At 37.4% G+C, this 115,343-nt stretch carries 113 protein-coding genes and 1 tRNA gene (2 of these 114 cut by a window edge); 72 read left to right on the forward strand and 42 right to left on the reverse strand.

Annotated features, from left to right (window positions below):
* From fba to H7R46_RS09730, 3 genes are all read right to left on the reverse strand, one after another.
* On the reverse strand, positions 1–488 hold the 5' portion of the coding sequence (gene fba, locus H7R46_RS09720) for a class II fructose-bisphosphate aldolase (RefSeq protein ID WP_002121428.1). Its footprint begins 550 nt before the window's first position; 488 of the gene's 1,038 nt are visible here — the first part of the coding sequence; it begins with the start codon at positions 486–488; the stop codon falls past the left edge of the window.
* Between the two features lie 121 nt (positions 489–609).
* Complete coding sequence (locus H7R46_RS09725; RefSeq protein WP_005069561.1) at positions 610–855, reverse strand: hypothetical protein; 246 nt, start codon at positions 853–855, stop codon at positions 610–612.
* A gap of 123 nt (positions 856–978) precedes the next feature.
* A complete protein-coding gene (locus H7R46_RS09730) occupies positions 979–2,166 on the reverse strand; it encodes a phosphoglycerate kinase (protein WP_005069563.1) in 1,188 nt (395 codons plus the stop codon).
* Positions 2,167–2,304: 138 nt separating this feature from the next.
* Between H7R46_RS09730 and H7R46_RS09735 the strand changes: the two genes are divergently transcribed.
* The 15 genes from H7R46_RS09735 (at position 2,305) to putP (ending at position 17,208) form a co-directional block, all read left to right on the forward strand.
* Complete coding sequence (locus H7R46_RS09735) at positions 2,305–2,688, forward strand: DUF2237 family protein (RefSeq protein ID WP_002121396.1); 384 nt, start codon at positions 2,305–2,307, stop codon at positions 2,686–2,688.
* Positions 2,688–3,281: a Maf family protein gene (locus H7R46_RS09740; protein WP_005069567.1), complete on the forward strand. Its 594-nt coding sequence runs from the start codon at positions 2,688–2,690 to the stop codon at positions 3,279–3,281. Before H7R46_RS09735 ends, H7R46_RS09740 begins: the two co-directional genes overlap by 1 nt.
* Positions 3,282–3,311: 30 nt before the next feature.
* Positions 3,312–4,475, forward strand: a complete 1,164-nt coding sequence (locus H7R46_RS09745; protein WP_005069568.1) for a cupin domain-containing protein — start codon at positions 3,312–3,314, stop codon at positions 4,473–4,475.
* 354 nt (positions 4,476–4,829) lie between these two features.
* On the forward strand, positions 4,830–5,393 hold the full coding sequence (locus tag H7R46_RS09750; RefSeq protein WP_002121343.1) for a TetR/AcrR family transcriptional regulator: 564 nt from the start codon (positions 4,830–4,832) through the stop codon (positions 5,391–5,393).
* A 468-nt stretch (positions 5,394–5,861) separates the two neighbouring features.
* Positions 5,862–6,173, forward strand: coding sequence for an ArsR/SmtB family transcription factor (locus tag H7R46_RS09755; RefSeq protein WP_002121379.1), 312 nt, complete (start codon positions 5,862–5,864; stop codon positions 6,171–6,173).
* Positions 6,174–6,580: 407 nt separating this feature from the next.
* Complete coding sequence (gene sstT / locus H7R46_RS09760) at positions 6,581–7,783, forward strand: serine/threonine transporter SstT (protein ID WP_005069570.1); 1,203 nt, start codon at positions 6,581–6,583, stop codon at positions 7,781–7,783.
* A 5-nt stretch (positions 7,784–7,788) separates the two neighbouring features.
* Positions 7,789–8,484, forward strand: a complete 696-nt coding sequence (locus H7R46_RS09765) for a YoaK family protein (RefSeq protein ID WP_182924196.1) — start codon at positions 7,789–7,791, stop codon at positions 8,482–8,484.
* A gap of 54 nt (positions 8,485–8,538) precedes the next feature.
* Positions 8,539–9,683 (forward strand): IS3 family transposase gene (locus H7R46_RS09770; protein WP_085944219.1). Its coding sequence is split into 2 segments (ribosomal slippage): positions 8,539–8,803 and positions 8,803–9,683, totalling 1,146 coding nucleotides; the frame shifts between segments, so codons are not numbered across the junction.
* A 74-nt stretch (positions 9,684–9,757) separates the two neighbouring features.
* A complete protein-coding gene (locus H7R46_RS09775) occupies positions 9,758–10,294 on the forward strand; it encodes a DUF2058 domain-containing protein (protein WP_002121466.1) in 537 nt (178 codons plus the stop codon).
* 361 nt (positions 10,295–10,655) lie between these two features.
* Positions 10,656–12,503 carry an ABC transporter ATP-binding protein gene (locus H7R46_RS09780; protein ID WP_182924197.1) on the forward strand — a complete coding sequence of 616 codons (1,848 nt, stop codon included), beginning with the start codon at positions 10,656–10,658 and terminating at the stop codon, positions 12,501–12,503.
* Positions 12,503–12,943: a MaoC family dehydratase gene (locus H7R46_RS09785; protein WP_002121358.1), complete on the forward strand. Its 441-nt coding sequence runs from the start codon at positions 12,503–12,505 to the stop codon at positions 12,941–12,943. Before H7R46_RS09780 ends, H7R46_RS09785 begins: the two co-directional genes overlap by 1 nt.
* A 108-nt stretch (positions 12,944–13,051) precedes the next feature.
* The gene (locus tag H7R46_RS09790; RefSeq protein ID WP_002121430.1) at positions 13,052–14,077 is read left to right on the forward strand and encodes an AraC family transcriptional regulator; all 1,026 of its coding nucleotides are present in this window, start codon (positions 13,052–13,054) and stop codon (positions 14,075–14,077) included.
* Positions 14,078–14,114: 37 nt separating this feature from the next.
* Positions 14,115–14,489, forward strand: coding sequence for a glycine cleavage system protein GcvH (gcvH, locus tag H7R46_RS09795; RefSeq protein WP_005069578.1), 375 nt, complete (start codon positions 14,115–14,117; stop codon positions 14,487–14,489).
* 109 nt (positions 14,490–14,598) lie between these two features.
* On the forward strand, positions 14,599–15,306 hold the full coding sequence (locus H7R46_RS09800; RefSeq protein WP_080631109.1) for an SIR2 family NAD-dependent protein deacylase: 708 nt from the start codon (positions 14,599–14,601) through the stop codon (positions 15,304–15,306).
* A gap of 411 nt (positions 15,307–15,717) precedes the next feature.
* Entirely contained in the window at positions 15,718–17,208 is a 1,491-nt protein-coding gene (gene putP, locus H7R46_RS09805; protein ID WP_002121403.1) for a sodium/proline symporter PutP, read from the forward strand.
* A 33-nt stretch (positions 17,209–17,241) separates the two neighbouring features.
* Here putP and H7R46_RS09810 read toward each other — a convergent pair whose 3' ends face one another.
* Entirely contained in the window at positions 17,242–17,730 is a 489-nt protein-coding gene (locus H7R46_RS09810) for an Lrp/AsnC ligand binding domain-containing protein (RefSeq protein WP_002121376.1), read from the reverse strand.
* Positions 17,731–17,854: 124 nt separating this feature from the next.
* Between H7R46_RS09810 and putA the strand changes: the two genes are divergently transcribed.
* From putA to H7R46_RS09830, 4 genes are all read left to right on the forward strand, one after another.
* Positions 17,855–21,607, forward strand: coding sequence for a trifunctional transcriptional regulator/proline dehydrogenase/L-glutamate gamma-semialdehyde dehydrogenase (putA, locus tag H7R46_RS09815; protein WP_005069582.1), 3,753 nt, complete (start codon positions 17,855–17,857; stop codon positions 21,605–21,607).
* A gap of 106 nt (positions 21,608–21,713) precedes the next feature.
* Entirely contained in the window at positions 21,714–22,187 is a 474-nt protein-coding gene (locus tag H7R46_RS09820; protein ID WP_005069584.1) for a GrpB family protein, read from the forward strand.
* A 107-nt stretch (positions 22,188–22,294) separates the two neighbouring features.
* On the forward strand, positions 22,295–23,380 hold the full coding sequence (gene trmA / locus H7R46_RS09825) for a tRNA (uridine(54)-C5)-methyltransferase TrmA (protein WP_005069586.1): 1,086 nt from the start codon (positions 22,295–22,297) through the stop codon (positions 23,378–23,380).
* Positions 23,381–23,628: 248 nt separating this feature from the next.
* On the forward strand, positions 23,629–23,859 hold the full coding sequence (locus H7R46_RS09830; protein ID WP_005069589.1) for a hypothetical protein: 231 nt from the start codon (positions 23,629–23,631) through the stop codon (positions 23,857–23,859).
* A gap of 35 nt (positions 23,860–23,894) precedes the next feature.
* On the opposite strand, the gene H7R46_RS09835 is transcribed toward H7R46_RS09830, so the two are convergent.
* Positions 23,895–24,641 (reverse strand): phosphodiester glycosidase family protein, encoded by a 747-nt coding sequence (locus tag H7R46_RS09835; RefSeq protein ID WP_182924198.1) that lies wholly within the window; start codon positions 24,639–24,641, stop codon positions 23,895–23,897.
* A gap of 193 nt (positions 24,642–24,834) precedes the next feature.
* Between H7R46_RS09835 and H7R46_RS09840 the strand changes: the two genes are divergently transcribed.
* Entirely contained in the window at positions 24,835–25,425 is a 591-nt protein-coding gene (locus H7R46_RS09840) for a lecithin retinol acyltransferase family protein (RefSeq protein WP_005069592.1), read from the forward strand.
* Between the two features lie 45 nt (positions 25,426–25,470).
* Here H7R46_RS09840 and H7R46_RS09845 read toward each other — a convergent pair whose 3' ends face one another.
* On the reverse strand, positions 25,471–26,061 hold the full coding sequence (locus H7R46_RS09845; protein ID WP_002121395.1) for a YceI family protein: 591 nt from the start codon (positions 26,059–26,061) through the stop codon (positions 25,471–25,473).
* Positions 26,062–26,274: 213 nt separating this feature from the next.
* On the opposite strand from H7R46_RS09845, the gene H7R46_RS09850 reads away from it, so the two are divergent.
* Positions 26,275–26,682: an OsmC family protein gene (locus H7R46_RS09850; RefSeq protein WP_002121367.1), complete on the forward strand. Its 408-nt coding sequence runs from the start codon at positions 26,275–26,277 to the stop codon at positions 26,680–26,682.
* A gap of 55 nt (positions 26,683–26,737) precedes the next feature.
* Here the strand turns inward: H7R46_RS09850 and tkt are convergent, their stop codons facing one another.
* A complete protein-coding gene (gene tkt / locus H7R46_RS09855) occupies positions 26,738–28,726 on the reverse strand; it encodes a transketolase (protein ID WP_005069597.1) in 1,989 nt (662 codons plus the stop codon).
* A gap of 536 nt (positions 28,727–29,262) precedes the next feature.
* Here tkt and metK point away from each other — a divergent pair.
* Positions 29,263–30,429, forward strand: a complete 1,167-nt coding sequence (gene metK / locus H7R46_RS09860) for a methionine adenosyltransferase (protein WP_005069601.1) — start codon at positions 29,263–29,265, stop codon at positions 30,427–30,429.
* Positions 30,430–30,557: 128 nt separating this feature from the next.
* Here metK and H7R46_RS09865 read toward each other — a convergent pair whose 3' ends face one another.
* On the reverse strand, positions 30,558–30,806 hold the full coding sequence (locus H7R46_RS09865; RefSeq protein WP_002121448.1) for a hypothetical protein: 249 nt from the start codon (positions 30,804–30,806) through the stop codon (positions 30,558–30,560).
* 258 nt (positions 30,807–31,064) lie between these two features.
* On the opposite strand from H7R46_RS09865, the gene H7R46_RS09870 reads away from it, so the two are divergent.
* A complete protein-coding gene (locus H7R46_RS09870) occupies positions 31,065–31,256 on the forward strand; it encodes a hypothetical protein (RefSeq protein ID WP_005069606.1) in 192 nt (63 codons plus the stop codon).
* Between the two features lie 66 nt (positions 31,257–31,322).
* Here H7R46_RS09870 and H7R46_RS09875 read toward each other — a convergent pair whose 3' ends face one another.
* Complete coding sequence (locus tag H7R46_RS09875; protein ID WP_002121432.1) at positions 31,323–31,889, reverse strand: FxsA family protein; 567 nt, start codon at positions 31,887–31,889, stop codon at positions 31,323–31,325.
* Between the two features lie 416 nt (positions 31,890–32,305).
* Between H7R46_RS09875 and H7R46_RS09880 the strand changes: the two genes are divergently transcribed.
* The gene (locus tag H7R46_RS09880) at positions 32,306–33,127 is read left to right on the forward strand and encodes an OXA-213 family carbapenem-hydrolyzing class D beta-lactamase OXA-273 (RefSeq protein ID WP_005069609.1); all 822 of its coding nucleotides are present in this window, start codon (positions 32,306–32,308) and stop codon (positions 33,125–33,127) included.
* Between the two features lie 79 nt (positions 33,128–33,206).
* Here H7R46_RS09880 and H7R46_RS09885 read toward each other — a convergent pair whose 3' ends face one another.
* Both H7R46_RS09885 and H7R46_RS09890 read right to left on the reverse strand, forming a co-directional pair.
* Positions 33,207–33,752 carry a GNAT family N-acetyltransferase gene (locus H7R46_RS09885; protein WP_005069611.1) on the reverse strand — a complete coding sequence of 182 codons (546 nt, stop codon included), beginning with the start codon at positions 33,750–33,752 and terminating at the stop codon, positions 33,207–33,209.
* On the reverse strand, positions 33,749–34,342 hold the full coding sequence (locus H7R46_RS09890) for a helix-turn-helix domain-containing protein (RefSeq protein WP_005069616.1): 594 nt from the start codon (positions 34,340–34,342) through the stop codon (positions 33,749–33,751). The genes H7R46_RS09885 and H7R46_RS09890 overlap by 4 nt, the downstream gene beginning before the upstream one ends.
* Positions 34,343–34,539: 197 nt before the next feature.
* Here H7R46_RS09890 and ruvC point away from each other — a divergent pair, with 197 nt between their 5' ends.
* Positions 34,540–35,085, forward strand: coding sequence for a crossover junction endodeoxyribonuclease RuvC (gene ruvC, locus H7R46_RS09895; RefSeq protein ID WP_002121356.1), 546 nt, complete (start codon positions 34,540–34,542; stop codon positions 35,083–35,085).
* A gap of 4 nt (positions 35,086–35,089) precedes the next feature.
* Here ruvC and H7R46_RS09900 read toward each other — a convergent pair whose 3' ends face one another.
* Positions 35,090–36,550: a bifunctional ADP-dependent NAD(P)H-hydrate dehydratase/NAD(P)H-hydrate epimerase gene (locus tag H7R46_RS09900; protein ID WP_005069618.1), complete on the reverse strand. Its 1,461-nt coding sequence runs from the start codon at positions 36,548–36,550 to the stop codon at positions 35,090–35,092.
* A gap of 26 nt (positions 36,551–36,576) precedes the next feature.
* On the opposite strand from H7R46_RS09900, the gene queG reads away from it, so the two are divergent.
* Both queG and bioB read left to right on the forward strand, forming a co-directional pair.
* A complete protein-coding gene (queG, locus tag H7R46_RS09905) occupies positions 36,577–37,677 on the forward strand; it encodes a tRNA epoxyqueuosine(34) reductase QueG (RefSeq protein ID WP_005069621.1) in 1,101 nt (366 codons plus the stop codon).
* Between the two features lie 87 nt (positions 37,678–37,764).
* Entirely contained in the window at positions 37,765–38,754 is a 990-nt protein-coding gene (bioB, locus tag H7R46_RS09910; protein ID WP_005069622.1) for a biotin synthase BioB, read from the forward strand.
* A gap of 48 nt (positions 38,755–38,802) precedes the next feature.
* Here the strand turns inward: bioB and H7R46_RS09915 are convergent, their stop codons facing one another.
* Both H7R46_RS09915 and H7R46_RS09920 read right to left on the reverse strand, forming a co-directional pair.
* The gene (locus H7R46_RS09915; protein WP_002121471.1) at positions 38,803–39,015 is read right to left on the reverse strand and encodes a hypothetical protein; all 213 of its coding nucleotides are present in this window, start codon (positions 39,013–39,015) and stop codon (positions 38,803–38,805) included.
* A gap of 63 nt (positions 39,016–39,078) precedes the next feature.
* Positions 39,079–39,429: a hypothetical protein gene (locus tag H7R46_RS09920; protein ID WP_005069624.1), complete on the reverse strand. Its 351-nt coding sequence runs from the start codon at positions 39,427–39,429 to the stop codon at positions 39,079–39,081.
* 408 nt (positions 39,430–39,837) lie between these two features.
* On the opposite strand from H7R46_RS09920, the gene H7R46_RS09925 reads away from it, so the two are divergent.
* The 7 genes from H7R46_RS09925 (at position 39,838) to H7R46_RS09950 (ending at position 47,386) form a co-directional block, all read left to right on the forward strand.
* Entirely contained in the window at positions 39,838–40,410 is a 573-nt protein-coding gene (locus H7R46_RS09925) for a fimbrial protein (RefSeq protein ID WP_005069626.1), read from the forward strand.
* Positions 40,411–40,483: 73 nt separating this feature from the next.
* Complete coding sequence (locus H7R46_RS09930; protein ID WP_005069627.1) at positions 40,484–41,227, forward strand: molecular chaperone; 744 nt, start codon at positions 40,484–40,486, stop codon at positions 41,225–41,227.
* Positions 41,228–41,366: 139 nt separating this feature from the next.
* Positions 41,367–43,823: a fimbria/pilus outer membrane usher protein gene (locus tag H7R46_RS09935; RefSeq protein ID WP_080631205.1), complete on the forward strand. Its 2,457-nt coding sequence runs from the start codon at positions 41,367–41,369 to the stop codon at positions 43,821–43,823.
* Positions 43,820–44,839, forward strand: coding sequence for a fimbrial protein (locus H7R46_RS09940; protein WP_005069631.1), 1,020 nt, complete (start codon positions 43,820–43,822; stop codon positions 44,837–44,839). Before H7R46_RS09935 ends, H7R46_RS09940 begins: the two co-directional genes overlap by 4 nt.
* A gap of 557 nt (positions 44,840–45,396) precedes the next feature.
* Positions 45,397–45,576, forward strand: coding sequence for a hypothetical protein (locus H7R46_RS19220; RefSeq protein WP_002115975.1), 180 nt, complete (start codon positions 45,397–45,399; stop codon positions 45,574–45,576).
* Between the two features lie 81 nt (positions 45,577–45,657).
* Positions 45,658–46,656 carry an AraC family transcriptional regulator gene (locus tag H7R46_RS09945; protein WP_005069634.1) on the forward strand — a complete coding sequence of 333 codons (999 nt, stop codon included), beginning with the start codon at positions 45,658–45,660 and terminating at the stop codon, positions 46,654–46,656.
* Positions 46,657–46,759: 103 nt separating this feature from the next.
* Positions 46,760–47,386, forward strand: coding sequence for a sterol desaturase family protein (locus tag H7R46_RS09950; RefSeq protein WP_005069636.1), 627 nt, complete (start codon positions 46,760–46,762; stop codon positions 47,384–47,386).
* Positions 47,387–47,514: 128 nt separating this feature from the next.
* Here the strand turns inward: H7R46_RS09950 and H7R46_RS09955 are convergent, their stop codons facing one another.
* A complete protein-coding gene (locus tag H7R46_RS09955; protein ID WP_005069638.1) occupies positions 47,515–48,366 on the reverse strand; it encodes a LysR family transcriptional regulator in 852 nt (283 codons plus the stop codon).
* Positions 48,367–48,460: 94 nt separating this feature from the next.
* On the opposite strand from H7R46_RS09955, the gene H7R46_RS09960 reads away from it, so the two are divergent.
* The 3 genes from H7R46_RS09960 (at position 48,461) to H7R46_RS09970 (ending at position 51,747) form a co-directional block, all read left to right on the forward strand.
* Positions 48,461–49,390: a DMT family transporter gene (locus tag H7R46_RS09960; protein WP_005069641.1), complete on the forward strand. Its 930-nt coding sequence runs from the start codon at positions 48,461–48,463 to the stop codon at positions 49,388–49,390.
* Between the two features lie 235 nt (positions 49,391–49,625).
* Positions 49,626–50,090, forward strand: coding sequence for a hypothetical protein (locus tag H7R46_RS09965; RefSeq protein ID WP_005069642.1), 465 nt, complete (start codon positions 49,626–49,628; stop codon positions 50,088–50,090).
* 241 nt (positions 50,091–50,331) lie between these two features.
* Positions 50,332–51,747: a purine-cytosine permease family protein gene (locus tag H7R46_RS09970; RefSeq protein WP_005069645.1), complete on the forward strand. Its 1,416-nt coding sequence runs from the start codon at positions 50,332–50,334 to the stop codon at positions 51,745–51,747.
* A gap of 59 nt (positions 51,748–51,806) precedes the next feature.
* Here the strand turns inward: H7R46_RS09970 and H7R46_RS09975 are convergent, their stop codons facing one another.
* Positions 51,807–52,244, reverse strand: a complete 438-nt coding sequence (locus tag H7R46_RS09975; protein ID WP_005069647.1) for a PACE efflux transporter — start codon at positions 52,242–52,244, stop codon at positions 51,807–51,809.
* 89 nt (positions 52,245–52,333) lie between these two features.
* On the opposite strand from H7R46_RS09975, the gene H7R46_RS09980 reads away from it, so the two are divergent.
* Both H7R46_RS09980 and H7R46_RS09985 read left to right on the forward strand, forming a co-directional pair.
* Entirely contained in the window at positions 52,334–53,218 is an 885-nt protein-coding gene (locus H7R46_RS09980; protein WP_005069649.1) for a LysR family transcriptional regulator, read from the forward strand.
* Between the two features lie 1,099 nt (positions 53,219–54,317).
* Positions 54,318–54,394: transfer RNA gene (locus tag H7R46_RS09985), tRNA-Ile, on the forward strand.
* Positions 54,395–54,563: 169 nt separating this feature from the next.
* On the opposite strand, the gene H7R46_RS09990 is transcribed toward H7R46_RS09985, so the two are convergent.
* Complete coding sequence (locus H7R46_RS09990) at positions 54,564–55,427, reverse strand: iron-containing redox enzyme family protein (RefSeq protein WP_005069652.1); 864 nt, start codon at positions 55,425–55,427, stop codon at positions 54,564–54,566.
* Positions 55,428–55,704: 277 nt separating this feature from the next.
* Here H7R46_RS09990 and H7R46_RS09995 point away from each other — a divergent pair, with 277 nt between their 5' ends.
* The 3 genes from H7R46_RS09995 to H7R46_RS10005 all read left to right on the forward strand — a co-directional run bounded on the left by H7R46_RS09995 (position 55,705) and on the right by H7R46_RS10005 (position 57,917).
* Positions 55,705–56,277, forward strand: a complete 573-nt coding sequence (locus H7R46_RS09995) for a TetR/AcrR family transcriptional regulator (RefSeq protein ID WP_005069654.1) — start codon at positions 55,705–55,707, stop codon at positions 56,275–56,277.
* 184 nt (positions 56,278–56,461) lie between these two features.
* Positions 56,462–57,007 carry a 1-acyl-sn-glycerol-3-phosphate acyltransferase gene (locus H7R46_RS10000; protein WP_002114566.1) on the forward strand — a complete coding sequence of 182 codons (546 nt, stop codon included), beginning with the start codon at positions 56,462–56,464 and terminating at the stop codon, positions 57,005–57,007.
* Between the two features lie 160 nt (positions 57,008–57,167).
* Positions 57,168–57,917, forward strand: coding sequence for a YebC/PmpR family DNA-binding transcriptional regulator (locus tag H7R46_RS10005; RefSeq protein WP_002114471.1), 750 nt, complete (start codon positions 57,168–57,170; stop codon positions 57,915–57,917).
* A 45-nt stretch (positions 57,918–57,962) separates the two neighbouring features.
* Here H7R46_RS10005 and H7R46_RS10010 read toward each other — a convergent pair whose 3' ends face one another.
* The gene (locus H7R46_RS10010) at positions 57,963–58,433 is read right to left on the reverse strand and encodes an Lrp/AsnC family transcriptional regulator (RefSeq protein ID WP_002050132.1); all 471 of its coding nucleotides are present in this window, start codon (positions 58,431–58,433) and stop codon (positions 57,963–57,965) included.
* 345 nt (positions 58,434–58,778) lie between these two features.
* On the opposite strand from H7R46_RS10010, the gene H7R46_RS10015 reads away from it, so the two are divergent.
* Positions 58,779–60,092, forward strand: coding sequence for a DcaP family trimeric outer membrane transporter (locus H7R46_RS10015; RefSeq protein WP_032012989.1), 1,314 nt, complete (start codon positions 58,779–58,781; stop codon positions 60,090–60,092).
* Between the two features lie 51 nt (positions 60,093–60,143).
* Here the strand turns inward: H7R46_RS10015 and H7R46_RS10020 are convergent, their stop codons facing one another.
* From H7R46_RS10020 to H7R46_RS10040, 5 genes are all read right to left on the reverse strand, one after another.
* Positions 60,144–60,887, reverse strand: a complete 744-nt coding sequence (locus H7R46_RS10020) for an amino acid ABC transporter ATP-binding protein (RefSeq protein WP_002114298.1) — start codon at positions 60,885–60,887, stop codon at positions 60,144–60,146.
* Positions 60,888–60,900: 13 nt separating this feature from the next.
* Positions 60,901–61,578 (reverse strand): amino acid ABC transporter permease, encoded by a 678-nt coding sequence (locus tag H7R46_RS10025; RefSeq protein WP_016145033.1) that lies wholly within the window; start codon positions 61,576–61,578, stop codon positions 60,901–60,903.
* Positions 61,579–61,580: 2 nt separating this feature from the next.
* Entirely contained in the window at positions 61,581–62,423 is an 843-nt protein-coding gene (locus H7R46_RS10030; protein WP_002114400.1) for an amino acid ABC transporter permease, read from the reverse strand.
* A gap of 94 nt (positions 62,424–62,517) precedes the next feature.
* Entirely contained in the window at positions 62,518–63,411 is an 894-nt protein-coding gene (locus H7R46_RS10035) for an amino acid ABC transporter substrate-binding protein (protein WP_002114541.1), read from the reverse strand.
* A 533-nt stretch (positions 63,412–63,944) separates the two neighbouring features.
* Positions 63,945–64,709: a glutathione S-transferase family protein gene (locus H7R46_RS10040; RefSeq protein ID WP_005069660.1), complete on the reverse strand. Its 765-nt coding sequence runs from the start codon at positions 64,707–64,709 to the stop codon at positions 63,945–63,947.
* A gap of 345 nt (positions 64,710–65,054) precedes the next feature.
* Here H7R46_RS10040 and H7R46_RS10045 point away from each other — a divergent pair, with 345 nt between their 5' ends.
* From H7R46_RS10045 to ychF, 8 genes are all read left to right on the forward strand, one after another.
* The gene (locus tag H7R46_RS10045) at positions 65,055–66,290 is read left to right on the forward strand and encodes an SfnB family sulfur acquisition oxidoreductase (protein WP_080631113.1); all 1,236 of its coding nucleotides are present in this window, start codon (positions 65,055–65,057) and stop codon (positions 66,288–66,290) included.
* 12 nt (positions 66,291–66,302) lie between these two features.
* A complete protein-coding gene (locus H7R46_RS10050; RefSeq protein WP_042783381.1) occupies positions 66,303–67,526 on the forward strand; it encodes an SfnB family sulfur acquisition oxidoreductase in 1,224 nt (407 codons plus the stop codon).
* On the forward strand, positions 67,526–68,938 hold the full coding sequence (locus H7R46_RS10055; protein ID WP_005069669.1) for an LLM class flavin-dependent oxidoreductase: 1,413 nt from the start codon (positions 67,526–67,528) through the stop codon (positions 68,936–68,938). Before H7R46_RS10050 ends, H7R46_RS10055 begins: the two co-directional genes overlap by 1 nt.
* A gap of 14 nt (positions 68,939–68,952) precedes the next feature.
* A complete protein-coding gene (locus tag H7R46_RS10060; RefSeq protein WP_005069671.1) occupies positions 68,953–69,783 on the forward strand; it encodes a MetQ/NlpA family ABC transporter substrate-binding protein in 831 nt (276 codons plus the stop codon).
* A 13-nt stretch (positions 69,784–69,796) separates the two neighbouring features.
* Positions 69,797–70,630, forward strand: a complete 834-nt coding sequence (locus tag H7R46_RS10065) for a MetQ/NlpA family ABC transporter substrate-binding protein (RefSeq protein WP_005069674.1) — start codon at positions 69,797–69,799, stop codon at positions 70,628–70,630.
* A 5-nt stretch (positions 70,631–70,635) separates the two neighbouring features.
* Positions 70,636–71,712, forward strand: a complete 1,077-nt coding sequence (locus H7R46_RS10070; protein ID WP_080631115.1) for a methionine ABC transporter ATP-binding protein — start codon at positions 70,636–70,638, stop codon at positions 71,710–71,712.
* Positions 71,693–72,352, forward strand: coding sequence for a methionine ABC transporter permease (locus tag H7R46_RS10075; protein WP_005069679.1), 660 nt, complete (start codon positions 71,693–71,695; stop codon positions 72,350–72,352). Before H7R46_RS10070 ends, H7R46_RS10075 begins: the two co-directional genes overlap by 20 nt.
* 93 nt (positions 72,353–72,445) lie before the next feature.
* Positions 72,446–73,537, forward strand: coding sequence for a redox-regulated ATPase YchF (ychF, locus tag H7R46_RS10080; protein ID WP_002050104.1), 1,092 nt, complete (start codon positions 72,446–72,448; stop codon positions 73,535–73,537).
* Between the two features lie 44 nt (positions 73,538–73,581).
* Here ychF and H7R46_RS10085 read toward each other — a convergent pair whose 3' ends face one another.
* Positions 73,582–74,103: a DUF962 domain-containing protein gene (locus tag H7R46_RS10085; protein ID WP_005069681.1), complete on the reverse strand. Its 522-nt coding sequence runs from the start codon at positions 74,101–74,103 to the stop codon at positions 73,582–73,584.
* 92 nt (positions 74,104–74,195) lie between these two features.
* On the opposite strand from H7R46_RS10085, the gene H7R46_RS10090 reads away from it, so the two are divergent.
* Together H7R46_RS10090 and H7R46_RS10095 are read left to right on the forward strand one after the other, a co-directional pair.
* On the forward strand, positions 74,196–74,903 hold the full coding sequence (locus tag H7R46_RS10090) for a Crp/Fnr family transcriptional regulator (RefSeq protein ID WP_005069683.1): 708 nt from the start codon (positions 74,196–74,198) through the stop codon (positions 74,901–74,903).
* Positions 74,904–75,074: 171 nt separating this feature from the next.
* Positions 75,075–75,362: a hypothetical protein gene (locus H7R46_RS10095; RefSeq protein ID WP_005069685.1), complete on the forward strand. Its 288-nt coding sequence runs from the start codon at positions 75,075–75,077 to the stop codon at positions 75,360–75,362.
* A gap of 114 nt (positions 75,363–75,476) precedes the next feature.
* Here the strand turns inward: H7R46_RS10095 and H7R46_RS10100 are convergent, their stop codons facing one another.
* The gene (locus H7R46_RS10100) at positions 75,477–75,947 is read right to left on the reverse strand and encodes a hypothetical protein (protein WP_025469827.1); all 471 of its coding nucleotides are present in this window, start codon (positions 75,945–75,947) and stop codon (positions 75,477–75,479) included.
* 121 nt (positions 75,948–76,068) lie between these two features.
* Here H7R46_RS10100 and H7R46_RS10105 point away from each other — a divergent pair, with 121 nt between their 5' ends.
* The 6 genes from H7R46_RS10105 (at position 76,069) to dapC (ending at position 82,860) form a co-directional block, all read left to right on the forward strand.
* Positions 76,069–76,791, forward strand: a complete 723-nt coding sequence (locus H7R46_RS10105; RefSeq protein ID WP_063098679.1) for an AzlC family ABC transporter permease — start codon at positions 76,069–76,071, stop codon at positions 76,789–76,791.
* Position 76,792: 1 nt separating this feature from the next.
* Positions 76,793–77,134 (forward strand): L-valine transporter subunit YgaH, encoded by a 342-nt coding sequence (gene ygaH, locus H7R46_RS10110; protein ID WP_002133404.1) that lies wholly within the window; start codon positions 76,793–76,795, stop codon positions 77,132–77,134.
* A gap of 130 nt (positions 77,135–77,264) precedes the next feature.
* Entirely contained in the window at positions 77,265–77,654 is a 390-nt protein-coding gene (locus H7R46_RS10115) for a tautomerase family protein (protein WP_000084507.1), read from the forward strand.
* Positions 77,655–77,756: 102 nt separating this feature from the next.
* A complete protein-coding gene (purT, locus tag H7R46_RS10120) occupies positions 77,757–78,974 on the forward strand; it encodes a formate-dependent phosphoribosylglycinamide formyltransferase (protein WP_080631116.1) in 1,218 nt (405 codons plus the stop codon).
* Between the two features lie 27 nt (positions 78,975–79,001).
* Positions 79,002–81,665: a [protein-PII] uridylyltransferase gene (glnD, locus tag H7R46_RS10125; RefSeq protein ID WP_000608324.1), complete on the forward strand. Its 2,664-nt coding sequence runs from the start codon at positions 79,002–79,004 to the stop codon at positions 81,663–81,665.
* A 25-nt stretch (positions 81,666–81,690) separates the two neighbouring features.
* Positions 81,691–82,860 (forward strand): succinyldiaminopimelate transaminase, encoded by a 1,170-nt coding sequence (gene dapC / locus H7R46_RS10130; protein WP_025469828.1) that lies wholly within the window; start codon positions 81,691–81,693, stop codon positions 82,858–82,860.
* A gap of 54 nt (positions 82,861–82,914) precedes the next feature.
* On the opposite strand, the gene H7R46_RS10135 is transcribed toward dapC, so the two are convergent.
* The 4 genes from H7R46_RS10135 to msrB form a co-directional block, all read right to left on the reverse strand.
* Positions 82,915–83,547, reverse strand: a complete 633-nt coding sequence (locus H7R46_RS10135) for a LysE family translocator (RefSeq protein ID WP_005069698.1) — start codon at positions 83,545–83,547, stop codon at positions 82,915–82,917.
* Between the two features lie 64 nt (positions 83,548–83,611).
* A complete protein-coding gene (locus H7R46_RS10140; RefSeq protein WP_005069700.1) occupies positions 83,612–84,448 on the reverse strand; it encodes an AraC family transcriptional regulator in 837 nt (278 codons plus the stop codon).
* An 8-nt stretch (positions 84,449–84,456) separates the two neighbouring features.
* Positions 84,457–84,942: a glutathione peroxidase gene (locus H7R46_RS10145; RefSeq protein WP_005069704.1), complete on the reverse strand. Its 486-nt coding sequence runs from the start codon at positions 84,940–84,942 to the stop codon at positions 84,457–84,459.
* Entirely contained in the window at positions 84,939–85,358 is a 420-nt protein-coding gene (msrB, locus tag H7R46_RS10150) for a peptide-methionine (R)-S-oxide reductase MsrB (RefSeq protein ID WP_002114184.1), read from the reverse strand. The genes H7R46_RS10145 and msrB overlap by 4 nt, the downstream gene beginning before the upstream one ends.
* A gap of 239 nt (positions 85,359–85,597) precedes the next feature.
* Between msrB and H7R46_RS10155 the strand changes: the two genes are divergently transcribed.
* From H7R46_RS10155 to H7R46_RS10190, 8 genes are all read left to right on the forward strand, one after another.
* On the forward strand, positions 85,598–87,028 hold the full coding sequence (locus H7R46_RS10155; RefSeq protein ID WP_005069706.1) for a pyridoxal phosphate-dependent aminotransferase: 1,431 nt from the start codon (positions 85,598–85,600) through the stop codon (positions 87,026–87,028).
* Between the two features lie 472 nt (positions 87,029–87,500).
* Positions 87,501–88,808, forward strand: coding sequence for a dicarboxylate/amino acid:cation symporter (locus H7R46_RS10160; protein WP_005069709.1), 1,308 nt, complete (start codon positions 87,501–87,503; stop codon positions 88,806–88,808).
* Positions 88,809–89,489: 681 nt separating this feature from the next.
* Complete coding sequence (locus tag H7R46_RS10165) at positions 89,490–90,557, forward strand: type II asparaginase (RefSeq protein ID WP_005069712.1); 1,068 nt, start codon at positions 89,490–89,492, stop codon at positions 90,555–90,557.
* Positions 90,558–90,755: 198 nt separating this feature from the next.
* The gene (gene dnaE, locus H7R46_RS10170) at positions 90,756–94,319 is read left to right on the forward strand and encodes a DNA polymerase III subunit alpha (RefSeq protein WP_005069715.1); all 3,564 of its coding nucleotides are present in this window, start codon (positions 90,756–90,758) and stop codon (positions 94,317–94,319) included.
* 14 nt (positions 94,320–94,333) lie between these two features.
* Positions 94,334–95,173: an RNA methyltransferase gene (locus H7R46_RS10175; RefSeq protein ID WP_005069717.1), complete on the forward strand. Its 840-nt coding sequence runs from the start codon at positions 94,334–94,336 to the stop codon at positions 95,171–95,173.
* Positions 95,166–95,978 (forward strand): serine O-acetyltransferase, encoded by an 813-nt coding sequence (gene cysE, locus H7R46_RS10180; RefSeq protein WP_005069719.1) that lies wholly within the window; start codon positions 95,166–95,168, stop codon positions 95,976–95,978. The genes H7R46_RS10175 and cysE overlap by 8 nt, the downstream gene beginning before the upstream one ends.
* Before the next feature lie 105 nt (positions 95,979–96,083).
* On the forward strand, positions 96,084–97,022 hold the full coding sequence (locus H7R46_RS10185; RefSeq protein ID WP_182924199.1) for an ABUW_2363 family tetratricopeptide repeat lipoprotein: 939 nt from the start codon (positions 96,084–96,086) through the stop codon (positions 97,020–97,022).
* A 116-nt stretch (positions 97,023–97,138) separates the two neighbouring features.
* Positions 97,139–99,145 carry an esterase/lipase family protein gene (locus H7R46_RS10190; RefSeq protein ID WP_031945300.1) on the forward strand — a complete coding sequence of 669 codons (2,007 nt, stop codon included), beginning with the start codon at positions 97,139–97,141 and terminating at the stop codon, positions 99,143–99,145.
* A gap of 53 nt (positions 99,146–99,198) precedes the next feature.
* Here H7R46_RS10190 and ahpF read toward each other — a convergent pair whose 3' ends face one another.
* From ahpF to H7R46_RS10205, 3 genes are all read right to left on the reverse strand, one after another.
* Positions 99,199–100,764: an alkyl hydroperoxide reductase subunit F gene (ahpF, locus tag H7R46_RS10195; protein ID WP_005069727.1), complete on the reverse strand. Its 1,566-nt coding sequence runs from the start codon at positions 100,762–100,764 to the stop codon at positions 99,199–99,201.
* A gap of 175 nt (positions 100,765–100,939) precedes the next feature.
* Positions 100,940–101,461, reverse strand: coding sequence for a chromate transporter (locus H7R46_RS10200; protein ID WP_000501457.1), 522 nt, complete (start codon positions 101,459–101,461; stop codon positions 100,940–100,942).
* Positions 101,461–102,021, reverse strand: a complete 561-nt coding sequence (locus H7R46_RS10205; protein ID WP_005069729.1) for a chromate transporter — start codon at positions 102,019–102,021, stop codon at positions 101,461–101,463. Before H7R46_RS10205 ends, H7R46_RS10200 begins: the two co-directional genes overlap by 1 nt.
* 101 nt (positions 102,022–102,122) lie before the next feature.
* Here H7R46_RS10205 and H7R46_RS10210 point away from each other — a divergent pair, with 101 nt between their 5' ends.
* Positions 102,123–103,040 carry a LysR family transcriptional regulator gene (locus tag H7R46_RS10210; protein ID WP_005069732.1) on the forward strand — a complete coding sequence of 306 codons (918 nt, stop codon included), beginning with the start codon at positions 102,123–102,125 and terminating at the stop codon, positions 103,038–103,040.
* 40 nt (positions 103,041–103,080) lie between these two features.
* Here H7R46_RS10210 and arsH read toward each other — a convergent pair whose 3' ends face one another.
* From arsH to H7R46_RS10230, 4 genes are read right to left on the reverse strand one after another with little or no spacing between them, the layout of a single operon-like run.
* Complete coding sequence (gene arsH, locus H7R46_RS10215) at positions 103,081–103,794, reverse strand: arsenical resistance protein ArsH (protein WP_005069734.1); 714 nt, start codon at positions 103,792–103,794, stop codon at positions 103,081–103,083.
* Positions 103,781–104,827, reverse strand: coding sequence for an ACR3 family arsenite efflux transporter (arsB, locus tag H7R46_RS10220; protein WP_005069736.1), 1,047 nt, complete (start codon positions 104,825–104,827; stop codon positions 103,781–103,783). The genes arsH and arsB overlap by 14 nt, the downstream gene beginning before the upstream one ends.
* A 10-nt stretch (positions 104,828–104,837) precedes the next feature.
* Entirely contained in the window at positions 104,838–105,311 is a 474-nt protein-coding gene (locus H7R46_RS10225; protein WP_005069738.1) for an arsenate reductase ArsC, read from the reverse strand.
* Positions 105,312–105,315: 4 nt separating this feature from the next.
* Positions 105,316–105,645, reverse strand: coding sequence for a metalloregulator ArsR/SmtB family transcription factor (locus H7R46_RS10230; protein WP_005069740.1), 330 nt, complete (start codon positions 105,643–105,645; stop codon positions 105,316–105,318).
* A gap of 86 nt (positions 105,646–105,731) precedes the next feature.
* On the opposite strand from H7R46_RS10230, the gene arsC reads away from it, so the two are divergent.
* Positions 105,732–106,160, forward strand: a complete 429-nt coding sequence (gene arsC / locus H7R46_RS10235) for an arsenate reductase (glutaredoxin) (RefSeq protein WP_005069742.1) — start codon at positions 105,732–105,734, stop codon at positions 106,158–106,160.
* Positions 106,161–106,229: 69 nt separating this feature from the next.
* On the opposite strand, the gene H7R46_RS10240 is transcribed toward arsC, so the two are convergent.
* From H7R46_RS10240 to H7R46_RS10250, 3 genes are all read right to left on the reverse strand, one after another.
* Entirely contained in the window at positions 106,230–106,391 is a 162-nt protein-coding gene (locus H7R46_RS10240; RefSeq protein WP_000784879.1) for a DUF1427 family protein, read from the reverse strand.
* 56 nt (positions 106,392–106,447) lie between these two features.
* A complete protein-coding gene (locus H7R46_RS10245) occupies positions 106,448–108,322 on the reverse strand; it encodes an amidohydrolase (protein WP_005069744.1) in 1,875 nt (624 codons plus the stop codon).
* Positions 108,323–108,431: 109 nt separating this feature from the next.
* Positions 108,432–109,118: a hydrolase gene (locus H7R46_RS10250; protein ID WP_001043290.1), complete on the reverse strand. Its 687-nt coding sequence runs from the start codon at positions 109,116–109,118 to the stop codon at positions 108,432–108,434.
* Between the two features lie 197 nt (positions 109,119–109,315).
* Between H7R46_RS10250 and H7R46_RS10255 the strand changes: the two genes are divergently transcribed.
* Positions 109,316–110,206: a LysR family transcriptional regulator gene (locus tag H7R46_RS10255; protein ID WP_005069746.1), complete on the forward strand. Its 891-nt coding sequence runs from the start codon at positions 109,316–109,318 to the stop codon at positions 110,204–110,206.
* Positions 110,207–110,255: 49 nt separating this feature from the next.
* Here H7R46_RS10255 and H7R46_RS10260 read toward each other — a convergent pair whose 3' ends face one another.
* On the reverse strand, positions 110,256–110,996 hold the full coding sequence (locus tag H7R46_RS10260; protein ID WP_182924200.1) for a GntR family transcriptional regulator: 741 nt from the start codon (positions 110,994–110,996) through the stop codon (positions 110,256–110,258).
* Positions 110,997–111,392: 396 nt separating this feature from the next.
* On the opposite strand from H7R46_RS10260, the gene H7R46_RS10265 reads away from it, so the two are divergent.
* Both H7R46_RS10265 and H7R46_RS10270 read left to right on the forward strand, forming a co-directional pair.
* A complete protein-coding gene (locus tag H7R46_RS10265; RefSeq protein ID WP_005069751.1) occupies positions 111,393–112,862 on the forward strand; it encodes an NCS1 family nucleobase:cation symporter-1 in 1,470 nt (489 codons plus the stop codon).
* Positions 112,859–113,593 carry an aspartate/glutamate racemase family protein gene (locus H7R46_RS10270; RefSeq protein ID WP_005069753.1) on the forward strand — a complete coding sequence of 245 codons (735 nt, stop codon included), beginning with the start codon at positions 112,859–112,861 and terminating at the stop codon, positions 113,591–113,593. The genes H7R46_RS10265 and H7R46_RS10270 overlap by 4 nt, the downstream gene beginning before the upstream one ends.
* Before the next feature lie 70 nt (positions 113,594–113,663).
* On the opposite strand, the gene tauD is transcribed toward H7R46_RS10270, so the two are convergent.
* Both tauD and tauC read right to left on the reverse strand, forming a co-directional pair.
* On the reverse strand, positions 113,664–114,545 hold the full coding sequence (gene tauD, locus H7R46_RS10275) for a taurine dioxygenase (protein WP_005069756.1): 882 nt from the start codon (positions 114,543–114,545) through the stop codon (positions 113,664–113,666).
* A gap of 8 nt (positions 114,546–114,553) precedes the next feature.
* On the reverse strand, positions 114,554–115,343 hold the 3' portion of the coding sequence (gene tauC / locus H7R46_RS10280) for a taurine ABC transporter permease TauC (protein ID WP_005069758.1). The gene runs 80 nt beyond the window's last position; only the last 790 of its 870 coding nucleotides appear in the window; its start codon lies beyond the right edge, outside the window — the gene reads right to left on this strand; it ends in the stop codon at positions 114,554–114,556.

Consider the following 115,343-nt stretch of genomic DNA (forward strand, 5'->3'; position numbering starts at 1 on the left):
TCTGCACCAACACCGTCTTCTTCGCCAGCCATACCAGTTTCAAGGCTACCTAAACAGCCAATCTCACCTTCGACAGAAACACCACATGCATGTGCTAAAGCAACAACATTACGAGTTACATCAACGTTGTATTCGTAAGAAGTAGGTGTTTTACCATCTGTACCTAATGAACCGTCCATCATCACTGAGCTAAAGCCAAGCTGAATTGAACGCTGACAGATATCAGGGCTTGTTCCATGGTCTTGATGCATTACCACTGGAATATGTGGCCATTCTTCAATTGCAGCCAAAATAAGATGGCGTAAGAATGGAGCGCCTGCATATTTGCGAGCTCCAGCTGATGCTTGAACAATTACAGGTGAATTGGTTGCATCCGCGGCAAGCATAATTGCACGCATTTGTTCTAAGTTATTTACGTTAAATGCTGGTACGCCGTAGTTATGTTCAGCAGCGTGATCCAAGAGCTGGCGCATTGAAATGAGTGCCATAATATCCTCCCAGGTAGTGCGGCTTATTCTACCCTGTCATTTATTTCAATTCAGCAACAAATCACAGTATTTCAAAAAAAATCCCTGCATTTGCAGGGATTTTTTAACAAAAAACAACAAATTAATGTGTTTCTGAAGCAGCAGCCTCACTTGGCGCACTACCTTCAACCACATCTGTATTCTTTTCATCTAGAACTGGCTTATCAATCGCATCAATTGCTGCTTGTTGCTCAGGCGTTACTTTTTCAGAAACAGCAGTAGATGCAGCTGATTCTTGACCCGCTTGAGATGCTTCATCTTTCTTAGCACAAGCAGTCAACATCATCGGTACAATTAATATAGCAGCAAATGTAAGCTTTAAATTCATCACTATTTTCCACAGTTGGTGATTTAATACTCGACATTTTATTGCAAATATATGACAGTTTAATGACTTATCAATGAAAAAGGGATTGGTTACCCAATCCCTTCTTATTTCTATATAACAGTATTAAACACGTTCAAGCAAAACAGCAACTGCTGGCAATGTTTTTCCTTCAACAAACTCAAGGAATGCACCACCACCTGTAGAAATATAACCAATTTGGTCAGCGACGTTATATTTATCAATCGCAGCTAATGTATCTCCACCACCAGCAATCGAGAATCCTTCCGATTGAGCAACCGCAAGAGAAAGCGCTTTGGTACCTTCACCAAATTGATCTACCTCAAATACGCCTACTGGACCATTCCAAAGGATCGTTTTTGATGTTGTTAAAATATCAGCAAATGCTTTAGCTGTTTCTGGTCCAACGTCTAAAATCATATCATTTGCAGTCACATCTTCTACTTTCTTCACAACAGCTTGAGCTGCTGCTAAAGAACCTAAGAAATCTTCAAAATTAATTTGCGATGCATCAGCAACTACAACATCTGTAGGAAGTGGAACACTTACTTTAGCAGCGATTTGTTTAGCAGTTTCAACCAAGTCAGCTTCATATAATGATTTACCAACGTTAAAACCAGCAGCTGCTAAGAATGTATTTGCAATACCGCCCCCAACGATCAGTTGATCACAGATACTAGAAAGTGAGTTTAAAACATCGAGTTTAGTTGAAACTTTAGAACCAGCAACAATTGCAACCATTGGTTTTTCAGGAGTTTGCATTGCACGGCCTAGTGCATCTAACTCAGCAGCCAACAAAGGACCAGCAGCAGCAACTGGAGCGAAACGAGCTACACCTTCCGTAGATGCTTCTGCACGATGAGCAGTACCAAATGCATCCATAACAAATACGTCACATAATGCAGCATATTTTTGAGCGAGCTCTGGATTATTTTTCTTTTCGCCATGGTTAAAGCGTACATTTTCAAGCAATACAACTTGACCAGCTTCAACTTCAACGCCTTCTAGATAATCTGTTAATAATTTAACTTCTTGGCCCAATACTTCTGTTAAATAAGCAGCGACTGGTGCAAGTGATTGTTCTGGCTTTGGTTCACCTTCAACAGGACGACCTAGATGTGAACATACCATCACTGCTGCGCCTTTATCTAAAGCAGCTTTAATAGTTGGTAATGCTGCACGTAAGCGAGCATCGCTAGTAATCACACCATTTTTGACAGGAACGTTTAAATCTTCACGAATAAGGACACGTTTGCCTGTTAAGTTAAGGTCAGTCATACGCTGAAAATTCATGTAAAGCTCTCTTTATGATTTTAAAAACGCGCCAATTTTAAATGATTACATCAAAAAAGGTTAGTTTTTTTGCATAAAAGCTGTAGAAAGCCCCAGTTTTGATTATGATAGAGGTAGTTATTTGATATTTCACCCATTATGTCTATTCATCCAGATCCACAAATCAATCGCTTAAATGTTTTAGGGGAACCTTTAGCAAGTTGTTGCTTTGACCCTATTACAGGCTATTTTAGAAATGGTTTCTGCCACACTGCAGTAACAGACCTTGGTCAACACACCGTATGTGCACAAATGACCTCTGATTTCTTAAATTTTTCTCAGAAAATTGGTAATGATCTTATTACTCCTTTACCAGAAGTAGGCTTTCCTGGTTTAAAACCGGGTGATTTCTGGTGTATCTGCGTAACTCGCTGGGTAGAGGCTTATCAAGCTGGTGAAGCGCCTCCTATTAAAATACATGCATGTCATCAAGCTGTATTAAGCTATGTACCTTTAGATGTATTAATGGAATTTGCAGTGTAATGGTTCAGCCACAAATTATTTTGGCTTCGAGTAGTCAAACTCGCAAAGACTTAATGGACCGTCTTGGAATTAATTATATTTGTATTAGTCCCGATATTGATGAAAGTCCTCGCGATGAAACCCATGCCGATGAACTTGCAAAAAGGCTCGCTTTCACAAAAGCTCAGGTGATTGCTGAACAGAACCCATCAGCCATCGTTATTGGTTCAGATCAAGTTGCTTGGCGAGAACATGCCCCGCATGACTTTATTGGCAAACCGATGACTATTGAAAATGCCAAAGCACAACTAGCAGATAATTCTGGTCGAACTGTTTTTTTTAGTACAGCTCTTAGCGTGCAATGGCTCGATAGAGACTTTGAGCAAACGCTTGTTGAACATTATCAAGTTAAATTTCGGAACCTGAATCAAGCTGAAATTGAACGTTACGTTTTATTAGATCAGCCACTACATTGCGCAGGTAGCTTTAAGTGCGAAAGTTTAGGAATTAGCTTGTTTGAAAAAATGATAGGCCAAGACCAGACCACACTGATGGGTCTTCCTATGATTCAACTTTGCCATATTTTAAGGCAACTTGATCTACAAATTCCTTAATTCTAGATATTTTATAAATAGGTTATTTCCATGACAGAACCTTTAACAGTTTTAGGCGGCATTACTGCCGAGCAATTTTTAGCAGAGTATTGGCAGAAAAAACCTTTACTGGTGCGTAACGGATTACCAGAAATTATAGGTCTTTTACAACCTCAGGATGTGCAAGAACTTGCCTTGGAAGAACACGCAAGTGCCAGACTGATTCGCCAAAAAGATAAAAATCCAAATGAATGGCACGTAAAGTCTTCACCTTTAACTAAGGGTGATTTTCAAAAGCTACCAAAATTATGGTCAATTTTAGTACAGGCGGTAGATCACTACTCTTTTGATCTTTCTGAACTTTGGAAAAAATTTCCTTTTATTCCTCAATGGCGCCGCGACGATATTATGGTGTCTTATGCACCTAAGGGTGGTTCAGTTGGGAAACATTTCGATTTTTATGATGTGTTTTTAGTTCAGGGTCATGGTCATCGTCGCTGGCAGCTAGGTCAAATGTGCGATGCAAATACTGCATTTGTACCCAATCAACCATTAAAACTTTTGCCAGAAATAGATGTGCAATTTGATGAGGTTTTAGCACCAGGCGATTTACTCTATGTTCCACCTGGAATGGCACATTATGGGGTTGCCGAAGATGACTGCCTAACTTTCTCATTTGGCTTTCGCATGCCAAACGTTGCAGGAATGATGGAACGTATTAGCGATCAATTTTCAGCTAATATTTTACTTCAAAATCCTGTTGTAGATATCGCACGCAAACAAATGAGTCAAATTGGTGAAATTAACTCAACTGAACTAAGTTATCTAAAAGACTTAGTTTTAGCTCAGTTGCAAGACTCTACAGCACTTGATGCAGCAATCATGTCATATATGAGCGAACCTAAATATCCAGATAATATTCCAGAACCTGATGAGATCGAAGCCGATGATCTTCAAGAGATCTTACATGAAGGTTATGAGGTTTTATTAGAACCTGCCTCTCGCCTACTTTATACAGAAAGTGATGGAATTCTAAGCTTCTGGGGAAATGGCGAAGCGCTATGTATAGCTGAAACTTTTGCACCAAAATTAAAGGCTATTGCTGATGGAGAAAGCTTAGCTTTCGATAGCGAATTTAATGAGCTTGAAATCCTTGAGAATGTTGCTTACTTACTCAATGAATCTATTTTGATGCTTTTACCACCTTCAGAGTAAGAAACTTTAATAAAAGTGGACTTTTCAAAGCAACGGGAAGTCCACTTTTAAATTGGCCGACAAACTCAAAAATAAATTTGTTTTTTGTTTATTAATTTTCCTTTTTAAACTTTAAAATCGACTTATCGCAAAAATATTGGAGTTAAAAGATTTTGAAAAAGGAAGTATAATTATTTAAATATATAGCCTAAAACTCTTTACCATTGCCTTAAAAGTAAAACTTTAGCGTTTAAAAAAATAATATCTTTTTTCTATCAATAACAAACAATACCTTGTAAAATTAAATTATCTAGATTCTCATTGATAAAGATCACCGTTCAAGCTAATAGCAATTCATTTGTGAGAGGCTAAAATATGTCGAAAAAAGATGACATTATTAACACCGCATTAAGACTTTTTAACTCGTATAGCTATAATTCTATAGGTGTAGATCGCATCATTAATGAATCTGGCGTTGCAAAAATGACTTTCTATAAGCATTTTCCATCAAAAGAAAAATTAATTGAAGAGTGTCTGCTTCTTCGAAATACGCTTCTACAAAACTCTCTTACTTCTGCCTTATCAAAACATGATGAGTTAGACCCTCTTGCGAGAATTAAAGCAGTATTTTTATGGTATTCCGACTGGTTTAATAGCGAAGATTTTAATGGCTGTATGTTTCAAAAAGCCTTGGAAGAGGTTTTAAAACAATATCCTTCAACACATCAACCTGCCACTTTGTATAAAGCTTGGTTGACCCAACTCATGCAAAATCTTCTTAACCAGTATGATGTAAAAGAGCCAGTTCCCCTATCTTTACTACTCGTTAATATTTTGGAAGGTATGACCATACAGGCTCAAGTCGAACATGGTTCAATAAAAATTAATGATTACTGGACTCGAGTAGAAAAATTAATCGATTTCGAAAGAGCGGCATAAAAATAAAGCGTGATATTCTTCTTCTTATATTTAATGATTCTTCTTATGTATCACGCTGCGTCTGAAAGTCATTTTGGTTCACAATTAGACGTTTTTTTCGACCTTACTGAACCAAAATATACAGACCTGTCTGTACAAAACAGATTATATATTTAAAAAATAAAAACTCAATCATTTTTTATGATTTGTCTCAAGATAAATTAGATTTAACTATTTATCGAAAGCAAATTGAAATTGTTTTAGGTTGACTTCGTTTCACTTATACTTAACAATTACACTTATAACACAAAGCAACATTTTAGACACAAAAGAAATACAAATAGTTGTTTTTAATTAGAAAGACTACTTATTTATCAATTCCCCTTATATTGCTTTTCAACAAAAACCATTGGATTGATTAGTTTTGCTACATTCATTTTCATAAGATCAATCTATACTATGCCCGCTATATTGATATAGGTATAAAGTATGAAAGATGGACTCCAAATCGAAGAAATGAAAAATGCGGCTGATTCAGTCGTTGGAATTCTTAAATCTTTGGCTAATACAGATCGTTTATTAATTTTATGTCACTTAGCTTATGAGGAGTTAAATGTTTCTCAAATTGAAGAGAAGACCCAAATTACCCAGCCCACTCTTTCACAACAACTTATGATGCTACGCAAAAGTGATGTTGTATCAACCCGTCGTGATGGCAAGCAAATTTTTTATTCAATTAAGGATGACAATATGCATTCAATTTTAAATACGCTTCATCAGCTGTACTGTGCAAGTAAATAATATTTTTTAAATTATAAATTATAATAATAGTAGTAACTTCCTGAAATATGCGATTTTTCAGCTTGAAAGCTTAGAGTCCAATCCAAGCACAAAGTTTTGAAAATTCGCGTAGCTTTTCTAAAAAGCTCAACCATATTTAACTTTTTGCCACCCTATTTTCTTTAGCCTATTCCATGCTTTCACAGCTTTTTGATATAACTAGTTTTTTAATGAGCAATTAACAAGCAAAATCACCAACTACAAAATTAAAAATATTAAATTAAGGCCAATAAAAACAAATATTTAATATTACCATTAAGTATAAATACTTATAGGTGCTATAAAAAAGCTTAAGATTCACATCACTTAAGTATAAAATACTCCGCTTGTTCAACCTTTAGCCATGATTAGGTTAATAAGGCCTTTATATGCTTGCATTCTTTTCTCGATTAAGCTTAGTCACTAAGATTATTATCGCCATTATTCTAGGGATAGGCGTTGCATTACTATTTCCGAACGTTACGCCTTACTTAAGTTTATTTGGTGAGCTTTTCATTAAAGCCTTAAAGTCGGTTGCCCCTATTTTAGTTTTTGTATTGGTGCTTTCTTCTATTGCCAACTTCCAAGTGGGTCATAGCGCCAATTTACGCCCTATTATGATTCTATATGTGGCAGGTATGTTGCTTGCAGCTTTCACAGCTGTGATTGTCAGTCTTTCTTTTCCAAGCACATTATTCCTCAATACAGTTTCGCATAATGACTTACAAGCGCCTGGTAGTCTCGCAGATATATTAAAAAACTTGCTCTTAAGCTTTATTGCGAACCCTGTTCAAGCAATTAGTGAAGCTAACTTTATTGGTATTTTAGCTTGGGCAATTGGCCTAGGTTTAGCTATGCGTCATAGCTCAGACACCACAAAACAAGTGATGCAGGATGTTTCACATGCTGTAAGTGCTATTATTCATAAAGTAATTGCTTTTGCACCAGTCGGTATTTTCGGATTAGTTGCTGTGACTTTTGCCGATGCCGGCCTTGCAACACTTGAAAGCTATGCACAATTATTAGTGGTATTGTTAGGTACCATGTTCTTTGTTGCTTTAGTTATCAACCCTATTCTTGTTGCCCTTACTATACGTGGAAATCCATACCCTCTCGTATTTAAATGTCTAAAAGAAAGTGGTATTACAGCTTTCTTTACTCGAAGCTCAGCAGCAAACATTCCAGTTAACTTAGATTTGGCAGAGCGTTTAGGTGTTAACCCATCTACAGCTAGTGTCTCTATTCCTTTAGGTGCAACAGTAAATATGGCAGGTGCAGCAGTCACAATTACTGTACTTACATTAGCAACTGTCCATACGCTTGGCATTCATGTTGATTTTGCGACAATGGTTATTTTATCAGTTGTTGCTACTGTTTCAGCTTGTGGTGCTTCTGGTGTTGCAGGTGGTTCTTTACTACTCATTCCAGTCGCTTGTAGTTTATTTGGTATTTCAACAGAAATTGCTATGCAAGTTGTAGCTGTTGGTATGATTATCAGTGTATTGCAAGACTCTACAGAAACAGCCCTTAACTCATCTACAGATGTATTATTTACCGCAGCTGTAGATATTCGCTCTAAGCAAACGTCTTAAACAAAATGCCATTTCAACGTCTACCAAACTGGTTCCAACTTGGAGCCTTTTTGCTGGCATTTAATGCCGGAATGATTAATGTCTTAGGGTTAATTACTCTTTTGCATCAATCTATTTCACATATGACTGGCAACGTTAGTATGCTGGCTATGAGTTTGGTAGAGTGGCAACCAGAACATATCATTTTTTTACTTCTGGTGATTATTTGTTATGTTTGCGGTTCATTTTATAGTGGTTTTATTTTAGGTAGTAGTCATTTTCGACTAGGTCGTCGTTATGGCTTACCTTTGAGCCTTGTTGCCTTATTCATTTTCCTTTGCTGGCTATTGCTTCCTTATTTTCCACGCTATGGATTATTATGGGCTTGTACGGCAATGGGGTTACAAAATGCGATGGTAAGCCACTACAAAGGAACGATTATTCGCACTACTCATCTATCTGGTGTGCTGACTGATATTGGTTTAGCACTTGGATATAAAGCCAGAGGCTTAATTGTAGAAAATCGACGTATTGTTTTACATTTACTTATTCTTGTTGGCTTTCTGCTGGGTGGAATTCTTGCTGCTTCAGTACATCCATATTTGAAATTACAATCATTTTTATTGCCAGCAATTTTAAGCTTAGCCTTAAGTATTTCTTACTGGATAGTTTATCTCTATAGTACTTCAACTTCACAAAAAGAGGTGGATCAGGAAATTTGAACAACACTTATAAGTGATATTTTGCTCCCCAAATGATGTTATAAACATCAATATATGGAGTATTTTATGGCACGTAGACCAAGAAGAAATCATTCAAATGATTTTAAAGCTAAGGTAGCACTTGCTGCGATTAAAGCAGAAAAAACACTTGCTGAATTGAGTGCTGAATTTGATGTTCATCAAAACCAAATTATCGACTGGAAAAATCAACTGATTTCAGCTTCCTCGCAAGCTTTCGATCAATCAAAAGCTCCAACAGAACCACCCATCGATCTAAAAAAACTACATGCAAAAATCGGTGAGCAGGCATTAGAAATTGATTTTTTAGAAGGTGTGTTGAAGAAACTGGGCCGCTTCAACCACAAAAGTTAATCGATGACTCACTTCAGATTTCAGTATCTAAGCAAGCTCAGCTGCTGAAAGTCTCCCGTGGTTGTTATTACTATCGCCCAAAACCTGTGAGTGCATCAGATCTGAAGCTGATGCGGTGTATGGATGAGTTACATATGCAATACCCTTTTGCAGGTAGCCGTATGATGCGTGATTTGTTGAATCGTCAAGGACATCATATAGGACGACGTCATACACGTACTTTAATGAAGAAAATGGGCATTAATGCGTTATATTGCAAACCAAATTTAAGCCAGGCTAATCAAGCTCACCGCAAATATCCATATCTGCTCAAAGGATTGGCTATTCAGCGCAGTAATCAAGTGTGGTCTACGGATATAACGTATATCCCTATGGCAAAAGGCTTTGTTTATTTATGTGCTGTGATTGATTGGCATAGCCGCAAGGTACTTGCGCATAGAGTATCGATTAGTATGGAGGTTACATTTTGCATAGAAACATTAAATGAAGCTATTGAAAAATATGGTCGACCTGAAATATTTAATACAGACCAAGGCAGTCAGTTTACCAGTGATGCATTTATTGATGTATTGAAATCAAATGACATCCAAATCAGCATGGATGGTAAAGGTCGATGGGTTGATAATGTGATGGTTGAACGATTATGGCGGAGCGTTAAATATGAAGAGGTGTATCTCAAAGCCTACAGCAATGTTTTGGATGCGAAGAAGCAATTAAACGCATATTTTGAATTTTATAATTTGAAACGACCTCATTCGAGTCTGGACAAAATGACTCCAGATGAGTTTTACTATGACCAGCTACCACAACAAAATAAGGTAGCTTAACTAGAGCAGAGTATCACTTATAAATAAGCTTTTAGTTGTTCAAACATGTGGGACCACCTCTAAAGGACTAAGACATGGTTAAAAATGCCTTACAAGCACAGTTATTAAAAGCTGGTTTAGTTGATAATAAAAAAGCAAAAAAATTAACAAAGCAAGCTCATCACGAACAACGTCTTGGGCTAAGTAATGAAGCTGAAATCAAAGCAAATATTGAAAAAGCTCAACAAGAAAAGTTAGCTAAAGATCAGGCTTTAAATTTAGAAAAACAGAAACAGCTTGAAGAAAAAGCACTTAAAGCATCAATCATTCAGATGATTAAGCAGCACAAGATTACTGATTTTGCTGGGGATGTGGCTTATCAATTTATTGATGAGAATAAAATCAAAAAAGTTTATCTATCTCAGCAAGTTTATAATGCACTTGTTGCAGGTAGCCTAGTTATTGCTAAAGATCAAGATCAATACGCCTATCTTCCGAAAGCTTTAGGTGAAAAAATTGATCAAAAAATGCAAGGCTTCATTTTGATCAATAATGCTGAGAAAAACGAACAAGCCACTGATGAGGAAGATCCATATGCAGCATATGTTATTCCAGATGACCTAATGTGGTAATACGATACTTAGGCCTTTATGACCCAAATCTAAAGGCCTTTTCTAATATGTGTAGCTGTAATAATTTAACAGATGTTCAAAATACTAATAAAAAATACTTAAAGAATAAATTCCTTCACCCTTTATCTATTAATCTCGATATAATGAATAATATTTTTAGTCCTCGCGACGTTCTTGAAGATTTCTTCGAGTCTCCATTTTTGCGTCATGTATTAATTTAAGACGTACAACATTATCAGTTCATGTGTATTTGCATATATTCACAAGATCTAAACCCTAAGTGATATTGATCTAACTGACTTTTTGCAAATTAAATTGCAAAGATTTAATTAAGTGGCTTTTGTGTCAAAGGTAGTAATTCATGCTGAAGTGGTTTGAAAAACTTGTAGATCCCTACCCAACTAAAGGTTTAGATGAACCTTTACCGACTCGTTTTTTTCCATTTGTTTGGCAATCTACGGAAGGCCTACGCCCTTACTTATTCTTACTTATTCTTTTTACAGCAGGTGCTGCAAGCTTTGAAGCCTTACTTTTTTCAAAGATTGGACAACTCGTAGACTGGTTAAGTAAAAGTCATCCGGAAAGCTTTTTAAGTCAGCATGCTACTGATTTACTCATTTTAATTGGTGTTTTATTTACCAACATCTTTTTTGTAAATATTCAATCTATTATCAAACATCAAATTTTATATAGTACCTTCCCAATGCGTTTGCGCTGGCGTTTCCATAACCTTTTATTGAAACAAAGCTTGGACTTTTTCCATAATGACTTTGCAGGACGACTTTCTGCTAAGGTTATGCAAACAGCATTAGCAATCCGTGAGTTCTGGGTTATTTTGGGTGACATGTTGGCATACGTCAGCATTTACTTCATTACAGTCAGCATTGTTCTTGGCGCAATTTCACCAATTTTACTCATTCCACTTTTAGTTTGGTTAAGCCTATTTTTATTAAGCGCATGGTTCTTTATCCCCCGCTTAAGTAAAGTTTCTCAGCAACAAGCCGATGCTAGAGCGATCATGACGGGCCGTGTAACAGATGCATACACCAACATCCAAACGGTAAAACTATTTGCCCATGCTGGTCGTGAAAGCCAATACGCAAAAGCATCTATGAAAGAGTTTATGACTACAGTCTATGCTCAAATGCGTTTAGGTACCCTATTTGAAGTCAGCATCAATATGTTGTCTGCTGTTTTGTTTGTAGGTGTTATTGGTACCTCTGTTTGGCTATGGACCCAAGGTTTAGCAGCATTAGGTGTAATCGCAGCAACTACTGCAATGATTTTAAAACTTAATAGTATGGCTGAATTTATGATGTGGCATATGTCAGCCTTATTTGAAAATGTTGGAACCATTCAAGATGGTATGCAAACATTAGGTAAAAAAATCAATATTCAAGACAAACCAGATGCAAAACCACTTGCAGTGACCAAAGGTGAGATTGTATTTAAAGATGTAAGCTTTGCTTATAACAATAAAAATGTGATTGATCACTTCAACTTGCATATTAGAGCAGGCGAAAAAATAGGAATTGTGGGCCGTTCTGGCGCAGGAAAGTCTACGCTGATTCAGTTGCTTTTACATTTTTACCATCTTAAGCAAGGTGCCATTTTAATTGATGGCCAAAACATCGAAGATGTAACTCAAGATAGTCTAAGAGCTAATATTGCTTTAGTTACTCAAGATACGTCTTTATTACATCGCTCAGTTGCAGAGAATATTAAATATGGTCGCCCTGATGCATCTGATGCAGACATGGAGAATGCTGTAAATAAAGCCAAAGCTGCTGAATTTATTCCGCAATTGGTTGATTTAAAAGGACGTAGTGGTTATAACGCTCAAGTAGGTGAACGTGGTGTTAAACTTTCTGGTGGTCAAAGACAGCGTATTGCCATTGCACGTGTATTCTTAAAAGATGCTCCTATTCTTATTTTAGATGAAGCAACTAGTGCATTAGACTCAGAAGTTGAAGCAGCAATCCAGTCAAGTTTAAATGACCTGATGGTTGATAAAACCGTTATTGCAATTGCACACCGTTTATCTACTATTGCACAAATGGACCGTTTAATCGTTCTTGATGAAGGTCGAATTGCTGAGCAAGGAACTCATGAAGAGTTAATTGCGCAAAATGGTATATACGCACAGTTATGGAAACGTCAAACAGGTGGTTTCCTAATTGAACAAAAAGTATTACAGGGTCAAGATTAATGCTTTATTTAGAAGATTTGAAAATTGGTGATCGTTTCATTAGCCGTGAATATGAAATTACCTTAGATGAAATCAAAAAATTCGCAAGCTCCTATGACCCTCAACCCTTCCATATAGATGAAGAACAAGCTAAGCACGATCCAATTTTTCAAGGAATTGCTGCTAGCGGTTGGCATACTTCTGCAATTACTATGCGGTTATGGACAGAATGTATGCCGATTCATGGCGGCCTGATTGGTTCAGAGTCTAGCTTACGGTGGCCACGCCCTACTCGACCAGGTGATAAAATTCATGTTGAAGCAGAAATTTCAGCGATCACACCATCCAAAACAAAATTAGATCGTGGTATTGTAAGTTACGTTACGCAAGCCTTAAATCAAAATGGTGACGTATTACTTATTTCAACAACAAAAATTGTTGTCTTTAAAAAGAATGTTTAAAACATGGTTGATATGATTGTCTAACAGTTTTTATAAACTCAGATTATATTTCATGACAAGATGTTTAAGAAATGCATGTGACAAATTGATGAGAGCAATGGAACGCATATGAAAATTACCTCAGCTCGTCAAGATCAAGGTATTCCGGGAGTCTATGGCTTATTGCTATTAGATGTTGTTTCGCGTTGGGGATATAACGATGAAACATTATTTGCTCCATTTCATCTTACTAGTGAGCAACTGGCCGATCCTGATTATCGTATTTCTACACCTGTAGCAAACGAACTAGTTAAACACGCGCTTAATTTAACTGGTGAAACCACGTTGGGTTACCATCTTGGTACTCAAATGCGTATTTCGATTCATGGCTTCATTGGCTATGCAATTATGACAGCCAAAGATATTACAGAAGCAATTGCCCTTGCAGCACGCTTTATTCAACTACGTCTACCTTTTTTACAACTCTATTTTTCTACGTTTGGGCCAAAAGCTACCCTACAATTACAGTGCGACATCGAACTTGAACCTCTACGGACAGAAATCGTTTTAGGTTTGACCATTGGTATCATGAGTATGGCTAAAGCGATTACGGGTATCGAAGATTTAGCTGGTGATGTAGATTTGGACTTTCCTGAACCTGAAGGCTTTGAAAAGTATAGAAATAAACTAAGCAGCACAATTCGCTTCAACCAGCCACATCTGATTTCAAGTTTTGATAAAAAATACTTAGGAATTAAATTAGTTAATGCTGATCCTATCGCAAGTCAGGTTGCTATTAATCAGTGCGAAGCCGAACTTTCCGCTTTAGGTGAGCGCCGTCGCTTAGCAATGCGAGTTCGTGATATTTTAAGTAATTCTGAACAACATTATTTAAGCATTGAAAATGTAGCTGAATGTCTACACATGTCAGACCGTACACTAAAGCGCCAATTAGCGGCTGAAGGAACTTCATTTTCTACATTGGTTGATGAAGTGCGCTATCGACATGCAACATCTCTACTTTCACGTACAGATTACAGTCTTGAACAAATTGCAGATGAACTTGGCTATTCAGACGTTGCAAATTTTAGCCGTGCTTTTAAACGCTGGAGTGGCCGTAGCCCAAGCAACTGGCGTAAAGACCCATACTTATAATGTTAAAAACTATTGGACACAAGCTTAAGGAGTTACCATGAATCATCCTTCGGAACTGAAGTATGCACGTACACATGAGTGGGTAAAGATTGAGGGTGATCTTGTTATTACCGGGATTACCGATCATGCACAAGATGAACTTGGCGATTTGGTTTACGTTGAAACTCCGGAAGTTGGGAGTAAAGTTACTGCTGGCGAACAAGCTGGTGTGGTTGAATCAGTAAAAACTGCTTCTGACATCCATGCTCCTGTTTCAGGCACTGTAGTAGAAGTAAATACTGACCTTGAAGATGATCCTGATTTTGTAAATGACGATCCATATGGAAAAGGCTGGATTTATAAAATCAAACCAGACAACATTGCAGATGTTGAAAAACTTTTAACAAATGCAGAATATGAAGCTGGCTTATAAAAGATAGCTATAGCTTTTCATATTTAATAAAAACCAGTTTAGTCTTAAACTGGTTTTTTCTTTATCTATTATCTATTCAAAATCTATTCAAATTCAGTTTTACGAATCGGTGACTTCTATGACAAAGCTTGTTGTATTCTCTGGCGCTGGCATGAGTGCTGAAAGTGGAATTAGCACTTTTCGTGACAGCAATGGCTTATGGGAAAATTACGACATCCAACAAGTTGCCACACCTGAGGCATGGCAAAAGAATCCTGCTTTAGTTCAACGCTTTTATAATGAGCGACGTAAAAATATTTTAGAGGCTGAACCTAACGAAGCTCATCAATATATTGCCGAACTACAAGACTACTTTGACGTACAAGTGATTACTCAAAATATTGATGATTTACATGAACGGGCTGGAAGCTCTAACGTTTTACATTTGCATGGAAATATTCGTTTAGCGAAAAGCTCTGGCCCAAATGCACAATTTACAACAAAGTTTTACGATATTAATGGTTGGAAGCTAGATTTAGAACAAGACTTTTGCCCAGATGGCTATCCGCTGCGTCCACATGTAGTCTGGTTTGGTGAAGCTGTACCTGCTTATGAAGAAGCAATTCAATTAGTACAAAGTGCAGATATTTTTATTGTGATCGGCTCGACATTAAGCGTATATCCGGTTGCAGCTTTAGTTCATGAAATTTCAAATCAATGTAAAGCCTACTATATAGATCCAAATGCGGATCATCTGCGTGTTCCCCACCAATATGAATTATTAAAGATGTCAGCGACTCAAGGAATGCATAGACTTTTTGAAAATTTAATCGGCTAATTGCTATTTATAGACACTAAATAAGCCCAACGTGAATAAAAAAAATTATTAATTGAACAAAAAATTGTCGATTTTTTTAACTTTATTCTAAATTTCTATACATTTTTTTGACTAATAGCCTATTTATAACTCTATATCGATTTAATTTTTTTCAGAATGGCGTTTTTTTGCTGAAAAAATTTTAAAAAATAAATATTAAAAAATTATAAGTTAATGATTAATATTATAATTTTATATTTATAAAATCAATTTATTTCAAGTTACACAATGATACAAAAGTACAATATAAAAATAACAGTGCAAAAAAAATCTTTTGTGGTTGAATCTCAACCTCTTGGATGCCGTACAAGAAAACAGCGACCTGGATTAGGTTACAATCACGGATTATGGATATAAGGACACACATCCATTATGAGTTATTTTGATCCCACCCTCATCATGTTTATGGTGTACATCGTAGCAATGGTTCTTATCGGCTTATTTGCCTACCGTGCTACAAGCGACTTCTCAGATTATATTCTCGGTGGTCGTAGTTTAGGCAGTTTCGTAACTGCATTATCCGCAGGCGCATCAGACATGAGTGGTTGGTTGCTCATGGGTTTACCAGGCGCGATTTATCTTTCTGGTTTATCTGAAGCGTGGATTGCAATTGGTCTTATTATCGGTGCTTGGCTTAACTGGCTACTGGTTGCTGGTCGATTACGCGTTCATACTGAAGTCCAAAATAATGCACTCACGTTGCCAGATTATTTTACAAGTCGTTTTGACGATCAGAAAAAAGTACTTCGTATTTTCTCTGCCGTTATCATCTTGGTTTTCTTCGCAATTTATTGTGCTTCAGGCATGGTAGCAGGCGCCCGTTTATTTGAAAATTTATTCGGAATGTCATACACCACTGCTATTTGGCTCAGCGCAATTGCAACCATCAGTTATGTTTGTATCGGTGGATTCTTAGCGATTAGCTGGACAGATACATTCCAAGCTGGCCTAATGATTTTTGCTTTGTTATTAACACCAATTGTAACTTATCTTGCAATTGGCGATACAACACAATTTGTGACACTCATTGAAACTGCTCGTCCACATGCATTTAATATTATTTCAGATTTAAGTGTAGTGGCAGTTTTATCTTCCATGGCATGGGGTTTGGGTTACTTTGGTCAACCACATATCCTTGTACGTTTCATGGCTGCTGACTCTGTAAAATCAATCCCTGCTGCTCGTCGTATTGGCATGACTTGGATGATCCTGTGTTTAGTTGGTGCTGTCGGTGCTGGTTTCTTCGGTATTGCCTACTTCCAGCAACACCCTGAATTAGCAGCAGTTGTAAGCAAAAACCCTGAAACTGTATTTATGGAATTGACTAAAATCTTATTCAATCCATGGATTGTAGGTATCATTCTGGCTGCGATTTTAGCTGCTGTGATGAGTACATTGAGCTGCCAGCTTTTAGTATGTTCAAGTGCGCTAACAGAAGATTTGTACAAAGGCTTCATTCGTAAAAATGCATCTCAAAAAGAGCTTGTATGGGTTGGCCGTGTCATGGTTCTTGCGATTGCTGTTCTTGCGATTGCTCTTGCTGGTAACCCAGACAGTAAAGTTCTTGGCCTTGTTGCTTATGCATGGGCTGGTTTCGGTGCTGCATTTGGTCCGCTTATCATCTTGTCATTGTTCTGGAAACGTATGAATTTACAAGGTGCACTAGCGGGTATGATCGTTGGTGCAGTTGTAGTGATTGGTTGGAAAAATCTTTTCGCAGACACTGGTGTTTACGAGATTATTCCAGGCTTTATCCTTGCATTTATCAGCATCATTGTAGTGAGTCTTTTAACTAAAGCGCCAAACACGACAGTAACCGGCCGCTTTGAAAAAGCAGATGAACTCTACAAAGAAAGCGTATAAGTTATTGAAATAAATCAAGGGGCTTCGGCCCCTTTATTTATTTTTAATTTTGATTTTAATTTTTGAAGTATCTTTTACAACTTGCATGACTGGATAACTACGAGTCTCTTTTACCCCCGGCAATTGCCACAGCACCTGTCCCGCAATCCGTCTAAATTCTTCCATACTGCCACTTCGTAATTTAATTAAAAAATCAAAGCCACCGCTCACCATATGACATTCAACAATTTCTGGATAGTGAACCACAGCATCAATAAACTCATCTAAAACATTGGGTGTTGTTTTATCTAATAGCACCTCTACGAACACCAAAAAATTTGCATTTAACTTGATTGGATTCAATTTCGCTTCATATCCCAAAATGAAATCATCCTTTGTCAACTTCTGCACTCGAGCCATAACAGCAGTTGGCGACAAGTTAACAAGTTCGGCTAATTTACTATTAGAAATTCGCCCATCTGTTTGAAGAATATCCAAAATTTTTAAATCAGTACGGTCAAGGCTTAATATTGGGCCATTCATCTGAATTTTCCTCTAAAAAATGGGCTAAATATAGTGAGTTATTCGGTGTTTCTTCTGTAATGATAAATTATCTAAACCTCTCTACTCAAGATGAGTTTACGAGAGCTGGTTGGCGGAAACTGATATGAACACAATGGATACTTTTCATCAAATGGATAAATCTCACCAAGGCTATATCACCGAATTTAACGATAAAAGTGAGTTTGAACAACGCATCAATACAGCTTGGCGACGTGCTGAACCAGAAGCTGTAGAAGAGCTATTACAAGCTGCCGCGGTATCTGATGATTTAGATCATAAAATTTATGACCTTGCTTTTAATCTTGCCAATAATTTACGTGAACGTAAGACCTCTTCGGGCAAAGCAGGTATTGTTCAAGGGTTATTACAAGAATTCTCTCTTTCTTCACAAGAAGGCGTGGCGCTTATGTGTCTTGCCGAAGCTTTACTTCGTATTCCAGACTCAGCAACACGTGATTTGCTTATTCGAGATAAAATCAATCAAGGTAACTGGAAAGAACACGTTGGCCAAAGCAGCTTAATGTTTGTAAATGCTGCAGCATGGGGTCTCATGTTAACTGGTAAGCTGATGGAAACCCCTAAGCAAACTAGTCTTTCAAGTGTACTTACTGGTCTTTTAGCACGTAGTGGTCGTGGTATTATTCGTAAAGCCGTTGACGTCGCAATGCGTATGATGGGTGAACAGTTTGTGACTGGTGAAACCATTGAAGAAGCTGTAGACCACGCCAAAGTACTCGAAGACAAAGGTTTCCGCTATTCTTATGACATGTTGGGTGAAGCAGCTTTAACCGAACATGATGCTGAACGCTACTTTAACGATTACACACAAGCCATTCATGCAATTGGTAAAGCGTCTAATGGTAAAGGCGTTTATGATGGCCCAGGTATTTCAATTAAGCTTTCTGCTTTACATCCTCGCTATCAACGTGCGCAAATTGAACGTGTTCACAAAGAACTCTACGGTAAAGTATTTGAACTCGCTCTTTTGGCTAAAAAATACAATATTGGTTTAAATATTGATGCAGAGGAATCAGAGCGTTTAGAAATTTCTCTTGAGTTACTTGAACGTCTTTGCTTCGAGCCGGAACTTGCGAACTGGAAAGGCATTGGTTTCGTAATTCAAGCTTATCAAAAACGCTGTTTCTTCGTGGTTGATTATATTATTGACCTTGCTAAACGCAGCCAAAAGCGTCTCATGATCCGTCTTGTAAAAGGCGCATATTGGGACAGCGAAATTAAAAAAGCGCAAATCGAAGGTATGGATGACTACCCTGTCTTTACACGTAAAGTTCATACTGACTTGTCTTATATTGCTTGTGCTAAAAAATTACTTGCAGCACCAGAGTTTATTTATCCACAATTTGCCACTCATAATGCTCAAACATTGGCAACGATCTATCATTTAGCGGATCCAAGCAAATATTATGCTGGACAATATGAATTCCAATGCTTACATGGCATGGGTGAACCGCTTTATGAACAAGTTGTTGGTCCACGCGAGCAAAATAAATTAGGCGTACCATGCCGTATTTATGCACCCGTTGGTAACCATGAAACTTTGTTAGCTTATTTAGTTCGTCGTTTACTCGAAAATGGCGCGAATACTTCATTCGTTAACCGTATTGCCGATAAAACACTTAAAGTTGAAGATCTTATCCAGTCTCCAATTTATGATATTCGTCATGCAGCTAAGCTTGAAGGTTCAGTTGGCTTAAAACATCCATCAATTCCACTACCTTTAGATATGTACGGAACACTTCGTAAAAACTCTAAAGGTTATGATTTAGCAAACGATACTCCACTTGCAGCTTTAGACAGCACAGCTCAAGAATTACGTAATCGTATTTGGCAAAGTCATCCATTATTGGCAAATAACGAGTCGTTAGAGCAAGGTCATTCTGTTGCAATTACAAACCCAGCACAAAATGATGAAATTGTTGGTTATGTGCAAGAAGCTGATCTTAAGCATGTTGAAATTGCGCTTAATGCAGCTGAACAAGCTCAATCAGAATGGTCAAATACGCCTAAAGAACAGCGTGCTCAACACTTAAAACGTGCAGCTGACCTAATGGAAAGTCGTATTCAAGAATTGATGGTTTTGCTTTGCCGTGAAAGCGGTAAAACCTATGCTAATGCGATTGCAGAAGTTCGTGAAGCTGTAGATTTCCTACGTTACTACGCAACTCAAGTTGAGAATCTTCCTGCAAATACAGCTATTCAGCCTTTAGGTACTGTACTTTGTATTAGCCCGTGGAACTTCCCTCTTGCAATTTTCTCTGGTCAAATTGCTGCAGCATTAGTTAGTGGTAACTGCGTTATTGCTAAACCTGCTGAACAAACCCCATTAATCGCAGCTCAAGCAGTTCAGATTTTATGGGAAGCTGGTATTCCACATGGTGCTGTACAGCTACTTCCTGGCCGCGGTGAAACAGTAGGTGCTCAGCTTAGCCAAGATAGCCGTATTGATGGCATCATGTTTACTGGTTCGACTGAAGTTGCAAAAATTTTACAGAAAACTGTTGCGAAACGTTTATCTGAAAATGGTCAATCTATTCCTCTCATTGCAGAGACTGGCGGTCAAAATGCAATGATTGTGGACTCATCAGCATTAACTGAACAAGTCGTACTCGATGTTGTAAGTTCTGCTTTTGATAGCGCGGGTCAACGTTGCTCTGCTTTACGTATTTTATGTGTGCAAGAAGACAGTGCTGCAACCGTGATTAAAATGCTTAAAGGCGCAATGCAGCAGTTGATCGTAGGTAACCCTGCGATTTTAAAAACTGACATTGGTCCTGTGATTGATGACGAAGCAAAACAGACGATTGATCAACATATCCAAAAAATGAAGTCGAAAGGCTATCCAGTACATCAGTTGATGTTTGGAGCAACAAGCCAGAATGAACTAGATAAAGGGACTTTTGTTGTACCAACAGCAATTGAACTCCCTAACCTTGATGATTTGCAGCGCGAAGTTTTTGGTCCAGTTCTCCACATCATTACCTATAAGTATGGTGAGCTTGAGCAGTTGATCTCACGTATTAATGCCAAAGGTTATGGTTTAACAATGGGTCTACATACCCGTATTGATGAAACCATTCAAACGGTCATTCAACATGCTGAAGTTGGTAACCTTTATATTAACCGTAATATTGTGGGTGCTGTCGTTGGTGTACAACCATTCGGTGGTGAAGGTTTATCGGGCACAGGTCCAAAAGCTGGCGGTCCGCTTTACATGTATCGCTTGATGCAGCAGTGTTCAAACAAAGTATTAGCAACACCATTTGCTATGAAGACTGAGCAAACTGCTTTTGAAGGTTTTAACCGTGAGGTTTATAAGAGCTTACAAAATTGGGCGAAACAGCATTTACCGCAAGCAAATCGTGATATCGAACCATTTGGTGTTGGTAAATTCTATGAGTTACAAGGCCCTACTGGGGAAAGTAACCAATATATTATTTTGCCACGTCATCGTGTTCTTTCTATCGCTGATACAGAACAAAATCAGTTGCATCAGTTGCTCGCAATTTTTGCAGTGGGTAGCCAAGCGGCCGTAATGCCAAATAGTCCGTTATTGGCAAAACACAAACAAACATTACCAAAAGATGTACTTGCTGCAATTACTACAGTTAAAAACATCTCATCAGATGATTTTGATGCAGTTTTACATCATGGTAACCGTGAAGAGATCTTCTCATTACAGCAAGAGATTGCTACTCGTTCTGGTGCAATTGTTGGTATTACCCATGTTGAGCCGAATGAAACTATTCCACTTGAGCGTTTAGTGATTGAACGTGCAATTAGTGTGAATACAGCTGCGGCTGGTGGTAACGCAAGCTTAATGACAATGACTGATTAATCGATAATTTTCAAAAAAAAGCCCAAATCTCAGTATTTGGGCTTTTTTATTTAATTAAGTAACCTATTCCTAAATATATAAATTTTATTAATTCGAGATTCTAATAATGATCTTTTTAGAACCAGATCAGTATCAACAAAGATGCACTCAACTTTTTAATTCATATCAAAAAGAAATTTCCACACTTCTACCATTTGCCAAAATTGAGCACATTGGTTCATCTGCAATACCGAATGCTATTTCAAAAGGTGATCTAGATATTTATGTTGAAGTTAAATCTGATCAATTTGAATTCGCAATAGAACAATTAAAAACACTTAATTTTATCGAAAAACAAAATACATTAAGAACACATGAGCTTTGTATGCTCGAGTCACTCAACGACGATGACGTTGCTTTTCAAATTGTAGTATCAGGTTCAATATTCACTTTTTTCTTAGCCTTTAAAAACAAGCTTATAGAGTCACCCACATTGGTCAATGAATATAATCAATTAAAATTACAGTGTAGCCATTTAGACCCCGATCAATATAGAACAATAAAATCAGACTTTATTAATCGCGTTTTAAATCATCTCTAGTTTAGGTACCTCTTTTCTCCTATGAATATCTGGTTAAAATTGGCTCCTGTAAGTTCAATTTTTTTGATACCATTCAATATTTGATTCTGTCTAAATTTTCTTTGTCTATGACCTCTTCTTATCGTCAACAACTTCAAGCTAAAATTGAACGCATTATTACTCAATTTTCTGAATTTACACCACCTACATTAGAAGTGTTTGAATCACCTGAACAACATTTCCGTATGCGTGCTGAATTTCGTATCTGGCATACAGAAAATGATATGTTCTATGCCATGTTTGAGCGTAACGATGACGACAAGCAAAAAACCGTTGTACGCATTGATGAGTTTCCAATTGCAGATCAAAGCATCAATGATTTAATGCCAAAACTCTTGGAAGAACTTAAGGCTGAGCCTAAGCTCTCTAACCGTTTATTTGAAGCTGACTTCCTCGCAACACTTAGCGGAGAAATGTTAGTTACCCTCATTTATCACCGTAAATTGGATCAAGAATGGGAACAAGCCGCTAAAGCGCTTGCCGATAAATTAGATATTAAGATTATGGGCCGTAGTCGTGGCCAGAAAATTGTTATTGGCGATGATTTCGTCGTTGAAGAATTCGAACTTTTAAATCGTTCATTTAAATATAAACAAATCGAAAGTAGCTTTACCCAACCTAATGCACAGGTTTGCAAAAAAATGCTGCAATGGGCATGTGACGCAGCTGAAGGATCAAAGAAACACTTATTAGAACTCTATTGTGGTAATGGTAATTTTACACTTCCGCTCTCTTTAAAGTTCGAACGAGTATTGGCTACTGAGCTTGCAAAATCATCTGTTTATGCTGCTCAATGGAACATAGAACAAAACCAGATTGATAATATTCAAGTAGCACGTCTATCAGCTGAAGAATTTACTCAAGCATATCAAGGTGAGCGCGAATTCCGCCGTCTACAAGAAGCAAATATTGATATTCAAAGTTATGACTTTGATACGGTATTTGTAGATCCTCCACGCGCAGGAATTGATGATGAGACTTTAAAACTTTTACAAGGTTTTGAACGTATTATCTACATTTCATGTAACCCTGACACGTTGTATGAAAATTTAAAAACGCTCAGCCAAACTCATCGAGTGACTAAATTTGCCTTATTTGATCAGTTCCCCTATACACATCATGTAGAGTCTGGTGTTTTACTTGAGAAGATTTAAACAAAATCTTTCATTGTAAATTTTTAAATAAGGAGGTTATATACCTCCTTATTTTTTAAAGTTTTATTATTTAAGTATTTAAATTTTCAAAAAATATCAAGTCATCTGTGTGTCATAATTTCGTTTAACTCAAGCATTCCCATCGAAAATTCTCGAGTTCAAGTGGTGGATTTATCACTTATAGAGTCTTGTATTTTATTTTAAATTGGCTATATTTCGAGCTATGTTAGGTTGTATATGAAGGCTCTATGAGTTTTTGGCAAAAGCTGTTCTTGGCAGATCAACAGCATAACGAGCATAAAAACCAAACTGCTTGTGTTGAAAATGACTGCTCATGTAAAACTAATGAACAACTTCTAAGTGCACTTGCACAAGCAACAGATGAAGATGTCATTAAGGGAATTAAAAGAGTTCTTATTTCCCGTGGTTATAGCCGAAAAGAGTTAAATGAAGTCACTCAAAAACCATCTATTCATTAATTAAAAAGCCAGTCTTGTACTGGCTTTTTTACATTTCATTTCAATCCACAACTCGACTGATCTACCCAGCCCACTATTGGTCCCATTTGAAATTGCTGATCATTCCGATTATTCTTTTGCACATATAAACTAGAAATAGAACCATCGAGATATAAAGCCTGCTCTACTTTAAGATTTCTTTGAAAAAACTTGGCAAAATTGTAAAAACTCACACGATTCTTAGATATTACAAAGTAGAGTTTATTATCTCGAATACCAACTCCATTACGAATTTTCTTTGATTGAGAGTTTGGTAAAAAAAGGGAGTTGATCTTTCCATCAATAAGTAACATCGGGCCAGATTGTGTCGCATACTCAACATTGAAATCGCGTCGACTATATTGCTGCGTTGTTAAAATAAAGGCCTGTTTTTTATTCCAACCTAGCACACCATTCGGCTGTAAAAAGAAATTTCCCAATCCTTTATTTTCATTTAATGGCTGAATTACTTTAGCTTGCTCAACATACAGCCCTACTGGAGAAAATCCTGGATGAAACATCCATGCATTCATTGCAAAAGAAAGACGTTCACATTGCTTTAAATTTTTCTGAATATTATTAAAGCTTTTGTAATACTGTTGATTATTGGAATTCTTAAGAAACAAACGCAACTGTTTTAAATTGCTAATTGCAATCACATCATATTGGTCACCTTCTGCTGTTTTAACTTGCTGATGGTCTATGGCATAGACAGACTGAATCAAAAGACCATATATCGTTAAGCACCCAACTACCCATTTCATTGAATAACACCTGACATGACATTTTTCCTTCATATTAAGTTCTTAAATTATATACAAGAAATATAAATAGATTGGATATGCATCAAATTCCTTCATTCGACGTAATCAATACACTGCAAATTGCTGATATTGGTTATAATGTTTAGCAGCTTTTCAATAAAAGCCATTTACACTTTATTGGATCAGCGTAAGCATGCAACAACTGAATAAACGCTACCCTTTAGGGGCTCACCTCATCGTAAAGCATCTCGGCTATAGCCATCATGGTATATATGCAGGGAGAGGTCGAGTTATCCATTATTCCGGCTTAGCTCATTTCATCAAAAAACGCCCGATTGAAATCACTTCAATAGATGCTTTCTCGCATGGCAAAAAAATACACGTCCGTTCTTATGACAAACCTCGTTATAAAGGAAAGATTGTTGTTCGCCGAATGCGTTCACGTATGCATGAAAATCACTATCATTTGATTATTAATAACTGTGAACATCTATGCAGTTGGGCAATTACGGGTATTGAAAGTAGCACTCAAGTTGAACGTATGATGCATCGTTTAACGACTATTGGCTATGTAAGCTCAATCATGAGCTATATGAATGGTATGATGTTGACCTTTGCAACTACATGTTTTGCTCTGGTTCTGTATATTAAAAAGAAACTACGTGATCAAGCAAAAAGAAAAGTTCCTACTTACCAGTTCTTAAGAGAAAAATCTCAGAAAAGAAATATCGATCCTTCAGCGCCTTTAGTATTTATAGATCCAGATAAAAAAGAGCCAATCTAAATAAAAAAGCCCTCATATTTGAGGGCTTTTTAGAAAACTTATAGCTTATTTTTTAGCTGCATTAGCAGCAGTTGCTTCAGTGGTAATGTTTACAGTGATCTTATCGCCAACATTAGGCACATAACTTCCTAAACCAAAGTCAGAACGCTTGAATGAAGTTGTCGCATTAAAACCAATTGCTGGAACTTTAGCCATTGGATGCTCGCCTTGCTTGTTTAAAACAGCGTCAAGTACAACTGGCTTAGTTACGCCTTTAACAGTTAAGTCACCAGTAATTTTAAAGTGCTTTTTGTCTTTGGTTTCAACTTTAGTACTTTTAAACGTAATATTTGGATATTTAGCAGCATTAAACCAAGCTTCTTCTTGGAACTCTTTATCTAAAGCAGGTACGTTTGTATTTACACTGCTTAAAGGAATAGTCACATTTACAGATGAGTTTGCTGGTTTAGCATTATCAACTTTAATTACACCTTGGATATCCGAGAAGTTAGCGCTTGGAGTAGAGAAACCAAAGTGATTCCATGAGAAAACAGTAGCTGTATGTGTTGGGTCAATTTTGTAGTCTACTGGTGCAGCTAAAGTAACTGAACTAGCCAATGCTACTGCCAAACCGAAGCTTAATGTTTTAAGATGCATTTTTCGTATCCTTTATTGATATAGTCGTTAGTGTATACATCAAGTAATTTAATTCACCATTCTTTATAAAACGATATGTTTCATCCATGCAACAATAAAAGCGTTACAGTTGTTATTCAAAAACAATATTATAAAGTTTAGATATTCTTCTATTCGAAGCTTCAGATTTATTAATTTTTATTACGATTTTATTGATGAATAACAAGGTAAAACATGGTTAATACAGCCCAAGCACAAAGTACTTCTACCCCATATCGAGTAACTCTTACCGATCCTTCAGGTCATCAATGGTTTGCAGATGAACCGACTGATAAAGGTGGACAAGATACAGCTCCGAACCCGGTTCAGCTTTTATTATCCGCTTTAGGAGCTTGTACCACCATTACTTTAGAAATGTATGCGAATCTTAAAGGTATTAAGCTTGAGCATGTTCAAGTGGATTTAGCATTAAACCCTAATGGCGAACCTGAAAAAGGCCAAAATAATATTGAACGAAAAATTACACTCAAAGGTGAATTTACTGAAGACCAGCATAAGCGATTACTAAAAGTTGCAGAGAATTGCCCTATTCATAAGTTATTAACTTCTCAGATTAATATCCAAACAGAACTCACTATTTAACTTCTCAAATAAAAAAGCGCTCTATCTAGAGCGCTTTTTTACACTACTTTAATATTTAAGCAGTTAATTCTTTTACAGCTGCAACAACAGCTTCAGTCGTAATACCAAAGAATTGGAACAAATCTTTTGCTGGTGCAGACTCACCATAAGTTGTCATACCAATTACTTTGCCATCAAGACCAACAAACTTCCACCAGTAGTCAACATGAGCTGCTTCAACAGCAACACGCGCACGGATATGAGCTGGTAATACTGCTTCACGGTATGCCGCATCTTGCTTCATAAACTCTTCTGCACATGGCATAGAAACTACACGCACACCTTCAAGTTGTGCATAAGCTTCCATTGCTAAAGAAATTTCAGAACCTGTTGCAATAATAATCGCTTTTAATTCGCCTTTTTCTTGAGCAAGTACATAACCACCTTTTGCAGCGTTTTGAATTTGCTCTTCAGAACGTGTTTGGAATGGTAAGTTTTGACGAGAGAAAATAAGTGCTGTAGGACCATCTTTGCGTTCTAGAGCAGACTTCCAAGCAATTGCAGTTTCTACAGTATCTGCAGGACGCCATGTATTTAAGTTAGGTGTACCACGTAATGAAGCAATTTGTTCAATTGGTTGGTGAGTTGGACCATCTTCACCCAGACCGATTGAGTCATGTGTATAAACATGAATTACACGTTGTTTCATTAATGCAGACATACGTACCGCATTACGTGCATATTCCATAAACATTAAGAATGTTGCAACGTAAGGAACGAAACCGCCATGTAATGCAACACCATTAGCGATTGCAGTCATACCGAATTCACGTACGCCATAGTAGACATAGTTACCAGCTGGGTTTTCTTGAACACCTTGGCAACCTTTCCAAAGTGTTAAGTTAGAACCTGCTAAGTCAGCAGAACCACCTAACAATTCAGGTAATAAAGGACCAAATGCTTGTAATGTATTTTGGCTTGCTTTACGTGTTGCGATTGTCTCGCCTTTCGCATTTGTTTCACGAATGAAAGCATCTGCTTGCGCTGCAAATTCTGCTGGTAAGTCACCACTGATACGACGAAGTAACTCAGCCGCTTCAGTTGGATATTTTGCTTGATATTGTGCAAATACCGCATTCCAAGCCGCTTCAGATTCACTACCTTTTGCTTTTGCATCCCATGCAGCATATACGTCAGCAGGAATAACAAATGCTTCTTCGTTCCAACCTAATGCTTCACGAGTTAAAGTAATCTCATCTTTACCTAATGGCGCACCATGACAGTCTTCTTTACCCTGCTTATTTGGTGAACCTAAACCAATAATCGTTTTACACATAATGATTGTTGGTTTTTGAGTTTCAGCTTTTGCTTCGATTGTCGCTTGACGAATCGCATCAGTATCATGACCATCTACACGAAGAACTTGCCAACCATAGGCTTTGAAACGCTCTTCTGTATCGTCGCTGAACCAGCCTTCTACTTCACCATCAATTGAAATGCCATTATCATCATAATAAGCAATCAATTTACCAAGTTGTAATGTGCCAGCTAAAGAACATACTTCGTGAGAAATACCTTCCATTAAACAGCCATCACCTAAGAAACAGTAAGTGAAATGGTCAACAACTTTTAAATCATCTTTATTAAATTGAGCAGCCAATGTTTTTTCTGCTAAAGCAAAACCAACAGCATTAGCAATACCTTGACCTAAAGGACCAGTTGTCGTCTCTACACCCGGTGCATAGCCATATTCAGGATGACCAGGAGTTCTAGAATGCAATTGACGGAACTGTTTTAAATCTTCAATTGAAAGATCATAACCTGTTAAATGAAGCAAAGCGTATTGCAACATTGAGCCATGGCCATTTGATAAAACGAAACGGTCACGGTTTGCCCATTGTGGATTTGTTGGGTTGTGATTTAAAAACTCACGCCAGACGACGTCAGCAATATCTGCCATCCCCATTGGAGCACCTGGATGCCCTGAGTTTGCTTGTTGCACAGCATCCATTGCCAATACACGAATTGCATTTGCAATACGACGTTCGTTTAAAGGGGTCGTCATAGATCAGAATCCAATTTTAATAGATTGATGAAAAGAAGAAGATGAATAACCATTCAATGCCGCTATATTGTCTTAAAAAAAAGGCCTAGGGTAAACCCCAACACGATATATTTCTTTATTTTTAACCGTTTCTTGGTTACACAAAAAACATTTGAATCTTTAAGTTATATAAAACAGTGCTTATTTCTCTGCAGACTGCTCAAATTTCAAAGTATTTCCCCTGTTAGTTTTTGATATATAGTTAAAATATTCCCCTCATCTTGCATAAGCTGATCGTATTAGTTTTCTTTAAAGTCCAAATTTTTAGATAAAATCTTTTTATTGGTTTATATGTCTAAAAAACACACGAGCAACAAGTTGTTCAAATATAAATACTTTAAATTATAACTCTCTATATCAATTTTACTAATACACTTATCAATTAAAACACACTATAAATGAAATAAATTCATGCTTTTTAGTCAGTATGAACTGGTCCTCAAGCTCAAGTCGATGTAACATATTATGTCTTTTGAAATAACCAAGATAGGACTTTCATGCGCGAGTACGCTGTTTTTACCTCGGAATCTGTAAGCGAAGGTCATCCCGATAAAATGGCCGACCAAATTAGCGACGCTATTTTGGATGCAATCTTAAAAGAAGACCCATACGCACGTGTTGCTTGTGAAACACTGGTAAAAACAGGCGCTGTTGTACTTGCTGGTGAAGTAACAACGACTGCTAATATTGATGTTGAAGCTGTTGTTCGTAATACTGTTAACGGTATTGGTTATCACCACTCTGATCTTGGCTTTGATGGATCAACGTGTGCTGTAATCAATATGATTGGTAAACAATCACCTGAAATTGCTCAAGGTGTAGACCGTCAAAAACCAGAAGATCAAGGTGCTGGTGACCAAGGCCTAATGTTCGGTTATGCAAGCCGTGAAACAGACGTGCTTATGCCTGCGCCGATTTCTTATGCTCACCGCTTAATGGAGCGTCAAGCTGAACTTCGCCGTTCTGGTGCCCTGCCATGGTTACGCCCAGATGCAAAAAGTCAAGTTACTTTTGCCTATGAAAATGGCAAGCCTGTACGTCTAGATGCCGTTGTTTTATCTACTCAGCACGATCCTGAAATTTCTCAAAGCCAGCTTAAAGAAGCAGTTATTGAAGAAATTATTAAACCGATCATTCCTGCTGAAATGTTCCATGCAGCTACTAAGTTCCACATTAACCCAACAGGTATGTTCGTTATTGGCGGCCCTGTAGGTGACTGTGGTTTAACAGGTCGTAAAATTATTGTTGATACATACGGCGGTATGGCTCGTCACGGCGGTGGTGCTTTCTCTGGTAAAGATCCATCTAAAGTTGACCGTTCTGCTGCTTATGCTGGTCGTTATGTTGCAAAAAATATTGTAGCTGCTGGTCTTGCTGACAAATGTGAAATTCAAGTGAGTTACGCAATTGGTGTAGCAGAACCTACTTCGATTTCAATTAATACCTTTGGTACAGCAAAAGTTTCTGATGAGTTGATTATTCAACTTGTACGTGATCATTTCGATTTAAGACCGTTTGGTATTACTCGTATGTTGGATCTTCTTCAACCAATGTACAAACAAACTGCGGCTTATGGTCACTTTGGTCGCGAAGGTTCTGACTCTGCATTTACTTGGGAAAAAACTGATAAAGTTGATGCCCTTAAAGATGCTGCTGGCCTCTAAAATAAAATCGTAAAAAAGCCCGCCATTGAGCGGGCTTTTTTATTTATAGTTCAAATTTTATGGTATGTAGGGTTTAATCTTCTAGCAATCATCCTTGACGCCATATCATTTGTAGCTGTAATCAAAATCTATTGTCTTGTCGTTTTATCATCCTGATTTAATACATCCAGTAAAGTTGACTGCGTTGGAGTATCTTGATGATTCTGGATATAAATATGGACAACTTTAAATACAACGACAACAGCTAGACAAGCCATCACACAAAACATCCATAAGCCATACGGGCTTCGAATATGTTGTGAACCACAATATGGACATGATTTATCAGTCGATGCCACAACTTTGTCGCAACACGCACAATGGTATTGATATAGCATAGGTAACCCTCCTTCCCTCATTTCAACCGTTGTTGTTTTAATAGGTTTGCTGCATTTTTAATTTATACATCCTTTATATTTATCCTATGTGAAATGAATAGATAATTCAATCTGGATGAACAATTGAGTCAATTAAAAAAATATTAATTAAAACATATATATAAGTTAAATATTATTTTTATAGGACTATTTTTCTTATTTTGATATTTTGCCAAATTTGTTAAAATAAGCGAATAATCTCACATTTTAGGCAAATGCATGTCACATACAAAGCTCATTAATAAAGGTGGCTTTCGCGAACGAGCCAACCGAAGCCGAGGTTATCAACAATCTGAGAATAAGCAAACAGCCTTAGCTTCAAACAAATACCAACCTCAAACAAAACCACAAGAAAGCCCAACTGAAGTGGCTCAAACAGATTCTATTGTGACTGAACATCTAACTAAATAATTTATATTTTTTTAAAATAAAAAAGGCCTAAACTTTAGAGGTTTAGGCCTTTAGATAAGGTATTTATTAATCCTTATTTTTATGTTCAATTTTCTTGTGATCTGGAGTGACTTCTCGCGCTTCTCCGTCAATAATGCTTGAATCACGGTATTGACCTTGGCTACCACCACCTTGTTGATTCTGCATATCTTGCATTTGGCGCATTAGATCAGCAAATGGATTTTGCCCACCCATATTACCGCCCATACCACCCATCATTTTATCCATCATAGCTTGTTGGCGTTTTGCAAGAGTTCTCATCGCTATGTTACGGAAAGCAGTTTGAACACCAGGGATCAAAATTAAAACCGCTAACACATCAGAAACAAGGCCTGGCAACATTAATAAGAAACCTGCAAAAGCATAAGCAAGTTTTTTAGTTACTGTTGGGTCATTACCGAGTTGGCCAGTCATCTGCATTTGCTGTAATTGAGGCATAATACCAGCAGTACTTCTGCGAATAAGCCCCAAACCAATAAAGAAAGCAAGAATGAACCAAAAGAACACATACCATCCACTGATGAACTGTGCTACGCCAATCCATACGGCAATTTCAACAATCGCGCCCAGAACTACAATAAGAAGTAAATTCATGTAAAACTTTATCTATCTCAAAAAGAAAATTCATTGCAGTTTATTTGCCCCAACCCTATCGAAACAGCCAGAGTCTGCAATACTAGAGTACATTTGATTTTAACTCGATAAAAACAAACATGCTTTATTATTAATGAGTGCTGTATCAAGTTTATCAAGTGCGACTTCAATTAGATTTTAATTTTTTTACTCTAGTTAAACGAAAAGTCCTTCAAGAAAGCTGTTTTTTAGTCTAGTTGAAAACTTAGGTTCTTAGAAAAATTAGATATATTCCTTTATTTATATAGTTGTTTTATAAAATTTTAAAAAGTAGTGCATAGATATAGAATTTCCTAAATAACTTACATTTTCTCTATCTAAAAGTACCTCTATTCAAGTTAAATTAAAGAATAATTCTTTTAAACCCACATAAACTCATGACTAAAAAAGCTCTTTTCTTTGCCATTGGTACGATGTTTTTGTCTGCATGTTCTTTTAATACGGTAGAACAACATCAAATACAGTCAATTTCTACCAATAAAAACTCAGAGAAAATTAAATCGTTGTTTGATCAAGCACAAACTACAGGTGTTTTAGTTATAAAACATGGGCGAACAGAGGAAGTCTATGGCAATGATCTTAAAAGAGCATCAACCGAATATGTTCCCGCCTCTACCTTTAAAATGGTAAATGCTTTGATTGGACTTGAGCATCATAAAGCAACGCCAACTGAAGTGTTTAAATGGGATGGGCAAAAGCGTTTATTTCCCGATTGGGAAAAAGACATGACATTAGGCGATGCTATGAAAGCTTCTGCTATTCCAGTTTATCAGGAACTAGCTCGACGAATTGGCCTTGATCTTATGTCTAAAGAGGTAAAACGCATTGGTTTCGGTAATGCTGATATTGGTTCAAAAGTAGATAATTTTTGGCTTGTTGGCCCACTTAAAATTACACCTCAACAAGAAGTACAGTTTGCTTATAAATTAGCCAACAAAACTCTTCCCTTTAGCAAAAATGTACAAGAACAAGTTCAATCTATGGTGTTCATTGAAGAAAAAAATGGACGAAAAATTTATGCCAAAAGTGGTTGGGGATGGGATGTTGACCCAGAAGTTGGTTGGTTTACAGGCTGGGTAGTTCAACCTCAGGGAGAAATTATAGCTTTCTCACTTAATCTAGAAATGGAAAAAGGCATACCTAGCTCTATTCGAAAAGAAATTACTTATAAGGGATTGGAACAACTCGGTATTTTATAATTTGAACTTTATAGCCCAGCTTATATTCATCCTTATAAACTGGGTTATTTTAAAACTTGAAATTTGAAAACCTTATTATTTATCCGTCAACTGGCGTATGCGGTGTATTTAAATTTAACTGATAGAAAGCAGCATCTAACCATTGGCCAAACTTAAAACCGACTTGCTTAAAAGTACCTGCATGAATAAAGCCCATTTTTTCATGTAAACCGATACTTGCTTGGTTGGTTGCATCAATACAGCCTATCAATACATGTAAGTCTGCCTCTTGAGCACGCTTAATCAATTCTTGCATTAAAATTTTGCTTAATCCGCCGCCACGATGTTCATGATGAATATAAATACTATGTTCGACCGTATATTTATAGGCAGGAAAAGCTCTAAAAGTTCCCCAACTTGCAAAACCTAATAACTTGTTTGTCTCATCTACAATACCAATGACAGGAAAACCATTTTCTCTTTTAACCGCGAACCAGTTTTTCATTGACTCTTCAGAGCGCGGGAAATAGTCATACAAAGCGGTAGAATTGATAATTGCTTCATTCAAAATATCTAATATAGCCTTTGCATGTGTAGCTTCATGACAATCGATTAAACGTAAATTTGGATTAAGATTTTTAATCATGAAGATTCCTTAAGAATAGAGACGAGCTCATTACATACAACTAAAATATATCGAGCAGCTTTAGAAGAAGGATTGCTATATATGATCGGTTGATCTAATTGCATCGCCAAACAATCACCCTCTTGTAAAGCATAAAAGTTTTCACCCAATTGAATATCAATTTGCCCCTCTATCACCCAAATTTGCTGTAATACAACTTTGGAATTCGCACTTGTTTCATAAGTAACTCGTGACTGAGCTGGAAATTCAATTTCAACGATTTGAAATGGAGATTTCCAATTTGGAGGCGAAACTTGACGGCGAATATATCCCGTTTCTGGATCTTTCCATTCTGCTTGTTGAGTACGCCGTACCATAGGTGGAGGCGATTGAGTATTCTGGGGGGGATCAAATAGCTGAGTCAAAGGTACCCCTAAACCATTTGCTAGCTTTTCAAGAACAACAGCTGTAGGGCTCGCTTCTCCTCTTTCAATGAGTGAAATTGCAGAACGGCTTACCTGACATCGACTAGCAAGAACATCTAGAGTATATCCACGCGCTAGACGTATTTCACGCACTTGCTGCGCAATGCGGATATTAATATCTTCCATCTACCGATAAACTTTAATTCCAAAATTATAGATAAGTATTCCATTAAAATAGAATTACATCAAATGATTTTAAAGATATAAATTGGTTCGATAAAAACCGAAAAATAACCATTCATCGCAGCATTCTTTAAATTACGCATGCAGAACCTTTTTGGCTATGTAACAATACTCTCTAAACTATTTATATAAGTATTCACATGGCATTGATTATTGGTATTGATCCGGGTTCACGCTTAACAGGTTATGGAATCATTGAAAAAGATGGTAGTAAACTACGTTTTGTTGATGCCGGTACAATCCGAACAGAAACTCAAGAAATGCCAGAACGCTTAAAACGTATTTTTGCTGGCGTTGAGCGAATTGTGAAATTCCATGGTCCAACTGAAGCTGCGGTTGAGCAAGTCTTTATGGCTCAAAACCCAGACTCTGCCTTAAAATTAGGACAAGCCCGTGGTGCTGCCATAGCAGCATTAGTTAATTTAGATTTACAAGTTGCAGAATATACTGCTCGTCAAATTAAACAGTCTGTGGTTGGTTATGGCGCTGCCGATAAAGAACAAGTCCAAATGATGGTGATGCGATTACTTAATTTGACGATTAAACCTCAATCCGACGCAGCCGATGCCCTTGCTGCTGCCATCTGCCATGCACATGCATCGGGAAGTATGAGCAAACTGTCTGTTTTAAATGCTTTAGGTGGTATGGCACGTGGGCGAAGTCGTTCTAGCAGTCGCAGACGTTAAAAATTTATTGATTTACGACTTGAATAATTGCCTGATTCATCTCAAAAGCCTGCAAGCCACGCATACCATTTTTAGCTAAAAGGTCTCCTGCTTGTGCATGAAGGGTAACAATCTCATGTAATGCAATACCTTTGTGGAACTGAGCTTTTAAGCTCGCAATCATTCCTGCTAACACATCTCCCATTCCACCGGTTCCCATACCAGCATTACCTTGCGTACAGATATACAAATTATCTTCTAAAATTAAGCTACCCGCTCCTTTAAGTACCCACTGGCCTGCATATTTTTGTTGTAAGGCATAAATTGCAGCAATTCGGTCATTTTCAATTTGCGCTGTAGAGCAACCAAGTAAAGTAGCAGCTTCTCCAGGATGAGGTGTGGCATAAATATGTGTATTTAACTTTTCAGGCTGTTTAGCCAGAAACCATAAAGCATCTGCATCTAAAACAATTTCTAAGCGTGTACTTTGATTTAACAAATTAAACCATTGTTGGTAAATCTGCTTTGCCCAATCGTCACGGCCTAATCCCATTCCAAAGCATATTGCATCGATCTGAGATATAATCTCTTTAATATTGTTTTCATCTAAAGCATTAATATCACGAAGCATAATATTAGGTGCCCGCGACAAAATGGCTTGATGATGGTTGCGATGACAAACCACTGTCACTTTGCCTGCACCCGCATGAAAAGCAGCTTCAGCAGCCATAATAACAGCCCCGCCCATTTGCTCATGTCCACCCACCACTAAAACATGCCCATAACTTCCCTTATGGCCAAATGCCATACGCTGAGGAAGTCTAATATTTGTGGGTGACAAATAAGCTAAGGGTTTCAACTCGTGGTCTATAGGAATTAAATTAATTAAATGAACTTGTCCTGCGTACTCTTTACCTTGCCCTGTAAATAGTCCTGCTTTAAGACCTAAAACAGTAAAGGTATGATCAGTTCTTACTGAACAGGGTAAGACTTGTCCTGTATTTGCTTGTAAGCCACTCGGTATATCAATCGAAATTTTTAGGCCCACTTGTTCATTAAACTTTCGAATTACTTGTTGCCAACCTATATTTAATTCTCGGTTTAAACCTATGCCAAATAAAGCATCAATATGACAATCAAATGTTCTTTTAATATCAAAATTTGGATGAATTTGGGCTTTCATTTCTCTAGCAAATTGCGCTGCACAATGTAAATCGGTTGACTCACCCAATTGAGCTGCAAAGATTTCAACATTAAATCCAGCTTGCTTCAGATAACTTGCTATAAAGTAACCATCACCTGCATTATTGCCTTGCCCGCACCAAACAGCAATATTCTTGATAGGCCGATCTTTAAAAAGCTCAATAAGTTGCTGGGCAATTGACCAAGCCGCTTGTTGCATTAAACCTAATGAGGAGTTTTGCGCAGCAAACCAGCGCCGCTCCCATGCTCGAATATCATCGCTATGGTAAACTACCGCCTGCATATTATTATCCTCTTGCATTTTGGTTTATGACATCTTCCGACACATCACGCATTGCAGTGCAACAAATTGATCCACATGAATTAAAAGCATGGATCAAAGCTCAAGCATTAGACTTGGGTTTTGCTGATTGTGTCATCGCAAAACCAGATGCTCAAGAGCAAATGCCACGTTTTTTAGAGTATCTTGAACGTGGTTATCATGCAGATATGACTTATTTAGAAGAAAATCTAGAAAAACGAGCTGATCCAACACTATTAGTGCCTGGCACAAAAAGTATTATTTGTGTCCGCATGAATTATCTTGTGGAATCGCCAAAACCACGATATGTACCTTTAGAGCCTAATTCTGCCATTATCGCCCGCTATGCACGTGGCCGTGATTACCATAAAGTCATGCGTGGTAGATTGAAAACCCTAGCAACACGAATTCGTGAAAAAGTTGGTGACTTTGAATCTCGTCCTTTTGCAGATTCGGCACCTATTTTTGAAAAATCATTAGCTGAAAGTGCTGGAATGGGTTGGACGGGTAAACATACTTTGCTCATTCATAAAAAGTCAGGTTCTTTTTTTGTATTAGGTGAGCTATTTACGTCACTCGATTTACCTTTCGACGAGCCTGCAACAGCACATTGTGGTTCTTGTAGCGCTTGTATTGATATTTGCCCGACGCAAGCAATTGTCGAGCCTTATATGTTAGATGCAAGACGTTGTATTGCCTATTTAACAATCGAATATAAAGGAATTATTGCTGAAGAATTACGTGCAGGTATTGGAAACCGAATATTTGGTTGTGATGACTGCCAGTTAATTTGTCCTTGGAATAGCTTTGCCAAAACAGCATCTATTTCTGATTTTAATCCTAGACATGGGTTAGATAATATTAGTCTGCTTGATATCTGGCAGTGGGATGAAGCCACTTTTTTAGCCAATACGGAAGGTAGCCCTATCCGCCGGACAGGTTATCAATCATTTAAACGTAATATTGCAATCGGATTAGGAAATGCTCCTTATTCAAAAGAAATTGTAGATCAACTACAAAATGGCAAAAATTTACATGACGAAATCGTCAATGTGCATATTGATTGGGCAATTGAACAGCAACTTAATCAACTTCAGCTATCAAATTAAAAAAATGATGTTTTTTGCCCTATAGCTTTAATACGAATTCTGTATGATTATGTATAGTGAATTAATGCCATCATCATGGATATGACAATGACTCTACGTAATGATTGGAATCGTGAAGAAATCCAAGCTTTATATGAACAACCTTTTTTGGATTTAGTTTTCAAGGCTCAACAAGTACATCGTGAGCACTTCACTGCCAATTCAATTCAGGTCAGTACCCTTTTATCTATTAAAACGGGTAAATGTCCTGAAGATTGTAAATACTGCTCACAATCGGCACATTACGAATCAAAACTAGAAGCAGAAAAACGTATTGCTGTTGAAAAAGTGATTAGTGAAGCGAAAGCTGCAAAAGATTCAGGTTCTTCACGTTTTTGCATGGGTGCTGCTTGGCGTAACCCACATGAGCGCGATATGCCTTATGTTTTAGAAATGGTACGTGAAGTTAAAGCATTAGGTATGGAAACCTGTATGACTTTAGGGATGCTTAACCAATCTCAAGCAGAACGCCTAAAAGTTGCTGGTTTAGATTACTACAACCACAATTTAGATACATCTCGTGAGTATTATTCTCACATCATTAGTACTCGTACTTTTGATGACCGTTTAAATACCCTTGATTATGTTCGTCAAGCTGGTATGAAAGTTTGTAGTGGCGGTATTGTGGGTTTAGGCGAAAGTCGTGAAGACCGAATTGGTTTATTACATGAACTAGCTACCCTACCAATTCATCCTGAATCTGTGCCAATCAATATGCTTGTTCCTATTGAAGGAACACCTTTAGCTGATGTTGAAAAGCTTGATGTAATTGAGTGGATTCGTACTATTGCTGTGGCGCGTATTATCATGCCGCATAGTTATATCCGTCTTTCTGCAGGCCGCGAATCATTAAGTGATTCAGACCAAGCATTAGCATTTATGGCTGGTGCAAACTCATTATTCTCTGGTGATAAACTACTAACCACACCAAATGCCGGTGAAGGTAAAGACCAAGCTTTATTTAATAAACTAGGTTTAACGGCTGAAAAACCAAAGCCAACAGTTGCTGATTTATCAGTAGATGCGATGAGTGCTTAACTCAAATTAGAAAATTTAAAAGCCCTGATTATTCAGGGCTTTTTTCATTTATATAGAAGTTACTAATATTCCGTAAGTAGCATTCAGAAAGGTTCCGACTCGAATAATATCCTTACCTGCTGCATGGGTTACTGTGAACTCTTGGCTCAACACATCAAAATTAAAAGAATCAAAAACATCTTGATGGTGTAAAAGCCAAGTCACTGTATCTGCTACATTCTCATCCGCAATATAAGTTAAGGCCTTAAAGTCTTTACTCATAAATAACTCTTAAAAATAAATTTTATGAATTTTATATGAGTTCACTCTACCTTAAAAGAAAATCTAAGCTGCTTTAGGATTTACCAACGAACGACCTGACAATAGACTTGCCAAGGCTTGAGGTGTAAATTCTAAAGAAAGTACATGATTTTTGAGATTGACTGAATGCTTGCTAATTAATGGAAGTAAGCCATCTTCTGTTTCAAAGACATATTCATCTGCAATATTTAAGATACCTTCAAGGTTTGTCGTACTTGAAGCAAGATCATGGCTAAAGATGTCATAAATCGTTTGCAAGTTAAACGTTGTTTGCTGCTCCGTCGGATGCTTGATGAGATAATCCTTTAAAAATAAAACTAATTTATGAGCAAAGAAAAAGTAATTAGGTTTATAGCTATACTGCATAGTATTCATGGAACTGAACTCCAGATTATCTTTTATTGAATTACAACTAAAACAGTAGGAATTGAACCTTAAAAAATTCTTAAAAAATTAAATATATTTATAAGATACACACAAAGCAATTTTATCTTTTAAAAACAATAGCTTAATAAAAATATTAAATATGTATTATCTTAAATATTTTAAAATTTCATTAATTCAATACAATACAATCACTTAGATATTACTAATTTTTAAATTCTATTTTAAATAAAAACTAATTAATTATTTTACCAAATGATAAAAAATAATTTTTTTGATTTTTATTAATAAAAACAATTGATCAAAATATATATAAATATAATGTTTTTCTTGTTTTTTGATTGAAAAGTGATATATTTCCTTCGCCTTACTTAATCAGAATAAACTTACTGAAAAGTAATGGATTTTATTTTAAAAAGCTATTCTGGGGATTTTATGAAAAAATTTATTTTTGTGGTGGCAGTTTCTCTCTTAAATATAGCAAATGCACAAGCAGCAGATGGCACAATTACTATTAATGGTCTTGTCACGGATAATACTTGTACTATTGATACTGGAGATAAAAATTTAACAATCAATTTGCCTACTGTTTCATCTCAAACCTTAAAAAATGCTGGTGATGTAGCTGGTCGTACACCTTTTCAAATTAATTTAACGAACTGTACCGCTGCAGGTAAAGTCGCAACTTATTTTGAACCAGGCGCAACCGTTGACTTTAATACGGGTCGTTTATTAAACCAAGCAACTTCTGGTGCAGCAACAAATGTAAATATTCAATTACTTGGCAGTAATAATGCTGTGATTCCTGTACTTGCTACAAGCACAAATGAAACTCAAACGAATTCACAATGGGTAAATGTTTCAGCAGGCGGTAGTGCTGATCTTAACTATTATGCTGAATATTATGCTACAGGTGCTTCTACTGCTGGTACGGTAACATCGCAAGTAAAATACACGATCATTTATCAATAAACTTAAAATTGAAGCTTCTATTCATGAATAGAAGCTATTTCCTTCCTATTATTTGTTATTGAGAATATGACTGATGCTTTTTCGTGGTCGTAAATTTTTTTGTGGATTAGTTTGTCTGCAAGTAGCGCTCACTACTACAGGTCATGCTGAGATTGTTTTACATGGTACTCGTGTCATTTATCCTTCAAATGCCCGTGAGATCACATTACAACTGAGTAATAACGGCACGGCCCCGTCTCTTGTTCAAGCATGGATCGATGATGGAAATGCAAAGTCAACACCAGATGAAACAAATGTACCTTTCATTATTACTCCACCAATTTCAAGAGTAGAAGCAACTAAGGGGCAAACCTTAAGAATTACAGCGTTGCCTACTACATCTCAACTAAGCCAACAACAAGAATCTATTTTTTGGCTTAATGTTTTAGATATCCCTCCTAAACCTGAAGGGAGAACTCAACAAGGTCAAACCACAACAACCTCTAACAATTTTTTGCAACTCGCTGTTCGTTCGCGAATTAAATTTTTTTACCGCCCTATAGATCTAAAAGAAAATATTGATCAACTAAGTGACAAAGTCGAGTGGAAAATAAATGATCAATATCTAATGATAAAAAATCCGACACCTTTTTTTCTTACTATTACCTCCATTTTTCAAGGAAGTGAAGGCCATAAAACAGACTTATTGCAACAAGGCTTAATGATTGCCCCTTATTCAGAGGATAAAATTAAACTAAAAAATAAAAACTTAGCAGATATGAGCTTTGTGTATATCAATGATTACGGTGGACGAGTTGAGCACCCAATAAAATTCTAACCTCATTGTATTTCTTAAGAAAATTTAAAACCTATCATGAGTAGGCTCTAGAACTATGTCTAAATGGTTTATACCTTATATATGTTTAAAAAGCCCCTTTACTTGGTATGTCGTCTCAAGTATTACGCTATTCATGCCTATGGCTATATATGCTGAAAATACTACTGATGTTCCACATTTTACAAAGGCTGAATTTGATAGCAATTTCTTAGTAGGTAATGCACAAAAAATTGATATAGCTCGCTTCAAATACGGAAATCCGATCTTGCCTGGTGAATATAGCTTAGATGTTTATATTAATGGTCAATGGCTGGGTAAACGGCGTATGCGATTTACTGCCTCAGCTCCTAACACAAATGCTGAAACATGTTTTACAGAAGCCACGTTGCTTGAATATGGCGTAAAAGCTAATGTTCTAAGTCAACATGACTCTACTTCGTCTCTTTCATGTAAAGCTCTCGCTTCATGGATAGATAGTGCTTTTTATGTATTTGATAGTTCCCGTTTAAGAATTGATATTTCGATCCCGCAAGTCATCTTAGAAAAAAATCCGCAAGGCTATATCGATCCACATTTGTGGGATCGCGGTATTAATGCAGCTTTTTTAAGCTATAACGCCACAGCATATCGAATAGTCAATGAACAACATGAAAATAGTTATGCTTTTATGGGAACCAATCTTGGAGCAAATTTAGCAAGTTGGCAGTTTCGCCATAATGGACAATGGAAATGGCAAAGCCAATCTAATTCTCAATCTAATAATTCTTCTTATACCTCGACAAATACATATGTACAAAAGGCATTTCCAGATATCCACGGTGTTATGACTTTAGGAGATTATTTTACTAATAGCGATTTTATTGACTCTTTGCCCTATCGTGGAATGAATATTTCAAGTGATGACCGAATGCTTCCAAATAGCATGCTCGGTTATGCTCCAAGAGTTCGAGGTTATGCCAAAACCAATGCAAAAGTCGAAGTTAGACAACAAGGTAATTTAATTTACCAGACCACCGTTCCACCCGGGAACTTTGAAATTAATGATCTCTATCCCACAGGATTTGGAGGTGAGTTACAAGTTTCGGTACTTGAATCTAATGGAATAGTTCAAAAATATTCTATTCCATATGCTTCTGTCATTGAAATGCTACGTCCTCAAATGAGCCGATATTCATTCACCTTAGGACAATTTCGAGACCCAAACATTAAGTTAACTCCATGGCTAATACAGGGTAAATATCAACGCGGAATCAACAATTACCTTACAACTTATAGCGCAATTCAAGGAACGCAGCAGTATTTCTCTGTATTGTTAGGTACAGCTTTTTCAACACCTATTGGCGCTATTTCTTTTGATGCAACACATTCAAATGCCAATTTTTCTCATTCAACTAAAATGACAGGGCAAAGTTATCGTCTAAGTTACAATAAGTTATTTTCTCCAACGCATACTAACTTAACACTAGCAACTTATCGTTATTCAACACAAAACTATCTCAAACTACGTGATGCAATTTTAATTCGGGACTTACAAGAGCAAAACATTGATAGTTTTTCGGTAGGTAAGCAAAAAAGTGAATTCCAGATTAATTTAAATCAAGCTCTTCCAAACCAATGGGGAAATTTCTATTTAGTAGGTTCGTGGACAAACTATTGGAACCAGTCTACTACTAATAAGCAATTCCAATTAGGCTATAGCAACCAATTTAAAGATTTAACCTATAGTTTCTCTGCAATTAATAGTGAAACTATTGAAGCTGGCAGACAAGCTGACCAAGATACTCGATACCTCATTTCTCTATCCTTTCCCTTAGATTTTAAGAAAAGCTCTTTAAATTTTAATAGTCTTCTAAGTGAAGATAGCCAAATTTTGAGTTTTAGCGGTTATACAGGAAACCGTTTGAATTACGGCGCATCAATTTCCAGTCAAAACCATGGTCAAACGAATCTCAATATCAATGGCAACTATAAGACAAACTACACAACATTAGGTGCTTCATTCAGTTACGCTGACTCATATCAACAAGAAATGCTTAACTTGAGTGGCAATATCGTTACCCACTCCGGAGGAATTCTGTTTGGTCCAGATCAAGCTCAAACAATGGTTTTAGTTTATGCCCCAGATGCAACAGGAGCACAAGTCGGTAATACACCAGGCCTCAGCATAAACAAAAAGGGATATGCGGTTATCCCCTATGTTACGCCTTACCATATGAATGACATTAGCCTTGATCCGCAAAACATGTCCACACAGGTTGAGCTAGCTGAAAGTAGCTTACGTATTGCTCCCTATGCAGGCTCAATCACTAAAGTTCAATTCACAACAAAAAAAGGTTACGCACTTTTTATCAGCCCAACCACTTTAGATGGCTCACATTTACCTTTTGCCGCACAGGTATATAACCAAAATAACGAAGTGATAGGTATTGTTGCGCAAGGCAGCCGTATTTATTTACGAACCCCCTTAACCCATGACCTTTTATATGTGAAATGGGGAGAAAGGAGTACTGAAAAATGCGAACTTGAATACGATATCACGGATCAAATAAAGCATAACAATCAATCAATTATTATGACAAAGGCAGTCTGTAAATGAATAAGATTTTAAAAAAAATTGGATTTTTGGCAGTGAGTCTATTTGCTTATAGCCATACAAATGCAAATTGTAATTTAAGTAAGGGATTTACCACCGTCGATATTCCGATGAACATTGGTAAAATCGTCGTAAAACCGACTGACCCTATAGGGACTATCTTACAAAGGAATACTTTTACAATTTCTCCCAATAATTCTACTGCAACATGTAGTCGTGCTAGTGATCAAATTATTGCAGCTCTCCCCTTAAATTATCCAATTAGCCCAATAGGTAATAATGTATATGCAACCAATATTCCCGGTATTGGTATTCGTCTTTATCGTGAAGCAGCAGATGCTTCAGATTTTTCTGGGTATTATCCATATAGACGTACTTTAACCCCAAATACTGCATATACCCTTTCACCGGGATATTTTGTTATGGAAGTTATTAAAACATCCATGACCACAGGTTCAGGAGCATTAGTAGCAGGACGTTACAGCACCTATTATGTATCAGGTCAACAAAACCGACCATTTTTAACTACTACAGTATTAAGTAATGCTCCTATTCTGATCGCGTCTTCATCATGTGAAATTCAAAATGGTGTAGATATACCTATTCAACTCCCGACTGTTACAAAGTCAGGTTTTAAAGCGATTGGTTCAACACAAGGCGAGCAGAGCTTTAATCTATCGATTTTATGTAACGGCGGCGAAAACAACTCGGGTATAGCAACAAGTAACACCATCAGCTTAAGTTTTGACTATAATTCTGATCCCAAAAATAATCAGGTCATTAATAATAGTGCAGCAAACTCAACCAAAGCCAATGGTGTGGGTGTAGAACTATTATGGAATATGAATGGTGCCACTACCCCAATTCAAAAAACAATAAAACAAAATATAGGCACAGTCAGCTCTAATCAGACTATAGAGTACGATATCCCCTTAACTGCTCGTTACTATCAAACAGCGGCTAATGTAAGCGCGGGTGAGGTTACGGCAACAGCAACTGTAACTATTCAATATGATTAATTTATCTCTAAAAATTTATTAAAAATAATTAAGCTTAGCTCAGCTAAATAATCTTAAAATTTAACGGTTCAAAAATTTTGTAGTTATATTAAAAAGTCACATAAAAAAATGCTCATAAGCAAAAATAGCAAATGAGCATTAGTGATAACCACTTAACCTGAAATACAAATTGTGGGAAATAGATCACAATTTGCATAACTATAATTCCAAAATTTAGCTTAAAAATCAAGTCTTTTTTTTAACAAAAATTTAAATAAGCACAGTAAACTATTGTTTTATATTAATTAAAAATTAAATTTATTTTTTACATTCCTATTTTATAGTGTTTCTAAAGAATTATCATTCTATTAATTAATAAAAACTTAATTTTAAGAAATAATGAAAGAAATTGATTTATATGGCCTAAAAATAATTTATTTATTTTTCAAAAGCTTAATAAAAAACGAATTTTATAAAATTATAAAGAATTACATAATCTATAATAAAAAAAACATAAATAAATTTAGAAATCCCCTTCAATTACAAACAATATTCTTAGGCTTTTATCAGAACGTAACATGCTCATTTTTTGGAAAATATTATGTATTGTTTTACTAAGTCTAGGAGCTACAAGTATAGGTTACGCGATCAGTAAAATTGATCTTTTTCTTTTCCTCATAGGGCTACTTTTACTAATATCTTTTATTTTAGCTTTAAAACAGGCACGTGAAGATGCAGGCTTTTTTTCTGATCAATGAAATTTATAGGTAAGAATATCGTATTAACAATAAATTCATGATTGAATGCATTGTACAACTTTCTGGATATTTATAAAAAACATGTCAAAAAATTCTTCCGATGCCGGAATTTTTTTATGGATGACTTATCAAACTATGCAGCAAATGGGATTAGATGCAGCATCTATTTTTGCAAGTGTAAATTTACCCAATCAACCGCCCGATAAAAATATTCGTAGAGACAATTCTACTCAACAGCGATTTTGGACAGCGGCAGAAGAAATAAGTGAAGATCCTGATATTGGTTTGCATGTAGGTAGTCAAATGCCTGCTTTCAGAGGTTTAGTTATTGAATATTTATTTTTAAGTAGTTCTACTTTCGGTGAAGGTTTACAACGTGCTTTAAGATATCAGGACCTGTTAACCGATGTATTTAATCTTTCTTTAATTGTTGAAAAAGATATCGCGTTATTAGTAGGTTTTGAACACCCTGTAAGACATTATCTTGAATGTGGTATCGGTATTTTTCTTAATTTTTTTAAATATATTACAAATAACGAGTTTAGACCTAGCCAAATTACATTACCTTATCAACAAGGTGCTTCAGCTAATAATTATCAAGAAGCTTGGAAATGCCCGGTAATTTTAAACCAAAAACAAGGTGCTATAATTTTTCCTAGTACATTATTGAATAAAGCATCACCAGCGGCTGAACCTGAATTATTAAAAATTCATGAAACAATTGCTGAACAGCAACTATCAAACTTAGAAAAGCATCAACTTGTTTATGCGATTGAGCGCTTGCTCAGCAATGGTTTACTTGAATCTGGTCAATTCGATCAAAAATTTATTGCTGAACAATTAAATCGTAACCCACGTACCCTTCGAGCTGATTTACAAGCAATTAATACTAATTACGAGAAAATTTTAAACCAGCATCGAGAGAAGCTTGCAAGACGTTTACTTGCAAACACCAAAGAAACCCTTGATCAAATTGTTTATTTAACTGGCTTTTCTGAACCCTCTGCATTTACACGAGCTTTTAAACGTTGGACTGGTGAAACTCCAAGCGCATATCGCCAACGCAAACAAAAGCAATAAAATTGATTTTATAGGCAGTTCTTGGACTGCCTATAAAGTCAAAACGATAAAACTTTCTTATTTTACAATGCATTTAAATTATGATTCATGAGAAGTAATTAGTATGCTCGGGTTTCCTGTCGGTATTTTTGTTGCAAATGGCCTTGAATGGTACTTCCATAAAGTTTGGTTACACGAATATCCAACTAAGTATCGTAATAGCCCTTTTTTTACTCATATTGCTCATCATAAACGTGCTCGCTTAAATAATTTTCATGATGAAGGTTATGCAGAATCAATGTTCAAAAATGCAGAAATTTATAATGAAAAAACAGCATTAATTAGTTTAGCTGGTGCTGCAACAGTATTCTTACCAGTAGCGCCCTTTTTTACAGCTGGGCTTTATTATGGCTTATGGAATTATTGGCGTGTACATTCAAAAGCCCATTTAGACCCTGAATATGCTAAGAAACGTATCCCTTGGCACTATGATCATCATATGACAAGCAATCAAAATGCTAATTGGTGCGTTACCAAACCATGGTTTGACTATATTATGGGAACTAGGGTCAAAACCGAGGTATCTCAAACCGAAAGTAACCCCTTAGGTATCAAATTACCTAAGTTGCTAGAAAAACCAATTAATTTTGCTGCTCGACGCATACTTGCCACATCGTATGCCAAAATTGATTTAAACTCCGAACAGGACCAATCTAATTTACGTAGAGGAATAGAAATCAGTCTGGCTTAAAATTTATCTCAATATAAAAGCTGCGGACTCCAGTAGCTTTTATACAAATGGATCGCAATTAACAGATTAGATATACAAATGGATCGCAATTAACAGATTAGATATACAAATGGATCGCAATTAACAGATTAGACCTTAAAAGCTTCAAAACAAGATATAAGAAAATCCATTACTACACGTATTGCAGGGCTATGTCGCAAATCTTCGTGTGTGACTAACCATATTTCAGCACTCATCGGATAATCATCTTGTAATCTGATCAAATTACTCAGAGCTCCTAAAAAATCAGGTAAGACCGCTAAACCAATTTCTCCACATGCAGCTCTCCACTGTAACTCGGGATTATTGGTAACCATTATAGGTTCTTTATGACTTAACCTTTCTTTTAATTTTTGCTGTTTTTGACCATGCACTCCCCCCACTTCTACACTAATCCATTCATAATTTTCAGGATCTGTTGAAGCTAAATAATTTGGACCTGCATATATTCCAAAAGGTATTTCACCTACTTTGCGAGCAACTAAATTTTCATCTTTGGGACGTCCAAATCGTACCGCAATATCAGCCTCACTATGCTGTAAAGAAACATAATGAACATCACCGAGCACCCGTAATTTTAATTGCGGATAATGGCGATAAAATTTACCCAAATGAGGCATGATGAGATGTGCAGCAGTTAAGGGAGGCATACTAATAGAGACACTTCCCATTACTTCTTGCTGACCTGCTTGAGTTAAACGCTCGATAGAAAAAGTTTCTTCCATCATACGAGCAACTACTTGTGCAAGACGCTCTCCGTCAGGAGTCAGAATGTATGTCCGTGGCCTACGATCAACTAATTTAAGTTTTAAATTTTGTTCTAGCTGGGCAATTCTTCTGGATACAGTTGCATGGTCTACACCCAATTTTCTAGCAGCAGCGGAAAGTGACTTTTCTTCGGTAAAAACTGAAAAGTAATGCAAATTTTCCCAATCAATCATTGTGCAAATTTTCACATTAGAAGTGTATTAATATGGAATTGTACACCTTTATAGATTTGCCGAGAATAAAACCTTTCATAATGGGAGCCTGTCCATGAACAGAACGGTGGCTTATGCCTATGCTGGTGTTGTCTTAACGATGTTTTTTTGGGGATCAGCATTTAATGCAATGTCTTATATTATTCAACATATGCCCCCGTTATCTGCTGCGTCTGAACGTTTTTTTATTGCAAGTCTAGGCTTACTCTTAATCTTTTCAATAACAGGCCAGCTTAGATGGACAGCCTTAAGACAGAATCTAGTAATCTATTTGATTATTGGTATTATCGGAATTGCAGGATTCAACATTGGCTGTTTTTATGGACTTCAAACCACATCAGCTGTTAACGGTGCTTTAATTATGGCAACCACGCCATTAATGACTCTATTAATGACAATCCTTTTAGATGGTGAAAAACTTACTACTAATAAATTCTTAGGCGTTTTATTTGGCTTAAGTGGTGTGTTACTGGTGATTAGTCAGGGACATATAACGACTTTGCTGCACCTCAAAATAGACATTGGAGATCTATTTATATTATTGGGCGCATTTGGATTTTGTCTTGCAAATGTACTGTCTCGCCGTTATGTAAAAAATGCTACTCCCTTAGAAACAACAACTTTTTCTATGCTGTTCGGGGCAATAACACTTGGTTTGTTGAGTGTGATATTTGAAGATCCTCTTACAGCGATTACATCTGCCCCTATAAATGCGCACTTAGCCATGGGATATGTTGTTATCTGCTCTACCATGATTGCTTATCTATTCTGGTTTAATGGCATACAAAAGTTAGGTGCTGGTCGTGCTTCTGTCTTTTTTAACTTTGTGCCAGTGTTCAGTATGATAATTGCTCTACTTACTGGACAAGCCCTCAATATCTGGCAGTTAGTAGGAACAGTTTTAGTGATGCTTGGTGTAATGAGTAGCGGAGGATTTTTTAAAATTAAAAGCACTCCACTTATGGCAAAACATTGTACAAAATAAGAAATATGCTGCTACATTAAAGATCTATCCTTAATATGTAGCAACATTTTCAAATATAAAAATTATTCCTCAACAATTTCTTTAAATTCTTATATTTTCAAAATTTTTTACATTTGTGATGGTTTATACAAAAGCTCATCTTAATTATTCCGTTGTAACAAATACTGTATGTTTCTTTAAAACTTAATAAAAGATTGCCATATATAGTTTTAAAACAACCAAAGGAGATATTAAAATGAAGCTGGATTTTACAACAATTGAAAAGCAAGCCAAATTGCTACAAGAAGAGCAAGAAAAGATCGAGCAACGAGATCATGAATTTCAAGTTGCCTTAGATAAACACAGAGAATCCCTCAAGAATTTATTTAAAGATCTTTTCTCCGACCGAGAAATTAAGACAGAAAATGGAGGTCACTTCTGTGTAACCTTCGGAGATTTCAAAATTTCCTTATTGATTGAAACTGCTAAATTTGAAAATGGTGTTCCTGTAAAATTAAACTCCGTAAATCCTGTTATTATTAAATGCAAGAAAGATAAGCCGATTGCAAAAGCACAGTTTACAGATGCAACCCAATATCTAGATAACCATTTAGACGCTCCAAATTATCAGTATTATTTTAAGCAAGAAGATAAGACCCAACTGGTACAATTTTCTGAACTTCCCACTTATTTCCAACTTGTTTTAGACGCAAACGCATAAAATAGAGCCCTCTGCAGAGGGCTTTTTCATATATTATTTTTTTATCATTTAACTTTTAAAAAATAAAATCAGTCAAATACTTTTTCTACTTATCTATGAATTATTTAACTCAATTTTAACGTCCAATACTTCAAAAATATTTGATTCTTCTTAAAATTACTTGTATATACATGTTTATATTTGCTTATACAAATATGAATGAATAAGAATAGGATGGCTCTTAAAGGATAAGGAGAGTGAAATGGACTCATCGGCTGGGAAACCTAATAGTAGTTTTATAGAAAACCGAAGCATCGACTTTATTCCTGAAAATGAAAGACATGGCGGAGTATTTGCCCAATTCACCCTATGGTTTGGTGCTAACTTACAAATCACAGCTATTGTGACAGGCGCGCTAGCCGTTGTGTTAGGTGGGGATGTTTTTTGGTCTATTATTGGCTTATTAGTAGGACAATGTTTTGGTGCTGGCGTCATGGCACTACATGCTGCCCAAGGTCCTAAACTTGGCCTCCCTCAAATGATTTCAAGCCGTGTGCAATTTGGGGTTTATGGCGCGTGCATTCCAATCATACTCGTTTGCCTTATGTATATTGGTTTTACCGCAACTGGAGAGGTATTAGCGGGTAAAGCAATTGCACATTTGGCACATGTCAGCAATACAACTGGTATCTTAATTTATGCAAGTTTAATCATTTTATTCGCAACGATTGGATACCGTTTAATCCATTTGGTAGGCAAAGTAGCCAGTATTATTGGTTTGATTGCTTTTGTGATAATTTTGACTCAGATCTTCGCACTTTCTGATTTTTCTGAACTCTTAGCAGTACGTCATTTCAGCTGGTCTTCATTCTTGTTAGCAGTTTCCCTTTCTGCTTCTTGGCAAATCTCTTTTGGTCCCTATGTTGCAGATTATTCTCGATATCTTCCAACTAAAACATCTTCATCTCGTGTTTTTTGGGCTGTCGGCTTAGGTTCTTTAATTGGCTCACAAATTTCTATGAGCCTAGGCGTTTTAATCGCTCAGGTTGCAAACGGCAATTTTGTCGGAAATGAAGTTCAATATGTTGTTGGTATGAACCCAATTGCCCTCGTCGTGATCTTTCTATATTTTAGTATCGCTTTTGGGAAAGTTACTCTAACGACCTTAAATGCCTATGGCAGTTTTATGTGTATTGCTACGATTTGGAATAGTTTCAAATCGACAAATCAAATCTCAAAAATAACAAGATTACTGATTGTCCTTGCTATGGTTGTAGTCTCAACCTTTATTGCAATTATAGGTGAACATACTTTTTTAAGCGCCTTTAAAGCATTTATTTTGTTTTTACTCACCTTTTTTATTCCGTGGAGTGCCATTAATCTTGTTGATTACTACTTTATCTCTAAAGAAGAATGTGATGTAGATGCACTGTATGATCCAAATGGTAAGTATGGCCGTTGGAATCGGATTGGAATTACCTGCTACTTTCTAGGTATTTTGATTCAACTACCATTTATTGATAGTAAATTCTATACGGGTCAAATTGCGGCAATGTTAGGAGGAATCGATTTATCGTGGCTTGTAGGACTTATTTCTACTGCATTGATTTACTACATTTTCGCCAAGAAAGCTCAACTCAAGTTTTCAAAACAATTAGTGATTGATCAAATTAAATAATTGAACTTAATAAGCTATCAAAGTTAATCACCTTGATAGCTTATAAAATAATTTTACGGTTATTCTGCTAGCGCTTTAGCCTGTGCCGAAATAGGCAATCCAAATAACTTATCAAAACTCCAATTAAATATAAAAGTATAGACAGGAATAATGATAATAAAGGCCACATCTAACCAAAAAGCAGCAATCAGGGAAATATCCATCCACCATGAAATAAGCGGAATTAAAAACAGAACCAAAGTAAGCTGGAACCCGATGGCATGTCCAACTCTACGCTTAACTGTACGGATATGACTGCTTTGTTTAGCTTCCCATTTCTCATATAAAATATTGTAGATAAAATTCCAAGTTACAGCGATGGTCGTAATCATGACGGATAATGGTCCAGTATGTTCAACACTATCACCTGCCAAAATCGCTAACCCTACTGATGAAATAACCATTCCGATTATTTCATAGGAAGAAACATATACAATTCGACGCTTTATACCTTGCATAATCACTAAACTCTGCTTAATTCCTTATATTTTAATTTCAGTCAAAATCATATATAAAGTTAATAGCTTTCAGTTCAGCTGATATCAAAATGAATTTTAACAGTGAAAATATTGAACTTTTCATAACGGTACTCGATACAGGTTCTTTCTCTGCGGCTGCTCGTAAACTAAATCGAGTCCCCTCAGCAGTAAGTATGGCCGTTGCTAATTTAGAAGCAGAATTGGGTTATATATTATTTGAACGGACTCCTCGAAAGGTCATTCCTACCGCTACAGCATTAGCCTTGGAACCTCAAGCACGGATCATTTCTGAACAACTTAGGCTATTTAGCACTCATGCACATGAACTTTCTTTAGGACTTGAAAGTAAATTGCGTATTGGCGTTGTTTCCGATGTAAATACAAAATTATTATTCCACTCAATAAAGAAACTAGCCGATAAATTCCCTTTACTAAACATAGAAGTTATTACTGCTCCCCAAGACGACATTGTTAATTTACTTTATACGGAGCAAATCAGTCTTTGCTTAGCGGGTTCAGACCTCAATATAAAAATGCGCGAGAATCTACAATTGGTAATGACTGAAACAGTGGCGGCTACGATTTCTTCTAACCACGCTCTTCTACAAGATAGAACAAAGCAGTTTTCTATTGAAGAATTAATCAATATTAGACAAATTGTTGTGGCGAGTAGTGAACATGAAATGAAAGATCCCCGTTCAATTATTGGTGCAATGTACTGGAAAACCAATAGTCTACAAACAGCAATTAATATGGTTGAAGCTGGACTTGGTTGGGGAAATTTTCCGTTATCACTAGTACAAGATAAAATTGATCAAGGTCACTTAGTCCTTTTAGATTTTAAAAATACAAAAAATCATTTACCTCTATCTATTTATTTAATTTGGCTCCAAGATCGCCCTTTACCTAAAGCAGCTAGAGAGTTGATTCAAATTATTCAAGAAAATTTATAGGCTAGTTCTGAAAGTCTAAGGATTTTTATAGTTTTAATTCTTGTTAAATCTAGTTTATTTAAAGCTTAAGTTTATTACTCTGTACTCTATATCTAAATACTACTAAAAACAAAAAGCCTACTTAGAAAGTAGGTCTCTTGTTGTATTTCAGGATTAAGCAATAATATTTTGTTTTGTAAAAAATACACTTATACTTTATTAAAACCAAGTATTTTAGTCAAGAATAAAGTTTATAAGATACAAATATTTGTATTGTTGTGAAGACAATCACAATTTAGGTTTTATATAGAAAATACTTTAGAGAAGGAAAGATATTTTAATGATAAAAATTTCTATTACCGCCCTTAACAGCTTTTTTAGAAAAATACAACAAACACCTTAATAAAAAGTATTATATTTTAATTAAATTTATTTGCATCAAAAAATATTAGATCCTTTTATTCGTTACTTTTATTTTTCATTATTAAAGTTGCTAACTTTATATCTTAATATTTACTTTTTAATAAGTTGAATTTAAGTTTCACACATACTCTAAAATTAACAATACTATTTTCTTAAGTAATTTGGCCCTTATAGTCCATATTTTTTACTACATATAGGCTAGAACTCTATTAAGAGAATTATTGTAACTATTATTTTTCGAAATATATAATTAAAAAGGTAATCTACCATATATCTAAAGCTTAATTACAATATAAAATATATAATATTTTTAATCACCATTTATATTTATCTTAAATAAGTTTTTTCTAATTCTATATTTTCACAACACACAAACAGCACATCTACAATTCCTGCTTATATTTTAAACAAAATTTATTTTATATGAATTAATGTCTCAAACTACAAATACAATTAAGTCATCGTCACAATAGATTGATAGAATAAATTCTAATTGATCGATAAATAACTTCTCCCACTTTACTCTTGAAGTACACATAAGCTAGAATCACTATCGCTTGAAATATTAACCAATAAGACACAATATTTTTGGGTTTAGTTTGCGTCTACTTCAGAAAATGACTTGTGTTTAATTAAAAAATTGATTAGTATTGCACGCACTGAAAAGCATTGAGATTAAAAGCTTTTCTGACTTATAGGGCCTATAGCTCAGTTGGTTAGAGCAGCGGACTCATAATCCGTTGGTCCACAGTTCAAGTCTGTGTGGGCCCACCAAATACCGAACCTCATAAACAAAAAGTTTATGGGGTTTTTTAATATATATCTAAATAGAATATGCTTTACTCTTATAAAAAATACTCAAAATTTAAATTTATTTTATCCCTAAATTTTAGATGTTTTAAAATACACTTACGTTCCGTACTAAATATCCATCTTTCATCTATTAAGCTAAGATTTGCTTTCGCATGGGCTCAGAATTCTCTAATTGTGTATCCCAAAACTTTTCCCATAAATCACAATACTCTAAGCATAATTTTTCAATATAGTTAAAGTCTTCTTCTGTACAAGCTTGCATCAAGACATACCATAAATCTTCTTCATGATCGTCATCTGCTGCTTCAGCACTTTCATCCTCAGAGATACCATGTACATGATAATAACCACCACCCTCCACATCTAGACCAACTGCTTTAGTTGCTCTACGTAAAGGTGGACTATATAGAATGACTTCTTCCTCTGCGACTGCTAATAAGGCTGAAACAGCTTTATAGTCATCATAAGCATTTTCTAAAAATACTCTAACCTGATCTGCAATTTCAGTCGGATGATAAGTTAGACGATCTTGTTCTGTAATACCAAAATCATTCAATATATCTTCAAATAAGGGATAATGAGCATATTCAGGATTTCCCTGATAGTAGCCGTCTTTATCCAATCCTGGCCGAAATCCAAACTCATCAAAAATATTTAAACTCAAAAGAAAACGCGGGTACATTTTTGCACCAGCATGCAATCTAGGCTCTAATTGTTTAGTTTGAAATTGCGCCATGAGCAATGCATCAGTGAAAGTTTGCACAATTGCATGACGATACTCTAAATGAATTTTTTTTAAATCTTCTTTATTAATTTCGCCATTATTTAAAGTATCGATTGCAGGATGATGAGATACAGGATGTTTTGCAATCTTTGCTCTTAATCGGGTCAAAAAGTTTGAATTTTTTTCCCATAGTTCAGCTGAAATGCTTTGTTTCATCCCTGCGAGTGCTTTCTTTCTAGGATTATTAAAATTCTCAAATTTCTTAGGCATATCCGCTCTCATTAAACTTATTGAAGCATAATCGATTTTTACATATTTTATTATAAAAACAATGACTTAAATTAATATTTAAATATGTTCCTTCATTGATTAATATTAGAATTAAAATCGTACGAAATCAAATAAAAATTTTAAAAAAATCCAATTAATGATAATCATTATCACAATCTCAACTTGAATCAAAATCAGTTTTTTATTATCATAATTTGTATTAAAAATTTAATATTTTAGATTAAGTTATAATTAGTTTTAACTATATGGAATAGTAATGTCAAAAAAAGAAGATATTATAAATACTGCTTTAAATTTATTTAATCAGATTGGGTACAATGCTACTGGTGTTGACCGTATTATTGCTGAATCAAATGTTGCAAAAATGACTTTTTATAAATATTTTCCGTCAAAGGAAAATTTAATTATGGAATGCTTGCAACATCGAAACATAAATATTCAAAACTCAATCAATGAACAATTAAGTTTACATCAAGATGCTAGTCCTCTTGAGAAAATTCATATTATTTTTAATTGGTATATTGAATGGATCAATAGCGAAACATTTAATGGCTGTTTATTTAAAAAGGCATTTATTGAAGTATCTAAACAATATACTTCAATTCGTGAACCATTTTATGAATATACAAAATGGTTGACTAATCTATTACATGAAAAGCTTAATCAATTAGGTATAGAAAATCCAACACCCCTTGTTCATATCATTATTTCTATTATTGATGGGATGATTATTGATGGAACGACAGATAAAAACCTTATTAACCCTGAAAAAATTTGGAAATATATTGAATATTTAATTAATGAAGAGATACCACAGCCAGTATCTTAATTTTAAAATTATCTAGGTTATTACTTTCAGACGAAGTTTGAGAAAAATAAAAAAGAACTTTTAAAGTATTTTAGAACTTAGATAATCCTTAACTTTTGTGCTCTACTTTAGCTTTCATAATTTTTCTAGGCTTTTTTACAAACTCATATTAGAATCCTGAAAATTTATCAATTTGCACTGATGTATGAAAAAATTTCTAGGTAACTCTATCTTTAAAGCCGTTGGTTGGACCTACAATGTAGACCCACAAATTCTTGAGAAAAAACAAGTTATTATTGGCTTTGAACATACCTCAAATCTAGATGCAGTGCTCTCGATTGCCCTCTTCCAAATGTTAGACATCAAAATTCATACTCTAATAAAGAAAGAACTTTTCAAAGGCCCCCTTAAGCCAATTTTAGAAAAATTGGGTGGCATTCCTGTTGATCGTAAAGCAAGTAAAGATATCGTTTCGCAAATGGTTGAACAATTTCAAACCCATGAAACTTTTAACTTAGTGATTGCTCCAGAAGCTACACGTGCTAAAGATGGCTCTGAACGTAAGCCTATCCGTACAGGTTTTTGGCATATTGCAAAAGCAGCCAATGTTCCTATTGTTTTAATGTATGCCAATGCTCGAAGTAAACAAGGTGGGATTTTAGGTAAAATTTACCCGACTGATTTACAAAAAGACTTGGAAACCATTAAAGAGCTGTACGCTCAATTTGGTATAGATGTAAAAATTAACTAAATCAAATTGGACTTGATTTGACCTAATCTCAATCATTAGGTCTTAAGCTTATTGTTCTTATTCAATTGGCTAACAAAACGCAGGCAACAGTTTTCAACAAAACCAAGCCTATGCTAATATTCCAGCACTTTTGCATTTTCTTTTTTTGGAGTTCACGTCCATGGCGGGTCATTCTAAATGGGCCAATATTAAGCATCGTAAAGCTAAACAAGATGCAAGTCGCGGTAAGGTTTTTACTAAATATATTCGTGAAATTGTGACTGCTGCCAAACTTGGTGGTGGAGATCCTGCTAGCAACCCTCGTCTGCGTGCAGTAGTTGAAAAAGCTCTCTCAGTTAATATGACACGTGACACCATTAACCGTGCTATCCAACGTGGTGCTGGTGGTGAAGATAATGATGATCTAAAAGAAGTAACTTATGAAGGTTATGGTGTTGGCGGGGTTGCTGTTCTTGTTGAAACAATGACAGATAACTTAAACCGTACAGTACCAGACGTACGTCACTGTTTTAGTAAAACAAATGGTAACTTAGGAACTGCGGGTTCTGTATCTTATCTATTTACTAAACGTGGTGAGATTACTTTTGAAGATGTTTCTTTAGAAGATAAAATCATGGAAGTTGCTTTAGAAGCTGGTGCTGAAGATATTGAAGTTTCAGAAGATGAAATTTTGGTAATCACTTCACCAGAAACTTTCGGTGAAGTACAAGATGCTCTTACTGCTGCTGGTTTAAAATCTGATAACGCAGAAGTTGTGATGAGTCCATCTACAAAAGCTGAAATTACCGATGTTGACCAAGCAAAACAAATTCTTAAAATGATTGATATGTTTGAAGATCTTGACGATGTACAAAACGTTTATACTAACGTTGAATTCTCGGATGAGGTTTTGGCTCAACTTGATGCTTAAATCAAACATTTGAATCAAAGAAAACGCACCATTTGGTGCGTTTTTTTATAGCTTATTGAGCAAGTTATAGCAATTAAACACATTATATTCTTTAATGACAAAGCTAGAATGCAAAGCAACTACATTGTCGATTTTTCCAATACGTCTTAATAAAATTTCACTGTAGTCATCCATGTTGCGTGCTACAAGCTCTAAAATAAAATCAGCACTCTGCCCCGTTACTAAGAATGCATTAGTTACTTCTGGAATTGCTTCTATTTCAGACAGAAACTTATCAAATGTTTCACTATCATGTTTACTCAATGAAACTTGCAATAAAATATGTAAAGTAAAACCAAGCTTACTAAAATTAATTTCCCTTTTGAGCTGTCCCATGATGTTGGCTTCAATCAGGTGCTTAATACGCCGATGCACAGAACTGACTGACAGATTGATCCGTTCTGAAAGTTCATTCAAATTTAAGTCTTCATGAGACAAAATTTCTAGAATTTGTTTATCAAAACGATCTAACTCCACTCTTATCTCCAGCCAGAATTTCACAGTAAAGACAGTATAACCCTATACCATCACCTCTGCATTGAAAATACAAAGGTTTATGGGTAGCAAAACTCTATTTCTTTTATAGAGCTTAAGTCTTTTATGCCTTTTAAACGTGCAAGTAGTGTCAGAGGCGGTTCATTTTAGAGAGTCAGTTTTATGCTTAAATCTGATTTATCGATGCAAAATTCTTATTCTCACTATCATTTGAGGCTAAAAAGGAAGTAATCATCAAAATTTGGCTATTTTTCAAGTTTCTTAAAGTTGGCATCATTTTTGTTATGTATTTGCAGGAAAATTTTTATCCATGTCGGGGGAGTTCCTGTGAATAAGATCAAAACACTAGTGTTAGCAATGAGTTCTTTAGGTGCAATGAGCGTGACGATGCCTGTGCATGCCGCTACAGATGCTGAAGTTAACGCCTTACGCGATGAGGTAAAGGAGTTAAAACAACTCGTCCAGAAACTATCTGATCAACAAAAAACAGCTTTAACTGTCACTGCTCCAGCAACAATTCTCGCAGCACCTGCCACCCCTACACCCCCTGCATCAAAACCAGGTTGGATGGCTATGGCCGATGGGCAAACTCAAGTCAAGCTTTATGGTAGTGTTCGCGCAGATGCAACCTATGACTTTAAAGGTTCAAATGGCAGTATTTCAAATGGTGCCAATTATCCACTCAATAAAGATGATCCAAAACAAGACTCACTAAATGTATCTGCAGCAACTTCACGAATTGGCTTAGATATTACTCGTCCAACTCAATATGGAGATTTAACAGGTAAAATTGAAGCCGATTTCATGGGTGGCAATGGAGATAATGGCAATGGTACTTTCCGTGTTCGTCATGCCTATATGTCTTTAGGAAAATGGTTAGCTGGTCAAACAACCTCACCGTTTGTAAACACAGATACATCACCAGAAACAGTAGACTTTAATGGCGCTATTGGTACAGGTACTACACGTACAGTACAGGTTCGTTACACCCAGCCAATTAATGCACAACAAAAAATATTAGTTGCCTTAGAGGGTGGCGATGTTGAAAAAGCTGGTAATGCTGCCGGTGGAAGCCGTTTTCCTGCTTTAACAGCACGATATGATTTCAAAACTACGGATAACAAAGGCCTATTACAGTTACATGGTCTTGCCCATGAAAACCGTGTGGCTCCAAAAGATAGTACTTCTGAAGAAAAATTTGGCTGGGGTGTAGGCGTTGGAGGTAAATATGATTTAACGCCTCAAGATAGCGTGGTTGCTAACTACTATCATGTTAAAGGCGATGGCCGTTATTTACTTTATAGCAATTCGGCTTATAACTATGACACAACAACACAAGATATTAATTTAGGAGAATTCGATAGCGCAGTAATTGGATATCAACGTAAATGGAGCCCTATTCTGCGTTCTACTTTTGCTGTAGGTGGTATTCAATATAAAGATGATAATGTCTATGCAAATAGCAATTTAACCAATACCAGCTATAACAAAGAAATTTATAACGCTTTAGTCAATTTAATCTGGAACCCAGTTAAAAATATTGATTTAGGAGCAGAATATACTTACGGTCAACGTGAAACTTTTGCAGGTGACAAGGGTGATTATTCACGTATCAACCTGCTAGCAAAATATAGTTTCTAAAAATTAGATATAAAAAAAGAGCCTTTAATGGCTCTTTTTTTATTAGGGTTATTAGTGCATCGCCTGAATTTTTTCTAAGAAAAGTTTAGCACGCTCATGACGAGCTTCTAAATTATCAAAGAACTCATGGGTTGGGCAATCTTCTAAAATTTTACCTTCATCCATAAAAATTAAACGGTTAGATACTCTTTTAGCAAAGCCCATTTCATGAGTAACACACATCATGGTCATGCCTTCATGTGCGAGCTGTACCATAACTTCAAGAACCTCACCGACCATTTCAGGATCAAGTGCAGAAGTTGGTTCATCAAACAACATACAGATTGGGTCCATAGACAAGCCACGTGCAATCGCTACACGTTGCTGCTGACCACCCGACAACTGCCCCGGAAATTTATCTTTATGAGCAAGTAAGCCTACACGCTCTAAATATTTCAGACCTTTTGCACGAGCATCTGCAACTGAACGCTTTAACACTTTAACTTGAGCAATCGTCAAATTTTCCAAAACAGTCATGTGCGGAAAAAGCTCAAAGTGCTGAAAGACCATTCCCACTCGTGAACGAAATTTAGCGAGATCTGTTTTTGGATCTTTAAGCGAAATTCCATCAACAATAATGTCACCTTGTTGAAATGGTTCTAAAGCATTTACTGTTTTGATGAGTGTTGATTTTCCCGAACCAGATGGTCCGCAAACAACAACGACATCACCTTTTTCAATACTCGTCGTGCAATCTGTTAAAACTTGAAAATCACCATACCATTTAGAGATATGTTGGATGTCTATCATTGGCATTTAAAATCTCCAATTAGCGAATGATGGCAATTTTTTGCTGTAAGCGTTTGACTAAATGCGACAGCACAAACGAGCTACAGAAATACACTACAGCGACGATTAAATAGAATGTTGCTTTTGTTTCAGGTCCATACGTATTAGCCAATGTATCTGCACGACCTAAAAAGTCAGGTGCACTAATCACATAAACTAAAGAGATGTCCTGAAAAAGAATGATTGTTTGAGTTAACAATACTGGGAGCATGTTACGAAAGGCTTGAGGTAATACCACGTAGCGCATTGATTGACCGTAGGTAAAACCTAGAGCATAGCCTGCATGTACCTGACCTTTTGAAATAGACTGAATTCCAGAACGTACAATTTCCGAGAAAAAAGCTGCTTCAAAAATAGCAAAGGTCACGACACTCGAAAACAACGGACCCCAATAGGTATCAGATTGAAACTCAAATATTTTCGGCAACAAAAAGTAGAAGATAAAGATCACCTGAATCAGTGGAATACCACGAAACAGATCAACATAAAATTTTGCAAAATTACTTGCGATGGCATTGCTAGATAAACGCATCATTGCCAATGGGGTTCCAATTAGGATACCGCCCATCATTGCTAATACCGTTACGGTAAGCGTAAAAATGAAACCTTCTTTGAGTGCCGCGATCACATCAGGGTTTTGTAATAAAGAAAAATCCATGATTACTTCCCTCCTGAACCTAAGCCAGGTACAGCCATTCGTTTCTCAATCCATGCCATCACAAACTTAATGCTATAAGTGATAATCAAATAAACAGGTGTAGAGAGAATAAGAATGATAATGTCCTGAGAAGTTTCTTCACGCATGGTTTTCGTGTAAGCAAAGAAATTCAATACACTCAACGCATATAAAACAGCTGAATTTTTAAAAACGTTCATTGCTTCAGATGTAATCGTTGGCCATACAGTACGATATGCAACCGGTAAAATGACATAACGATAGCTTTGTGCAGTAGTAAAACCCATAGCGGAAGCTGCGAACTTCTGTCCACGAGAAACGGTATTAATTCCGGCACGTATGTGCTCAGATACACGGGCAGCCGTGTAGAGACCTAATGCAAAAACACCAATAACCGCAGGTTGCTGATTTAAAATATTTTTCCACCAACCACCAGCAACTACATCCCCACTACCTGCACTTAAGCTGTCCGGTAAAAACTCGGGAAAAACAAAAGCCCAGAAGAATAGTTGCACAATAAGTGGAATATTACGGAAAATTTCAACGTAACAATTGCCGATAAATGCGAGAGGTTTGTTGGGTAATGTACGAATTACCCCTAGGAGAGAACCTAATAAAAATGCGATAAGAAAGGCTATAATAGCTGTCCAAACCATAGTGAACACGCCTGAACCTAACATTTGTAACCATGTGGGTGCCTCAGCATAAGCATTGTAGCTTGAGCTACCAATAGCTTTACAAACTGATTCTGCCCATGCGGCTTTATCGACACCATATTCATTAGACTCCGCACAGAATATAGTCCAGTTTAGCGAGCCGACTGACATGTTTGCCCCTTAAATTAATATCTTTAGAAAATAGACCACTTGTGCAAATGAATCTTTACACTTACACAAGTAAATTTAGGACAAAAAGATCCAGTTAGATTCCTGCATCTGTTGGGTTAGCTTTTAATTTCTTATAAGATGAACTTTGTTGCATGTTCAAATTCGTGTTTTTTGGTGGAATTGGAGATAAGAACCACTTCTTATATAAAGCGTCCATTTTACCAGTTTTCCACAAGTTATTTACAGTACGGTCTGCAACCGCTTTAAATTTTGGATCATCTTTAGCAAGCATAATTCCATAAGGTTCAGATGAAAGTACCGGACCTACAATTGCGAAAGCTTTAGGTGTAGAAGACTTAGCAATCAAGCCTGCTAAAATATTATCATCCATTACAAATGCAGCAGCACGGCCAGATGCCATCATGGCAAAAGAGTCAGCATGATCTTTACCATAAATATTTTGAACATTAACAGCCTGACCTTTTTCATTCATCTTAATGTATTTGTCAGATGTAGTGCCTTGAGTAGTAACAACTGCTTTACCATTTAAGTCCGCCAAACTCTTAATGCCAGAGTTTGCTTTAACAGCCATGCGCACTTCTGTTGCATAGTAGTTAGTTGAGAAACCGACTTGTTGCTGACGTTGTTTAGAGTTTGTAGTGGTACCACATTCCATATCAATATTGCCTGCCAAAAGCTCAGGAATACGTGTTGATGAAGTTACTGCCTTGTACTCAACTTTTAAGCTAGGCATTTTCAATTCTTTTTTAATGTCATTTGCAAACTGGTTACAGATATCGACTGCATAACCTACTGGTTTACCTGCAACAACATATGAAATTGGATCTGAGGATTCTCGATGACCAATTACGATTTTTCCGGTACTTTTAATTTTAGCTAATGTATCTGCTGCTTGAATTTGAGAAGTAGCGCCAACCGTACAAAGCATAACTGTTGAAATAATGAGAGAGGTTGCAGAACGTTTCATAAGAACTCCTTGATGATCATTCTCTCTATTTATCTATAGAATCATTCATATAGAGCAATAGAGTGATTTTTTATTAAATTGCAATTATCGAGCCAACTTTTCCAAGTCGGACCCATCCATTTGCTTCACTTATTCTATTCAATCTGTTTTGCAGAATTAATACCTTTAAAACTGCTCACATGTTTCTACTTTAATCTATGTTTTAATCTTCTGTCTATTATTAAGCTCATCTATTTACACTTAAATGTGGCAATTATTGATTACATTGTAAACACATGCACAATAAAGTGGCTTAACTTTGGCTAAAAATAGTATTTAGAAAAATTGTATTTTCCAAAAAATCATAAAAATTAAAGTTATTAGTCATTTAGATAAAATGGAATTTATATTGTAAAAAGTAATTTTGGCATCAAAATAATATAAACAAATGGCTTAATAAAAATCATTTAGAAAATTGATAGTAATATCTACATTAATAAAATAACTAGCAAAGATAAAAATAAGCCCCGATTTTCTCAGGGCATTTTATAATTTTAAATTCCGCGCCAATCTACTCGCGCATTACGCTCAGTTTGATATATTCTTAAAACATACTGACCTAGAGGTAAAGCGAGTAAATTTTGTTGATAGTTATTCCATTCTTCCGAAACACCTTCAGCCTCTTCCCGCTCCCACGGCGTACCCTTTATTTCTAATAAAGGAGCAAGCATAGAACAGACAGAGATATCAGCAAGACTTAAGCGATCGCCTACCATATAACGTGCCTGATTTTCGATTAAGCAGTTATTTAGTTCATTTATGAGTTCATCCATGCGCTCTTTTGACTGGTTGACTAGCTCTTCTTCAAGTTTATAGTTCTTCTTTACCAGTGTTTTGAGGAATGGCTTCGATATTTTTTCAAACTGACGTAAATAGCCTTGTTCACCCATCATAATTTCTAAAGCATGGTCTCCATGTGCCAATGTGTGAGCTAGAGCCCAACGACGGACATGAATACCCAGCTCATCAGCCAAGCTATCTATTTTTAATGTTTGCTGTCTTAATTGTTCATCACGACGTAACAGTGAATGCTCCGGATAAGTATCATCCAGATAAAGTGCAATTTTAGTCGATTCAGCGATCCATTGATGATCATCTTTCAAAATAGGCAGTAAATTTTGGCCTGTTTTGAGTTGTGCAAAAGCACGATGAAAGCCTGGAATTAAGTTATGAGCCACATAATCAAGTTCTTTATGGTCTAACAACCAGCGAGCTTTTTCACAATAATGGGACAAAGGAAACTGATACAAAACCCGCATAAAATCTCCACGTTTATTTTTATTTGACTATTTGTACAAAAATGGTCGTCGGTAAGTAGATACTTTAGAAGCTATTTTTAGTTAAAACAATGGATATTGTGCTCATTTTTCACTGACACTTAAGTCTATTTTTTTTATATCTTTTTTTACCGTACTTATTGCTCTTTTTCATATTAAAACCAATTCTATTATTATTTTTCCGCATAACAACCTTAAACTATTGTTTTTTATAATCTTTCAATATCTCTATTTTTTCATTAAAAAGCAAAAAAAATGCTTTGCACTTTATTTCATAAGCTGAGCATAAGTCCTCGTTTAGTGGAAAAATATTTCTTTTGTAAGGTAATGACAGCAATACAAGGTGTCATTATGTCTAATTCTCTATCAAAAACGACTGCATACGTCCAAATCATTCAAAATGATCAACAAGCGATTAATGCTGCTTATCAAGTGGCTGATTTTGCTTTAGAGGGTCGTAATGCACGTGATCAACAACGCTTATTACCGCATGAGCAAATCGAAAGCTTTAGCCAAAAAGGCCTAGGTGGTATTCGCATTGCGAAAAAATACGGCGGCGCTTTTGTTTCGAATAAAACTTTGGCTCAAGTTTTCCGTATTTTGAGTAAAGGTGATGCGAATGTTGGTCAGATTCCACAAAATCAGATTAGCCTGTTAAACCTGATCGAAATCATGGGCACAGAACAACAAAAACAATTTATCTTTTCAGAAATATTAGCAGGAAAGCGTCTTGCTAACGGTGGACCAGAACGAAATACCCATGACTCAAAAACTTTAGAAACTACACTTAGAATTGAAAATGGCAAATATATTTTAAACGGCGAAAAGTTTTATTCGACAGGTACGAGCTTTGCGCACTGGCTCGCGATTAAAGCAATTCATCCTGATGGTCATGTGGTTTTAGTCATTGTTAGCCGAGATGTCCAAGGCATTGAAGTCATTAATGACTGGAATGGATTTGGGCAACGTACGACAGCGAGTGGTACGGTTAAATTAAATCATGTTGAAGTTAATCCAGAACTCATTTTTGATGAACGCTTATTAACTAAAGCCCCTACTTATCGCGGTGCTTATTCTCAGTTATTACAAGTGGCAATTGATGTAGGGATTGCAGAAGCCGCATTTGACGATACTTTATCAACTATTCATAAAGCACGTCCAATTATTGATGCAAATGTTGAAAAAGCCAGCTTTGAACATTACACCCTGCAAGAGGTAGGTAAGTTAAATATTTTGCTCGATGCTGCAATTTTATTATTGGATGAAGCTGCTGAATATTTAGATGAACTTGACCAACTTCAAACGGTGACTGATGAACAAGTAGCTAAAGCTTCAATTTTGGTGGCTGAAGCGAAAGTCTACGCCAATGATGCGGCTCTACAAATTTCAGAAAAATTGCTGGAGCTGGGTGGTAGTCGTTCAAGCTTAAGCCAACATAATTTAGATCAACATTGGCGAAATGCCCGTGTACATACCTTACACGACCCTGTTCGCTGGAAATTACATGCCATTGGCAATTATTACCTTAATGGTTATTTCCCTGCCCGCCATGCTTGGATTTAAGGAGAAATTGTCATGACTTCATATCAATCGGTTCAAACCAAACAAACATCGGCATCTGGTCAAGCGCACATTATTCAAAATGATGCTGAAGCATTAGAAGTTGCCAAACAGTTTGCTGAGCAATTTAAAAAAACCGCAGTTGAGCGAGACGCTAAACGAATTTTACCGTATACCGAAATCGATGCTTTGAGCCAATCTGGTCTTTGGGCAATTACAGTACCTAAGCAATATGGCGGTGCCGAAGTTTCAAGCCATACAGTTGCTAAAGTGATTGCGCTTTTAAGCGGTGCCGATGGTTCAATCGGACAAATTCCACAAAACCATTTTTATGCTTTAGAAGTATTGCGCAATACAGGCACAGAAGCTCAAAAACAACGTTTATATAGCGAAGTTTTAAATGGCACTCGCTTTGGTAATGCACTTGCTGAGTTTAAAACCAAAACTTCAACTCATAAACAAACCAATATTCGTCCGCATGAAAATGGGTATTTGATTCAAGGTGAAAAGTTTTACTGCACAGGAAGTTTATTTGCTCACCGTATTCCAACCTTAGTTTTAGACGATGCGGGTCGAGAGTATTTAGCCTTTGTAAAAAGTGGTTCACAAGGATTAAAACTTGTTGATGACTGGTCTGGCTTTGGGCAAAAAACCACAGGCAGCGGCACGGTCAAGTTTGATCAGGTTTTTGTCGAAGCAGATGATGTTATTCCTTTTGATACTGCATTTTTACAGCCAACCTTAGTGGGTCCTTTTGCGCAAATTATGCATGCATCGATTGAGGTAGGCATTGCACGTGCAGCCTTTGAAGAAAGCTTGCAAAGAGTGCATCAAGCCCGCCCATGGATTGATTCAAATGTAGAAACAGCCAACCAAGATCCTTTAACGATTTATGAATTAGGACGTATTGCTGTCGATGTACGGGCAAGCGAAGTGTTATTAAAACAAGCTGCGCATTCAATCGATGCCGCAAAAATTGAGACCACACCTGAAACTATTGCTAAAGCATCCATTGATGTGGCTAAAGTGCGTGCTCATAGTACAGATATCGCCCTAAAAGCATCGTCTAAGCTGATTGAACTTGCAGGAAGCCGTGGTAGTCAATCACAAGATGGTCTAGACCGTTTTTGGCGTAATGCCCGTGTGCATACCTTACATGATGCTGCACGATGGAAATATTACTTTATTGGGAACTATGTGCTTAACGGTGTTCTACCACCTCGTCGGGGGACATTGTAATGGCAGATTTCAAAGCAAAAGAGATTTTATTAAACGCCTTTGACATGAACTGTGTTGGACATATCAATCATGGCTTATGGACACATCCACGTGATGAATCACACCGCTTTAATGAACTAAGCTATTGGACAGAACAAGCCAAAACTCTAGAAAGTGGTTTATTTGATGGTTTGTTTATTGCAGACATTACAGGTGTCTATGACGTCTATCAAAACGGTATTGATCTGACTTTAAAAGAGTCCATTCAGCTTCCAAGCCATGACCCATCTACACTTATTTCAGCTATGGCAGCAGTTACTCAAAACTTAAGTTTTGGTGTCACTGTGAATTTGAGCTATGAACATCCATATCAGTTTGCACGCCGCTTTGCGAGTCTCGACCATTTAACTCAAGGTCGTATTGGCTGGAATATCGTGACAGGTTATCTAGATAGTGCGGAACGCTTAATTGGTCAAAAAGGTTTAAAAGACCACGATGCTCGCTATGAACAAGCTGAAGAATTTTTAGAGCTTTGCTACAAGTATTGGGAAGGTTCATGGGAAAACGACGCAGTAAAAAAAGATAAAGTACAGCGTGTTTTTACACATCCATCTAAAGTTCACACCATTCACCACCACGGAAAATATTACCAAAGCGAAGGTGTGTTTCAGGTGTCTCCTTCTGTGCAACGTACCCCAACACTGTTTCAAGCAGGTGCTTCACCCAAAGGTATGCAGTTTGCGACTCGTCATGCTGAGTGTGTATTTATTGGTGGCGACAAACCCGACAAAATACGCGAACAAGTGAAAAAAATTCGTGCTCTTGCCGAACAGCAAGGCCGTTCAGCAGATGACATTAAAGTCTTTGTCGGTATAACTGTTGTTGTTGCCGAAACACATGATCTGGCCGTACAGAAACTTAATGAATATCGTCAATATGCAAGTCCTGAAGCAGGCTTAGCGCATTACGCGAGTTCAACTGGTATCGACTTAAGTAAATTTGCCGACGATGAAGCGATTCCTTACCAAAAAAGTAACAGTATTGTTTCGATTACCGAAAAATTTAAAGAGCAACAAATCACGAAAAATGACTTAAAAGCTCAGCATGTTTTAGGTGGTCGTTATCCCCTCATCGTGGGTAGTGGCGAAGAAGTTGCTGAATACTTAATTCATCTTTTAGATGAAACAGATATTGATGGCTTTAATTTGACACGTACAGTTGCACCAGAGTCTCACCACGACTTTATTCGCTTGGTTATTCCTGAGCTACAACAGCGTGGTCGCTATAAAACTGCATATAAAACGGGTTCACTGCGGAACAAAATTTTTAATCGGGGTGACCAATTACCAAAACAACACCCTGTTCAAGCGTTCCGATGTAGTCCCTATAACAACAGCAAAAACTTAACAACAATTGAAGAAATAACCGCTTAAATTTGGAGATAGACATGGCTCAAACAGCCTCAAAAAAATGGCTAGGCATAGGCTTAGTCGTTGTAGTCCTTGTTGTTGCTTTATTCTTTTGGAATAAACATCGTCAAAGTGGCTCAAATGAACTTGTGATTGGTATTAGCCCACCATTTGCAAAAACTTTACAAGCTGCTGCCGATGAAGCAAAGAAACAGGGTTTAAATGTAAAACTGGTCGAATTTTCTGACTGGAATACACCAAATATTACTTTAAATCACGGGGATATTGATGCGAACTTTTTCCAGCACCAACCTTTCTTAGACAATGCAATTAAAGAAACAGGCTTTAAATTAAAGGCATTTGCAGTGGGTGCAGCATCACATGTGGGACTTTATTCAAAGAAATATAAAAGCCTTGATGAATTGCCACAAAACGCACGTGTAGTCATTCCAAATGATCCAGTCAATCAAGGTCGTGCCCTGCTACTCTTACAGCAAGCTAAATTAATAACGCTTAAAGATTCAAATAATCATTTATCTGCACTAAAAGATGTAGTTTCAAACCCTAAAAATTTGCAATTCGTAGAGGTTGAAGGACCACAAACTGCTCGTGCAATTGATGATGTTGACTTGGCTTTTGGCTATCCGCATTACCTACGCTTAGCAAAAACAGCTGACCCTGAAAGTGCACTTTTACTTGATGACAATACCAATAAACGTTATGCAATTTTATTTGTAGTGCGTGATGACTACCAAGATAAGGGAGACAAATTGAAGAAATTTGTTGAGATCTATCAAAACTCGCCAAAAGTTAAAGCTGTGTTAGACGCTGAAATTGGGCCAAAACTTTGGTTCCCTGGCTGGAAGTAATAACGGAAAGATTATGGCGATTCAGTTCAAACAGCATAAACCTTGGTTACTCGGAATTACGATTTTAATCGTAGTTCTGGGCCTCGTCGGTTACCGTTATATTAAAAATAAACAAGCCGATGATGTTTTAACGATCGGCATTAGCCCGCCTTATGCTGAGCTATTACAAAGCGTTGCCAATGAAGTAGAAAAGCAAGGCGTTCATGTCAAACTCGTTGAATTTTCTGATTGGCGAGCACCCAATGTTGCCGTACAAAACGGTGATATTGATGCAAACTTTTTCCAGCAAAGCGTATTTCTACGTAATGCTGTTAAAGAAACGGGTTATGACTTACACGCATTTGGTGTGGGTTCAGGAAGTCATGTGGGTTTATATTCAAAAAAATATAAATCAATTGAAGACTTACCTTCAAAAGCACGTGTAGCTATTCCAAACGATCCGGTCAATTTAGCCCGTGCTTTAATTTTATTGCACCGTGCAGGCTTAATTCAGCTTAAAGATATAAATAATGAGCTTTCAACCACTCAAGACATTATTGCTAATCCTAAACAGTTGAGCTTCGTTGAAGTTGAAGGCCCACAGACAGCACATGCCTATAACGATGTCGATTTAATTTTCGGCTTCCCCCACTACTTAAAAATGGCAAAGGTAACCGACCCACATAGCGCATTATTTTTAGATCCAATCGATAAAAAATATGCAATTTTGTTTGTAACCCGTCGCGATTACCAAGATAAAAACCAAAAACTTGCAACCTTTGTTAAAGCATTCCAGAACTCAAAACAAGCACAAGACATTCTGGATAAAGATTTTGGCCAAGGTATGTGGTTTCAAGGCTGGAAATAAGGAGAATGACGATGGTGAGTTTTGGATCACAAGTTGATTTTTCTCTACCCCATATCAAAATTCGCGGTTTAAATAAGTTTTACCAATCGCAAGGTCAAAAACTGCATGCTTTAAAAGAGATTAACCTTGATATTCCTCAAGGTAAGATTTTAGGCATTATTGGTAAAAGTGGTGCGGGAAAATCTTCCCTACTCCGCACTTTAAATGGCTTAGAACAAGTAAATACAGGCAGTATTCATATTCATCAACAAAACATTGCTGAATTGAGTCATGCCGAGCTTATTAAAACTCGCCAACGAATTGGAATGATTTTTCAACATTTCAATTTAATGTCTGCAAAAACAGTCTGGGAAAATGTGGCATTGCCTTTAAAAGTTTCCAATTACAACAAAGCAGATATCGACCAACGTGTAAATGAAGTTCTGGCACTCGTAGGTCTTGCAGATAAGTCTGGCTACTACCCATCACAACTTTCAGGCGGACAAAAGCAACGTGTCGGTATTGCACGTGCACTTGTTCACCACCCAGAAATTTTACTTTGTGATGAAGCCACCTCGGCACTTGACCCTGAAAGTACCGCCACTATTTTGGCTTTACTTAAAAAGATTAATCAGGAACTGGGTCTAACGATTGTACTCATCACTCATGAAATGCAGGTCATTCGAGAAATTTGTGATCAAGTGGTGGTGATTGATCAAGGTGAGATAGTAGAGGCTGGACAAGTCTGGTCTGTATTTTCACGACCAGAACAACAAATTACTCAAGAATTGTTAAACCTTGAGCAAATTACCCTGCCTTTTAAAATCAGTCCTCTACCCGATGAAGATTCGACTCATATTATTGTAAAACTGAAATATGAGGCTGAAGCACATCAGGTTCCGGATATTCAAGAACTACTAGCTAGATTTAAAGCACCTGTCAATTTATATCAAAGTCAGGTCGATACCATTCAAGGGCATATTATTGGTTCACTTTTAGTCGGTATTCCTAACGTAGAAATTGATATTTCATCTATACGACAAGATGCATTAACTGCAATTGCACAATTTGAGGTACTTGGCTATGCACGACCAGCTCATTGATTTATTAATTACTGGAACTGTAGATACCTTACTCATGGTAGGTGCATCTGCGTTTATTGCTTTTTTAATTGGCTTACCGATTGCTGTTGTTTTAGTCAGTACTTCTGAGCACGGCATTCATCCGTCACAAAAGATCAATCAAGCTTTAGGTTGGGTCATCAACATTACTCGCTCTGTACCCTTTCTTATTTTAATGGTTGCGCTTATTCCGCTTACTCGCTGGATTGTCGGGACAAGTTATGGGGTCTGGGCAGCGGTTGTTCCCTTAACTATTGCAGCAATTCCCTTTTTTGCGCGTATTGCAGAAGTCAGTTTACGTGAAGTCGACCAAGGCTTAATTGAAGCTGCACAAGCCATGGGTTGTAACCGTAAACAAATTATTTGGCATGTACTTTTACCAGAGGCTTTGCCGGGTATTGTGGCGGGTTTTACCGTGACTATTGTGACTATGATTAACTCTTCTGCAATTGCCGGTGCTATTGGTGCAGGTGGTCTAGGAGACATTGCTTATCGTTATGGTTATCAACGTTTTGATATGCAAATTATGTTGGCTGTAATTTTAGTGCTTATTGTTTTAGTCATGTTAGTACAAGCGACTGGTGATGCATTAGCCCAGCAACTTGATAAACGTAAAGTTTAAACGCAATACAACCCTGCTCTAGCCATGACTTTGTCATGGCTTTCATGTAAAATCAGCGACAATTTTTAATTTACACATTTGTGAGTGGTTTTCATGGGTTTTAATTGCGGTATTGTTGGTCTGCCAAACGTAGGGAAATCTACCCTTTTCAATGCATTAACGAAAGCAGCGATTGCAGCGGAAAACTTCCCTTTCTGTACCATTGAACCAAACACAGGTATTGTTCCTGTACCAGATCCACGTTTAGACAAACTTGCTGCAATTGTTAAGCCGCAACGTATTTTGCCAACTACAATGGAATTTGTGGACATTGCAGGTCTTGTTGCTGGTGCATCAAAAGGTGAAGGCTTAGGTAACCAATTCCTTGCTAACATTCGTGAAACTGATGCAATTGCACACGTTGTACGTTGTTTCGAAGACGAAAACGTAATTCACGTAAATGGTAAAATTGATCCATTAGACGACATCGCAACTATTAATACTGAACTTGCGCTTGCCGATCTTGAAACTGTTGCTAAAGCAATTTTACGTTTAACTAAAGTTGCTAAAGGCGGTGACAAAGAAGCTGTAGCAACTAAAGCAGTTTTAGAAAAAATCCAACCGTTACTTGACGAAGGTAAACCAGCTCGTGCAGCTGATTTGTCTGATGACGAACGTAAATTAGTTCGTGGTTTTGGTTTAATGACTTTAAAACCAACTATGTATATTGCAAACGTTGCAGAAGATGGTTTTGAAAACAACCCGCACTTAGAAGCAGTTAAAAAACTTGCGGCTGAAGAAAACGCAATTGTTGTTCCTCTTTGCAACCAAATCGAAGCTGAAATTTCATTATTAGAAGATGAAGATCGTGCTGAGTTTTTAGAAGCAATGGGCATGGAAGAACCAGGTTTAAATGTGGTTATTCGTGCAGGTTATGCGCTTTTAGGTTTACAGACTTATTTCACTGCTGGTGTACAAGAAGTTCGTGCATGGACAGTAAAAGTTGGCGCAACCGCTCCTCAAGCTGCTGGTGTGATTCATACCGACTTCGAAAAAGGCTTCATCCGTGCTGAAGTTGTTGCATATGATGACTTCGTACAATACAACGGTGAAAACGGCGCTAAAGAAGCTGGTAAATGGCGTTTAGAAGGTAAAACTTACGTTGTTCAAGACGGCGATGTAATGCACTTCCGTTTTAACGTTTAAGTTAAAGCTAAAAAAGCCCCAATATGTTGGGGCTTTTTTTATATTTAATGACTTAAATCCATCGTCTCTCGTTTACTACGCGCCTCTTGTAAAATACGCTCATGCAGGGACTTTCTAAAACCTAGCATAAAAATAAATTCTGCCAATACAAATAATGGTCCTATCGCAAGTCCTATCACATCATCAACAAAAGCAGGTTTTTTCTTTTCAAAATAATGTCCCACAAACTGAAAGACCCAACCCACCACAAAGAAACCAATACTTGCTACTAACCATTCTCCAAAAGATAACTGTGCAATTTGGCTCGCCAGTGGATACACAGCAGCTAAAAGAACGAGCATGATTAAGCCAAATACTTTATCTAAAATAAAATAATAGATCGTACTAGCTGCAATCAGAACTATGGCTAAAGTCAGTTTAAAACTACCAATATCGACTCCAGCTCTTGCGGTTAAACATAAAATTGAAAACACGATGAGAGGGATACCAATAAAATGCGTCAATATATTTTTATGATTCAAATGATAAGCCGCATATTTGCTAAGCTGTTGCTCCAGATTTGACATGAGTTATTCCCTATTCACTTACATATAGTCATACTGTACATATAAGGAAAACGTAAAGTTGTCAGCTATTTGACAAAGTAATGAATTTTTTCATGGATGACCGAATATTGGACCTAATTTATATTAATCGACTAAAAGAAAACACATGGTTTAGTGTGCTTCCAGAAACATTCCAAAATTTTATTCTAGAACATGGCAAGCAAATTACCTTTGAGAAAAATAGCTATGTTTTCCACGCTCAAGATATATTTGATGGTATTTATACAGTACTTGAAGGCTCAATTAGCTTGGGTTATGTCGATGTAAATGGTAATGAAGCACTTTCTGCTATTGCTGAACCGATTATGTGGTTTGGCGAAATATCGCTAATTGACCATGAACCGCGCTCACACGATGCAATTGCTTTGAAAAAAAGCACAGTTCTACATATTCCAGCGAAGCCTTTAAATGTGCTACTAAAGGACAATCCATATTATTGGTACTATTTTGCACGTTTAACAAGTCAAAAACTCAGGTACGTTTTCTTAGAACAGATTGCGATACAAACACGCAGTATTTCTCAACGGCTTGCTCAGCGTCTTCTGTTCATTTTAGAAGGATATGGGAATCATATTCTTATTCAAGATCATCACATCCATATTTCTCAAGAACAATTGGCAAATATGCTGACCACATCTAGACAGACGATCAATCATGAACTGAGCCTGCTCGAAAAACAGAAAATCATTAAAATTGCTTTTAGAAAAATTGAGATTCTAGATATTGAGAAATTGAAAGTAGTTGCTAAAGCACAATGCTAATTTTTTAAAAGCGGCTAAATAATAAAAACTTAAAATTAAATTAAAAAATTAGATAACACTGCAAATCAAAACATTGTTCAAACTCTATTTCCACAAAATAAATGTGTTAAAGCAGATATTTTCACCCTACACTCAAGCTGAGCAATAATACTCAACAAGGCACTGATTAACATGAAAAAATTATCAACAATTCTTACAGCAGGCGTATTGGCTATGTTAAGTGTTTCGGCATTTGCATGTCCAAAAGGGACTCAACTACAAGGCGGTACAGGACCAAATCACAAAGGTGGAAAATGTGTAGCGGTACATGGAAAAGCTACCGCTCAAAAAGCCAAGAAAGAGGTAACTAAAACTAAACAGGATGTTAAAAAAGACTTAAGCACTCAAAAACATGATGCAATGACCAGCGCGACTCATGCTCAACATGAATCACAGCAAATGACTCATCAAATGAAATAAGATGCTGTGAAGACTGCAAACACCGCTAAAGCTGCCACAAAACCGTAATTCACATTATTGTTTAAAAGCAAAAAAAGCGAGATTGATCATCTCGCTTTTTTACATTCATTAGTTTTATTTTGGCGAAGTATTTCCAAGATTCGGCGTATCGATCGCATCCTTACATTGAGCCTTATCTCGCTCATAGTCCGCTTGTTTTTGGGCAACTGAACTATTGTTTTCTAGTGTTTCGCGTGCCCATATATCTAAACTTGTCAGGGCCTTACGGCAGAGTGCATATTTCCCTTCTGTCACCGAATCCGTCATTTTTACATTAATGCGCCAGTCTGTACTTAATTGGCGTAAAGGTTTACGAACTTTGTCATCAATTTGGCTGAGTTGTTTTTCATAAACTAAATGCTCAACCGTGTTAATCAATGTCCATGCTTTTTGAGCATAAACAGTTGCATCATTGGTTAGTTTCGGTGCTGGCTTAATTTCTACTTTTTTTTCTGCACCCTGATTACCATTATCACAGCCCTGCAATGTAAAAATACCTGCACTTATCATGGCGATATAAACTAAACGAATCTTTGCCTTGAACATATCAAACTGCCGATTAAACATTTCGGCACTATGCTATTAAATTCGGCTACAATACTCAATCTTTCAAGTATTTTTATCATTTGGTTTATTGCCAAGGTGTATTGTGTCCGAACAACAATTGATGCCTGCCCAAACAGCAACTTTTTGGCAAGGCGCCAAAGATAGCCAAGCTATCGTACTCACCTATTTACCCGTTTCTTTTGCCTTTGGCGTTTCTGCATCTCAGTTTGGTTTTACACCATGGGAAGCTTTTTTTCTATCTTGTTCAATGTATGCTGGCGCTAGCCAATTTTTGGTTGTCGCTCTTTTGGCTAGCGGTTCATCCATCTGGCTAACAGCATTAACAGTCATTGCACTAGATATTCGCCATGTCCTGTATGGACCTGCTCTATACAACCTGATTCCAAACAAATTAAATCTTAAGAAAACGGCAGTATGGGCTTGGGGCTTAACCGATGAAGTTTTTGCCAGTGGAATGATCCAACTTTCACAACGCAGACAACAATGGTCCGAGTCTTGGATGCTTGGCCTAAGTCTATTTAGTTGGATGGCTTGGGCAAGTGGCTCTTTGTTAGGTGGATTATTTGCCGATCAAGTTGCTCATTTGCCAAAGTTTTTACAAGCAGCTTTAGACTTCTTATTACCTGCTTTATTTTTAAGTTTTTTATTAGCCGCATTTGAACGAAAGCATAGCCTTGTTGTTGCTGTATCTTTAGTAGTTTCAGCTTTGGCGTGTTATTGGATTAACTTATCAGCGGCTATCTTTATAGGTATTTTTTCAGGCATTTTAGCTGGTCTATTTAAACATTATGTGCTGAAACAGCATGATGAGGTTGAGGCTTAATATGAACCTAGAAATTATTCTGGTCGGCATTATTGTGGGTATAGCCAATTTTGCTTCACGCTTTGGACCTTTTTTCGTAATACAAAAATTACAGGGTTCACAGCAAAGACGTGGCTCAATCTGGATCAAAATTGCTTTGGGAAGTATTGGAATATCTGCAATTAGTGCCATGCTTGTAGTTGCTACTCTTCCACCTCTCCTTGAAACTCCCAATAAGAGTTTCGCAATGCTTATCGGTTTTTTAGTTTTAGCAGGTCTTTATTTTAAATTTAAGAAAATCGTACCGGCAACTTTAACTGCCGCAATTGTTTATGGCCTGATCTATACTTATTTACCTTTATAAATAGATAAACTTATCTTCCTTATATAAAATAAAATCTGGCCAGAAGCGTTTAAGATTGAAACTTCTGGCCTGAAAAATCTAATTTTGAATTGATTAAAAAGATAACCTTAGCTACTTAATAGAGATAAAAATGTCACAAGTTAAAATTTATGCAAATGAACAAACCATTATGCAGTACCGAGAATTACTTTCTCATGCAATCCATCAGGCGCTTATTGAAGAATTGAAATATCCTGTTGAGAAGAAGTTTCAACGTTTTATTAGCCTTAAACCAGGAAATTTCATTTATCCTTCTGACAGGAGCCAGCATTACATTATTATTGAACTTTCAATGTTTGCAGGCCGCAGCCCAGCCACTAAAAAGCAGCTTATTCAAACCTTATTTCGTAATATTCAAGAACAATGTAGAATTTCTCCACAAGACATTGAAATTACTATTTTTGAAACACCTAAAGAAAATTGGGGCATCCGTGGTAAAAATGCGGATGAATTGCTTTTAAACTATCAGGTTAATATCTAAAAACCACTTTTTTAATTGTCCGACAAAATTACTTTTTTTATGCATGATAAGGCTTAACTCCACCATAAGTTCTGCTATGCTTAAAAAAATAATTTTGTCAGGATGATTCGCATGAGCGTGACACTCGGTACCCCACTTCAATCTTCTGCATTTAAAGTTTTATTGTTAGGTTCAGGAGAGCTTGGCAAAGAAGTTGTAATTTCCTTACAACGCCTTGGTGTAGAAGTACATGCAGCCGACCGTTATGATCACGCACCAGCAATGCAAGTTGCACATTTTTCTTATGTATTAAACATGGCAGATCCTGCCCAATTAAAACAACTCATCGAGAAAATTAAACCAAATTTAATTGTTCCAGAAATTGAAGCAATTGCGACAGAAGTTTTACTTGAAATTGAAGCGAGCAAAACAGCAACTGTCATCCCTTCTGCTAAAGCTGTAAACCTCACAATGAACCGTGAAGGCATCCGCCGTCTTGCGGCTGAAGAACTTGGCCTACCTACTTCTGCTTATCGTTTTGCTGATACGCTCGAAAGCTTCCGCGCCGCTTGCGATGACATTGGTTATCCAAACTTTGTAAAACCGGTCATGTCATCTTCAGGTAAAGGTCAGTCTCGTGTAAAAAGTTTCGATGAAGTTGATGCTGCTTGGGAATATGCAATGCAAGGTGGCCGTGTTAACCAAGGCACGGTTATTATTGAATCTCAAATTGATTTTGATTTTGAAATTACATTACTTACCGTTCGCGCTAAAAACCCTGAAACTGGTGAAATTGAAACTCATTACTGTGACCCAATTGGTCACCGCCAAGATGCCGGGGATTATGTAGAAAGCTGGCAACCTCAACCAATGACGGCGGCGGCACTCGAAGAAGCAAAACGTATTGCAAATAAAGTGACAACTGCACTTGGTGGCTGTGGTATTTTTGGTGTAGAACTGTTTATTAAAGGCGACAAGGTTTGGTTTAGTGAAGTCTCACCTCGCCCACACGATACAGGACTCGTAACTTTAGCATCTCAGTTTCAAAGTGAATTTGAACTGCATGCACGTGCAATTTTAGGTTTACCTGTAAACACAGCACGCCACAGTGTTGCAGCAAGTGCAGTAATTTATGCTGGAGTTGATGCCAGCAATTTAAGTTATGACAACCTCAATGTAGCTTTAACACACCCAGACACCGATTTACGCCTGTTTGGCAAACCAGAAGGTTTCAAGCGTCGTCGTATGGGTGTAGCAACCGCTCGTGCTGAAAATACTGATCTTGCTCGTACTTTAGCGAAAGAAACCGCGGATCAAGTAAGCGTTCAAACAAACTCTTAATTTTTACTTATTGGTAGACCCATTTTCATGATCAATATATCGCCATTGTTGAACTATGTCTCAAGTCATCATGATATTAAAGCCATTAATCAATGGCGAACGGATGTAGAAAAGCAGTTGCAAGATTCATATGAAAATGGGCAATCTATTCGTGAAATCATTAAAGCCCGTTCAGATTTAGTAGATGAAGCACTGATCTTTTTATGGAAACATGCTGAACTCGATCAGACAGAACTGGGCCTTTTTGCTGTAGGCGGTTATGGGCGCCGTGAAATGTTGCCCTATTCCGATGTCGATATCATGATCCTATCGGAGCATGAAATTAACGAAGAAAACGAAAAACGTATCTCTACATTTATTTCTTCTTTATGGGACGTGGGGAATTTCAAACCCGGCATTAGTGTTCGCACGATTCAAAGCTGTGTTGAACAGGCTGCTACAGATTTAACCGTTGCAACAACTTTAATTGAGGCGCGGTTAATTACTGGCAATAGTCAGCTTGCGAAATGGCCTCGCCGTATTGTTTCGCAGACATGGACTGACAAAACATTCTATGACGCAAAAATGGCCGAACAAGCCAAGCGTTACCATCAACACAACAATACTGAAAGTAATTTAGAACCCGACATTAAAAATGCACCGGGTGGTATACGTGACATTAACCAAATTGGCTGGATAGCCAAACGTCACTTTCGCGTAAATCGTATTTATGACTTAGTGCATTTAGGTTTCATTTCAGAGTTTGAATTGGCAGTTTTAGAAGAAGCAGAAAGTTTTCTTTGGGAAATTCGTCACCATTTGCACCGTTTAGCCAAACGTGATGAAAACCGTTTACTCTTTGACCATCAAAGGGAAATTGCCGCTAAATTTGGTTATGTTCGTCAAGAAGGCCAACCTGTAAATTATGGTGTTGAGCAATTCATGAAACGCTACTACCGTACGGCGCAACAGGTTTCAACACTCAATGAAATGTTGCTGGCGTATTTTAGCGAGTCGGTGATTACTCCTCGACTCCCCAACTATGAACGCAAAATTGAAGTTGTTAATGATCACTTTAAAATTGTTGATAATAAACTTGCCGTACAACATCATAAAATATTCGCCGAGCATCCAAGCGCGATTTTAGAGTTGTTCTATATTTTAGCCAATCGACCAGATATTGAAGGTATTCGCGCCCGGACTTTACGCTTACTTATTCTTGCCGCAAAACGAATCAACCAAAGTTATCGCGATAATCCAGAGCATCAAGCACTGTTTATGTCGATTATTCGCTCACCATATCGTTTATACGATACCTTGGTTGCGATGAAACGTTATGGGGTTTTAGGAAACTATATTCCTGCTTTTGGCCAAATTATGGGTCTTATGCAATATGACCTGTTCCATATCTATACGGTCGATGCTCACACATTATTATTGCTGCGTAACTTAAATCGTTTTAGAGAACCTGAATTTGCCAAAGAGTTCCCTGTAGTAAGTTCAGTTTTCCAACGTCTTGCTCGTCAAGATATTGTGTTCATTGCTGCTTTATTCCATGACATCGCAAAAGGTCGCGGTGGTGACCACAGCGAACTCGGCGCAGAAGACGCGATTGAGTTTGGCCGTGCACATGGCTTTACAGAGCGTGAATGCAAATTAATTGCATGGCTTATTCAAAACCATTTGCTCATGTCTTTGACCGCTCAGAAAAAAGATATTTCTGATCCTGATGTCGTGAAAGATTTCGCTGAAAAACTGGGCGATATGGAGCATCTTGATTATCTATATACCTTAACGGTTGCCGATATTAACGCGACAAATCCAAAACTATGGAACACATGGCGTGCATCACTTATGCGTCAACTTTATACGCACGCTCGTGATGTAATCCGTACAGGTTTAGGCCGTCCTGTTGACTACCAAATGTTGATTGAAGACACCAAGTTTGCAGCAAGTGAATTGCTGGTAAATAACTTCGCATTGGCAGATGTCGAAAAAGTATGGCAAGAACTAGGTGATGAATACTTCATTAAAGAATCGGCGGATGAAATTGCGTGGCATACACAAGCAATTTTAAAACACGGTGATAATCCAGAGCCATTAGTCCTCTTGCGTGCTCACCGTAAAGCAGCTCAAGATGCGGTGCAAATCTTTATTTATACGCGCGATCAACCTAACCTATTTGCTACCACTGTTGCCGTTTTAGACCGAATGAACTTAGACGTTCAGGATGCAAAAATTATCACGGCAAGTACAGCATTTAGCTTAGACACTTATGTTGTACTTGATCGTTTCGGGACATTGCTTACCGACCCAGAACGTGAAGAAACCGTTAAAAATGCATTAGTGAAGGCGCTTAGCCAACCAGACCAGTACCCGGGACTCATGCAACGTCGTATTCCACGTCAATTACGTCACTTCGATATTGAAAATACAGTCGACGTAACATTAAATGAAGCCTTACAGCAAAATATGGTCGAAATTTCAACACTCGATCACCCTGGCCTACTTGCACGCGTGGGTGGTTTATTTATGATGCAAGGTTTAGACATCCATTCAGCCCGAATCGCAACTTTAGGCGAACGTGCCGAAGATATTTTCTTTGTCACCAAAAAAGATGGAAAACCGCTGAATAACGAAGAGGTCAAACTCTTCTCGGAAAAACTGAAAGCTGCATTAGATGAAGCATCTAATCAAATTTGTCAGCACTGAAACTCAACTACTTGGTAACTGTTTAATGAACTCTAGCTTGTCGTTATTACACCCGTATCCATTTGAAAAGTTAAACCAACTTTTTAAGGATACTACTCCTGCTAACCTTCCCTTGATTCCTCTATCAATTGGCGAACCTAAGCATCCAGCACCAGAGTTTGTTAAACAGGCTATTATTGATAACTTTAACCATTTATCAACTTATCCAAACAGTAAAGGCTTACCAGAGCTTCGCCAAAGCATTGCAGATTGGTTAACTAAGCGCTTTAAACTTAACAGCATTAGTGCTGAAAACCACATCTTGCCTGTCTCTGGTACACGTGAAGGCATTTTCTCTTTTGTACAGGCATTAATTAATCGTGAAGATGCACCTTATGTGGTGATGCCGAACCCGTTTTATCAAATTTATGAAGGTGCAGCTTTACTTGCAGGTGCAAAGCCATACTTCATTAATTGCACGGAAGAAAATGGCTATTTAGGTGATTTTGATGCTGTACCAGCAGAAGTTTGGGAAAAGACAGCCCTTCTTTTTGTATGTACACCAGGTAACCCAACAGGTACTGTGCTTTCTAAAGAACAATTTAAAAAGCTAATTGCCTTATCTGATCAATATAATTTTGTTATTGCTTCTGATGAATGCTATTCAGAGCTTTGGTTTGATCAAGCACCTACTGGTCTATTAGAAGTTTGTGCTGAGCTTGGTCGTGATGACTACAAAAACTGTATCGTATTTCATTCACTTTCAAAACGCTCAAACTTGCCGGGTTTGCGCTCAGGTTTTGTAGCGGGTGATACCGATCTGTTAAAGCCATATTTGCAATACCGCACCTATCACGGCGCTGCAATGCCAGTACAACACCAGCTTGCTTCAATCGCAGCGTGGAACGATGAAAACCATGTTGAAGAAAACCGTAAGCAATATCGTGCAAAGTTTGATTTATTCCAATCTGAGCTAGGTCATCTCCTCCCATTACAAAAACCTGATGCCGGTTTTTATTACTGGTTAAAAGTCGATAATGATGAAACTTTTGCCAAGATGCTGATGGAAAAAGCACACATTAAAGTTTTACCGGGTCGTTATCTATCTCGTGATACCGAACAAGGTAACCCTGGTGCCAATCATGTGCGTATGGCTTTAGTAGCAGATTTGGCACAATGTGAAGAAGTTGTTAAACGTTTAAAAGCGATTCTTTAAACCCAGCAAAATTGCATAGCCTTCAGTTTTATTTAGAAGGCTATGCGATCTGCTTTAACTATAGGCAACCAATAACACTGCGAAAAAAATGAAAGCCAGACTGGAGCAATAATATATTCCTCTAGCAGAGCGTTTAATCTGTGCTAATACACGCTCTTGACGCAATAAACGAACTAATAATAAATTCCACCCGAAAACCACTCCTGTCATCCATATACTCATTAGTAATTTTTGAAATAAGCTAAATTCCTGTTGAATAAGTAGCATTAAACTACTATAAAACATAATATTTTTAGGATTAAGAAGACTGGATTGCAAACCCAGAGCTAAGCTTTTAACTTTACTCTTATAACTAGACTCTTGTTCAACCAAACTATTTTCAGCAACAGTAATATTTAAGTTTGTTCCTTGAGTGGTTCTAAAACAAAGAAAACTCAAATAAGCTAAATATCCAGCCCCCAGCCATTTAAGTACTAAAAGAATCGTTGTGCTTAAATTGCCAAGCACCATAAATCCAAATATACATACCATTAAGATAAGAGCATTACCCAAAGTAATTCCCAGAATAACACCATAGGTATAACGCGCTCCTTTTTGCAAAAGACTGGTCAGAATAAGAAAAAAATCTGGTCCCGGAGATAGGAGTGCTAAAAAGTGAGTAAAGGCGATAACCAAAAAAACTTCCATAACGATTTCATCTTTAAAACTGTATGGAGTAGCTTAAAAATAGAGAAAAATAATTTCTTGTAAATTATTGCGCTGCTGCAAGTTGAAACTGTCGAGGAGTAATTCCTGTATGTGCTTTAAAAGCTTTATGAAAATGGCTTTGATCACTAAAGCCTAAATTGACAGCTAACTCTGCGAGTGAAATCCCTTGTTTTAACTGAGCTCTAGCTTGATTAATCTTTAAATTAATTTGAAATGCATGTGGGGTTAAACCAACATTGGCCTTGAATAAACGAATGATTGCATATCGACTAAGACCAACCTGCTCTGCAAGCTCTTCAAGAGAAATAAATTGTTCTGACGATTTAATAATATGAATTAAGTCCAAAAAATCTTCATACAAATATTCAGTTTTTTGTATTTCTTCTAATACGAAATGAGGGAGTAATAGCTGGGTAAGGCAATAGATCAGCGACTGTTCTTTTTCAATAATTAATTTTTCAGGATCAAATAAAGTTTCATTCATATCAGAAAAAGCCTGATATAAAGTTTCTTCTTTTATTATGAGCGGCTTATGCTGAGGCAGAAGCAAATCCAAACCATGTTGTCGAAATTCTGAATACAGCTGATTTAACCACCTTATGTCCAAATGTAGCATCTGGTAGCTCCAAGCCTGGTCTGGCAAAGGGTTACATGAATGCTCAATATGTGCGGGTACGATCACCAAAGTACCAGCATCAATTTTTTGGGGCGTACCAAATGAACTTTGAAAAACGCTATTCCCCTCGTCTATAGCCCCGATAGAAAACGTTGGATGACTATGAGATTTATAACATGTTCGGCTAAAACAGGACCTTCTGGTTTCAACATACGGCATTCGCACATCTTGCCAAAACTCAAAAGGTTGAGGAATAGCGTTCATTTAAACAATTAACTCGCTAAAGCTTTTTCAATATCAGCTTCTAAAGCTTCAGGTTTAGTTGTAGGCGCATATCGGTTTAAAACAGCGCCATCCTTACCTACTAAAAATTTAGTAAAGTTCCATTTAATGCTACTGCTGCCCAAAATACCTTTAGCTTCACGTGTTAAATATCTAAAAATTACATGGGCTTCCGGACCTTTTACATCAACTTTAGCAAACATAGGAAATTTCACCCCATAGTTACGCTGACAGAAGCTACCAATTTCTTTATTGCTTCCTGGATCTTGCCCACCAAACTGGTTGCAGGGAAAACCTAAAACTTCCAACCCTTGATCTTTATATTTTTCATAAAGTTTTTCGAGACCAGCAAATTGTGGGGTAAAACCACATTTACTGGCAGTGTTTACAATTAATAAAACTTTACCTTTGTAATCAGCAAACTGCTTAACTTCACCCTCTAACAGCTCAGCTTCAAACTGATAAATATTACTCATGGATAGGTTTCCTCATCATTTTTTTCTTCTGTTTTAAGTTGTAATGATGCCGAGTTTACGCAATAGCGCAAACCAGTCGGCTGTGGTCCATCTTCAAATACATGCCCTAAATGAGCCTCGCAATCATGACAAACAATTTCAGTTCTGACCATACCATGCGTTAAATCTTCATGTTCATCAATGACTGCACCATTGATAGGACGGAAGAAACTTGGCCAACCACAACCGCTATCATATTTGGTATCTGATGAGAACAACTCTGCGCCGCAGCAACGGCAAACATAGGTACCATGTTGCTTAGTATTCCAGTATTGCCCCGTAAATGCAGGTTCAGTGCCTTTTTGTCGTGTAATCCGATACTCTTCTGGTGATAACTCTCTTTGCCATTCCCGGTCTGTTTTATTGACTTTTCCCATGACATACACCTTTTATTCTGAAGTAAACATTTCTGATGATCGAGTTTTATATTTACGCCATTCATCACAAAAACACTAGTCTCTGAACGTAAAATTTGTTGGAATTTAAACATATAAAGAACAAAAAGCAAAAAGTAAGCAAAACACAAAATCAAAAGTAAGCAAATTTATTACTAATTATCTTTAAAGCAAGCAAACATAGTGCTATTCTAAGTGCGCACGGTTGTATAGGACAGAACATGTCTCAGAAAAAAAGTGTGGTTTTCCAACAACTACTACCAATTATTAAACAATATCAACAATCGGGTTTTACCCATGAAAAAATTGTTGAACTATTGAAAGATCAACATGATCTAAATTTGGTAACAGTTAAAACATTTAAAAGTTATTTATACCGATATGCAAAAGTGAATCCCGTTATGTCTAAAAATACTGCTACCCTCCATTCCATGCCATCTACTCGAGAAATCAAAAAATCATCGAAGCTTGAGCATGTTTGTTATGACATCCGTGGGCCAGTTTTAAGAGCCGCCAATGAAATGGAAGAGCAAGGACATAAGATTATCAAGTTGAATATTGGTAACCCAGCTCCCTTTGGATTTGAAGCACCACAAGAAATTATTAATGATGTTGCTTTAAACTTACCAAATGCAATTGGTTATGTTGACTCAAAAGGTATCTTCCCTGCTCGTAAAGCAATTTGTCAGTATTACCAGCAAAAAGGAATTCTCAATATGCATGTCAATGACGTGTATATTGGTAATGGCGTATCTGAACTTATCGTAATGGCTATGCAAGGCTTATTAGATGACGGAGACGAAATGCTGATTCCAATGCCGGATTATCCGCTTTGGACAGCAGCAGTTAATCTTTCAGGCGGCACGGCAATTCATTATAAATGTGATGAAGAAAATAGCTGGTACCCAGATATTGCTGATATTGAAAGTAAAATTACTCCGAATACTCGCGGTATTGTCATCATTAACCCAAACAATCCTACGGGTTCGGTATATCCACGCCACATTCTTGAACAGATTGTAGCGATTGCAAAAAAATATGATCTAATTTTATTTGCTGATGAAATTTACGACAAAATTATTTATGACGGTATTGAACATGTTTCAGTAGCATCATTAGCTGGCGACCAGCTTTGTGTATCTTTTAATGGTTTATCAAAAGCTTATCGTATTGCAGGCTTCCGTTCAGGTTGGATGGCAATTACGGGTGATAAAAGCCGTGCTGCCGACTATATCGAAGGATTAGACATGTTGGCATCAATGCGCCTATGTGCAAACGTTCAAGCTCAATATGCGATTCAAACTGCCCTAGGCGGTTATCAATCAATTAATGACTTGATTCGTCCTGGTGGCCGTTTATACGAACAGCGCAATATTGCTTGGGAAATGCTTAATGAAATTCCAGGTGTAAGCTGTGTAAAACCAGATGGAGCAATGTACTGTTTCCCTCGCCTCGACCCGAACATCTATCCAATTGAAGATGATGAAAAGTTAATGCTTGATTTGCTACGTGCAGAAAAAGTTTTATTGGTTCAAGGTACAGGCTTTAATTGGCCAACTCCAGATCATTTCCGTGTGGTTTTCCTACCTGCTGAAAATGAATTACGTGAAGCAATTACACGACTAGGGCGTTTCTTAGCCAATCGTCGTTAAAAAAATACATAATAAAAAAGGCATCTTAAACTAGGTGCTTTTTTTATAATTTTATTTTATTCATTTTTACAAAAGAAGAATTACACATTTTCACTACACTGCACTATCTAAAAATAAGACATTGAAGTTAAATTATTTTTATAAAATTTCTCATTCTTTTAATTTTAAAAATTAGTTCAAGTTTTTATTTTTATATTTTTACCATACGTTCAAAATTACTTATATTCTGTCCACTTAGCAAATTTTTATTATGCAAAAAATGCATGGATCAATATTTTTTTGCATTTCACACTGCTTCAAAATCGAGCAACAATCCATCTCCATAACAACATCGCCATATTCAATTCGGTTAAAACAGATACAAATCTAGGAAGATAACATCGTTAGAACGACCGGACTGAACTAACAAGGAAAGCTTTCGATCATCCGATTCCCATCAAAGGATGATTGAATCAAATGGATAGAGGTTCACATGAAGCAAAAGAAATTGCTCAAGTATATTGTTGTTGCTATTTTACTTGGCATACTGACAGGTTGGATTTGTCACCACTTCTTTAATGAAGGTGAACAACTGAAGCAAATCGCTTCTTATCTCAACATACCTACAGATATCTTTTTACGCCTTATCAAAATGATTATTGCTCCATTGGTATTTGCCACAATTGTTTCAGGCATTGTCTCAATGGGGAAATCTACATCAATCGGCAGTATCACCCTTAAATCAATGACCTGGTTTATTACTGCTTCATTCGTATCGCTTGCTATTGGTATGGGTTTGGCAAACTTTTTCCAACCTGGTGCAGCTTTAGATTTAGTATTACCAACTGCACAACAACTGAGTAGCTCTTCTGTTCCAGCAACTACAGGTTTCACTCTACAATCATTTTTAAGCCATGTTTTCCCACGCAGTATTGCCGAAGCAATGGCAAACAATGATATTTTGCAAGTGCTTGTTTTCTCTATTTTCTTTGGCTCAGCCCTTGCTTTTGTAAATCAAGGCAAAGAAAAAGATTCTGTTATCATTCGTTTGACTGATGAACTCAGCAAGATCATGTTCCGCATTACCGATTACGTCATGATGTTTGCACCTGTTGCAGTATTTGCAGCAATCGCTTCAGCAATTACAGTACAAGGTTTAGGCTTGATTGTTGACTATGGCATTTTAATCGCAGAGTTCTACTTCGGTCTTTTATTACTGTGGATCATCTTATTCTCTGTAGGTGCAATCGTACTTAAAAAAGATATTTTCCGCTTAGGTAAATTAATTCGTGAACCTGTAACCCTTGCTTTTGCTACAGCTTCAAGTGAATCAGCCTATCCTAAAGTTATGGATGCACTAAATAAATTTGGTGTGCCTAAAAAAGTAACGAGCTTTGTATTACCTTTAGGTTATTCATTCAACCTAGATGGTTCAATGATGTACACCACATTTGCAGTGCTCTTTATTGCTCAAGCTTACAATATTGATCTTAGCTTCACTCAGCAAGTCTTAATTTTGTTAACCCTAATGGTGACAAGTAAAGGTATTGCTGGTGTTTCACGAGCTTCAATTGTGGTTATTTCAGCAACACTCACTATGTTCCATTTACCTGAAGCCGGAATTCTCTTATTACTCGGTATCGATCAATTCCTTGATATGGGCCGTACTGCAACAAACGTAGTAGGTAACAGTATTGCTACCGCAGTTGTTGCCAAGCTTGAAGGCGATAAAGTGACTGATACTGAAGAACTACCAGAGCCAGTATTAATTAAATCAACTCAAGAACAAACGACCGCATAAGTTTCTCTTTTCTCCCACTCTCCCAACTTAAGAGCAATTTTATATGACCTTATAAAATTGCTCTTTTTTTATTCTAAAATTAAACAATAAAAATTTATCAGTATTTCTATATTAAATAGTAGGCCAATAATGTCTATTAGCCCTATTAAATTTCTTCAAACAAAACCTTAAAAATAGAATAAAATCTACACAAATAAAATTTATACCTTAAAAAATAAAAATCAAATGACTAAATTTTAATTCAGCTTACTAAGACTTATTCACATTAAACTATTGATATTATTATTCAGCTTAAATAAAAAACATTTCCATTAATTTAAATTCAGACTATCCAATTAAAAATCAATATATTGCATATATCACACAATAAACAAGAATTGAAACCACCCTATTATTTTTTAATTTTATAAAGATTAATAAATCATTTTATTTATTTATCTTAAAAAATAAACAAATCGAGATGAATTAGAAAAACTTAATAGATTTTTTATTTTATTCATGTTATTTATTAGCGCTAAATAAAAGCAATGACTAAGCAATTGTTGATGAAACAAAAGGCTATTCAGGGATGCTTTTTATTCAAACAAGTTTGGAATATGTCTTACATGGTATGTATTTTGCTTAGGAAAAGCACACATATTCGACAAACTTTTACTTCGTCACTTCATAAGGATATTTTCGATGTTGACTAAAACTGTTAAATCTTTAGGTTTAGCGATGGGCTTATTAGCCTGCTCTCTCCCACTTTATGCAAAAAATAATGTTGTCGTAGTTGCCACTGGCGGTACTATCGCTGGTGCTGGCGCAAGCTCGGCAAATAGTGCAACTTATACTGCTGCAAAAGTTCCTGTTGATACCCTAATTAACGCAGTTCCACAAATCAAAGATTTGGCAAATGTAACTGGTATTCAAGCTTTACAAATCGCTTCTGAGAGTATTACTGACAAGGAATTATTAGAAATTGCTCGTCAAGTGAATGAGCTTGTTAAAAAGCCATCTGTTAATGGTGTCGTAATTACACACGGTACAGATACTTTAGAAGAAACAGCATTTTTCTTAAATTTGGTTATTCATACTGATAAACCGATTGTACTTGTTGGCTCAATGCGTCCTTCAACTGCTCTTTCAGCTGATGGTCCACTTAACCTTTATAGTGCAGTTGCTTTAGCAGCTTCTGATGATGCAAAAAATAAAGGCGTTATGGTTCTTATGAACGACTCTATTTTTGCTGCACGTGATGTAACTAAAGGTATTAATATTCATACAAATGCTTTTGTTAGCCAATGGGGCGCTTTAGGTACATTAGTTGAAGGCAAACCATACTGGTTCAGACAGTCTGTAAAACGTCATACAAATGCTTCAGAGTTTAATATTGAAAATATTAAAGGCGATGCACTTCCAACTGTACAGATCGTTTATGGTTCGGACTCTATGCTTCCAGATGCATATGAAGCGTATGCAAAAGCTGGTGCTAAAGCGATCATTAATGCAGGTACTGGTAACGGTTCTGTACCAAAATATATCGTACCAACCTTACAAAATCTTCACGACAAAAACGGTATTCAAATTATCCGTTCATCACGTGTCGCACAAGGCTTCGTATTACGTGATGCAGAACAACCTGACTCTAAATATGGTTGGGTAGCAGCACATGATTTAAACCCTCAAAAAGCGCGTCTTCTTGCAGCTTTAGCTCTTACTAAGACGAATGACACGAAAGAAATTCAGCGCATGTTCTGGCAGTACTAAGTTTTTCAACCAGCCCAAACACAAAGTTTGGGTTGGTCCTATTTCTTAAAAATAAGCTCTTTTATATTCAATCTGTACAATAGATATTCAAATCATTCTTCTTAAATAATAAAATCCTTAACAGTTTGCCAAAATATTAAGCATTTCGTTTTAACTTTGCGTGCTAAACTATGCTGCAGTCGTATTAAGGATTGATTTATGCAGTTTGTTCATCTCGGTATTTATACAGAATTTTCGATTACAGAGTCGATAGTTCGCATACCTGACTTGGTCAACGCTGCGGTTAAAGACGAAATGCCCGCGCTGGCATTAACCGATCTATCAAACCTTCATGCAGCAGTAAAATTTTATAATTCTTGTTTAAAAAAAGGGATTAAGCCGCTTTTAGGTAGCACAATCCGCCTTGACGATGCTCAACATCGTGCAACTTTACTTGCAATGAGTAATGTAGGCTGGAAAAGTCTAACCGAAATCGTTTCACGCGGTTTTATTGAAGGTCAACAACTTAGTATTCCATGTGTAAAAAAAGAATGGGTACTTGAACAGCATCAAGATATTATTGTTTTACTTGGCCAACATAGTGATGTGGGTCAGATGCTTTGCTCATCTAACCCTCAAAAAGCCGCTCCCCTTTTAGAAGCATGGATCGAAAAATTTGGTAACCGTGTTTATCTGGCTTTAACACGTACCGATCGTCCTGGTGAAGAAGACTTTATTCAAGAAGCCGCTAAACTTGCTGCTCAATATAATGTGGGTGTAGTTGCGCATAATGATGTGCACTTTGTAGAAAAAGAAGATTTTGAAGCTCACGAAGCCCGTGTTTGTATTGCTGATGGCTATGTATTAGCAGATGACCGTCGTCCACGCTTATATAGTCCTGAGCAACATTTTAAAACCTCGGACGAAATGATTGAGTTGTTTTCAGATATCCCAAGTGCTATCGAAAACACCTATAACATTGCAAAACGCTGTAATGTTAGCCTACAACTTGGCACCTACTTTTTACCTGACTATCCAATTCCAGATGGTTTCACCATCGACACTTACTTTGAGCATTTGTCTAAAGTAGGTTTAGAAGAACGTTTAGATTATCTCTACCCTGTCGAAAAACGTGGCGAAGATTGGCCTGAAATTCGTAAACCTTACGATGAACGAATTGATTACGAAGTCGGCATTATCCTCAAAATGGGTTTTCCTGGTTACTTCCTTATCGTCATGGACTTCATCCAGTGGGCAAAAAATAATGGCGTTCCGGTAGGACCAGGCCGTGGTTCAGGTGCGGGTTCACTCGTTGCCTATAGCTTAAAAATTACTGACCTTGATCCTCTTCGTTACGATCTACTTTTCGAACGTTTCTTAAACCCAGAACGTGTTTCGATGCCCGACTTTGACGTCGATTTCTGTATTGCCGGACGTGACCGCGTCATTGATTATGTTTCCCGTACCTATGGACGTGAAGCCGTATCACAAATTGCAACTTTCGGTACGATGGCAGCAAAAGGTGCAATTCGCGACGTTGCCCGTGTATTAGGTAAATCTTACGGTTTAGCTGACCGTATCTCAAAAATGGTACCTACTAAACCGCTCGGTGTGGACTTAGCCACTGCTATCGAGATGGAACCTCAGCTTAAAGATATCGTTACCAATCCATCTAACCCCGATAATGATGATGCGAGTGAAATCTGGGAAATGGCTTTAAAATTGGAAGGTATCACTCGAAATACTGGTAAACATGCCGGCGGTGTTGTTATTGCACCAGGTAAGATTACCGATTTCTCAGCTGTGCTTTGTGATGAAGATGGAACCAGCCGTGTTGCTCAATATGATAAAGACGATGTAGAAGCAGCAGGTCTCGTCAAATTCGACTTCTTGGGTTTACGTAACTTAACCGTTATTGAAGACGCAATTCAAAATATTAATAAAAATCGCGATAGTAATGATCCGCTCATTATTTCGCATGTTCCACTTGATGATGCTAAAGCCTATTCTGTCTTTGCCGATGCAAATACAACAGCGGTATTCCAGTTTGAATCCGTCGGCATGAAACGAATGCTCAAAGAAGCACGTCCAAGTAAATTTGAAGAGATTATTGCGTTCGTATCATTGTACCGTCCTGGTCCAATGGATCTTATTCCTGACTTTATTCACCGTATGCATGGTGGAGATTTTGAATATCTTCACCCACTTCTTGAAGGTGTATTAGAGCCAACTTACGGGATTATGGTTTACCAAGAACAGGTGATGCAGACCGCACAGATCTGTGCGGGTTATACGCTCGGTGGCGCGGACTTACTACGTCGTGCAATGGGTAAAAAGAAACCTGAGGAGATGGTTAAGCAGCGCCAAATTTTCTTGGCAGGTGCTGCAGAAAAAGGGATTGATGAAAGTACAGCCAACCATATCTTTGACTATATGGAAAAGTTCGCAGGCTATGGTTTCAACAAATCTCACGCCGCAGCTTATGCCCTCGTAGCCTACCATACTGCATGGTTAAAAGCACATTATCCTGCTGAGTTTATGGCAGCAGTAATGTCATCGGAAATGCAGAACACCGACAGTGTTGTATTTTTAATTGATGACTGCCGAAATAATGGCCTAGAAGTTTTACCACCATCAGTCAATATGTCGACTTATCATTTCCATGCGAGCGATGATAAAACTATTGTGTATGGTTTAGGTGCAATTAAAGGCGTTGGCGAACAAGCGATGCAGTCAGTTATTGACTCTCGTCGACAATTTGGTCCTTATACAGATCTATTCGATTTTTGCCATCGTATTGATTTGAAGAAAATCAATAAGCGTACTCTTGAAGCTTTAATTCGTGCAGGTGCACTCGATTGCTTAGGAATTGAACGCGCAAGCTTAATGGCGCAATTACCTGAAGCTGTTCAAGCTGCCGAACAAGCGCGCAGTAACCGTGAAAGCGGTATTATGGATTTATTTGGTGAGGTTGAAGAAGTTCAGCGTAAGCCAGCTAAACCTGTTAAACCGTGGAGTGATGAAGTTCGTCTAAAAGGCGAAAAAGACACGCTTGGCCTATATCTCACTGGTCACCCAATTGATGTTTACCGACAAGAACTTAAAGCTTTTATCCCTGTGAAACTTAATGAAATTACGGCTACACGTCGTGGTGTTACAACAGTCTATGCAGGTTTAGTCATTGACGTCGCAAACTTCCCAAATCGGGTAGTTATTGTACTAGATGACGGTACAGCTCGTATTGAAGTAAGTTGCAACCATGAACGTTTCCAACGTTTTAAAGATATTATTCAAGTTGAACGTGTTGTTGTCTTTGAAGGCGAAATTTATGAAAGAGAAGGCTTTGAACGTCCGATGGGCCGTTTAACTAAGGCTTTTACATTAAATGAAATACGACAAAAACGTGCTAACAGTATTCAGATCAAATTAACAGAAGAGTTTATGCAAGCCACTTTGGCAAAAGATTTACAAAACATAATCTTGCCATTTTGCAATGTAGATATGCATCAACATATCACTCTACAGCTACAGATTGATCAACCTTATGCTCAAGCCGAGCTTCAACTTGGTCCGCAATGGAAAGTTGCTCCTCTCGATGAATTACTTGCTAAACTCAGAGATTATTTTGGTAAAGATAATATTTACATTGAATATCAAGTAAAGTCGAAAGCAGCTAAAGCAGCAGAACCTACTCGTCCGCAAACCGTTGCTTCCCCTCCCGCGGACATGACTATGGACGATGCATTGGATTTATACCAAAGCGAAGTTTCTCAATATTCGTAATTTCTGGAAATCTTATGAGTTCGTTTGATCACAACACTGTGTCAAAACAATTAGCACAAGTGCGTATTGTCATGGTAAATACTACGTTGCCAGCTAATATTGGCAGTGCTTTACGTGCCATGAAAACGATGGGGCTAATTAAATTAGTTCTTGTTGCACCAAAAACATATCCCCACCCAGACATACAAGCGCTTGCTGCTGGTGCCCAAGATTTATTTGAACATCTTGAGATTGTCGATACTTTAGAAGATGCTATTAAAGATTGCCATTTAGTATTTGGAACAAGTGCACGTAGCCGTACTATTCCTTGGCCTTTACTTGACGTGCGACCTGCTGCTAAAGAAGCTATTAAGGCCACTACTCAAGGGCAACAGATTGCGATTGTTTTTGGACGCGAAGACCGTGGTTTAACCAACGAAGAATTAGCGCTGGCAAATTATCATTTGACGATTCCTGTCAATCCTGACTATGGCGTATTAAATGTTGCGCAAGCGATTCAAGTTGTATGTTACGAGCTTCGCATGTCTGCTCTAGAACAACAAAACGTGGATCAAGATGCAGATGAAATGCCATTAGTGCAAGGCCAAAGCATGCAATGGGATGAGCCTCTGGTTACTCAGCAACAAATGGAAGAGTTTTATCCTCATCTAGAGAAAATGCTGACTGAAATTGAATTTTTAGATCCAGATAATCCACGTTTATTACCTTTACGCTTGCGTCGTTTATTTGGTCGTATACAATTAGATCGTATGGAATATCATTTACTTCGCGGTATTTTTAGTCGTGTACAAGCCCTAACCAGTGGTAAATGGAAAAAGACATTATCTGACAAGGAGGATCAACCCAATGCTTAAACAGCTGAAAGAAGATATAAAGGCTGTATTTGCGCGAGATCCTGCTGCCCGCAATACTCTCGAAGTTCTCACGACCTATCCTGGCATTCATGCGATCATGATGCATCGTGTTGCTCATGAATTATGGCAAAAAGATTGTAAAGGTGCTGCTCGCCTTCTTTCTTCATTTAGTCGTTTTGCAACTGGAATTGAAATTCATCCTGGCGCTAAAATCGGTAAGCGTTTTTTTATTGATCATGGTATGGGTGTTGTGATTGGTGAAACTGCTGAAATTGGTGATGATGTTACGCTTTATCATGGTGTGACCTTAGGTGGTACAACATGGAAGACTGGCAAACGTCACCCAACTTTAGAAGATGGTGTGGTTGTTGGCGCTGGTGCAAAAATTTTAGGTCCATTTACAGTTGGTAAAGGCGCTAAAGTCGGTTCAAATGCTGTAGTGACTAAAGCAGTCCCTGCTGGTGTGACCGCTGTAGGAAACCCTGCTCGCTATATTTATAAAGATGCCACCGACAAGAATAAAGATGAAGAACGTCGTCGTGATTATGCACAAAGTATTGGCTTTGCCCCATATGCGACAACTGCAGATCAGTCAGACCCTATTTTAGAAGGTATGCGCGTTTTACTTGATCGTATTCAGCACAACGAAACACGTATGAATAATTTATGCCAGCGTTTATCAGAGCTAGATCCTAGCTTCAAAAAAGAAAGTCAGGATGAACAGCCTTTTAGCGATGAAGAACTAAAAATTATTGAAGAAGTTCGTCGTGAATGCGGTGCGCAAGATAAGACATCAAAAACGTAATATTCTTGATTCATACTGTAACACGCTTACCCTTGCATGTCTGTTTAGCTTTTCCTAGACTTACCTGTACCAAATCTGACTTTACTAAAATGAACGGAAGATCCTATGAATTTTAAGCCTTTGGCATATATAATCCTTGCGACCTCAAGTTTAACTGCTTGTACAATGGCACCCGTAAAAGAACAAAAAATTGAGCCTTTTGTTTTCAAGGAACCAGAGCTTACTCCTCCTTTTTATGCGCTAAACCCTTTTAACTATGATCAGCCGCCAGCATTTGAAGTTGCATTAAAAGAAGCTGCTGCACAGCCTGTAACGAAAATGGTGGTTAATCGTCAAGATGACCCAACCAAACAGCTTACTCTTGATGTCAATAAACTGATTGTTCCGACTGTTAATAATTCACAACGTTCAATGAAATACGCAGTTTTAGCTGGTGAAAATGAAATTGACGTGACTACTATTGATGACTTTTTACAATTAGTAGAAGGTAAAGCACGTCACTACCCACCTCGCTTTACCGACCGTCAAGAACGTAAAGGCTTTGAAAGTAAACTCAAAGAAGTTACACAGCAACTTGATACACTTGCTGCAAATCCAAATGCATCTTTTGATATTCTAATTCGTGCTTTTAAAGCAAGTGTTCTTGCACGTAACCTTGATTTAGGTACTATTCATACCACTAAATCTTTAGAATATGCTCAAAGACTTTTAAAAATTAATCCAGATGATGCGGAAACAAATTTCTGGTTCGGTTTTGGTTTATCTGAAGGTGGCGGTCAACGTGAAGCGATTCCATATTTAGACAAAGCCATTAAAGGTAATGTTCAAGAAGCATATTTAGCTGCTGCAAATAACTATATTGCAATGGAGCAAAAGAAAAACGCGATCCAGACGCTAAAGAACTATAAAGTTAAATATCCAGATGAAGCGGAAATTGCTGACTGTTTAATTCAAGAAATTGAAAAACAAGGTCGTTGGAACGTATGGCAAGTTTTAACTAACCCAGCAATGTCAGCAACTACTCCTGCTGCACCTAAAAAATAAGCTTAATTCTATAAAAAAGGGCTGTTTTGACAGTCCTTTTTTATATTTGATCATTTGAAAAATATTTTAAAATTTGTATGATCTACCTACCATTGAGCCACTATATTTTGACCATAATGTTTTCAATAAAAAGAAGCAAAACACTGTTGACGGTCATACTACTCGGTTCAATTCTGAGTGGTTGTCAGGTCGTAAATGTTAAACAGCAAGCTTTGAATGTAACGATTGCAAATGAACGTAATAGTATTCTTACCCAAGATAAACTCAGCGAAGCGAGTCTGAATGTTTTATCAATGTCTGGTCAGGAAGCTAAAGTTTGTACAGATACACCTGAAACCTGTGTAAATCAACTCAAAAATCTTCCTCAAATTTTAGATGAACAGTTCTTATCAGCAGCAAGCGAAATGTATCTCGCAAAAGCAATGGCTTTATCAGATACATCCGACTGTAAAGTAAGTAGATTTACTAAACATAAATCTGAAGAAGAACAAAAGAATATTCTGAATAGATATGATGATTGCTTAGACCAGCAATTGAGTCTATTAGATAAAAGTATTCGCTATAGCTATGCCTATCTATTTTCAACAAAACGTAAGCCTAACGACCGTATTTTTGATAATAGACAAGTTCAAATTCGCGATTTCTATAATCAAGCAATCGCCAAAATGGTCGGTGTTTATGACTTAAGACATCCCAAGAAAAATGTTGTTGAACCACAAATTCATATTGGTAAAAGTATTTATTCAATCGATTTTGAATTTCATAAACAATTAACGGGTCAAAAACTAGAAAAATTAATTTCAAGTTATAACCTGAATTTTTCTGGCTTAAGAACCATTAACCGCCGCGATGGTTTTGGCTCAGAATTTGTGGCTGTTTTTCCGAGTTCAGGAAATGAAGATATTAATGAATATATCCTAGACCCACTTAAATATAATTATAAAAATGGTGTTAATCCAAATATTCATAATGCACGCTACTTAGCTGCGACTATTGTAGCTGAACCCAAACACGCGACCACTGTCGAAGAAATTATTAATAATCCAGAATTCGTGATTCGAGTTTATGACCCATATCGAACAGATAATATTAATGTAGCAGGCAAACAATATCCTCTAGCAGCTAACTTTTCAGCACCTTATGGCCTATGGTTAGCCGAAAACAATTTAGGGGTTGCAGCCTATTTGAGTCTGATTGATCGCGATCAGCATTTAACTATGCCGCATTTATATATGCTTGAACCGTATAATCCGAACAAAAAAATTATCGTGTTGGTACATGGTTTAGCAAGTAGCCCCGAGGCATGGATTGCACTGACCAATGATGTTATGGGCGATACGGTTTTAAGAGACAATTACCAAGTTTGGCAGGTTTTCTATTCGACCAACATGCCAATTTTGGAAAGTCGTTTTCAGATTTATGCACTCTTGAAACAAGCTTTTGGTTCATTAAACCCAAGTGACCCTGCCGCGCATGATGCGGTCCTTGTTGGACATAGTATGGGAGGTATTATCAGCCGTTTACTGGTCAGTGATGGAGATATTACTAAACCTGCCTTAGATTTGATGACGATTCGTCAGCAAAACCGCTTTAAAAAACATCCAATGGTTACTGAACGATTGCAAATGCATTCAATCAATAATTTTGATCGTGCAATTTTCTTGGCTTCTCCTCATCGAGGTACAGATTATGCAGATCGTTGGTTTACCTTGGCAGCACGTAAAATTATTCGTTTACCCGGTGCATTTTTGTCGGCTGTAGCGACTTCACTGACAACTGAAAATTTAGATGTTAAAGATTTCTTGAGTAATATTGATAATGGTTTGATTCAAAATGGACCAAGTGATCTAAGTCATCAATCTAAATTTATGGAGCTGACTAAAAATATTAACCCACACCAAGGATTAGTTTTCCATTCAATAATGGGAAATATTACCAAGAGTGATGATCCTAATGTGATTACCGATGGCATCGTTCCGTACAAAAGTGCTCACTTAGATGGAGCAAAGTCTGAGAAGGTTCTTCCAGGTGGCCATTCAATTCAACTGACACCACAAGCTGTATTAGAGTTACGTCGTATTTTACGAGAGCATTTAGTCGAACACGGTTTATATAAACCATAAAAAGAAAAAGAGCCAAAGGATATCCTTTGGCTCTTTCGTTTTGGACTTAAATTTTACTGCCCAGAACGGATGATGTAATCAAACGCTGAGAGTGATGCTTTAGCACCTTCACCTGTAGCAATAATGATTTGCTTGTAAGGTACAGTCGTACAGTCACCCGCCGCAAATACACCTTGTACATTGGTTTCGTTGCGGTCATTGACAATGATCTCGCCACGGTTGGTTAATTCAACTTCACTGTCTTTCAAGAAGTCAGTGTTTGGCAATAAACCAATCTGTACAAAGATCCCTGCAAGCTCGACTACATGCTCTTCATCAGTCGCACGGTCTTTATATTTAAGACCAGTCACTTGTGAACCATCACCTAACACTTCTGTACTTAAGGCATTCATAATCACCGTTGTGTTTGGCAAGCTATGCAATTTGTTTTGCAACACTTGGTCAGCACGAAGCTTGGTGTCAAACTCAACCAGAGTGACATGCTCAACAATCCCTGCAAGGTCAATTGCTGCTTCAACACCTGAGTTACCACCACCAATCACGGCAACACGTTTGCCTTTGAACAATGGGCCATCACAGTGTGGGCAGTAGGCAACACCACGGGTACGGTATTCTTGCTCACCCGGTACATTCATTTCTCTCCAACGTGCACCTGTAGAAAGGATTACAGTTTTCGATTCAAGTTTTGCACCGTTTTCAAGTTCAACTTCAACCAAGCCATTTGCAGTCTGGTTGGCACCCGTGATTTTGCTGACACGTTGCAGGTTCATGATATCGACATCATATTCACGAACATGGGCTTCCATCTCGGCAGCAAACTTAGGACCTTGCGTCTTTTGCACAGAAGTGAAGTTTTCAATGTCCATGGTGTCCATCACTTGACCACCGAAGCGTTCAGCCACGATACCAGTGTTAATGCCTTTACGTGCAGCATAGATCGCAGCCGTTGCACCCGCAGGACCACCACCAATCACCAACACATCAAATGCATCTTTAGCATTGAGTGCTGCTGCATCTTTTTCAGCTGAGTTAGTGTCGAGTTTCGCTACAATCTCTTCAAGGGTCATACGACCTTGGCCAATGTGTTCGTTGTCTTGGAACACCATTGGCACAGCCATGATTTTGCGTTGTTCCACTTCATCTTGGAAGAATGAACCATCAATCATGGTTGCTGTAGTGTTCGGGTTATAAATGGCAATCAGGTTAAGCGCCTGTACCACATCCGGACAGTTATGACAGCTTAATGATACAAACACATCAAAGTTAGCTTTGAGGTTTAAGCCTTTAATTTGATTTAAAACTTCATCCGACACTTTAGGTGCATAGCCAGACACTTGTAACAGAGCCAAGATCAAAGACGTAAACTCATGACCCATTGGTAAGCCTGCGAAGAATACACGAGGTTGTTCACCTGCTTTAGCCACACCAAAGCTTGGACGACGTGTATTATTACCGTCAAAACGGGCAGTCACCTTGTCAGAAAGCTCAGCAATTTCTGTCACTAATTCTTTAATTTGAGCAGCTTTATCTGATTCATCTAAGGCAGCAACTAATTCGATTGGACTTTCTAGACGTTCTAAGTAAGCTTTTAATTGAGTTTTAATGTTTTGATCTAACATCTGTTTTTACTCCAATGCATCCAAATTCTTTCAATAGATGCATAGTACGTGAAAACACAGAATAGGTAAAACAGTATGTTTTTATATATTTGATCGGTTTTTTAGATTTTATTATTTACTTCATTAAAAAAAACCAACCTGAACTCATCCAGCGCAGGTCGGCAAACTGGTTAAACTAGAGTAAGACCACACCAAATACAGCCCCAGCAATCAAGACATGTAAAGGATGGACCTTTTTAATTAAAGATAATAAAGTTGCAATGACTACCATAATAATGAGTAAAGTATTTATGGCAGCTGCCTCAGAAATAATCCACGCACTGGCAAGTACAGTTCCCACAGTGACAGGTTGTAAAGCAAGCTGTAAAACACGGCGCCATTTCTTATCTTTAAATTTTGACCAGCCTCTCATCACAAATACAGTAATAAGAGACGAAGGTAAAAATTTAGCAGTAGACGTTACAAGTAGACCTGACAACCCTGCTACATGCCATCCCACCAACGGCACGATCATCATGTTCGGACCAGGTGCAGCTTGAGCCATGGCGAACAATGCACTGAATTCTTGTGCCGTCATCCAGTGGTGAATATCAACTACTTGGCGTTGCATTTCAGGCAAAATTGTATTGCCGCCACCAAATGCAATAAGAGACAATTGAGTAAAAATAATCGCTAAAGTAAGTAGAACTGCACCCATTACACACGTCTCCAAATGATAGCTGAATAAAATGCCAACAAAATCAGCATCGTCACTAGTAAAGAGATTTTTAGAAAAGCAATACTGATAATTGCAGCAACAACTACGCAAATCGCTAATGGATTACGTAATAATGGCTTAAGCATTTTCAAACCTGTTGCAACCAGAAGTCCAGCCGCCGCCGCCGCTAAACCTTCGAAAAGATGCTTAACCATTAAATTATCTTGGAACTGCTCATAGACATAATGTAAAAGTACAACAATTATCGTAGGTGCAAGGATCAGACCAATGAGTGAGCTCACTGCCCCACGAACACCACGAAACTCCATGCCAATCGCAACCGATAAATTAATAATATTGCCACCCGGTAAAAATTGACACAGACCAAGTAACTCAGTGAATTTTTCAGGGCTTAACCAATGCCTTTGCTCTACAATAACTTTACGGGCTAAAGGCAGCACGCCACCGAATCCAATTAAACCTAATGTTAAAAAACCTAAAAATAACTCTGTGCAGGTCGGGACACTCTCCTTCTGCACGGCAATCTCAACATGGTTCATTTTCGTTACTTTTCACTTTATCTGACCAAAATAGAATGATACTTTTGTGATATATCTACAAATGCTTTTATTTTCATCAACCATACCATAAAGGTATTTCTATGCTCGATTTACATAAGCTCCATGCCTTTGTTGTAGTAGTTGAAGAAAGGAATATTACGCATGCCGCAAACCGATTGTTTATTCAACAGCCGCCTCTAACGCGTTTACTTAAAAAACTCGAAGAAGAACTTGGTACACAATTACTTATTCGCCAGCCTCGAGGAATTGAACCAACTGAGGCTGGTTTAGCTTTATTTAAAGAAGCACAACTTTTATTAGAACATGCCAGACATATTCCAAAATTAGTCCAAGATGTTAGCCAAGGTAAAACTGGACAACTCAATATTGGTTTTACAAGTTCCGCAGGTTTGCATCCGCTTATTTCACTAGTATTGCGCTCATATCGAGAAATATATCCAAACGTACAAACCAAACTTGAAGAAGCAGGCAGCCAAAAACAATTAGATCGATTAATCTCCGAGAAACTTGATATTGCTTTTTTAAGAGCACCGATCAGCCGTGATATTGGGTTAAAACATCACCATATATTAGATGAGCCAATGATGGTGGCATTGCCTATAGGCCATCCACTTACACAAAAAGAAAAAATTAGTTCAAATGACTTATCAAATGAAAATTTTGTTTTATACCGTCGTTCTTCAGGACAAGGTTTATATGACAATATTTTATATAGTTGCTACCAAGCAGGTTTTAGTCCACGCATTATTCAAGAAGCGCCTAGACCTACCGCTACATTAAATTTAGTCGCTGCTGGAATTGGTATAACGATTGTGCCGGCCTCAATGCATAATTTTTGGGAACATGAAATTGTATATCGGGAGTTTGATGATTCAATGAAACTAAATGCGCCTCTTTACCTGATTACTCGGGAAAATGAGAGTTCTGCCAAAGTTTCAAACTTTATTGAACTATTGCAAAAACTTTTACCCAATGGCCTGAGTGTAAAAGCAAAGTAATAAAAAGTGCCCCGAATGGAGCACTTTTTTATGAAACTGTTTATTTTTGATTTACTCGTTTTGACAGCTCTTCTGCCGATTCTTTGCGCTCAGAATAGCGATCTGTCAGGTATTGTTTTTGCCCACGTGTTAATAAAGTGAACTTATACAACTCCTCCATTACATCAACGATTCGGTCATAGTAAGAGGATGGTTTCATACTGCCATCTTCTTCAAACTCTAAAAAAGCTTTAGCAACCGAAGACTGATTTGGGATGGTAATCATGCGCATCCAACGCCCTAAAATACGCATTTGATTGACCGCATTAAATGACTGCGAACCACCACTAACTTGCATGACTGCTAAGGTTTTACCTTGAGTTGCACGGATTGCTCCGGCTGCCAAAGGAATCCAGTCAATCTGGGCTTTTAAAATTGAACTCATTGCACCATGACGTTCAGGTGAGCACCAGACCATACCTTCTGCCCAAGCCAAAAGCGCATGTAATTCTTGAACTTTCGGATGATCAGTTCCTGCATCCTCGGGTAAAGGTAAACCTTTAGGATGAAAGATTTTGACTTCAGCACCTAAGTATTCAAGGATTCGACCAGCAGTCAGCACAGCAAAACGACTATAAGAACGTTCTCGATTAGAACCATATAGCAATAAAATGCGAGGTGGATGCTCAAGCTGCTGTGCTTGCACTTGCTCAAATGTAGGCTTATCAAGAAGATCTAATGCTACATTTGATAAATCATTATTAAGACTGTTCATCTGAGAAATACTTTTTCTTTAACCAAAGAGAAACGGTAACGAGTGAAATTAAAACGGGAACTTCAACCAATGGTCCAATCACTGTGGTAAATGCCACAGGTGATGCCAAACCAAATGTTGCAATGGCAACCGCTAAAGCTAACTCAAAATTGTTACCAGCCGCAGTAAACGAAATAGCAGTGGTACGTGGATAGTTATTCCCCATACGTTTACTCATAAAGAAGCTAATGAAGAACATCACCACAAAGTAAATCGTCAGTGGGATTGCAATACGTAATACATCTAAAGGTAAGCTCACTACATCACCACCTTTTAGGCTAAACATCGCCACGATGGTAAAAAGTAAAGCAATTAAACTAATCGGACTAATTTTTGGTAAAAATTTAGTTTGATACCATTCCAAACCTTTCGACTTGACTAAAATCAAACGCGTCAAGAACCCCATCAAAAATGGAATACCCAAGTACACCAAAACCGCATGTGTAATAGTCCAGAAATTCACATCAATGACTTGCCCTGCCACACCAAAATAAGGCGGCAAAAAGGTTAAGAATAACCATGCATAGGTACTGAAAAATAAGATTTGGAAAATACTGTTAAATGCAACCAACGCTGCAACATATTGGTTATCACCACAAGCAAGACCATTCCAAACTAAAACCATTGCAATACAACGTGCCAAACCAATTAAAATAAGACCAGTCATATACTCTGGATAACTATGTAAGAAAATAATCGCAAGGATAAACATTAATACTGGAGCAATTAACCAGTTTTGAACCAATGACAAAGTTAAAGTTTTCTTATCTTTAAATACTTCTGGTAACGTAGCGTAGTCAACCTTTGCTAAAGGTGGATACATCATCAAAATTAAGCCGATTGCGATTGGGATATTAACGTTATCCACACTCATCTGGTTCAAAGAAACCGAAGCCTGAGGAAAGAAAACTCCAATAGCCAAGCCTAAGGCCATGGCTATAAAAATCCATAGCGTCAGATTTCGGTCTAAAAAGGAAAGCTTTTGCTTAGTCATGTCTGCTCTCTTACTCAATATGAGAGATTTCATTAATCTCAGCAATTAAATGTGAACGGTTTAGATTCGCAACATCAAGTGCAAACAATGCATCTAAACGACGATTAATATGAGCTAAGGTCTCTTGGAATGCTTTAAGCTTTTCTTCTTTCTGCAAATCTAAGTGAGATGGGTCACTTAAACCCCAGTGTGCTTTGATCGCACCACCTAAATATAATGGGCATGCTTCTTGTGCAGCGGAGTCACAGACTGTAATAACAACATCTGGTTGATATTGTTCACAGTCATCAATAGTTTTACTCCATAATCCATCTGTGGAAAGGCCTAAATTTTCAAGTGTTTCAATCGTTAATGGATGTACTTGTCCTGATGGTTTACTACCAGCGCTATAAGCTTTCCAACCTTCTGGTGCACGGCTGTTAAATAAAACTTCTGACAAAATGCTACGGCAACTGTTTCCAGTGCATAAAAATAAAAATTTCATGGCCTCACTCACAATAGGTAGAAATAGAAGAAAACTGAGAAGATTGGTGTTTCATCGAATCTTCATCTTGCACGCCTATAATTTTTAAAACGTCGACAGCCCACTCAGGTAAATTGGGATTCAAACTGTAATAAACCCATTGTCCCTGTCGTGCATCAAGTAAGATGCCATGTGTGCGTAGCAATGCTAAATGTCTTGAAATTTTCGGCTGGCTTAAATCAAGCTGTTCGGTCAAATCACAAACACAAATTTTTTGTTGATTTAACACAAGTTTTAGAATGTTTAGTCGTGTTGAATCGGATAGACATTTAAAAAAATCAACTTGGTTGACCATGTCAGCTCCTCATTTAATATCTGTTATTGCAAATATACGCATATCCATATATAAATACAATATCTTAATTTGATAATAAATTTACCATGACTGAGCTAGTAAAGATTTACCATAACCCTGCTTGCGGAACCTCACGCAATACATTAGCGCTTATTCGTCATGCAGGAATTGAACCTATCGTTATTGAATATTTGCAAACACCACCAAGTAAAGATGAATTGATTCAACTCATTAAGGATTCAAACCTAACTGTACGTGAAGCAATTCGTAAAAATGTTGATCCCTATAAAGATTTAGAGATAGAACAAGATCATTGGACCGATGAACAGTTAATTGATTTTATGATTCAGTACCCAATTTTAATTAATCGCCCATTTGTGGTTACACCAAAAGGCACGCGACTTTGCCGCCCTTCTGAGATTGTATTGGATATTTTAGATACACAAAACTTAAGCTATTTTGCAAAAGAAGATGGCGAAGTAATCATTGATGAACAAGGTCACCGTATAAAGTAATTGAAGATATTTATTAATATAAAAAGCTAAATGGCATGGCACCATTTAGCTTTTTCTGAATGAAACGGATTAAAAATAGGATTTAATAAAAGGAAGCAGTTGCTCTCCTATTACCATGCCTAATAAACCGACTAATGCAACAAGAGGTGGAGCTGGTGACTTAACATTTAAAACATAATATAAGACACCAACAAGCAACCCTACAGCCAAAGATAACAAGTACATTTTCATCGTACATACCTTAGAGAATCAAGCCATTTAATCAGCAGGTTCCCATACTGTTTTATTTAAAATGCAAAACACGAGCACCCAAGTGCGCCCCAGAAAGATTTTTTGTCCTTATCATTTACAGGAACATCAAGCATCCATGAGTGGCTATGTCCATGCATGCCACAACTGCTAGCACATTCACACAATGCACTTTGTGACTGTAATGATTGATTCGAAGGTGCATTACGATTTTCGGATAAACGCCACTGACCACCGAAGCGCTTTACCGGCGACCATGTTGGAGATGCTGGCGGTAACGGCGGATCGTCTTGCTTAAACTCTGCCCCTGCGTACACCACTTTGCCGCCTAAAACAGTGAGTACAGACTCAATCCACTGGATATCTTCTGCTTCAACTTTGAAGTAGTCATCTGACAACACAACTAAGTCGGCAAGTTCCCCTGCTGTTAGTGAACCTTTGACATCTTTTTCACCAGAGAACCAAGCTGAACCTTTAGTCCAAAGTTTAAGAGCTGTTTGACGGTCTAATAGATTTTTTTCATCATAGAGAGGTAAACCACCGGCTGTTTTACCCGTACTTAGCCAGTATAAACACACCCAAGGGTTATAGGATGCAACACGAGTCGCATCCGTTCCCGCACCCACAGGAACACCGAGTTCTAACATTTTCTTAACTGGTGGTGTTGCTTGAGCAGCCTCAGCACCATAGCGTTTTACGAAAATCTCACCTTGATATGCCATACGGTGTTGAATGGCGATACCACCACCCAACGCACCAATACGTTCGATATTACGCTCAGATACGGTTTCGGCATGGTCAATAATAAATCGAGTTGCAAATGGCTGTTTTGAATTTACTTTCTCAAATACATTCAGCAAACGATTAATACTTTCATCATAGGTTGCATGAATACGGAATGGCCATTTCTTTTCAGCCAAGTGCTCTACAATAGCTTCTAGTTCACCTTCCATTTTTTCTGGTAAATCTGGACGTGGTTCATAGAAATCTTCAAAGTCACCCGCTGACCACGTCAGGTTCTCACCTGCTCCATTCATTCTAAATAGCTCATCACCATCACCCGGAAATGTCATTTCTGTCCAGCGACGATAATCATCAAGCTCTTGGCCTGCCTTCTGAGCAAATAGGTTATAAGCAATACGTATGGTCATTTGATTTTGATCGTGCAATTGCTTAATCACATCATAATCTTCAGGATAGTTTTGCCCGCCGCCCCCTGCATCAATTGCTGAAGTAATGCCTAATCGGTTCAGTTCACGCATGAAATGACGAGTTGAATTGACTTGATCTTCAACTGGCAATTTCGGTGCTTTCCCTAAGGTCGAATATAAAATCATAGCCGATGGCGTAGCGAGCAACAGTCCTGTTGGCTCACCTTTTTCATTTCGTACAATCTTGCCGCCAGGTGGGTCAGGTGTATCTTTGTTAAAGCCTAATACATCAAGGGCAGCTCTGTTCAACATGGCACTAGCGTATAGATGTAAAACAAATACTGGAGTATCTGGTGCAGCTTTATTAATTTCTTCTAAAGTCGGTAAACGCTTTTCGGCAAACTGGAACTCGGTCCAACCACCTACGACACGGACCCATTGTGGAGCTGGCGTATTGTCTGCTTGTTCTTTGAGTAAGCGTAACGCATCGACAACGGATGGCACACCTTCCCAGCGCAGTTCCATATTGTAATTTAAGCCACCACGAATAATATGTAGATGACTGTCATTTAGGCCCGGAATAACGCGACGGCCATTTAAGTCTACGACTTTGCTTGTAGGTGTTGCGAGCTTCATAACCTCATCATTTGTACCCGTACGTACGACTTTACCGTCTGCAATCGCAATTGCTTGTACTTCGGGATTCTGAGTATCTAGTGTTGTGATTTTACCGTTTATGAGTATGAGGTTTATTTCGGTCATTCTGAACTCCATTCTTGTGAATTATCGTTCTAAAAAATAAAGGCATATCTGTATTAATATCACTTAAATATTGAATACTAGACATGCCTTTACCTAAATCAGTACTGTTTTATTTTGCAGGAACTGGTGCAAGTACTTCGTGTTTTGATGTTGTACGTTCAGGCGCCTTATGTACCATCGTATAAGCATAATCAACACCCATACCATAAGCACCAGAATGCTCGCGTACAATTGCCATAACTGCATCATACGTATCACGGTGTGCCCAATCACGCTGCCACTCAAGTAATACTTGTTGCCAAGTTACCGGAACAACACCCGCTTGAATCATACGTTGCATAGCATAGTCATGTGCCTCTTTCGATGTACCACCTGAAGCATCCGCGACCATATAAATCTCATAATCCCCTTCAAGCATCGCACCAAAAGCAAAGGTGTTGTTGCACACTTCAGTCCACAAACCTGAAACAATCACTTTTTTGCGATTATTTTTTGCAAGCGAATCACGTACTTTTTGGTCATCCCACGAATTCATTGAAGTACGTTCTAGTAATGGAGCATCTGGAAATACATCTAAAAGTTCTGGATAGGTATGACCAGAGAAGCTTTCAGTTTCAACCGTTGTAATGGTGACAGGAATATTGAATGTTTTAGCTGCTTTTGCTAATCCTACAGTATTATTCTTTAATACTTGGCGATCTATTGACTGTACCCCAAAAGCCATTTGTGGCTGATGATCAATAAAAATAACCTGACAATTGGTTGGTGATAGTTGTTCTAAAAGTGATTTATTCATGGGTAAACTCCATTATTCCTTATGAGTAATGCATCAAAATTGCTTACTGGTTATTATGAAAACAGATAAAAATGTAAAAGCATAGACAGCAAATCAGCACTAATCTGTATTCTGTACGAATACAATCAAAACAATGATTGCTTTTTAATTTTTATAGTTTAATCATTGATATATATTTTTTTACCTTTCGCTTATCCATGGATCGATTAGACTGTATTTCCACTTTTGTAAGTGTTGTAGAACATGGGAATTTTAGTAGCGCAGCCAGAGCACTCGATATTTCTCGCGACTTAGTTGCCAAACGTGTTTGCTACCTCGAAAACGACCTCAGAACCACACTTTTAACTCGAACAACAAGACAGATGAACCTAACCTCTTGTGGGGAAAAGTTTTATCAACATAGCAAAGTCATTTTAAGTGAGTTCGAATGGGCTGCGTACGAAATTAGCTACAATCAGCAGTACCCTGAAGGCGAACTCAAGCTCAATACACCAATGTCTTTTAGCAACATTTTTCTTCAACATATCATTTCGGACTTTATTGAGAAATATCCCAGCATAAAAATTGATTTATTCATGACTGATCAGCTATTGGACATGAATAATAATAAATTTGATTTAACCATTCGTGTAGATGGCTCTCCTCCAAACTTAGCAAATAGTAAAATATTAAATACCTATCAACGATATTTATATGCAACCCCTGAGTATTTTAATCAGCATGGATTACCAAATTCATTAGAAGAACTTAAAGAACACAAGTTTCTAATTTACTATCAAGATAGCCGACATAAGAAATTGATTTTCCAAAAAGATCAAAAAGAAGTGTCCTTTAATTGCTTCCCTGTGATGACCTGTAATAATGGTGAATTATTATTAGATATGTGTTTGAAAGACCACGGCATTGTTTTTCTTCCAGAGTTTATTGCGGAGCCTTACTACAAAGAAGGTAAATTACAGAAATGTTTGGAAGACTACACCAGTCAGCCGCTTCACCTATATGTCACATGGCCAAACCGTAAGATTTTATCGAAGAAGGTAAAACTATTTATTGATTTTTTAACACGTCAAATCGTTCCTATAAAATAATCTATCCGGGCCTTTTCCAGAAGAATTGGCCCATTATTTTTTAGTTAGTTTACGGCGTTTCTATCTTCTTATTTTTAAATAAATTTAAAAAATTTTGATCTGCAGACACTGTACTGTTTTCTTCAATAAATGTGGTTGCGTAGTGTTCTAAATGCTCTTCCATCAATTGAGTTGCGCGCTTTTCATCGCCTTGTTCAATGGCATCTAAAATTGCACGGTGTTCATCTGCCGAACAATTATTATGTTTTGGAATTTCATACAATCCAATTAATAACGAAGTCCTCGCAATAAGCGTCTGCAAATAACTGGACATGATCGAATTTTGATTAGCTTCAATCAGCTTTAAATGAAATTGACCTGATAGCTTAATCCACTCAGCCCAATTTCCAGCTAAACGCTCTTTAGACTCTTGATCGACCAAGCCTCGAAGCTCACTAAAATCTAAGCTATGTGACTTTTGAGCGAGCTTTTTTACAGTGGCAATTTCAAGCATGCTGCGTGCTTCAAAAACCTCTTTTGTTTCATGAGCACTATGTTTTGCGATGAGTGCCCCACGATTGGGCTGAATTTCAATAACCTTATCATGGGCAAGTTTGACGAAAACACGTCTTAACACTCCTCGCGTTACCCCAAATGCTTCACACAAAGGTGCTTCAACTAAACGTGCGCCAGGGGCAAGTTGTCGATTTAAAATAGCATCTACAATAGCGTTATATATATGGTCATCAATTTCATCATTGCTCATTTCTACGGCTTTTTTTGGTGCATTCAATGGCATTGATTTCTCCATTTTTATTAATGCCTCCTCTTTTTAAAACTTTATCTAATGACAATAGGGTAAGTTTAACTTAAGCGTTTTGGAATATTGCTCTCATTCCCACAGCAACTATGTGCTGCTGAACAATTCAACAATAAACCTTAAAATATCCACTTATACATCTAAATTTACTTACTTTTTATAAAAAATTAAGCATTTCTCATTTTATAAATCTGTCTCTGCATATCCAAAATCCATACCAGTTTAAATGACTCATAAGCGCTACTTCTTAAATTTGGCATAACTTTTGCTCAATTAAGATTGTGCACAATTTAAATATCACATTGTACACAATTTTAATTTCATTCTTTTAGACAGAAAAACAATGCTGCTGAAAGTGCCTCCATCTTAAGGAAGTGAGTGTTCAAGATGAATAATACCGAAGCAATAATTAAATCTTCTTATGATGCAAAACTGACAAATCAAGACTTGGCTCCTTTAAAAAAGCAAACATGGGGCGCTTATAATATTTTTGCCTTCTGGATGTCTGATGTTCATAGTGTCGGCGGTTATGTCATGGCTGGGAGCCTTTTTGCACTCGGGCTGAACAGCTGGCAGGTACTTTTATCTTTACTCATCGGCATTGCCATAGTTCAGTTTTTTACAAACCTCATTGCCAAGTCTAGCCAACAAACTGGCACCCCCTATCCTGTTATTTGTCGTGCCACTTTCGGTGTGCTTGGTGCCAATATTCCTGCCGTTATTCGTGGTCTTATTGCTGTCGCATGGTATGGCATTCAAACCTATTTGGCCTCAAGTGCATTTTTATTGGTTATTTTAAAGTTCTTTCCAGAATGGTCACCCTATGCTGATGTTTCAAATTACGGCTTTCTTGGGCTTTCCTATTTAGGATGGGTTGGCTTTATGCTGCTTTGGTTACTGCAAGCGATTGTTTTTTGGTCTGGCATGGACAGCATTCGTAAATTTATTGACTGGGCAGGTCCGGCTGTCTACGTTGTGATGTTTGCGATGGCAGTCTGGCTCATATGGAAAGCTGGATGGCAGAATATTGATTTAAAATTGAGCGGTGTTCAATACGACGGTTTTGCGGTTGTACCAGTCATGATTGGTGCTATTGCGCTTGTTGTTTCATATTTTTCAGGTCCTATGCTGAATTTTGGTGACTTCTCTCGTTATGGCAAAAGTTTTAATGCCATTAAAATGGGTAACTTTCTTGGACTACCGATTAACTTCTTAGGCTTTTCTTTACTTACTGTGGTGTGTATTGCAGCAACACTTCCAGTGTACGGTAAGCTCATTACAGACCCTGTCGAGATGGTTGGCAAACTTGATAACACCTTTGTGGTGATTTTAGGTAGCTTGACCTTAATGATTGCCACCATCGGGATTAATATTGTCGCTAACTTTGTTTCACCTGCCTTTGATTTTTCTAATGTTTCACCGAGCAAAATTAGTTGGCGCATGGGTGGAATGATTGCAGCAGTAGGTTCAATTTTCATTACCCCATGGAATTTATTTAATAACCCTCAAGTGATCCATTACACCATTGATATTTTAGGCGCATTTATCGGTCCACTTTTTGGTGTATTGCTCGCCGATTTTTACCTCGTTAAAAAACAAAAAATCGAAGTGGATGATCTATATACCTTAGATACTAAAGGTTTGTATTGGTACAAAAATGGTTATAACCACTCTGCCTTTTATGCCTTAATTCCTGCTTCATTAATTCCTATTCTCTGCGTACTTTTACCGCAACTTTCTGGGCTGGCTAATTTCACATGGTTTATTGGGATGGGATTCGGTTTTGTCATTTACCGATTTCTTAACCAACCGCTTGCCCATGCTAAATCGGCAATGACTAAGGTAAAAGTACAATGAAAATTAACATTATTAATCCTAATACCACTCAAAGCATGACTGAAAAAATTGCTGCATCAGCAAATATAGTCGCAGGTTCTGGTACTCAAATTATTGCGGTGAGTCCTCAAATGGGCCCTGCAACGATTGAAAGTTATTATGATGAAGCACTAAGTGCCGTAGGTGTGTTAGAGGAAATTCGCCAAGGTGAACAGCAAAATGTAGATGCCTATATCATTGCCTGTTTTGGTGATCCTGCGCTTTATGCCGCCCGTGAAATCACTTCGGCACCTGTGATTGGGATTGCCGAAGCAGCTATGCGAACTGCAAGTTATGTCAGTACCGGTTTTAGTGTGGTGACAACCTTACAACGCACAGTGAATATGAGCTGGCATCTGGCTCAACGCTATGGGGCTACGCCATTTTGCAAAAATGTTCGAGCTTGTGACATTGCCGTTGAAAAATTGGAGCTTCCTGACTCAGATGCTTATCGAACCATACGAGATGAATGCAAAAAAGCACTCGCTGAAGATAAAAGCGATGCGATTGTTTTAGGGTGTGCAGGTATGAGTGATTTGTGTCTAAAGCTACAAAACGAGTTAGGCGTAATCGTTATTGACGGCGTTGCTGCAGCCGTTAAACAAGCTGAAATGCTAGTTCAATTAAATTTAAAAACCAGCAAAGTCGGTGATTGGGCCCCACCTCCTGTAAAAAACTACGCAGGTATATTGTCGGGTTTTGGAACACAATAGAGATAACTTACTGTTTCAATTCCAACTCAAAACGCTACGTTGGAATTGAAACAAAGAATAATTAAAGGAATTAAGCCTCTGCTAACTCTGGCTGTTGTTCTTCTTTATAAAATGGCACATCGCCATTAATAGTTGCACGGTGCATAATTCGATGGGCATCGCCATAATCAAATAATGCTTTATGTTGTGTGCAACGGTTATCCCAAATCGCGACGTCACCGTCTTGCCATTTCCAGCGTAAATGAAACTGCTCTTGGGTCGCATGCTCAAACAAGAAATTAAGTAATTGCTCACTTTCTTGTTCAGGTAACTCATTAATGCGAGTGGTAAAGCCCTCACTTACAAACAACAAAGGCTCGCCTGTGACCGGATGGGTACGCACCACTGGATGAACCACTGGAGGATTACGCTTAAAGGTTTGCAACAGCTTTTCACGCTCTTCTTCGTTATGGGCAAAACGTTCAAGTGGAAAAGACTTACGAATATCGTGGGTTGCAGTTAAGCCACGTAGTTTTTGCTGTAACTCAAGCGGCAGTCCTTTAAAAGCTGCTGTGTTGCTCGACCATAATGTATCGCCTCCTACAGGTGGAATTTTAATGGCTTGCAATACACAACCTAAAGGCGGGGTTTTACTAAAAGTCACGTCTGTGTGCCAAAGTTCATTGTCACGTAAGTCTTGTTTCCAACTGTCGAGTACCATCACTTCTGGTACATCCTCAATTGACGGATAAATCGGATGCACATGTAAGCTACCAAAACTGCGTGCCAAGTCTGCTTGTGCTTGCGGCGCTAATTGTTGCTTTCGAAAAAAAATAACCTGATGATCAAGCAAAGCCTGCTGGATTTGTAGCGTTGTCTGTTCATTTAACGCATTCAAATCAATATCGTGAATAATTGCGCCAATGGTAGGCTTGATCACTTCAATATTTAAGTTTGCTACTTCTGTATTCATCTTCTTTACTACAACTGCTGACCATACCAAGGAGAAAACTGTTTTTGTAACCAACGTAAAAACAGCTCAAAACTAACTGCGACAATCGCAATCACAATAATGCCCAGAATCACCGTATCGGTAATTAAGAACTGCGCTGCCGATTGCACCATAAAACCAATACCGCGGTCCGCTGCAACCAACTCTGCTGCAACCAATGTTGACCAACCAACCCCAAGACCAATACGAATACCGGTAATAATATGAGGTAAAGCTGTTGGCAAAATGACATGCCAAAAGACTTGTGACTGACTTGCCCCTAGCGACAATGCAGCACGTTCACGATTCAACTGATGACTTAACACGCCATGCGCACTACTGATAATGACAGGCGCCAAAATCGAGAAGAAAATCAAAAGTACTTTTGTGGTTTCGCCAATACCGAACCAAATTACGAGTAAGGGTAAATAAGCTAACGGCGGAATTGGACGTAATAATTCAACTAAAGGATCTAGAACAGCACGAACCCATTTGTTCAGACCCATCCATAAGCCTAGCGGAACGCCAATCACCACGGCAGCAATCAAAGCTAAAAACACACGCGAGATACTAGCGGCCAAGTGTTGCCACAAAGTCGCCTTCATAAAGCCTTCTTGGCTGACCGATATAAATTTTTGCCAGACTGCCTGTGGGCTCGGTAAAAACAGTTCAGGTACGACATGCAAAGCAGTAATGAGCAACCAGAGTGCAACCACACTTCCCACACTAATTATGCTGACTGCCAAAGTTCGATGCTTCTCAAAAAATGACGATAGAAAT

The sequence above is a fragment of the Acinetobacter sp. BEC1-S18-ESBL-01 genome (assembly GCF_014169935.1).
Taxonomy (GTDB): Bacteria; Pseudomonadota; Gammaproteobacteria; order Pseudomonadales; family Moraxellaceae; genus Acinetobacter; species Acinetobacter pittii.

Coding starts and splice junctions, on each gene's coding strand:
- H7R46_RS09840 (WP_005069592.1), top strand. CDS start 24,835: ATGCAACAACTGAATAAACGCTACCCTTTAGGGGCTCACCTCATCGTA.
- cysE (WP_005069719.1), top strand. CDS start 95,166: ATGCTTAAACAGCTGAAAGAAGATATAAAGGCTGTATTTGCGCGAGAT.
- tauD (WP_005069756.1), bottom strand. CDS start 114,545: ATGAATACAGAAGTAGCAAACTTAAATATTGAAGTGATCAAGCCTACC.
- H7R46_RS10050 (WP_042783381.1), top strand. CDS start 66,303: ATGACTTCATATCAATCGGTTCAAACCAAACAAACATCGGCATCTGGT.
- H7R46_RS10060 (WP_005069671.1), top strand. CDS start 68,953: ATGGCTCAAACAGCCTCAAAAAAATGGCTAGGCATAGGCTTAGTCGTT.
- H7R46_RS09780 (WP_182924197.1), top strand. CDS start 10,656: ATGCTGAAGTGGTTTGAAAAACTTGTAGATCCCTACCCAACTAAAGGT.
- dnaE (WP_005069715.1), top strand. CDS start 90,756: ATGCAGTTTGTTCATCTCGGTATTTATACAGAATTTTCGATTACAGAG.
- H7R46_RS10040 (WP_005069660.1), bottom strand. CDS start 64,709: ATGCGGGTTTTGTATCAGTTTCCTTTGTCCCATTATTGTGAAAAAGCT.
- H7R46_RS09870 (WP_005069606.1), top strand. CDS start 31,065: ATGTCACATACAAAGCTCATTAATAAAGGTGGCTTTCGCGAACGAGCC.
- H7R46_RS10000 (WP_002114566.1), top strand. CDS start 56,462: ATGAAAAAATTTCTAGGTAACTCTATCTTTAAAGCCGTTGGTTGGACC.
- msrB (WP_002114184.1), bottom strand. CDS start 85,358: ATGGGAAAAGTCAATAAAACAGACCGGGAATGGCAAAGAGAGTTATCA.
- H7R46_RS10065 (WP_005069674.1), top strand. CDS start 69,797: ATGGCGATTCAGTTCAAACAGCATAAACCTTGGTTACTCGGAATTACG.
- H7R46_RS10035 (WP_002114541.1), bottom strand. CDS start 63,411: ATGAAACGTTCTGCAACCTCTCTCATTATTTCAACAGTTATGCTTTGT.
- purT (WP_080631116.1), top strand. CDS start 77,757: ATGATTCGCATGAGCGTGACACTCGGTACCCCACTTCAATCTTCTGCA.
- tkt (WP_005069597.1), bottom strand. CDS start 28,726: ATGACGACCCCTTTAAACGAACGTCGTATTGCAAATGCAATTCGTGTA.
- H7R46_RS09970 (WP_005069645.1), top strand. CDS start 50,332: ATGGACTCATCGGCTGGGAAACCTAATAGTAGTTTTATAGAAAACCGA.
- H7R46_RS10160 (WP_005069709.1), top strand. CDS start 87,501: ATGAAGCAAAAGAAATTGCTCAAGTATATTGTTGTTGCTATTTTACTT.
- H7R46_RS10255 (WP_005069746.1), top strand. CDS start 109,316: ATGGATCGATTAGACTGTATTTCCACTTTTGTAAGTGTTGTAGAACAT.
- H7R46_RS10260 (WP_182924200.1), bottom strand. CDS start 110,996: ATGGAGAAATCAATGCCATTGAATGCACCAAAAAAAGCCGTAGAAATG.
- H7R46_RS09740 (WP_005069567.1), top strand. CDS start 2,688: ATGGTTCAGCCACAAATTATTTTGGCTTCGAGTAGTCAAACTCGCAAA.
- H7R46_RS10245 (WP_005069744.1), bottom strand. CDS start 108,322: ATGACCGAAATAAACCTCATACTCATAAACGGTAAAATCACAACACTA.
- H7R46_RS09735 (WP_002121396.1), top strand. CDS start 2,305: ATGTCTATTCATCCAGATCCACAAATCAATCGCTTAAATGTTTTAGGG.
- H7R46_RS10100 (WP_025469827.1), bottom strand. CDS start 75,947: ATGTTCAAGGCAAAGATTCGTTTAGTTTATATCGCCATGATAAGTGCA.
- H7R46_RS09765 (WP_182924196.1), top strand. CDS start 7,789: ATGCCATTTCAACGTCTACCAAACTGGTTCCAACTTGGAGCCTTTTTG.
- H7R46_RS10270 (WP_005069753.1), top strand. CDS start 112,859: ATGAAAATTAACATTATTAATCCTAATACCACTCAAAGCATGACTGAA.
- H7R46_RS09940 (WP_005069631.1), top strand. CDS start 43,820: ATGAATAAGATTTTAAAAAAAATTGGATTTTTGGCAGTGAGTCTATTT.
- H7R46_RS10005 (WP_002114471.1), top strand. CDS start 57,168: ATGGCGGGTCATTCTAAATGGGCCAATATTAAGCATCGTAAAGCTAAA.
- H7R46_RS09960 (WP_005069641.1), top strand. CDS start 48,461: ATGAACAGAACGGTGGCTTATGCCTATGCTGGTGTTGTCTTAACGATG.
- trmA (WP_005069586.1), top strand. CDS start 22,295: ATGACCTCTTCTTATCGTCAACAACTTCAAGCTAAAATTGAACGCATT.
- queG (WP_005069621.1), top strand. CDS start 36,577: ATGACATCTTCCGACACATCACGCATTGCAGTGCAACAAATTGATCCA.
- glnD (WP_000608324.1), top strand. CDS start 79,002: ATGATCAATATATCGCCATTGTTGAACTATGTCTCAAGTCATCATGAT.
- bioB (WP_005069622.1), top strand. CDS start 37,765: ATGACTCTACGTAATGATTGGAATCGTGAAGAAATCCAAGCTTTATAT.
- H7R46_RS09890 (WP_005069616.1), bottom strand. CDS start 34,342: ATGGAAGATATTAATATCCGCATTGCGCAGCAAGTGCGTGAAATACGT.
- H7R46_RS10145 (WP_005069704.1), bottom strand. CDS start 84,942: ATGAGTAATATTTATCAGTTTGAAGCTGAGCTGTTAGAGGGTGAAGTT.
- ychF (WP_002050104.1), top strand. CDS start 72,446: ATGGGTTTTAATTGCGGTATTGTTGGTCTGCCAAACGTAGGGAAATCT.
- H7R46_RS10045 (WP_080631113.1), top strand. CDS start 65,055: ATGACAGCAATACAAGGTGTCATTATGTCTAATTCTCTATCAAAAACG.
- putA (WP_005069582.1), top strand. CDS start 17,855: ATGAACACAATGGATACTTTTCATCAAATGGATAAATCTCACCAAGGC.
- H7R46_RS10250 (WP_001043290.1), bottom strand. CDS start 109,118: ATGAATAAATCACTTTTAGAACAACTATCACCAACCAATTGTCAGGTT.
- H7R46_RS09950 (WP_005069636.1), top strand. CDS start 46,760: ATGCTCGGGTTTCCTGTCGGTATTTTTGTTGCAAATGGCCTTGAATGG.
- H7R46_RS09820 (WP_005069584.1), top strand. CDS start 21,714: ATGATCTTTTTAGAACCAGATCAGTATCAACAAAGATGCACTCAACTT.
- H7R46_RS10075 (WP_005069679.1), top strand. CDS start 71,693: ATGCACGACCAGCTCATTGATTTATTAATTACTGGAACTGTAGATACC.
- H7R46_RS10240 (WP_000784879.1), bottom strand. CDS start 106,391: ATGAAAATGTACTTGTTATCTTTGGCTGTAGGGTTGCTTGTTGGTGTC.
- H7R46_RS10020 (WP_002114298.1), bottom strand. CDS start 60,887: ATGCCAATGATAGACATCCAACATATCTCTAAATGGTATGGTGATTTT.
- H7R46_RS09995 (WP_005069654.1), top strand. CDS start 55,705: ATGTCAAAAAAAGAAGATATTATAAATACTGCTTTAAATTTATTTAAT.
- H7R46_RS10225 (WP_005069738.1), bottom strand. CDS start 105,311: ATGAAATTTTTATTTTTATGCACTGGAAACAGTTGCCGTAGCATTTTG.
- H7R46_RS09810 (WP_002121376.1), bottom strand. CDS start 17,730: ATGAATGGCCCAATATTAAGCCTTGACCGTACTGATTTAAAAATTTTG.
- H7R46_RS09900 (WP_005069618.1), bottom strand. CDS start 36,550: ATGCAGGCGGTAGTTTACCATAGCGATGATATTCGAGCATGGGAGCGG.
- H7R46_RS09850 (WP_002121367.1), top strand. CDS start 26,275: ATGGTTAATACAGCCCAAGCACAAAGTACTTCTACCCCATATCGAGTA.
- H7R46_RS09730 (WP_005069563.1), bottom strand. CDS start 2,166: ATGAATTTTCAGCGTATGACTGACCTTAACTTAACAGGCAAACGTGTC.
- H7R46_RS09775 (WP_002121466.1), top strand. CDS start 9,758: ATGGTTAAAAATGCCTTACAAGCACAGTTATTAAAAGCTGGTTTAGTT.
- gcvH (WP_005069578.1), top strand. CDS start 14,115: ATGAATCATCCTTCGGAACTGAAGTATGCACGTACACATGAGTGGGTA.
- ygaH (WP_002133404.1), top strand. CDS start 76,793: ATGAACCTAGAAATTATTCTGGTCGGCATTATTGTGGGTATAGCCAAT.
- H7R46_RS10105 (WP_063098679.1), top strand. CDS start 76,069: ATGCCTGCCCAAACAGCAACTTTTTGGCAAGGCGCCAAAGATAGCCAA.
- H7R46_RS09955 (WP_005069638.1), bottom strand. CDS start 48,366: ATGATTGATTGGGAAAATTTGCATTACTTTTCAGTTTTTACCGAAGAA.
- H7R46_RS10090 (WP_005069683.1), top strand. CDS start 74,196: ATGGATGACCGAATATTGGACCTAATTTATATTAATCGACTAAAAGAA.
- H7R46_RS09975 (WP_005069647.1), bottom strand. CDS start 52,244: ATGCAAGGTATAAAGCGTCGAATTGTATATGTTTCTTCCTATGAAATA.
- arsH (WP_005069734.1), bottom strand. CDS start 103,794: ATGAACAGTCTTAATAATGATTTATCAAATGTAGCATTAGATCTTCTT.
- H7R46_RS09935 (WP_080631205.1), top strand. CDS start 41,367: ATGGCTATATATGCTGAAAATACTACTGATGTTCCACATTTTACAAAG.
- H7R46_RS10165 (WP_005069712.1), top strand. CDS start 89,490: ATGTTGACTAAAACTGTTAAATCTTTAGGTTTAGCGATGGGCTTATTA.
- H7R46_RS09865 (WP_002121448.1), bottom strand. CDS start 30,806: ATGCTATATCAATACCATTGTGCGTGTTGCGACAAAGTTGTGGCATCG.
- arsC (WP_005069742.1), top strand. CDS start 105,732: ATGACTGAGCTAGTAAAGATTTACCATAACCCTGCTTGCGGAACCTCA.
- H7R46_RS10230 (WP_005069740.1), bottom strand. CDS start 105,645: ATGGTCAACCAAGTTGATTTTTTTAAATGTCTATCCGATTCAACACGA.
- H7R46_RS10185 (WP_182924199.1), top strand. CDS start 96,084: ATGAATTTTAAGCCTTTGGCATATATAATCCTTGCGACCTCAAGTTTA.
- ahpF (WP_005069727.1), bottom strand. CDS start 100,764: ATGTTAGATCAAAACATTAAAACTCAATTAAAAGCTTACTTAGAACGT.
- H7R46_RS09885 (WP_005069611.1), bottom strand. CDS start 33,752: ATGATTAAAAATCTTAATCCAAATTTACGTTTAATCGATTGTCATGAA.
- H7R46_RS10210 (WP_005069732.1), top strand. CDS start 102,123: ATGCTCGATTTACATAAGCTCCATGCCTTTGTTGTAGTAGTTGAAGAA.
- metK (WP_005069601.1), top strand. CDS start 29,263: ATGCGCGAGTACGCTGTTTTTACCTCGGAATCTGTAAGCGAAGGTCAT.
- H7R46_RS10265 (WP_005069751.1), top strand. CDS start 111,393: ATGAATAATACCGAAGCAATAATTAAATCTTCTTATGATGCAAAACTG.
- H7R46_RS10135 (WP_005069698.1), bottom strand. CDS start 83,547: ATGGAAGTTTTTTTGGTTATCGCCTTTACTCACTTTTTAGCACTCCTA.
- arsB (WP_005069736.1), bottom strand. CDS start 104,827: ATGACTAAGCAAAAGCTTTCCTTTTTAGACCGAAATCTGACGCTATGG.
- H7R46_RS09880 (WP_005069609.1), top strand. CDS start 32,306: ATGACTAAAAAAGCTCTTTTCTTTGCCATTGGTACGATGTTTTTGTCT.
- H7R46_RS09830 (WP_005069589.1), top strand. CDS start 23,629: ATGAGTTTTTGGCAAAAGCTGTTCTTGGCAGATCAACAGCATAACGAG.
- H7R46_RS10190 (WP_031945300.1), top strand. CDS start 97,139: ATGTTTTCAATAAAAAGAAGCAAAACACTGTTGACGGTCATACTACTC.
- putP (WP_002121403.1), top strand. CDS start 15,718: ATGAGTTATTTTGATCCCACCCTCATCATGTTTATGGTGTACATCGTA.
- H7R46_RS09980 (WP_005069649.1), top strand. CDS start 52,334: ATGAATTTTAACAGTGAAAATATTGAACTTTTCATAACGGTACTCGAT.
- H7R46_RS10070 (WP_080631115.1), top strand. CDS start 70,636: ATGACGATGGTGAGTTTTGGATCACAAGTTGATTTTTCTCTACCCCAT.
- H7R46_RS09875 (WP_002121432.1), bottom strand. CDS start 31,889: ATGAATTTACTTCTTATTGTAGTTCTGGGCGCGATTGTTGAAATTGCC.
- sstT (WP_005069570.1), top strand. CDS start 6,581: ATGCTTGCATTCTTTTCTCGATTAAGCTTAGTCACTAAGATTATTATC.
- H7R46_RS09790 (WP_002121430.1), top strand. CDS start 13,052: ATGAAAATTACCTCAGCTCGTCAAGATCAAGGTATTCCGGGAGTCTAT.
- H7R46_RS09920 (WP_005069624.1), bottom strand. CDS start 39,429: ATGAATACTATGCAGTATAGCTATAAACCTAATTACTTTTTCTTTGCT.
- H7R46_RS09785 (WP_002121358.1), top strand. CDS start 12,503: ATGCTTTATTTAGAAGATTTGAAAATTGGTGATCGTTTCATTAGCCGT.
- ruvC (WP_002121356.1), top strand. CDS start 34,540: ATGGCATTGATTATTGGTATTGATCCGGGTTCACGCTTAACAGGTTAT.
- H7R46_RS09965 (WP_005069642.1), top strand. CDS start 49,626: ATGAAGCTGGATTTTACAACAATTGAAAAGCAAGCCAAATTGCTACAA.
- H7R46_RS09755 (WP_002121379.1), top strand. CDS start 5,862: ATGAAAGATGGACTCCAAATCGAAGAAATGAAAAATGCGGCTGATTCA.
- H7R46_RS10030 (WP_002114400.1), bottom strand. CDS start 62,423: ATGTCAGTCGGCTCGCTAAACTGGACTATATTCTGTGCGGAGTCTAAT.
- H7R46_RS09930 (WP_005069627.1), top strand. CDS start 40,484: ATGCTTTTTCGTGGTCGTAAATTTTTTTGTGGATTAGTTTGTCTGCAA.
- H7R46_RS10095 (WP_005069685.1), top strand. CDS start 75,075: ATGAAAAAATTATCAACAATTCTTACAGCAGGCGTATTGGCTATGTTA.
- H7R46_RS10055 (WP_005069669.1), top strand. CDS start 67,526: ATGGCAGATTTCAAAGCAAAAGAGATTTTATTAAACGCCTTTGACATG.
- H7R46_RS09750 (WP_002121343.1), top strand. CDS start 4,830: ATGTCGAAAAAAGATGACATTATTAACACCGCATTAAGACTTTTTAAC.
- H7R46_RS09915 (WP_002121471.1), bottom strand. CDS start 39,015: ATGAGTAAAGACTTTAAGGCCTTAACTTATATTGCGGATGAGAATGTA.
- H7R46_RS09745 (WP_005069568.1), top strand. CDS start 3,312: ATGACAGAACCTTTAACAGTTTTAGGCGGCATTACTGCCGAGCAATTT.
- H7R46_RS09925 (WP_005069626.1), top strand. CDS start 39,838: ATGGATTTTATTTTAAAAAGCTATTCTGGGGATTTTATGAAAAAATTT.
- H7R46_RS19220 (WP_002115975.1), top strand. CDS start 45,397: ATGCTCATTTTTTGGAAAATATTATGTATTGTTTTACTAAGTCTAGGA.
- H7R46_RS10025 (WP_016145033.1), bottom strand. CDS start 61,578: ATGGATTTTTCTTTATTACAAAACCCTGATGTGATCGCGGCACTCAAA.
- H7R46_RS09945 (WP_005069634.1), top strand. CDS start 45,658: ATGTCAAAAAATTCTTCCGATGCCGGAATTTTTTTATGGATGACTTAT.
- H7R46_RS09845 (WP_002121395.1), bottom strand. CDS start 26,061: ATGCATCTTAAAACATTAAGCTTCGGTTTGGCAGTAGCATTGGCTAGT.
- H7R46_RS09725 (WP_005069561.1), bottom strand. CDS start 855: ATGAATTTAAAGCTTACATTTGCTGCTATATTAATTGTACCGATGATG.
- H7R46_RS10155 (WP_005069706.1), top strand. CDS start 85,598: ATGTCTCAGAAAAAAAGTGTGGTTTTCCAACAACTACTACCAATTATT.
- H7R46_RS10115 (WP_000084507.1), top strand. CDS start 77,265: ATGTCACAAGTTAAAATTTATGCAAATGAACAAACCATTATGCAGTAC.
- H7R46_RS10205 (WP_005069729.1), bottom strand. CDS start 102,021: ATGAACCATGTTGAGATTGCCGTGCAGAAGGAGAGTGTCCCGACCTGC.
- dapC (WP_025469828.1), top strand. CDS start 81,691: ATGAACTCTAGCTTGTCGTTATTACACCCGTATCCATTTGAAAAGTTA.
- H7R46_RS10140 (WP_005069700.1), bottom strand. CDS start 84,448: ATGAACGCTATTCCTCAACCTTTTGAGTTTTGGCAAGATGTGCGAATG.
- H7R46_RS09835 (WP_182924198.1), bottom strand. CDS start 24,641: ATGAAATGGGTAGTTGGGTGCTTAACGATATATGGTCTTTTGATTCAG.
- H7R46_RS10200 (WP_000501457.1), bottom strand. CDS start 101,461: ATGGGTGCAGTTCTACTTACTTTAGCGATTATTTTTACTCAATTGTCT.
- H7R46_RS09990 (WP_005069652.1), bottom strand. CDS start 55,427: ATGCCTAAGAAATTTGAGAATTTTAATAATCCTAGAAAGAAAGCACTC.
- H7R46_RS10175 (WP_005069717.1), top strand. CDS start 94,334: ATGAGTTCGTTTGATCACAACACTGTGTCAAAACAATTAGCACAAGTG.
- H7R46_RS10085 (WP_005069681.1), bottom strand. CDS start 74,103: ATGTCAAATCTGGAGCAACAGCTTAGCAAATATGCGGCTTATCATTTG.